The following is a 115,343-nucleotide window of genomic DNA, read 5'->3' as shown; positions in this document are numbered from 1 at the left end:
AGGCCAATCCAATGCCCTCCAGCGCCGCATCCAGGCTGAAGGTCGTGTCACTGATGATCAGGTTGCCACCAATCTCGTAATCCACCAAACGGCCATCCAACTCGAATTCCCACTTGTAGATCGCACCCGTGGCGGCAAACCGTAGTCGTATGCAGTTGTGGTGCACGAGGTCATCTGGATGGTGGGGCGCAGGCACACGCTGCAAATACTCCGGCGAGGCGACCACAGCCACAGTGACCGGCCCACCTATAGGGATAGCGACCATATCGCGGTCAATGCTTTCGCCGAAACGGATACCGGCGTCAAAGCCTTTCTCGACGATGTTGATAAACCCCTCGTCATTGGTCAGTTCGAGCTGCACATGCGGGTTCTCGCGCAGAAAACCATCCAACAGCGGACGCAGCACCAGCGCGATGGAAACGCGCGCGGCATTCAGGCGCAATGTTCCGGAGGGTCGACCCTGCAGCACATTCAACTCATCCCCCGCATCAATGACCTCCCCGAGCGCTGGCCCTATGCGCTCAAGATAGGCCAGCCCCGCTTCCGTCAGGCTCACGCTGCGAGTGGTCCGGTTCAGCAGGCGCACGCCCAAGCGCGCCTCCAATTGCCGGATGGCCTGGCTAAGCGCGGACGGGGAAACCGCCAGGTCCGCAGCTGCAGAGGTAAACCCGCCGTGCTCTGCGACCTTCCAAAAGGCGATCAGTCCGTCCAATTGGTTCAGCTTCATATCTTGAAGCTTAACTTAACAAGGCATGCAGCATTACCCCATTTTTCTTTTGGATGCTTGTTTTTAGACTTGCAGCAACACCTCACCAAGGACGAAAGAAATGAAAAAAATCCTACTGATCAACGCCCACCAGTTTTACGAGGGGATGTCTTCCGGGGGGCTGAACAAGACCATGGAAGGCATCATCAAGGAAGAGGCTGAAAAGCGCGGATACCCGAAGTCTCGCTGGCGCAGGCCAGGGCTAAGCATTGGGAGGCTCGCTTGCTACTATTGACTGGTGCTGACCCGGTGGAGCAGCGCAGGCAGCAGAAGAAAGAGCAGACGGCGTTTGTCACCTTCCACAGGGCAGCAGAGAAGTGGTATGAGCACTAGGCACCAACAAGGAAGGCGAAGGGCGCGGAAATCATGTGGGACCGCATCAAAAGCAACGTGTTACCCCACATTGGAAAGCGCCCCGTGTCTGACATACCGGCATCAGCTTTCCGTGACGTGGCGAAGAGGATCGAAGACCGCGCCCCGACCATTGCCCGCCAGATGCTGCAATGCTGTAGCCAGATCATGCGCTACGCCGTGGCCCATGACATGGCCGAGCGCAACCCTGTTAGCGACCTGCAAACCAGCGACGTACTGAAACCGCACAAGTCCAAGAACGTGGCCCGCGTGGACGCCAAGGAAGTGCCAGCGCTGATGCATGCAATCGTGTACTACGGCGGCACAGAGTCAACCCGGCTTGCTCTGCGCCTGCTGGCTATGACGTTTGTCCGCACCAGTGAGCTGATAGAGGCTACGTGGGATGAATTGGATTTGGTGAACGCTCGCTGGAACATCCCTGCCGAGCGCATGAAGATGAGTACCCCTCACATCGTGCCGCTGTCCCGCCAGGCCGTGGAGACCTTCAAAAGACTGAAGGTCATCACCTACGGTGGCAACTTTGTTTTCCCAGGCCGAGCAGGACAAACAAAGCCCATGAGCCGCGCAACGATGCTTGTGGCGCTGGGGAGCATGGGGTTCGGCGGAAAGATGACCGGCCACGGATTCCGTGGGCTGGCGTCCACGGCCATCAAGAACTCGTATGGCCAGTACCGTGAGCTGGGGGCGCGCACCCGGGCCATGCTGCTGGCCACGGCTGCCAGGCGCTGGGGGATGGATCCTCAGTCCTTACGCACCCAGGCCGGGCAGGTGATCGGCCCGCGAGGCAAGAAGCTTGGCTATGGCGAACTGGCCGATGAAGCCATGAAGATGCCTGTTCCGCAGCAGGTGGTGCTCAAGGATGCCAAAGACTTTCGCATCATCGGCCACGCCACGCCACGCCACGCCACGCCACGCCACGGGACGGCTCGATGCGCGTGCCAAGTCCAGCGGTAGACAGTCCTACGGCATTGACATGCATCTGCCGGTAATGTTGACCGCAGTGGTGGCGCATCCTCCGGTGTATGGCTGCAAGATTCAGTCGCTGGACGCTGCGGCAGCTAAGGCCGTCAAGGGCGTGCGTGCGGTACTCCGTGTACCCAGCGTCTGGGGAGGCGAGCTGGTTGCGGTACTGGCTGATGGCTATTGGCATGCCAAGCAGGGGCGTGATGCCTTGAAAATCGAATGGGACAGCAGCGCCGTTGGCAAAGTCGATTCTGCACAGCAACTGGCTCAGTATCGTGAACTTGCCAAGCGGCCAGGCGCGCCGAAAGTTGATGCCGATGTTTCGGCCCTAGACGCTGCTTCTCACAAGATTAGTGCCGAATATGTGTTTCCCTATCTTGCCCACACTCCTATGGAGCCGCTGAACTGCACGGTGCGTGTGACAGGTGTAGGAAAGGATGCCAAGGTTGAACTCTGGCTGGGTACACAGGCGCCGGGTTGGGAAGTTGCGACGGCTGCACGGGTGCTTGGCGTGGAAACTCAGAATGTGCAGATGGCGGGCGGTGGCTTCGGACGCCGTGCCAACCCGCGCAGCGGCTATGTGGCTGAGGCCTGCGAGATTGCCAAGGCCGCAAGAGCCTCTGGTATCGACGCTCCAGTGCGCATGATCTGGAGCCGCGAGGACGATGTAAAAGGGGGCTATTACAGGCCAATGCATGTGCATCGAGCCGAGATAGGTTTTGACGAGAAGGGTAGGGTGATCGCCTGGGATCATGTGATCGTGGGGCAGTCGCTTGCCAAAGGCACGGCGTTTGAAAGTTTCATGCTCAAGAACGGCGTGGATACCACCACGGTTGAAGGCATGAAGGAGCCCTATGACCTGCCGATGCGGCTGTCGGTACATCATCCCGAGCTCAATGCGCCGGTGCTCTGGTGGCGTAGCGTGGGATCTACCCACACTGCCTATGTGATGGAGACCTTGATTGACGAGATAGCCCGTGCAGTCAAACTGGATCCTGTCGCATATAGGCTAGAGCAGTTTGGCGATCGACATCTGCGCCACAAGGCTGCGTTGCTGCTGGCGATGGAAAAGTCGGGCTACGGAAAGCGGCAACTGGCCGCAGGCAGGGCCTGGGGCGTGGCCGTGCATCAGTCTTTCGATTCGGTGGTCGCCTATGTGGTGGAGGCATCGATGGCTGAGGGCGCTCCCAAGTTGCATGCGTTCACCGCCGGCGTGCACTGCAATTTGGTGGTCAACCCGCGCAGCGTGGAGGCTCAGGTGCAAGGCGGAGCCTTGATGGGCCTTGGCATGTGCTTGCCCGGCGCTGCGATCACATTCAAGGATGGCCTAGTAGAGCAGGGCAACTTCAATGATTACACCGTAGCCCGATTGACGGACATGCCTGCGATCACTGTGCATCTCGTGCCCAGTGCCGATGCTCCCACCGGCATGGGGGAACCAGGTGTGCCGCCGCTGGCACCGGCTTTTGCCAACGCCATCGCCAAGCTGAACGGCCATACACCACGCGAGCTTCCGTTTCCTAAAGCGTAGGTGAGTCACTCGGCAACTTGCTGGTCCGTGCCGTACGAACATCTTGGAGCCCATGTCAGGTCGTTCAGCCTAAAAGCTGCACACATGATTGCTGTTAGTCTTCCAGGGTCGGCATGGCCTCTGCCATGCCAGCCCCGGCCATCGTGCCAAATTAGAAAAGAGAATTCACTATGACCAGCCCGCTGTACAACGCCTCCGTTCCCGTCATGCAGCAGATGTTGCACGCCTTGTCTGATGTACTCAAGAAGGCTGAAGACCACGCGATGCAAAAAAATATCGAGCCCAATGCGCTGCTGCAGGCAAGACTATTTCCTGACATGTTTCCGCTAGCGCGACAGGTGCAGATCGCCTCAGATTTCTCCAAAGGCATTGCCTCACGCCTGGCCGGTGCTGAGGTGCCCTCCTGGCCAGACACCGAGGTCAGCTTCGCTGACCTACAAGCATTGTTAGCGAAGGCTCTAGCCCATCTCGAATCCTTCAAGGTCGAGCAATTTGATCTCAGCGAAAGTCGCGAGATCGTACTGCGACCCGGAACGCCTAAAGAAAAGAAGCTGACCGCGGGTGCATATCTTCTGCACTATGGTCTACCGCAGTTCTTCTTCCACGTGACCACTGCCTATGCCATCTTGCGCCATAACGGTATTGAGATTGGTAAGCGCGACTATATGGGCGCCTACTAACACGAGAGACGCCTCTCGGTCACTGCCGCTTGATAACAATCAGAGCCTCCATTGCAACGCATTCCAGCCAACTGTTAATGGAGTCTTTACCTCTTGATTTTCCTCAGAGGGACCTATTAGCCACCAGTGTTAGTTTTGCGTGGAAATCAACACAGGTCAAATCAAAGTGAGCGCCTCTATCTGCCCGGTCGTCGGCATGATGGCTTGCTGTCATCCGCGAGTTTCAGACGCACCACCCGGATTGCACGTTAGACCATGCAGTACCTAACGATAGTGGCTCATGATTTACCAATATGCCACTGGCCAAAATGCGTCAAGCGATGTAGTGGCACCGCTATCGCACACACGACCTGGGCAAAGCGTAGCTGCGCCGTGTGTTCCACAATGCCGTGCACGATATGGATGCTGTCGACTCCGTATTACTGCACTGCTGACGCAGCATCTTCAGGATCGCCTCTGGTTTTGAGAAGAGTCCAACTCAACTCCTGAGAATATGAAGCATTGATTGCGACGCAGCAACGATCACTCTTTCATGCTGTGATCTTGACGGTCAGTAACCGCTGCGAAGTAGTGGTTACCATGTGCGGACCGCATCAGGCTGGTTGCAACCGCTGAGCTTTGGCAAGCTTGTGACCGCTACCGCAAAGACCAGACGTTGACCTGTTATCTGGCCAGATGTCCACTGGTAATCACTCCGAATTCTATCGCTCCGCTTGCGAGGTTTGATACGCAGGTTCAGTTCTAGCTCCCGGTACACGCGGTAAATACGTTTGTGGTTCCATGGTAAGCCTCGAACATTGCGCAGATGCAGAAAGCAAAGCCCCAATTGCGGTTGTTGTCCGTCAAGCGCAGTAACCACTGGGTGATCTCATCGTCTTCAATGTTGCGACGAGCCACGTAGCGATAGCAGGCTTGGCTGATCTGAAACGCCTGGCAGGTAGCCTTGATCGACAAACCGTGCTGCGGCACTGCTTGAAAAGCCATCTCGCGTCGGCGAGATGGTTTCATCACTTTTTGCGAGAGCCTCCGAGACGATCTCAGCCTTGAGTTTTTCCTCGACATACATCTTGCGAAGCCGCTGGTTCTCTTGTTCCAGCTCTTTCATGCGAGCCATGAGGGAGGGATCCATGCCAATCAACTTGGCCTGCCACTTGTAGAACGTTGCTGAGCTAACACCGAGTTGCCGGCAGAGCTCTGGGACCGTCAGACCGGCTTCTGCTCGCTTGAGTGCATCAATGATCTGGCTGTCGGTGAAACGTGATTTCTTCATGGTAGAGATTCTCCTGTGAGAGTCTCTAACTCTCAGCGCGATGGATTTACGGGAGGATTACTATTAGTTTGATGAACAAATTAAGCCGCGTGTAATGGATACGGTCGAGCATTCTGTCTATGTTCACCCCGCGCATCGCGGCAAGGGGCTGGGCCTGCGGTTGATGGAGCTATTGATTGCCGAGGCAAAGCGCCGGGGCGATGTGCATGTGCTGGTCGGCGCGATTGACGCGGCCAATGCCGCAAGCATTGCACTGCACCAGCGACTAAGCTTTCAGCATGTGGGCAATATGCCTCAAGTCGGCTTCAAGTTTGGCCGCTGGTTGGACCTGGCGTTCTACCAGTTGCTGCTGGATGCGCCCCTGCAGCCCGTTGACGGCTGAGCCCGGATGTCAGGTCACTAGTGTTTGTTGCTTAAAAACAAGCACGCCTTTCCATGGTCAGAGGTGCTGAAGGCACTTCTGGCAACATGGCAAGCTCTCTGCGAAGAAGCTGCCATGCTGATTTGCCTTCGCAAGAACGCGATCACTACGCCTGTTACGCATCAGGCGCTGCAGCAATCCAGCGGAACCGACCGAGAGCTGGCTCAGCAGTACGGCGTCGGTGTGGACACCGTGGGCGCTGTTACATGACACCGGTGTGAGGCGAACCACTCCAAACCCAGCCTTGGCTACGCCACGGTCACCGTCTGAGGATGAGCCAGTTCAGTAAATTGATTCAAGATATCTGCACCGGAGGTGCAGCTCATTGACTTGGCGCCAAAAGGTTCGAGACATCACGCACTCACCCAGTCGCTTGATGCAGTTCATCTTGGGTTCCATGGAGTGTCTTAGGTGGTAGCCGCTTCAGGCACTTTATATTTTTTCGCCCAAACCGCCTGCATGCAGCGATTGCCGCGTTGCGATGCACAAAGGCAGAGCTTTGCGCATTCGAGCATTCGAGCATTCGAGCATTTTTGAGTATTTACCGGAAGTCCGCCAAGCGTTTGCTCGGCAAAATCACCACCGATTCGCATGCCAAACCCACTAGCTATTTGCATTCAATACAGCCACTTATTAGTGTCATGAAGCCACGCAGAACTTATCTAATCGGTCAAAGCTGATAGTGGTGTGATGATAGAAGATTGACTCGTTTTTGTCGTCCAAGCTCTATGGACCTATGTCTGTCGTGCAGCGGTTGCCGCAAGGCGAACTAGCGCTTACCTCGTCATAGCGGTCATCCAGAGCGACAAGAACGTCGCTTCTTCAATGACTGTTTTCAGGTGAGTAGCAGCTCCTCGCTAACAGGCTGTCCTCGGAGATACTGGAAGTCCGCTATACCGGCTCACGAATAGGTGCTGTCGACCCTTTGCCGTCTTTCGTGTAGCCCATGTCAATGTCAGCTTGGCAAAATGAGGTCGCTGTGACCTAGTGTAGGAAAGCACAAATCCCCCAAGCATCCGGCCATAAAGTATTGGACTGGATGCGTTGCTCGGTATAGTTTTCGGGGATATAGGAAAATTCCTCGCGCCCCTATTCAATCCAGACCAGCAGGGGCTGCAGCATCCGGTAACGCAAGAGTGTCGCTACTGCATGGTTGACGATGAGGGGTGAGGAAATGTTTTCTCGGAAGGTGGAGGAGGTTGGTAGTTTAAAGAATGCCGAAACCCGGGGTAGCCCGCGCATTGTTTTGGCCATGAAACGCGATGCACAACTCGCAGTCTGCCTGCTGTTGGTAGTTTTTATTTCGGTGCTGGCGGCCACTGCCTGGCAGATTTTTTCAGCACGCCAGCGCACCCTAGCCGAGATCGAAACTCACAACCGCAATCTGGCGCAGACATTAAACACCTACGCAGAGGGCGTGCTTACCCAAAGTTCGATGCTTCTGCTCGGCATGGCTGAGCGCCTTGAGGTTGAGGGGGTTACTCCTGACCTTTTGGTGCGCATGCAAAAACTGGGTAGTCGTCAGAAGTACCTGCTCAACCAGCTCAACGAGCTACGCGTTGTCGATGCACGCGGTCTGTGGCTGATGTCCTCCAAAGGCATCTTTCCCACAGGCTCAAGCAGCGCCGATCGCAGCTTTTTCCAGCTTCACCGCGACAGCCCTTCGCATGACGTCTCTATTGGCCCACCCATTCGCAGCCGCTCCACCGGCGAATGGGTGCTGACGGTCAGCCGACGTTTCGAGAACAAGCAAGGGCAGTTTGGAGGGGTTATCGTTGTAGCCTTAGATATAAAGAACTTTCTAGGACTGTTCGGCAAGATCGACATTGGCAAACAAGGCATTATTTCGCTTGCCACGGCAAGTGGGCAGTTGCTGGTCCGTCATCCATTTCGCGAACAAAACCTAGGTCAGGACTTTTCGCGTTCGCCCAATTTTCTTCGCTACTACTCGGGCCTGAAGTCTGGTACAGCCTCTTTCCGCTCCGAAATAGATGGCACTGAAAGGCTTTATGCCTTTAGGAGCAATGACCGATATCCCATCTTTACCACAGTGGCCCAAGGCAAGCATGAAGCATTAAGCGCATGGCGTCGCCAAGCGCTGGTGACGGCAGGGGTTGTACTCAGTTTATTGCTGGCGATCGCAGTGATCGGTATGCGACTGATTCAAGCCATCCGGCTTCGCGCCCATGCCGAAGCATCTCTGGTGGCTGCGCGCGAGAAGCTATTGGAGGCCAATCGTCAGTTGGGGCGACTGGCAACCCAGGACTCGCTTACGGGGCTGGCCAACCGGCGGCACTTTGACGAGACGTTAGAGCTGGAAGCCAGGCGCGCTGCCCGTGAGGGCACACCGCTGTCGCTTCTGCTTTTGGACCTAGACCACTTCAAAGGCTTCAACGACAGCTATGGGCATGTGGCAGGCGACGATTGCTTGAAGGCTGTGTCCCGGCAGTTGGAACTATTCGCAAAGCGTCCTGGGGATCTAGCTGCCCGCTACGGCGGGGAGGAAATGGGCATCATCTTGCCCAATACCCCTCTGGCAGGCGCTATGCATCTTGCCCAACTGCTGCAGCAGCGAATCCAGGGTCTGGGCATTGCTCATCGCGCCAGTCCCTATGCGTGCGTCACGGTAAGCATCGGAGTGGCAAGCCTGAAGAATAAGCCAATCACACGCAGCCCAGTGGCGCTGGTGGAGGCAGCGGATCGCGCGCTTTATCGAGCCAAGGCGGCTGGACGCAACCGTGCCGAGGACTGAGCCGGTGAGCGCATTTCCCCATTTTTGTCAACAGGAACAGGTCTTGAGAAATCATCTGGAAGCCTTGTCGGCTTTATCGCTCGCGTTGTGGGGCTGAGAAAGTCGATGACGGCGCGCTTGAACTGTTCGGGCTGATCCAGCAAAACCAAGCGGTAGCTGCCATCAATGCGCTGGAAGCCGAGGTGAGGCGTGGCTGCATAGGCGGACTGGAATGTGGCATCGACGCTGCCTGGGGGGATGCCTTAGCTGGTGTCTTAGGCATAAATTACATGCACGGGCACGGTGATGCGGCTGAGCTTGGGTCGCAGGTCGGAGGTCATCAACTACGTAGGTAGCATGCGCCACAGTCCGACGGTCTGATTGGCGGCTAGTAGGGAAGGACGGGCAGCTTCGGTCTTGGCTAGGCGGTCAAGGGAGGCGGTTTGCATGGCTTCCACCGGCTCGGGCATGTCGTACAGGTTAGTGCGACCAGCCTTCGACGACGATGTGCTTGTCCGTTGAAGCGGCACGGCTGTCGATTTCCCAGCCGTCGCGAAAGGCACCGAAACTGCCAGACTTGTCGCCGATCACGATCATCAGCGGCTGAGTCAACAGCACTTCTGAGTTGGTGAAGGCATCCCAGCCCATCGCCGCAACGCTGAACGATATTAGTTGGCTGCTGGCCTTGGGCGGTCTTGTAATACTCGGTTGCCTCCAACACATCGATGTCGGTGATGCCTGCGGCCTTAGTGGACACCACAGACTCGGGCAACAGGCTTGCCACGTAGCGCTCGGCACCTTGGGCCTGGATAATGCGCATTTGGGCAATGCCTTGGGCGAATTCGCGAGGCTTGAATTGAGCGAAACTTTCGCGGATCAGACGGCCGTAGTTCACCCCCCGTGATCGAAACCAGCGCCTTGATACGGCGTCGGTGATGCCGGCATGCACCGTGTAGGCACCGCCGCCGCACACCCCGATGGCACCGATACACTCAGCATCCACATAGGGCAGCGACTGCAGATAGTCCACGGCGAAGCGGATGTCAGATACACGGATGGATGGGTCTTCGATGAATCGCGGTGTACCGCCGCTGGCATACCTAGCCGGTTTATGAAGCAGCCATCCAAAGAGGTGCCGTTCCCATCACTCCTCCGAGGAAGAATGCACGAATACGCAAAGGCACCGCCTTTGTGTATCGGAATGCGACTATCGCCGCATGCAGACACCTGTGCCGAAGGATATGGAAAGTGTGGAGTGGTTACCACTGACGCAGCCTTGTAGAGACCGAGATGAACTGTATCAAACGACTGGGCGAGCGGGTGATGTCCAGAACCTTAGAGCGGCAAGTCAATGAGCGGCACATCCGCGCTCTCGTCCTCAATCGGTTCACCGAACTAGGGCGTCCGCAGACGGTGGTCGTGGCATAGCTGCGTCTGGGGTCAGGGGGTAACTCAACCTCAGACGGATTTGTGCAACAACGCCTTGTTGAACAGGCAAGAAATATCACCTCAAACTGAATTTAAGACAGACCGAGTATTCAAGCTTTCAAGCGCATTACTGATTGCCGTAATAATTGCTTGTATTTTGCTTCTGTCCGCTTGGCTGCAACATATCTTTGGTAGCACCGTGGTTCTTGTTGTGCCCTAGCCGAACTACATGCAGCTGCTGCAAGTTTAGGGCAGCTCTTTGCCTCAGGAAATCTTCCACTGAGAACCGCACAATGGGGAGTCGTTCTAATTCTTGCTGCCAGTGCAACGGCCAAGTCCGCTTTGGCGTTTGAGTATGGAACACGTATCAGCCTGGGCCTAGCCACAATGGTGGCAGGAACTAGCCTGTCTCTACTGTGGCTGGGCTGACATACATTGACCTCATCAGCATTGACATAGTCAAAGCTCAACGCATACGCAGCAGAAGGTCATCCTTAACTATGAACTGGTGCCATAGAGCGGCGGCTGCATGAAGACCCACGGCAGCGAATACCAAGTTCGCTCCTGCCTCGTGAATCTCCTTAATGCTGCGGCCCAGTGGCACATCGACAGTCAACGGCAATGTCCAAGAGGCCCCGAAAAAAGCAATGGGCTTACCAGACCAAGCCAAGGCCAATGCGCCCAGCACCGGCATACCCAGCATCAACAGGTACAGCAACCAGTGCATAGCGTGAGCAGAAATCTCCATCCAACGAGGACCTGGGGGCAGCGGCGGCACTTGGACGCTGGCGCGCACCACAAGGCGGATTGTCATGAGCAGCAATACGGCGAGGCCAAAGCTCTCATGCCATAGAGTCATTTGCGCACGATCAGCTGACCCCTTTGGGAAAAAGCCCTTGAGCTCGATGGCAGCGACTGCGAGCGCTGCTGCGACGAAAACCAGCCAGTGCAACAGCACCAGCGAGCGAGGATATGAGTCTGAACGGGTCATTGTTGATTCCTTATCTTTCGGCGAAGAACGTGTTGATATCCGTCATTCATCACGTTGCGTCGAATTAGTTTGATTCAGATTGCAGGGCAGAAAACGTCGAGGGTAGATCCAGGCTGCATTAATCATCAAAATCCCACATCTCATGCAAGTCCAGCCGCAGACGACTGTCGCTCTCCAGCGTGTCGATGTGTGACATGCGCTCAGCCAGCACTGCCTCAGCGAGCACCCGGCGTGCCGCCAGCAGATCGGCTAATCCAGATTCACCGGCACGATAGGCTCGCATTGCTCGGTCGGTCGCACTGCGCTGAAGCGTCACTGTTTGAGCCTGTGCCGTGGCTGCCGCACGCTTTCCTTTCAACTGACTCCAGAGCACATCGAACTCAGCGCCCAGTCGCCTTTCCACCGCCAAACGGCGTGACAGTGCCGCGTCGGCATCTGCCAGCGCAGCCGCTGCCTGCGATTGTCGATGTACCGAACCTATTGGCAAACTGATGCTGATGCCTGCAATACGTTCAGAGCCACCACGCTCGCTAGTCGCGAACACTCCGACTGTGGGATCGGGGCGGCGCTCGAGATCCGTGCGGCGAGCCTGGTGCAGTGCCAAGGCCTCCTCGGACTGTGCCAGTAGATACTCATGGCTGTGCTCTATGTAGCGCAAACGCAGCTGAGTCTCTGATCCGCTCGGGGGTGTGGGCAAGGTGGCCGCATCAGTGGAAGTGCTGGCCATGGGACACAGATCGGGAAACCGCGCACAGAGATCGGCCCTTGCCGAGGTCTGTGCGGCCTCCGCCCCTGCCAGTGCTGCTTGCATGCGGGCCTGCTCGGCGGCAGCCAACTCGGCTTCAAGTCTGGCCGCGTCGCCAGCACGCAGGCGACGCTCGGTGATGTGGGCCAATTCCGCAGCGGCATCGGCATTGCCCTGCGCCGCCTGGCGGGCCTGACCGGCGCGTAGAGCCGCAAACCACAAAGCCAGCAACTGACGTGCCGTTTCGTGCCGGGCGTCTTGCGCTGCCAAACGGCCTGTGGCTCTAGTTGCCTCGGCTAGCTCTGCATCAACTGCGGCCTTTCCCCAAAGTCGCAGTGGTCGCTCTATCGCGATCTGGCCTTCAGTAAAGCGCTGACCGGAGCCATCATGGGTCCAACGGCGCTGACCACTAGCTCTGACTACCGTTTCATGAGTGCCAACGCGCAGACCGTCGGCTCGAGCCTGAGCGCCCCTTCGTGCTGCGTCGGCCGCTTGCACGGTGGGCGACTGCTCTACTGCCACGCGCACTGCCGCTTCCGAAGGCAGGTAGCTCTGAGCCTGGGCTGCACTCGTAAAAAGTAGAACTGCGACGCAGGCATGAAGCAGACGATTTTTCATAGGCAAACTCAAAAAATACGATTTGGAGTTACCCAGGGCTCTATTGCAAAAAGCGTTTGCAGCTTTCATTTTTGTACTCCCTTAGCACTGCGTGCTACGCCAAAGCGCTCAAACAGCAGTGGTAACAACAGCAAGGTCAGAGCCGTGGAACTGATCAATCCCCCTGCCACGACGACGGCCAACGGACGCTGAATTTCCGAGCCAGGGCCAGTAGCCAGCAGCAGCGGCACCATGCCCAGGGCCGTGATGCAGGCCGTCATAAGCACAGGCCTGAGGCGGTCGCGCACGCCTTGGCGTACAGCCTGGGTCAGCTCCATCCCTGACGCCAGCAGTGCGTTGAAGTGCGAAACCAGCACCACGCCGTTGAGCACGGCAATGCCCAGTAGTGCAATAAAGCCCACAGAGGCGGGCACCGACAGGTATTCGCCACTGATGCGCAATGCCGCCATGCCTCCCACTAGTGCGAACGGAATGTTGGCAATGACCAGCAAGGCCTGTCGCATTGAGCGGAAGGTGAGAACCAGCAACACGAAGATCGCCGAGAGCGCCACAGGCACGACCAACGCAAGGCGGGCGGCCGCGCGCTGCTGGTTTTCAAACTGGCCGCCCCAGACAATGCGCAGATCCTTGAGGGCGGGGTCGGCAGTCACAGATGCCTGGGCCTCGTTGACGAAGCTTGCGAGATCGCGTCCTTCGACATTGACCTGAACCACGGCGAAGCGTGCTCCGTCCTCATGGTCGATACGTACCGGTCCGTCCTGAGGGGAAAGTGTCGCTAGCGAAGTGAGTGGCCAGGTGGTCCCGTCGGGGGCGGTCACAAGAAGGCTTGCCAGGCCTTCGGGTGAGTGCCGCAGCGCCGTTCCACCACGAAGCAGTAGCGGCGTACGTACCATGCCTTCGGGCACGATGCCTATACGATCGCCCTCAATCAATGCGCGTAACTGGGCCTGCAAGGCATCACCAGAAAAGCCGGATTGACCAAGTGCAGCACGATTGAGAACGACTTGCAGGTATTGCACGCCGCTGTTGCTGGGTGCAATGACTTCGGCGGCACCGGAGATGGTGCGCATGCGTGCAGCAATCGCTTGGGCTGCAGCATCGATCTTGGCTAAGTCAGCGCCGAAGATTTTGATGGCCACGTCGCCTCGCGAGCCGGTCAGCATCTCGGACACGCGCATCTCGATGGGTTGCGTAAAGCCGTAGATCAGGCCCGGAAAGCCTTCCATCACGCGGCGGATGGCATCTGCAATATCTTCCTTGCTGCCACGCCATTGAGCACGTGGCTTGAGCACAAGAAAGGTGTCGGTCTCGTTGAGGCCCATTGGATCCAGCCCTAGGTCGTCTGAGCCCGTGCGGGCTACGATGGAGCGAATTTCTGGAACTTCTTTAAGCAGCGCTTGCTGCACGCGCTGGTCCATATCCAAAGAAGCGGGTAACGATATCGACGGAGCCTTCTGCAACTGAACGATAAGATCGCCTTCGTCCATGGTCGGCATAAAGGTCTTGCCGACGGACAGATACAGGGCCGCCGCACCAGCGAGTGTTGCCACGGCGATGCCGAATACTGCGCGTCGGTGCGCGAGACTCCAGGCCTGCATCCAGGCAAAGCTGCCCGCCAGTTTTCGCATCAGCCAGGGCGCATCACTGGCATGCGAGCGCAACAGTAGTGAAGCCAGTGCTGGAACAACAGTAAATGCGATGAGTACAGAGGCGCCAAGGGCCAGAACGATGGTCAGGGCGACTGGCGCGAACAGCTTGCCTTCCAGGCCTTGCAGCGTCAGCAGCGGCAGGAACACAATGGCGATGATGGAAACGCCTGCCAGCATGGGGGCAGACACTGCCGATACGGCATCCCGGATCAGGCCGAAACGGTCCACGGACTTTGCCGAAGACGCATCTTCGTGACTGTGAGCCAGTGCTGTCTCGATGTTCTCCACCACCACCACCGAGGCATCCACCAACATGCCTAAAGCAATGGCCAGACCCCCAGGCTCATCAGATTGGCCGTCAGGCCCACGTAGCGCATGAGTAGGAATGTGGCCAGCATGGACAGAGGGAGTGTGGCCGCCACTACCAATGCAGCGCGCACGCCGCCAAGGAACAGATAAAGGATGACGACTACGAGCACGCTGGCTTCGACCAATGCGCGCACCACAGTGCCAGCGGCACGCGAAACCAGTTCGCCTCGGTTATAGAACACCTGGATGCTCATCCCTTTGGGCAGGCGCGGTACCAGTTCGTCCAGTCTGGCCTGCACTGCATCGACCAGGCTTCGAGCATCTACGCTGCGCAGTCCCAGAACCAGTCCTTGGACGGCTTCCCCATGTCCGTCGCGACTCACAGCGCCATTGCGAGTGGCCTCGCCCAGGCGTACCGTTGCCACATCACCTACCGTGGCTGCAACCTGTCCATTTCTGGCCGGAACGATTACGACGGCCCGCAAATCGTCGAGCCCGCGCACGCCACCTTCCACGCGCACCACCCAATGCTCCTCACCTCGGTCCAGTCGGCCTGCTCCATCGTTGCGATTGTTGGCTTCGAGTGCCTGACGCAACTGGTCCAAGGTCACGCCACGCGCACGCAGCCTCGCAGGGTCGGGAATCACCTCGTAGCCCCGTACCACACCACCCAAGGCATTCACGTCGGCAACGCCGGCGACAGTGCGCAAGGCCGGCCGTATCACCCAGTCCAGCACACGTCGGCGTTCGGCCAGAGAGTAGGTGTCGCCATCAACCGTAAACATGAACATCTCGCCCAACGGCGTGGTGATGGGGGCCAGCCCTCCTTCTGCGGTAGCAGGCAGGTCGCGCTGTATGCCGGCCAGCCTTTCGGAGACCTGCTGGCGAGCCCAGTAGACGTCCGTACCCTCGGCAAAATCCACAGTCACGTCGCTGATGCCGTACTTGGAAACCGAGCGCACGATGGTCTTGTGCGGCAGACCCAGTAGCTCCTGCTCTACGGGCGTGGAGACGCGCTGCTCCACCTCTTCAGGCGTCATGCCCGGCACCTTCAGAATCACTTTGACCTGGGTTGGTGAGATGTCGGGGAACGCATCTATGGGTAGATGCACATAGGCCCAGGCGCCTGCCAGTGCCAGTGCCAAGGCTGCGAGTAGCACTAAAGCCCGCTGACGCAGCGAAAAATCGATCAGCCTAGCCAGCATCACTGACCTCCGGACAGCAGGTTCTTGAGCGCAGCGATACCTGCAATCGCAACCTCCGCATTTGCTGGGAGCACTCCGCGCACCACGGCTGTAGCTTCGTCTCTGGTTTCCACCGACAAGGGGGCGAAGCGCACGCCCTTGCCCGTGCGAATGAACACACCGGTCTGGCCTTGCCTATACACCAGTGCTGAGGCGGAGATGCTCAGACGGTTTCCTGCTTTCGACTGCGCCTTTTCCGTGTCTGAATCTTTCAACGTCAATATGGCTGTAACACTTTCTCCCAAGCGCAGATCCCCGTTCTTGATTAGCGCAACACGCACACGCATCCCTACGCTACCGTCGCCAACTGGTGCAATACCCTCGACACGGCCTGCGGCGCCGCGAGTGATGACCTGCACACTGTCACCTACAGCGGGCAGTGGAACCTCTCGACCCAGTAGCAAATCAAGTTCCAACGCCTTGGGATCAGCCACTCTGACCAAGGGTGCCGATGCATCGACACGTGCGCCTGGTTGGACCATTACTTCAGTCACAATGCCTGCTCGTGTTGTCAGCAACTGCGCCTCATTCCCAGCCAGCTTGACACCACTGGAAGCCAGCTCGGCGCGTCGGGCTTGTGCCATGGCCGCAGCCTCTGTGGCGCGTGCCTGTGTTGACTGCCATCGACTGGCAGCGATGATGCCGTCTTCATGGAGCAATCGGTCTCGCGTCAGGGATTGCTGTGCCAGCCGCGACTGTGACTCGGCTTCCGCCACTGCGCGACGCGCTTCATAAAGCTGAGGGCTGGTGAAAGTCACCACGGGCTGACCCGCTCGCACGGACTGGCCTACAGCTACCAGCACACGTGGCAGCGCCCCCGCATAAGGCGCAGCCACAACAACCTGAGCATCGGGTCTCAGAACCACACGTGCATGAGCAGAAATATTGAGCTCGTCAGAACTCTGGATGGATTGGAAGCGCACGCCCAAGGTACGCGCCTGCTCAGGGGATAGAGACACGGCCTCGGCGGCCATGCCTGCGACTGGCAGCGCAAGTGCGCCGGCCAACAGCCATTCGTGGAAGAACATTCCTGACTCCGGAAAAAGAAAAGACATGCATCCATGCGCTTGCATGGATGCTGGCAAGCCTGCGAGGGGCCTGGGAGGTCAGGAAAATTGAGGCGGAGCTTGGGCCGGAGACGGTCGTATGACGCGGCCTTGCCAGCGTGAAAGTCTGTGCGCCGGTTCGGGGGGGGATGTGGGCCTTGTGGCAGTGCAACGCATGAGCGAGGCACGCAGACCCCAAGTCAGCAGAGTTAGGCCAATAACGGCCAACAGTGGGACAGGGAGCAGATCTAGTGGTTGCAGTGCATTTTGCACGTCAACCTCAAAAGGCTCGGATTGAGCTTGATGGACATCGTGGTCACTGAGAGCGTCGTGCCCAGTGAGCAGATGGAAATGAGAATCAGCAATTCTGGAAGGTGTCGTGTGAACATGCAGGCCAGATTGATTCGGAGTCCCGAAGTGGCCGTGCAGAAGCGGTATCAGCAGTTGCGCCGCCATGATCAGCAGCAGCAATGCGCTCCGCAGAGAAGGTCTCTGGATTGCACGCGACATGTCGTTAATTGTACAGCTGCGATTTGTTTTGCAGTGCGACAGAGTAATTCTATTGAAGAGGCTCCATATTCAACAAATCAAAGGAAAAGGCGTTCTGCGGTTTTGAAATGATTGCTTGCAGCAACAACCTATCCAAATGTTTGCCAAGTCACAAGCAGCTACTGGTGGTCACCAATTGTCTAAGTATGGTCATCTGTGAGCATCGGTAACTGAGCGTATTCTCGTCACAGGGAGCAGAGCTATACCATCTATCTCAATGCCAGATTCTGACCGAAAGATGAGCCAGACAGCAGATATTTCGATACACGAGCCTGGCATGAGAGGGCAGCTATCAGCAATGTCTAAATACAAGTGTGACCGCCCAGAAGCGGCCATTTGATGTGACGATATGACCTACCCGTACAGAAGTCATCCGCGCCAACGCCAACGCCAACGAAAATTATATAATTATTCAACAATAGTTGTATTATTATTTAATGCAAGAAACCCAAGTTATCCGCTCTCTCTCCGCTTTGGCCCATGAAGCACGCCTGCGCGTTTTTCGTGCGTTGGTAGTTGCAGGGCCAGAAGGTCTGACTCCCAGTGCATTGGCTGAGCAGTTGGGTATCGCCCCCAATGCACTGTCATTTCACCTCAAGGAACTCTCCCATGCTGAACTCGTGAGCCAGGAGCGACAGGGGCGCAATGTGCTTTATCGCGCGGCGTTCCCTGTCATGAATGGCCTGCTGGCCTATCTCTCCGAGAACTGCTGCCAGGGCGCAGCCTGCATCCCAGACGCTACGGCTTCGTGCCACTGCTGAAGCGGTTGTTGCGAGGAACAGTTCAATGTTGACGGCCATTCTGATTTTCATTTGCACCTTGACGCTGGTCATTTGGCAGCCGCGCGGCCTTGGGATTGGCTGGAGCGCCTCAATCGGGGCCACTGTCGCGTTGCTGCTGGGGGTCGTGCAATTAGCCGATATTCCGGTGGTCTGGCATATCGTCTGGAATGCCACGGCGACCTTTGTCGCCATCATCATCACCAGCCTTTTGCTGGATGAGGCTGGTTTCTTCGAATGGGCCGCATTGCACTTTGCTCGCTGGGGTGGAGGCAGCGGCATCAAGCTGTTTGCTTTCATTGTGCTGCTGGGTGCCGCCGTGTCGGCTCTGTTTGCCAATGACGGAGCGGCCCTGATTCTCACGCCCATCGTGATGGCCATGCTGGTGGCGATGGGCTTTTCTCCGGCAGCGACGCTGGCGTTTGTCATGGCTGCCGGGTTTATTGCCGACACAGCAAGCCTGCCGCTGATCGTCTCCAATCTGGTTAATATCGTCTCCGCTGACTTTTTCAAGGTCGGCTTCAACGACTATGCATCGGTGATGGTGCCGGTCAACATCGTCTCGGTCCTGGCCAGCCTCGGTGTGCTACTACTGTTTTTCCGACGCGATATTCCTGCCACCTACGACATGGCCCAACTCAAACAGCCGTCGGCTGCGATTAAAGACCGGGCCACGTTCCGGGCCGGCTGGGTCGTGCTGGTCTTGCTTCTGATTGGCTTTTTTGTTCTGGAGCCTCTGGGCGTTCCCGTCAGTGCCTTGGCGACCGTGGGGGCCGCGATCTTGCTGGCTGTCGCCGCTCGTGGTCATGTCATCAGCACCAGGAAGGTGCTCCATGGCGCGCCTTGGCAGATCGTGGTGTTCTCACTGGGTATGTATCTGGTGGTCTACGGGTTGCGCAACGCGGGCCTCACGGATTACATCGCCGTGTTGCTGAATCAGTTTGCAGCCGGTGGCGTGTGGACCGCATCGCTGGGCACGGGCGTGTTGTCTGCGGTGCTGTCCTCGATCATGAACAACATGCCTACGGTCTTGATTGGGGCCTTGTCCATCGATGCTTCCACAGCCAGCGGTGCCGTCAAGGAGGCCATGGTGTATGCCAATGTGATCGGCTGCGATCTGGGCCCCAAGATCACGCCGATTGGCAGCTTGGCTACCTTGCTGTGGCTGCATGTGCTGGGCAAGAAGGGCACAACGATTGGCTGGGGCTACTACCTCAAAGTCGGCGCGGTACTGACACTGCCCGTGCTGCTCATCACCCTTGCTGCCTTGGCCTTGCGGCTCAGCGTGGCGTCATGAATCTTTGCAACGGGAATCTAGCGCTATGAGCGACATCACGATTTATCACAACCCTGTTTGCGGCACCTCCCGCAATGTCCTGGCCCTGATCCTCAACAGCGGGGTGGAGCCCACGGTCATCGAATATCTCAAGACGCCGCCTGATCGCGCCACCCTGGTGGGCCTGATCCAGGCCATGGGCATGCCAGTGCGCGATGTGTTGCGCCAAAAAGGTACGCCGTATGACGAGCTTGGCTTGGGCGATTCCAAATGGACGGACGAGCAATTGATTGATTTCATGCTCCAACACCCCATCCTTATCAATCGCCCGATAGTGGTCACCCCTCTGGGAACCCTCTTGTGCCGTCCCTCGGAGGCCGTGCTGGACATCCTGCCGCAGCCTCAACAGGCCGCATTCTCCAAAGAGAATGGGGAAGCCGTCATTGACTCGAAAGGAAACCGAATTGGCAAGCGCTGATCTACCGAACCTCGACGAACAAGTCTTTGAAAAGCCCCGTCTGGAAGGCCTGCTGCCCGCACAGCGTGCGACGCATGCGCCGCGCATACTGCTGCTGTATGGCTCGGTTCGTGACCGCTCCTATAGCCGACTGCTGACCGAGGAGGCGGCGCGGCTGCTGCGCAAGATGGGTGTCGAGACGAGGATGTTCGATCCGCGTGGCCTGCCACTTCCCGACGGCGCCCCTGAGGATCACCCTAGGGTCCAGGAACTGCGCGAGCTGGCCCAATGGGCCGAGGGCATGGTCTGGACTTCTCCAGAGCGCCACGGTGCCATGAACAGCATTCTCAAAGCGCAGATTGACTGGATTCCTTTGTCTGTCGCAGCTGTGCGGCCAACACAAGGCAAGACACTGGCAGTGATGCAAGTCTCGGGAGGCTCACAGTCCTTCAATGCGGTCAACCAGATGCGCGTGCTGGGCCGCTGGATGCGCATGATCACCATCCTCAATCAGTCGTCCGTAGCTAAGGCGTTCGCGGAGTTTGATGAGGCTGGGCGGATGAAGCCGTCTTCGTATTACGAACGAGTTGTTGACGTGATGGAGGAACTAGTCAAGTTCACACTGCTGACGCGAGACTGTGCCGATTATCTGGTGAATCGCTATAGCGAGCGCCGTGAAAGCGCCGAAGAACTGTCCAAGCGGGTCAACCAGCGAAGTATCTAAGCGATGCGGCGAGCAGTTTGCGCATTTTCTGCCGCCAACCTAGCGGCTGTGAAGCGCTAGTAGCGCTACCTCCGAGGCGAAATTCAAAGGCTAGGGAGAATCAATCATGAAGAAATTTCATCGATTTCGAGTATCTCGCAGTCTGGTGCGGATTCTGCAACGCTCAAGCAAACGTCGTTCGCGTCGAGTCCCCATCGCTTCTGTTCACTCATGAGGCCAACTCGATGGTTCACCAACATTAAACGGAACAGTGTCAATCGGCTTAGGTTCTTTCTTGGCACCGCGCAAAGCGTAGTGTGGGTGTCGGGGTCTGGCAACACCAAGCAGCTATCGCCTGCTTCGACTACTTGCAATCGGCTGCCTTTAGCGAAAAATCTTCCCTCTACCTGTATGTCGCTCAGGACTTGCATCATGGAGTGCATTGTTTTTTGCATTCCTATTGCATACGCACTACGACTTTGCCTTTGGCGCGTCCTTGGGACAAGTACTCAAGGGCCTGCTTCGCTTGATCGAACGGAAACACTTTGTCTACAACCGGATGGATATGACCGGCGTCAAGAAGCGCGCCAATTTCGTCCAACTGCTCGCCGTCAGGTCGCACGAATAGAAACGAGTAGTCCACGTCCTTCTTTGCTGCCATTCGGATGATTTTTCTGCTTATGAGGCCAAAGATTAGTCTGAGAGCGAAGTTCAACTTGCGGGCTTGTGCAAATGCAGCGTCCAGCGGACCAATCAGCGAAATTATCTTGCCGCCGGGCTTGAGGATGCCAATCGACTTTTCCAATGCATCCCCGCGGATTGTCCCCAGTACCACGTTGTATCCTCGCAGTACCTCTTCAAACTCCTGCTTTTTGTAGTCAATCACATCGTCCGCGCCCAGGCTCTTGACCAACGCAACGTTGGCGGTACTTGTGGTCGTTGCCACATAGGCACCGAGGTGCTTGGCCAACTGAATTGCAAACGTGCCGATACCGCCCGAGCCTGCAGGGATAAATACTCTGTGGCCTGTCTGCACGTTGGCACGTTCTTTCAGAGCTTGCCTGGAAGTCAACCCAACCATAGGCACAGACGCTGCCTGCACGAAGTCGAGATTGGCAGGTTTGCGTGCAGCCAGATGCTGGGGAACTACCGCAAACTCGGCAAGTGATCCGGTGCCTTGATCAAAGATGCTGGCAAAGACCTCATCGCCTGGCTTGAAGCGGGTCACACTGCTCCCCACTTCAACCACCACTCCGGCCAGGTCGCTGCCCATGACGGCGGGAAGCTTGAACTTCAGCACGGGCTTGAACATTCCCGTCGTGATCATATTGTCGATAGGGTTTAAGCCTGCTGCATGCACCTCAATCAGCATTTCATTGGGTCGAAGTGTTGGGCGAAGCACCTCGGTGATGCCGATCTCTGGGGTCTTGCCGTAGCGTTTAAATGTGAGGGCTTTCATGATGCTCCTGTTTGTGTGTTACTAAGGCGGCCATGCGCAAGTGCCTTGTGTCGCCCCATCGTCAGCCCCTGCTTTGTTGTGTCGCTGCGGAGCTGTCGTTTAGCCATTACTGTGCGAGGAAGGTAAGAGCCTTGGGCACAAAGTCTTCGTGATACTGGAATACACCACCGTGACCCGCATCGGGATAGATGACCAGCTCGCTGTTGGGCAGGCGTTTGGCCAGATCGTAGGTGTTGCTGCTGGGTACCATCCGGTCGTGATCACCGTTTGCCACCAGCGCAGGCTGCTTGATCACCGACAGATCGACCGCTGGTTTTTCGCCCCAAGCCTTGAGCGCCTGCAACTGCGCCATGTACGCGCCAAAGCTGATGGCCTTGTCGCGATTCTCTGAGCGCTCCTGCAATCGTTGCAGGAAGGCCTTGCCAGCCGCAATGCCGTTCGGCGTGCGTGTGAAGAACAGGAACTGCTTGGGATCTTGGCCGCTGAAGATCGCACGCAAGAGGTCATAGTTCGCGACGCCTGCCACCGAACTGATGCCTGGGCCACCTGCAGGTCCCGTGCCCGCCAGAATCAGCTTGCGCACCAGTTGTGGCTGCTTGAGCACGATCTCCTGGGCGATCATCCCCCCATGGAGAAGCCCAAAAGATCGACCTTTTGGAACCCTTTGGCCTTGATGAAGCTAGTAGCATCATCGGCCATCTGTTCAATCGAGTGGGCAGCTGACCCCGTGGATGCGCCTACCCCCCGATTGTCGAACGCGATGACGTGATGCTTTGCAGCAAGGCCGTCTACGACACGGGGGTCCCAGTTATCCAGGACCGCAGCTAGGTGGGCCAGCAATACCACAGGTGCTCCGCCGTTTTCCTGACCCAGTTCGCGGTAGGCGTAGTCCACACCACCTGCGGAAACAACCTGGGTCAGCACGTTCTTCCATTGCGTTGAAGAATTGCCGTTGCTCTTGATCTCCACACTGCGTGATGTGGCCCAATCCGTGGCCGATGCGTTCGGCAGAAACAGCGTTGCAAGCGCTGCGAGACAATACGCTCGCACTTGGGACTCGTTGAACATATCGTCTCCGTTAGGTGGTCAAAACGCTCAGGCCTGCGGCTGGTAGCGCTCAGCGGCATGCGCTTGACGGATTTCGGACATCAGTCCTTGTCGCGCCTGGTCCAGCTCATTCCAACGCTCTGCGATATGCAGAGGCGGAATCGTCACCAGTTCCTTGCGATCGAAGCCAATGAGTGCGGCATCCACCAGTTCGTTGACATCCATCAACTCTGGCAGTGTGTTGATATCCATGCCGGCGCGGCTCCAGATCTCAGTACGGGTTGCCGCCGGCAGCACTGCTTGCACATAGATTCCCTTCGGCCCTAGTTCCAAATTCAGACCTTGTGAGAGAAACAGTACAAATGCCTTGGTCGCGCCATAAATCGTCATGCCTAGCTCGGGAGCAAAGCCAACAACCGAGCCGATGTTGACGATCGAGCCTTTGCCTTCCTGAGCAAAGCGCGCAGCGACTGCTGCAGCGAGGCGCGTGGGCGCCGTGGTGTTGAGCATTACCAGACGGTCAATGCTCTGCGCGTTCTGTTGGACGAAAGCCCCGGACTGGCCCATGCCAGCGTTGTTGATCAAAATCCCGATCGACGTGTCTTCGCGCAGACGCGTCTCGACCTCAGCCAGGTCTTCCTGTTGTGTAAGGTCGGCTTGAATCACGTCGATGGTGACCTTGGTCTCTTCGCGCAAGCGGGAGGCGAGGACGTCCATGCGAGCTTTATCGCGGGCAACCATGACGAGGTTGTGGCCACGGCGGGCGAAGCGTTCAGCGTAGGTCGCACCGATGCCGGAAGACGCACCGGTGATCAAGGCTGTAGGCAGATTAGTCATAGTTCTATATCCAGAAATGGTTTGGGAAGATCAGGGGGAAGGCGTGAGGTCAGGCAGCCTGTTGTCCATCCAGGAAAAGAGCGGTCTGGGTGACGAACAGTTCTGGGTATTGGAATTGCGAGCCATGACCAGAGTCCGGGTACAGGATGAGCTGCGCGTTGGGAATATGCTGCTGCAACGTGAAGGAGTTGATGCTCGGCACCATGATGTCGTTGTGGCCGTTGACGATCAGAGTGGGCTGGCCTATCTCCTTCAGGTAGGCATAGCCGTTGTTGGCGATGTAGGTTTGCTTGAAGCGAGCGCGCAGCGCGTCATAGTTAAAATGCGCGACATCGCGGGGGCCGCCTGTCGCGCCTTCCACGACATGCAGATAGACAATGCCGAGGGCACTGAGTTGCTCCGCGATGTAGTTGTACTGAGGCTGTGGCTCGCTGATAGAGATGCCATTGGCGGGGGAGACTGGAGAAATGCGTACACCGGTGCGCTCAGGCCCAATTTCCTGGGCAACGGCAGCGGTCACCTCTAGCAACAGTCGTGCACGGTTTTCCATTGAGCCGCCGTATGCGTCCGTGCGTTGGTTGGCTCCGTCCTTGATGAATTGCTACAGCAGGTAGCCGTTGGCACCATGCACCTCCACGCCATCGAAGCCTGCACCTATGGCATTGGCGGCAGCTTGGCGGAAGCTCTCCACGATGCCTGGGATCTCATCTAGGCCCAGTGCGCGGGGCTCAGATACTTCCGCAAAGCCATTGTTCACGAAGGTCTTGGTTTGTGCTCGGATGGCAGAGGGGGCTACAGGCGCTGCGCCATCCGGCTGCACGGACACATGGGACACGCGGCCCACATGCCACAGTTGCACAAAGATCTTTCCGCCCTTGGCGTGCACCGCGTCGGTGACTTTGCGCCATCCAGCGACCTGCTCGGCTGTGTAGATACCGGGGGTGTCTTGGTAGCCCTGCGCCTGTGCGGAGACCTGAGTTGCTTCCGAAATGATCAAGCCAGCCGAAGCGCGCTGTGCGTAGTAGGTGGCCGCAAGTTCATTAGGCACCAAGCCAGAAACGGCGCGGTTGCGGGTTAGCGGTCCCATCACAACGCGATTGGCCAGTACCAGATCACCTAAGACATAGGGTTGAAAAAGCGTCTTCTCAGTCATGTTGCATCCACAGCAATGTTCTAGAAGACTCAATGATGATGATCGTAATCTAAAAAGTCAACACTTTAATTACGATCGTAATTAATATATAGTAGAGGCTCCGCATGCACACAGACACTCCACGGTAGAAAAATGAAGCTCACCAAAGCACAGGCGCAGGCAAACCGAGCACATGTCGTGAAAACGGCGTCGGCGTTGTTTCGCGAGCGTGGATACGATGGCGTGGGCGTGGTCGACTTAATGGCGGCAGCGGGGTTCACTCAAGGCGGTTTCTACAAACAATTCCGCTCTAAGACGGACTTGATGGCGGAATCTGCTGCTTGCGGGATAGAGCAGACCGTAGAGTTGACGAAAGGTATTGACCTGTCGACTTTTGTGAACAGCTATCTGTCTCGTGAGCATCGTGACAATCGGGCGGCAGGCTGCACCATGGCCGCTCTGGGCTCCGATGCAGCGCGCCAGACGCAAGAGGTCAAGAGGACATTTGCTGCAGGCATCGAAAGCTTGCTGCAGGCCCTTGAGAAGGAATGTCCGGCCTCGGAGCGAGCAGGAAATAACGAGGCGCGGGCCAAGTCCATCGACACCTTTGCGCATATCGTCGGGGCACTGGTCATGTCTCGGGCCTGTCCCGATGATTCACCACTTGCCGATGAAATCTTGGCTGTGTGTCGGGACAAGATCCTTGGCTCATTGGCGGAGCAAGAAGGCGTACCGCCTCCCGCAGCGGCTCACGCTACTCAATCTGATGTGGCCTGAGCTTTAACGTTCAGCGCTTTACTGCGGCCCCAAACGTCACCAACGCCATCAGCAAGCTGGTGGCGATGACGGCGCTGAATGCCAAGTAGGGAGAAAGCGGCAGTGCGGAGGTAATTGCAATGGAGATAGCAGCACAGCCCATTTACAGGAAGCCCAGCAAGGCAGAGGCTGCCCCAGCGTTTTGCCCAAAGGGTTGCAGGGTCACGGCAGTTCCCAAGGGATTGATCAGGCCCATTCCAATCAAAAACACTGTCAAGGCCGCCGAAAAGTAGTACACCTGCTCCGAGGCAGCCAGCAAGGTCGCACCAGCGGCAAAGGCAATGAAAATGCCTGCACGGCAGCGCGCAGTGTGCCAAACCGGTGCGCAAGTCGAGGAGCGAGCAGACCAGCGCCAAAGACAACAAAGACGGTGGACGCGAAAAAAAGTGCGAGTTGCAAGGGCGAAAAACCAAACCCTTCCATCAAGATGGCCGGTGCCATTGCAAAAAACAGATTAGCAGCATCCGAGAACTTCGGGCTACGCCCGCGTTTGCCGCTAGCAGCGGCAAACCAGCACATGCGCTTGTCCAGCCATACTGTCAATGAACCTCGTGCTTTGAGTAAGGCGTTGTATTGCTTCCAGTTGGTAGTGCGGTAGCGGGGCTTGCTGGGCTGACTCATACCTTGAGCCTACCGCTTACGACACGGCGATTTCTGCAACAACGCCGCTGCCAGACGCCATTGGCATTCCAGTCACGCGAGCGCCGCCAGCAGGTCATACCACTGCCGTAACCCAAGGGCTGAGGCAAGTCTTCCCACGGGATGCCTGTTTACAGTATGAACAGAATGCCATTGAGGGCGGCTTTATCGCTCACGGTGAGCTTGCGTGCGCCACCTTTGACGGAAGGCGTAAAGGCGGGGGTTAGGGGCTGTAGCTGTCGCCACAGTTCTTTGCTAACGGATTGTCTTGCCATGAGGGCCAGAAGCATAAATGCTTCTGGCTGGTCTCAAAGGGAAGTGGTGTTAGCCGCTTTTAGTGTTTCACCACATAACCATAGGCGCGACGCGAGCCATCGGCTTCTGTTTGCAAGTAGACGCCCTGGATTTCAGGCTCAAAACCGGGGAGCTGGTTGATGCCGTCTTCCAGCGCAAGAAAATATTGCAGTGCAGCGCCGCCCCATACCTCGCCCGGCACCACGCACAGCACTCCTGGCGGGTAAGGCAGTGCGCCTTCTGCTGCAATCCGTCCTTCGATGGCCGACAGCGGCACCAGCTCAACATGGTTGCGCACAAGTTCCGCATTGGCGTCGTAAGGGGTCATGGCTTGGGCGGGAAATTCGGCTTTACGGAACATGGCTTTTTGCAAGGCTTGCATGTTGTAGCCTTTGTAGAAGTCATGCATGCGTTGGCATACCTGTCGGATGGTGTAGTCCTTGTAAAACTCTGGATGCTTGTGAAATACCGTGGGCAGCACTTCTTGCATGGGGCTGTCCAATTCAAGGTGTCGCTCGAATCGGCACAGATAAGACACCAAGTGCTGCATCTTCGAAAGACGTTCAGAGGGCGTCAGCAAGAACAAGATGGAGTTCAAATCGGCCTTTTCAGGCACTACACCGTTGTCGCGCAGGTAATGTGCCAGCACCGATGCAGGAACCCCGAAGCTGGCATATCCACCGCTTTGGCTGTCAATGCCCGGCGTTGTTAGCAGTAATTTGCAGGGGTCGACAAAGTATTGGTTGCGTGCATAACCTTCAAATGAATGCCAGCGTTCATCGGGTTGGAATTTGAAGAAGCGCAAATCGTCAATGATCATTTCCGTGTCGTATTCGCCCCAGGGGCGACCATCCACCATGGAGGGAATGAAAGGGCGTATGTGCTTGCAGTTGCGCAAAATGAGTTTGCGCGCCTCGACACCGACGCGTACACAATCACGCCACAACTGGCGCCCTGCAGCACCCGCATGCATTTGGGCGTTCACATCCAGTGCCGCGAAGATCGGGTAGAAGGGGCTCGTGGATGCATGCATCATGTAGGCGTTATTGAGGCGCTTGTGAGTGACATAGCGCTGTTGCCCCTTGATGTGCTTGTCTTTTTTGTGGATTTGCGACGATTGCGAGAACCCGGCTTGTTGCTTGTGAACGGACTGGGTTACGAAAATGCCAGGGTCGTTTTCTCCCAGCTCCAAAAGGAGTGGCGAGCTGGCCTGCATCATGGGAATGAATTGCTCATAACCGACCCATGCAGAGTCGAACAAAATGTAATCACAGAGATGGCCAATACGGTCTACAACCTGGCGCGCGTTGTAAATGGTGCCATCGTAGGTTCCTAGTTGAATGACCGCCAAACGAATAGGGCGTACTGCGTCGGCTTTCTCTGGCGAAACTGAACGGATAGCATCGCGGATATAGGCTTCATCGAAGCAATGTGCGTCAATTCCGCCTATGAATCCAAAAGGATTGCGTGCTGTTTCCAGATAAACCGGAAGTGCGCCCGACAATACCAAGGCACCGAGATGAATGGACTTGTGGTTGTTGCGGTCAAATAACACCAAATCATCTTTAGCCAACAGTGCACTGGTGACAACCTTGTTGGAAGTGGAGGTTCCATTGAGTACGAAATAGGTTTTGTCTGCGTTATAGATGCGTGCTGCATTCATTTGCGCATCCAGAGCCGCACCTTCATGAATCAGTAGATCGCCAAGCCTGACGTCTGCATTGCACAGGTCCGCACGAAACAAGGTTTCCCCAAAAAAATGGAAAAACTGTCGACCTAATGGATGTTTGGTAAAAAACTGCCCGCCCTGGTGCCCAGGGCAATCGAATGCCGAGTTGCCATGTTTGACATATTCGGTAAGAGCACGAAAAAAGGGTGGGTACAGTTCGCTCACATATTTGTCAGCTGCGGCTGTGATCTTGCGGCCATAGTGATGCCGATTTCCCCGGTCCATTTGAATGACGCCGCTCAGCCGGTTGAATAATCCTTCTGGAACTTCATCATCATCCTGGAGTGCCAGGAAAAATGGAATCTCAAACCCCGTGCCGTCAATACTTGCCAATAATTCCCGCGCTTGCTCTCTGGAGCCCACTACGGCAGCTACATTGGTGAAATCGGTCATGGCTGCATCAATTTTCTCGTAATCCGTAATGAAGCTTTCGGCAACAGATTGACTAACGGCAATTTTGAGCTTGTTCATGAAATCTCTCTGATATGAAATGAGTACCAGCCCTTTCGGGGGACGTGAGATAAAACGGCGTAATGAGATTGGCAGGCAAATATTGCAAACAAATTTCAATACAGGATTATCTCTTACAAATGGTACATTTTTTGTTTAAAGAATAAATACTAATAACCTGCGTTTCTTTGGGCTGTATCAAAAAATAGGCTGAGCCCAAAAAATAAAGACAGGGAATGGATGCCTCGGTCGCGATGTCGCGTCAGGTGGCGCTGTTACGCAATTCAGGCACTACCAGTGCGATAGGCTCGCCAAATGAGTAAATCTAGCTGGGGCAAGCGGAAGTACCGCTTCACAAACTAGAAGGCGTAAACGCAGTCTTAAACGTCCGAGGCGTTGTTGCAGAAATCGCCGTGTCGTAAGCGGTAGCCACTGAGCTTGTTCAACTCACTGAAAGTTCACTATGCCCCTCTGGAAAATTTACCATCCCGCAAAAGCGTTCTCAGAAGAAGACAAGCAATCTATTGCACAGCGCATCACTGGCATGTATGAAAGCTTTCTCCCACGCTTCTATGTCAATGTGCTCTTCCATGAGCTATCCAAGTCCAGCTTCTATATTGGAGGCGAGCCGACAGATGATTTCGTTCGAGTGACCATCGCGCACCTAGCTCGCTCAATTAAGGATGCAGAGGCTCAACAAAGATTTCTTCAAGGCTGCGCAAAAATATTGGAGCCGTTTGTCGCTGCACGTGGACTTCGCTGGGAGTTGCACGTCGATGAAACACCGTTTGAACTGTGGACTGTCAATGGCCTGAAACCTCCATTGCCTAACACCCCAGAAGAGCAGCGTTGGAGGAAGGAAAACCGTGCTGTCCCCCATGGCTCATAAGCTTCCTTAGAGGAAGCCAGATAAGGTATGTCGGCTAACAAAAGCAGTTTGCCAACCTTATTTCTGCAAAGTGGCGTCAGTACAGTACGCCACTGTCACTTCCATAGAATCAGCAAAAAAATGATGCAAATACAGATTGCAGATCCCGTAGACCGCGATTCTGGTTGGACTTCTTCAGGTCAAAGTGATGGTTAACTTGCCCGCCAGTTTTGGTCAGCTAAACTCGGCCAGAAACTGACATTGAAAAAGTCATACCGAGCGACAGCTTTCGCTCCGAAAAACTCCACTTTGAGCCCGGTGCGCTACTTCAATCCTAGGCCGTCTCATGAGGTTTGGGATCCATGGGAGTACTCCTCCAATCCAGCCAACCGCAGCTGTATCAATTCCAGCAGCGCCCGGACACGCGCAGTCACGGAGTGTCGATGGCTGTATGCGCCCAGCAATTGCAGGGGCGCAGGACGCAGGTCCAGTGACACCTCCTGCAATCGGCCCGCAGCAAGGTCTTCCTGGCAGGGGTAGGCCGCCACAATCGCAAAGCCGATGCCTTGCCGTGCGCCTGCCACGGCCAGCTCTCCGCTGTTGACGCGGTAACGGCTGCGAACCGGAACTTTGACGATTTCGCCCGCGTCGTCCTGAAACTGCCAGGGCTGCCCCTTTAGTGCACTGAGGGTGGTGATGCAGGGCAGAGATCTCAGCTCGCGCACATGGCTTGGCATGCCGGTCTTGGCCAGCAAGGAGGGCGCGGCAACCACGATGCTGGGCAGTGTGGCGAGTTGACGGGTGATGAAGGCACTGTCTTCCTGATGACCCCGGTGGAAGACGATGGAAAGGTCGATGTCCTCTCGAAGCACTTCCAGTCCGGTCATCCGGGTGTCGCATTCGAGCTCGATCCCCGGATGGAGGCTACAGAATTCGGCGAGGATGGGAGCCAGCAGTCTTGGTCCCTCGCTAGGCATGCACATCTTCAGAGGACCACGCAGTTCGCGCTGCACCGCACCAAGCTCTTCCTGCGCGGAGAGCAGGGCATCGAGCAAGGGCTTGGCGCGTTCGTAGAGCAGTCGGCCGGCTTCCGTCATGCGCAAATGGCGGGTGCTTCGCTCCAACAGGCGTGTGCCGAGTTTGCGCTCCAGCGCGGCGACATGGCGGCTGACATTGGACGAGGGCATGGCCAACAGGCGCGATGCGCCAGTGAAGCTCTGTTCATCGACGACTGCTGCGTAGACTCGGACCGCATTCAGATCGAGTGCATCGCGCATTGATTGTCCTATTTGAGATATGAAAGACTTCAATTTTTACATGCTAGTTATATGCAGTGGCGAAATCTAATATGTCCTTTTGTCCGATGCGACACAGCTGTGCCGTGCATCGGGCGCCGTAACAACAGGAGAGATTCAGCATGAAAATTGGAATACTTGGCGGCGGCATCGCGGGCGTAAGCGTGGCATTGGCTTTGCGCAAGCAGGGTTACACCCCTCGGGTCTATGAGCGCCGAGCGCAGCCGTCAACCATGGGGGCTGGTGTGACGCTTTGGCCCAATGCCAGCTTTGTGTTGAAAGAACTGGGGCTGCTGCAAGACATTGAGGCCATTGGCGGTCGGCCAATGACAATGCGCCGCCAGGACAATGCATTGGGAGGTCTCGATATCGCCTTGCTGGACCGGACGATGGGATACCCAACCTACACGGTGCTACGTAGGCACTTGCAGGAGGTGTTGCTGGACCATGCGGCACGGGCAGGGATTCCGGTGGAGTTCGGACACAGGGCGGTGGCTATTGAGCTGGATGCCTACGGCAAGGCCGTGGTCCATTTCGAGAACGGTGCGAGCACCCGCCCGGATCTACTCATCGGCGCCGACGGTCGCATGGATTCAGTGGCGCGCAAGTTTGTTGCGGGTTACAACACGCCAAGCTATCAAGGCTTTGTGAACTGGATCGGCGTGGCGCAGGGGCCGGATGCGCTGGCGGGCGATATGGCGATTCAGGATTTCTTGGGGGGGGAGCGCTTCGGATGCGTGTCGGTTCGCCCCGACCTGGTGTATTGGGCTGCAGCGCAGGCGCGGCCTCTGTCTGAAGCCATACCCGCCGCAGATATGCGCAATGAGGTCGAAGATTTGTTCGCCGAATGGCCTGAACCGGTCGCGCGCATCATCCTGGCGACGCCCGTGAATGCCATCCGGCTGATTACGGTGCATGGCCTGGAGCCGCTGAATGCATGGAGGCGGGCGAATGTGCTGCTGGTTGGAGATGCTGCACACGCGCCGTTGCCTACATCGGGGCAAGGTGCCTGCCAGGCACTGGAGGATGCGTGGCATTTGGCCCGATGCCTGGATAGCGCGAGCGGCGGCCTGGACGAGGTCTTCCAGGCGTTCGCAAAAATCCGCGCCACAAAAACCGCAAGGCTGGCGGAACAGGGCCGAGTCTTCGCACGCGGATTGTTTGCCACCGATCCTGAAACCTGTCGCATCCGCAATGAACGTGCCAAGGCGTCCGATCCTATGCATGACGTGCAGGTATTGGCCGCAGAATGGGGGCAGGGTCTACCGATGCCTAGCTGCATCGGCAGCACATCCGTGGAAGGAGGCGGCTTCGGCAGCCTATATCGCATCGAATGATGCACTCTGGATTCCGCACGGACAGAACGCCGAGCTTCCAGGATGGAACGTCGCCGATAGGTCGCAATGCGGCTACGAGCGGCGGAAATCGCGGCAAAGCCGAAGTTGGTGCTTAAGGGCTGTTTCAGGCTGGTTGCGGCATTGTCAGCCAGCCAACTAAGCGACAGCAAATGCAGTTAGCTGACACTGGTGCAACTAGATATGATGTCCTAATAGGCTGTTTGCCAGCTCCGACACTGGTGCACTATGGTTGGGACGCCATCGCGACTCTGGGCAGGAAGACGGCTGCAAATCCAGCTTGTAGTGCCTGAACGAGCTGTTGACATCGGTCGCCAATGCCTGAAGATTCTCTCTCAACGCAGACCTTGAAAGTCTCAAATGCCCAAGCAAATCTTCGTCAACCTGCCCGTCGCTGACCTACCCAAGGCTAAGTCCTTTTATGAAGCAATCGGCGCAGTCAACAACCCGCAGTTCAGCGACGACACCGCCGCCTGCATGGTTGTCTCCGACAGCATCTACGTGATGCTGCTCACTTACCCGAAGTGGGCTACTTTCACCCAAAAGCCTATTGTCGACGCCCACGCTGCCAGCGAAGTCATGTTGTGCCTGAGCGCCGACGACCACGCGGCAGTTGACAACATGGTTGCAGCCGCTTCCGCTCACGGCGGCAAGGCAGACGTGAACCCTTTGCAAGACCTCGGCTTCATGTATGGGCGTAGCTTTGAGGACGTAGACGGTCACGTCTGGGAAATCATGTTCATGGACATGAGCCAGATGCCTCAAGGCTAACGCAACCTCGACCATAGGCAACGCCTGCTCAGTCCAGTAGCATTCACTTGCGGGCCTCGTAGACTGCTCTGGTTGGGGCAGCATATCGGGGTGTCCACTTCCTAGCATATCCGTGTGTTCACAATATCGGTCATCTGCTGTCATATCCGGTCATTCTGGCAACAAGTCAGATAGACAGTTCAGAAGCTAGATAAGTGATGTACCGAGGGCTTTGCTAAAGGTATGATTTATGCTGTAAATCGCTTCAAAACTAACGACGCATTTACACCACCAAAACCAAATCCATTGAGCATGGCGTGCTCTATTGCATGCGTTCTTGCACTCCCTGCGATCAGGTCCAGGCCGTCAGCCAAAGGGTCTGGATGTACCAGATTGAGCACCGGTGGGGCAACCTGATCACGCAAGGCCAATACGGTGAAGATAGCGGCAGCCCCGCCTGCAGCACCCAGCATGTGACCCAATGCGGATTTGGTGGCCGTGATAGAGGGGCCAGACCTTGCGCCAAACACTTGACGAATGGCTGCAAGCTCCCCTCGGTCCCCCACGGGAGTGGAGGTTGCGTGCGCATTCAGGTGTTGAATATCAGAAGGTTGCAACTGTGCCTGGCGCAACGCAGCACGCATCGATCGTGCCGCGCCAGATCCATCCTCCGGCCCGGAGGTGACGTGGTATGCATCAGCAGAGGTGCCATAGCCGACAACCTCGGCCAACGGCATGGCACCGCGCGCCAATGCATGATCGAGTGCTTCCAACACCAGCAGACCCGAACCTTCGGCCATGACAAACCCGTCCCGAGCTAGGTCAAAGGGCCGAGAGGCCTTTGAAGGGTCTCCGTCGCAGTAGTTCGTCACCGCTTTTGCTGCAGCAAAGCTGCCTAGCGCCACCCGGTCAATAGTGGCTTCGCTACCGCCGCAGAGCGCCATATCCGCTTCGTCGTTGCGAATTAAACGTGCCGCATCGCCAATGGCTTGGATGCTGGCTGCACAGGCCGTCACCGGTGCCCCTAACGCTCCTTTGAGCTGGTGCCGGATCGACACCTGTCCCGCAGCCAGATTGGCCAGGAAGGCTGGTACGGTGAACGGAGACAAACGCTGGGGCCCTTTGCCATCCGTGGTACGCACTGCTTCAGCAATGGTGCCAAAGCCGCCCACACCGGAGCCGATGATGGTCGCCGCGCGCTCTTGCTGCTCGGCGGTTGGATGGACCCACTTTGCGTGTGCAAGAGCCTGGTCTGCAGCGCCCAATGCAAATGCAATGAAGCGGTCCATGCGGCGTAGCTCCTTTGTCGAGATGACCGCTTCGGCGCTCCACCCCGCTAGCGGGTCTTCCTCCTGGCTTGGCACCCGCCCAGCGATGGAGACACCTGTACCTTCACCCACATCAGCATTCAAGGCACGCACCCCCGACTCACCAGCAAGCAGGCGTTGCCAAGCCAACTCCACATTGCATCCTAGAGGAGATACCAAGCCCAAGCCGGTGATGACTACCCGACGTTCCATGCTGCACCTTTCGCTTGTCAAGCTCAGGCTCCGCTAGGGACTGAGCACAACTTTATTGATGATGATCGCAATCATAAATGAGTTTTGATGATGGGTATCATCTAACGTATGAAAGTGAGCAAAGCACAGGCCGCCGAAAATCGCGAGGGAATCGTGGATGCCGCTGCGCGCCTCTATCGAGAAAAGGGCCTGGATGGCGTGGGCGTGGCTGAAATCACCCGCGATGCAGGATTGACGCACGGTGGGCTGTATCGACATTTCGAGTCAAAGGATGCTCTTGCGCGCGAGGCATGTTTGCGCGCATTTGAGTGGACGATCACGCCCCTGGAAGGGTTGGCGTCGCCAGAGGCAGATGGCTCATCTGCACACTGCCTCCGTGCATTGGTACATGGCTATCTTTCTGTGACCCACCGCGACCACCCTGGAGAGGGTTGCCCTGCAGCGGCATTAGCAGCAGATGCCGCAAGGGCGGGGCCGGAAATGTCAGAGGTTTTTGCACAGGGGGTGGAGCGCAACATTCAACGTTTTATGAGCGTGCTTCAAGGTGATGAAGTGACCAAACGCACTGAGACTATCGTGACGCTCAGCAGCATGGTTGGTGCATTGGTCCTTGCTCGTGCCACAGCAGCGGGCAACCCGGTTCTTTCTGAAGAAATATTGGCTACCTTGCGGGAGAAGTTAGCCCCATAGCGCGTGATGAAGACATGCGTCTCGAGCTTGACGCTCGATTTCGCATGATTCGAACGGATGGAGTACACCGCAATGCAGTCATGCATTGGCAACCGTGCTCCTCTACCTATAGACAGACCGTATATAGAGTGACGAGCCCGGTTCTGAGACATTCTCGGTCTAGCAGCATTGGTTTAACCTTTTCGAGGCCCAGCTGTGCGTGAAGAAGTCCAATACAGTCATGCCACAGCTATTCTTGGCCCTGTATTGAGCGCGGCCAGGTTCGCCGATTTTTGTTTCGAACCTCACTATCCCTTCACAAGCTGCCGTTGTGCCTCAGGACTCAGGGTTCGCAGGTCAACTTCTCAGGCTACACAACACCATAGGTGGATCTTTGGCCGAGCCGCTGGAGGCGAAAACCCAACTCATCGACTTGTTCGACTCCCTGTTTGCGCGACTGCACCAACCTGCGCCCCAGGTGATCGCCGGGTGGCTGACACCATTACAACTTCAGCGCTTGCGGGACTTAATGGAAGCGCATCTTGCCGAAAAGATAGTGCTTGAAGAGCTGGCAGCACTGGTCAATCTGGACCGATTTCGCTTTCAAGCTGCCTGTGACCTTATGAGGCTGTGATTGCCGTGGGCTCGGGGCATATCGTTGTGCGAGAGGCTGGCGCTATCGAGGCAACTGGACACAAGCTCATTATCGTTCCTCCAGTCAACGGCAAGCTCAAGACTGAGGCCATTGAAGCTGCCCTGGCAAGCAATGTGCATTTTCCGCACATGGCAAAGCCACGGATGATCTATCTTTCCAACGCCAGCGAAACGGGAGCGACCTACACCTTGGCTCATCCCTCGCGCAGCACGCAAATGCCATGGCGGCGAAGCTCGCGGAAGGCATCCTGTCTGCTGGCTACAAACTGTCCGCAGAGACAGAAACAAACCAACTGTTCCCGTTGCTCCCGAATCCCGTCATCGCGGCCCTGCAACAGCACTTTGCTTTCTACGTGTGGGGCAAGGCTGACGACGATAGCTCGGTGATCCGATTGGTCACGTCCTGGGCTACCGACGAGGGGCAGGTGATCACCTCGAGTCGGCTGCATAAGCCTCAGGCAGGGGCGAGATCCCCCTGCCTGCGAGGGACCTCGGGGTGAAGTGTCTTGTTTCCTATGGCTACTACGCCGGTACCGCTCTCGCGCTGGGCTTGGCTTCCTTGATTGGCAAGTTGACGAATGCGGCAGCCAGGGCGAGGGCGGCGTCAGCCCACCACATCCATTCGTAGTTGCCGGTTTGTACGACCGCCACCCCACCCAGCCAGGCACCGAGGAATCCACCAAGCTGATGGCTCAACAGCGTCAGTCCGAAGAGGGTTCCGAGATACCGGGCGCCAAACAGCTTTCCGGTAAGCCCCGCAGTCGGCGGCACGGTGGCGAGCCAGGTGACTCCCAAGACGGCCGCGAAGATGTAGAACGTCCAGGGCTCTTTCGGTGCGGCCATGTACAGAACCACTGCCACAGCACGCGAGGCGTACATCCAGAAGAGAATCATCTTCATGCGTACTCGGGAGCCCAATGCTCCGGCCATGAGACTACCGAAGACGTTCGAGAGACCAATGATTGCCAGCGATGTGGACGCCACGCTCGGGCTCAAACCACACAGATCGACCACTCCGGGCATGTGGGTCACCAGGAATGCGATATGAAAACCGCAAGTGAAGAACCCGGCGTGCAGACACCAGTAGCTTTTGTCGCGAAACGCGATAGAGAGCTGTTGGCGAAGAGTAATCGTGTCAGGGACAGCAGAGCCTGCCGCTGCCTGCGTGGGTGTCTTGCGCAACCACCAAGCCATCGGCGCCGTGGTGAGCGCCACGACCGCCATCATCCACATGGCACTCATCCATCCAAAGGCCGACATGACGGCCTGATTCAAGGGCGCGAAAATGAACTGTCCCATGCTCCCTCCCGCATTGATGACGCCTCCAGCAAAGGAGCGTCGCTCTGCTGGAATGCGCTGCGCTGTGGCACCAATCAGAATAGAAAAACTTCCGGCTCCAGCACCTGCAGCACTCAGCAGTCCCACGGCGAAAATCAGGCCCCACTGGCTGGTGACCTGCGTCGTCAATGCAGAGCCTGCCGCCAACATCAATGCACCCAGGACTATCACCCGGCCGGGGCCCCAGCGATCCGCAACCGCGCCGAAAATGGGTTGCACTGCACCCCATACCAGCTGTGCAACAGCCATGGCGAAACTGATGTTGGCGATGCCAAGACCAGTATGGGTATTCAGAGGAGATAGAAAAAGCCCCATGGATTGTCTCGCCCCCATGGTGACCATCAGGATTGCTGAGGCCACCAATACGAGAGTCCAAAATTTCCGATTTGTCATGTATGGAATCGCTAGGAAGGAGAAGCTTGTTTCGAACGAAACGCCGCTATGGTCAATGTTCGATTCTCCTGAGTGCCACAGCCTTCCACAACTGATTTAAGCTTTCATACAAAGCAGAAAATCTATCTCATGAAGTCCGTTTTACCGATCAAAGCACTGATTGTTTTTGATGCTGTGATGAAGCATCACAGCCTCACCCTCGCTGCAAGTGAGCTGCATGTGACTCCCGGCGCTGTCGGGCAACAGATTCAGAAGCTTGAGGATTGGGTTGGGGTACCCCTTTTTATCCGAACGGTTCGACAGTTGCGCCCGACTGCCGAAGCTCTTAAGTATTGGGCCAGCATCAAACCCGCGCTAGCCCGTATCCAGCAGGCGAGCGATCAGCTTCGGCTAAGCCACGTCAATGAAGTCTGGTTGTCCATGCCGCCAACCTTGGCCGCCAAGTGGTTCGCGCCTCGTATGGAGGGGTTTCTAGCTCAGTGCCCCGGAACATCGCTGCACCTCAGCGCAGATACTGCTTTGATTGACTTTGATCGGGACCGGGTTGATCTTGCAATTCGCTACTTTGACGGACACGACCCCAGTTTGGATGTGGCGCTGCTGTACAGCGATGAGGCCCGTTTGTACTGCTCTCCCGAATACGCCCGCAAGCTGCGCCTTAAAACTCCAGAAGACTTGGTTCGGGCAACCCTGTTGCACACCACATTGCAGCCGCACTGGCAGGCATGGTTTCACCAGTTCAGTCAACTCACTGATAAACAGATCGCGGCCATACCTGGTCAGCAGCACTTCGATCAGTCTATATTGGCCATCGAGACTGCGCGACATGGTCAAGGGGTCGTGTTAAGCAGTGCCATATTGACTGAAACTGAGATTCGCGACGGAACGCTTTGTGAGCCGCTCAAGCTGCCACTGAGCGTCGGCAAAGGCTACTACGTGATTCACGCCAAAGGAGCAGATTTGCGCCCTGCGGCGGCCATGCTGAAGAGTTGGCTCTTGTCCCTTCGAATGAAAGAAAGCCGATAAGCGCCTTCGTTATTCCGCAATTCTTTGTTCCGCAATTCTTTTCAAGGGCGGCGCTTGGCTACTTCCAGGGAACGCTTCTGAACATTCGATTCAGACATGGATCATCCCTGCTTCGGCCCTCAGCCATGCCAAAAACGTCTTCACTTTGACCAGTTCACGGTGCGACCCCGCTGAACCCCATCGTCGGCCAAAACCTCAGATTTGCTACTGAATAAAGAGCTGTAGTCGATTGTCTATAAAGCGCTACAGCCCTATTTGGCTTAAAAGCACAGATACATTCTGCGACCGCAAAATAAAGGGGCGCTCTTGTCACCCCCAGCGCTGGCCGCACGTTAAGGCTTGGTGTTTTTCACTTTTGAAGGAGTGACTGCCATGTGGAGACTGGGTCGTCTGCTGACAATCTTTCGCAAAGAGCTACGGCTCGCCTGGGCCGTGCTGCGCGATCCGCGCTCGCCCAAGGCGGCCAAGCTCGTTACCTTGCTGGCGGCGCTGTACGTTATCAGCCCCATCGATTTTGTGCCTGACACCATTCCCATTCTGGGCTGGCTGGACGACGGCATGATCGGCTTCTTGCTGCTGCAACTGGCCTTCAAGTTTTTGCCGACCGAGCTAATGGCCTCGCTGCGCGAGCGAGTGGGAGCCAAGGCTGTTTAGCGCTACTCATTGAAAACCATAGCGGCCAGCGCTGATGTATCAAGCGCTGGCCGCTATTTTTATTGAAGATCGTTCAGATCTCAGATGCCAAGAAACTGAAAAGGCGCTGAGGGCTTGAACTGCTTCGTGGCATTGCCCGAATAGGTATGGCTCTGGTCCGTGCCTAGGTCCAGCTTCATGACCTTGCCGGTTTGCGGGCTGAAGTCCAGGGCCTTGAGGTCTACCCAGAAGGTATTGGGCGTCAGCGCCGATTCGAAAAAATACAGCTGGCGCTGGTGGTCAAACACGGTACGCCAGCGGGTTGACGAGATATTGGGCTGGCCCGGCGTGCTGATACCGTAGGGCACCGAGACATTGCGGATCACGCTGAACACGCTGGCCAGCGCCTTGTCGGGGTTCGGCTCTTTGGGAATGGCATTCACATAGAACGAGGCCCGCGCAAAGCGGTCGGCAGCACGGTTGGTGCCGGGCAGCATGGTCGTGCCGCCGATCTGCTGCCAGTAACTGTTGAGCGCCAGCTGCTGATCGAAAGTGGGCGAATTGGTCATCACCTGGTACTCGCGGCCATGGTGAATGACCTGTTTACCGGCTATGTACTCGACGATGGCACTGTCGCCGCTGGCATCCGATATGGACAGATGCAGCGTGGTCAGGCGATTTTCGCCGGGCACATTGTCAGAGACGATGGTGAAAGGCTCCTTCTCCAGTGCGGCCACGGCCTCCTTCACGCTGGCGAAGTTGTCCAGCACATATTGCGCCCAGGCCGCAATCGTCAGCCCAGGCTTGCTCTTGTCGTCAAATTTTGGGTATTGCGATTCCACCAGCCACAGCAGATTGGCGTTCAGACCGGCCTCATTGACACCGTCAGTGGTCGAGATGTCATAGCCCGAAGTGATGACGCTGCCGTACTTGGACTTCCAGCGCAGCGTGTTGGGCCCCGTCTGTCCGCTGCGCTCCATGCCGCGCGGCAGCACCCAGAGATTGCTGACGATGTCGCTTTTCCAGTCCATGGAGCGTGCCGTCATCACCTGGCCCTCTGCGCCGAGAAAGACCAGCCTTGTGCAGGCCCAGGCGCTGGTGGTGGCGGCAATGCCAGAGGCGGTTAGTAGTAGGGCGGCCAGCTGGGGGCGGATACGCGGCATGTGAACTTTCATCCAATCTTCCTTTTCGAGAACAACGGTGATAGGTATGCGGGCCTGGTGCAGGCCAGACGTGGCGATTCTTAATACGATGAATCGCAGCTTACATGCAGATACTACCTTTCGGAGAAGGTGTCCCCATGGTGCCAACCCATCACGCTCGCCCGTGCGCTACGGCCCATGCCAGAACGGCAGGGCATACTGCAGGGCATGCGCTTTCAACCTTCACTGACCTTTGTTTGCTTGCTTGCGTTGACGGGCATGTCGGGCTGCGACCTGCGTGGGGACAACGGCCAGCCTGCCCAGGCCCCTCTCAGCGAGCAGGCGAAGGTTACGCGTGATGCGCTGCCTGAGCATATTTTTCGCGGCGACCTGGCTGGGAAGCCCACCGTGCTGCTGGTGCACGACTGTGAGGTGTACCGGGTCGAGCCGCGTGAGCAGGGCGAGGTTCACTGGGAGAGCGTGCTGGCACCCGAGCCTTACCCCTTCTGGACATCTTGCGATCGCCAGTCCATTGACTTCAAGGCTGGCGAGTTGACCGTCGTGCTGGGCCGTATGGCATTTGGTGCAGGCGGTTGCTGTGCCACGGGCGGAACCTATCGCTCGCGCGATGGGCGCAAGTGGATCAAGCTGCGCTGACAGGGCCTGCGGTGCTCTGGCAAGCCGCAGCCAAGCTTTTGAGCGTGCCGGCGAACCCGTTGGTCTGGTAGGTTCAGGCGTAATAGGGGTGCTGGTGTAACCAAAGAAATGGCCTCGCCTATTCATGCTGCTGAAACACCCGCCATCGCAGCCTGAAATGAGCGGCTCTCTTGCTTTTTAGGTGAGGAAGCGCTCTGCATCGCGGCCTTAAAATCCCAGACTTTTACCCAAAAGCTAATGCCCGTGAATGTGATCAGCCAGACCCGTTTTACGCTGCAGCGCGACGATGTACAGCGCACCATGCTGGCGCAGCGCGATGCCTCGGACGCCGTTCTGAAAAGCAAAACAGGCGTGTGGCGGAAAATCCGGCTCGCCTCCATTGCGGCCGTGCCCCTGCTGGCGCTGGTCGCTGCCACCATTCAGAAAGGCCTAGGCACGCAAATCTGTTTTGGGCTCATGTTGCTGCTGGGTGTGCTTTTTTACGCCAGTCACTGGAATATCAAGCAGCGCATGTACGAAATGGGAGCCCGCCGCACGGTCTCGCGCCAGTCGGTGATCGAGATGGTGCAGCAGCAGATCTTCAAAGGCCAGCCGCAATTGGCTTGCGCGGCCACATTCGATGAAAACGGGCTACAGCTGCAGCAGGGCGATCTGCAGCTAGCCGCCGCCTATGACGACGCCAGCCGCATCGGCATCATCTTCGAGCGCCAGGGCATGCTGCAGATCACGCCCGCTGCGAACTCCAGCCCCGATGCCATCTTCTTCATCCCCCTGCGACAACTGCCCAATGCCCAGGCCGTGATGCAGCGCTTGCAGCGCAGTCCCGGCTTTGTGGCGGTGCAGGCTTAAACGGGCCGAGCCGCATCGCACGTTGCTATCAAAAAAGAACGCCAGTGCTTGATGGATGCGCGCTGGCGGGCTTATCAGGGCTGAGCTTTCAAGCCGGGCTGGCGACGCTCAGTGCCGCCTGCACTCGCAATTTTCTTAGTATTCGCCGTCGTTCTTCCACTCGCGCTCCACCTTGCAAGGACCTTCCCGGAACTTCTGCTTGCCCTCATGGGGGCCGTGGTCGTCATTGCCGGCCCGCTGGAGAGCGGGGCGGCAATCAGAATCAAAGGCAGAGTCAGCATCGCAAGCAGTTTTTGCATGTGGGTTTTAAGAAATTCAGGAAGCTGAAAACCCAGCATTGAAAGCCAGCCGCTAACGGTAAAAAAGGTGAGCACGGCTTACATCACAGCTAGGTTTTTGCGCCGTTTCAGGCAGGTAAAGGGGGGAGTTTTGATAGCTGCTGCCGTAAGCAGCATATGGGCTTAACGCAATTTGGCTGCTATTTCTGCACGTTCAGGTTGGCAAACTCGCTCAGTACCGCCAGCACGGGGGAAATGGCGGGGTTGAGTGCCAGGTCCTGACGGTGGGCCACGGCCAAGGGGCGCAGCAGCGTGGGCTGCAGCGGGCGAATCTGCACCTGCGGCAGCGGCTCTAAATCCTGCACTTCCTCGCGGGGCAGCAGCACCGCACTCTGGCCGGCCAGTGCCAGGCTTTTAAGCGCGCCAGTATTGGTAAACGCCATAAAAGGGCGGGGCGTATAGCCCGCCTGCCCAAACCAGTTGGCAATTTGCTGCTGCATATGCGTGGGCGCGGAAAACGCCGACCAGCGCCGCTGCGACAGCCACTCAGCACTTATGCGCTCGGGCGGATTCCAATCGGCGGGCAGCAGAGCGACGATGCTGTCCAGCCGCCAGGGCGTGATCACAATACCTGCCTGCGCTGGCTGCGGGCTGGCCACAATGCACACATCCAATGCGCCCGCCGCCAGCAGTTGCATGGACTCTGCCGAACCCACGGCCTCCAGCCTCACCTCCACGTCCGGGCTGCGCTGCTGCAGCGCATTCAGCATCAGCGGCAGCAGCCAGGTGCTCACTCCAGCAGATACGCCCACCCGCACCAGCCCCTCGCGCCCGCTGGCGCGGCGCTGGACACGCTCCACCAAATCGTCGCTGGCCTGCAGCAGCTTGCGGCCATGCTCCACAAGCACCTGGCCTGCTGCCGTCAGCTCGGTCTGCTTGCGCCCGCGCAGCAGCAACTGCGCATCCATGCGCGACTCCAGCTCCTTGATGTGCAGGCTCACAGTGGGCGGTGACAGGTGCAGCGTTTGCGCAGCCGCAGCAAACGTGCCCAGGTCGGCAATGGCAATCAGCGTCTGCAACTGGTCGAGGTTGAGGTTTCTCATGGAGGATCAATTCGCTTTGAGTCAGATTTTCTGAATTGACTATTCAGAACATTCAACTTTACGGATGTTATGCCAGTGGAGAGCATTGGCGCATCATGAAAAACCAAACAAACGATGGCAAAAGTGCCAAACTCCATTTGCCTCAGTTCTTGAGCCCTCATGACGAGCGCGATATTGCTGCGCAGCCAGAGGCAGAAAGCCTGTGGCAGCGCAGCAAACAAGCGGTGTGCCTGTGGCTGGGGTGGGCTGAGCGGCGGGTGACGGAGGGGTTTAGGGTTCCGCCGGGTGGAGGTTGATTTTTGATAGCTAGTTGCGCTTGAGGCTAATTTGCTTTTGAACGACATGCCTATTTATCTGGCAGAGGGCGGGTCTCGGCCCGCCTTGCCGACTCACTTTCTTGCTTGTGCAAGAAAGTAAGCAAAGAACACAGCTCCAGCTACCCACGACCCCTTCGCTACGGGGCAATCTGCGCCGTCAAGCTCTTGGGGCTGTGCGGCAAAATTCACTTCGTGTCTTTGGCGCTCCGTTCAAACAAGTTGCCGCAAGTCAGGGCACGAAGCAGTTGCACTCTGCGGTGCAACTGCCAGCCCCAAGAACTTGCCGTCGCAGGCGTGGGCACAAGGGGCAATACCGGGCGCGGGATAGATCAGAGTGAAATTGATAGCTGTTACCGCAACCCTAATAAGCGCTAGAAGCCAATTTCGTCACAACTCTCGCAGGCCGTCCGCCCCCGCATCCACCCGTGTGTCAGCGCCTGCGGCACGCGATTCAGGCTGCGGCCAACGCTGCCGCAGGACAGCGTTGCTTCGTGACCTGACTTGCGGCAACGTGTTTGAGCGGCGCGCGCAGCGCAAAGCGAGTTTTGCCGCACCGCAGTCAGAATTGCGTGACGCAGGTTTGCCCGGAGCGAAGCGCAGGGACGCAGACAGTCGGGTCGCAATCTTTGGGTTACGTTTCTTGTGCGAGCAAGAAAGGTAACTCGCTCGCCGGGGAGAGACCCGGCCTCTGTCGTGTACGACCAAAAAAGCGCTGTTTTGATAGCTGCTTGCGCTTAATGGGATTGGGCTGGAGGCTGATTTGGCTTGATGTCTACTTGGTGGCAATGGCAGATTGTTTGTGTTGTGTGAGCGATGCCAGCGGCATGCTTGATTGATGGACAGAGGGTGGGTCTAGGCCCGCCAGCCGAGCTACTTTCTGCTGCCAGAAAGTAGCCAAAGAGCTGGCCCCTGCTGCACCCGTCCCTGCGCTTCGCTGCGGGCGACCTGCGTCGTCAAGCTCTTGGTGCTTTGCGGCCCAACTCACTGCGTGCCTGTGGCACTCCGTTCAGACAAACGGCCGCAAATTTGATGGCGATGCAGTTGCACTCTGCGGTGCAACTGCCAGCCCCAAGAACTCGTCGTCGCAGGCGTGGGCACAAGGGGCAAGACCGGGTGCGGGATAGCTTAGTGCAGATTTCATAGCTGTTACCGCAAGCTAGATAAGTGCCAGAAGCCAATTCCTTCACAACTCATGCAGGCCGTCCGCTCCCGCTTCCACCCGTGTGTCCGCGCCAGCGGCACGCGGTTCAGGCTACGGGCAACGCTGCCGCAGGACAGCGTTGCATCGTGATCTGACTTGCGGCAACGTGTTTGAACGGAGCAGCTTGCTGCGCAGTGAGTTTTGCCGCCCCGCAGACTGAATCGCGTGACGCAGGTTTGCCCGAAGCGAAGCGCAGGGGCGCGGACAGTCGGGTCGCCTTTTCTTTGGGTACTTATCTTTTGGCGAAGCAAAAGAAAGTACCTCGGCTGACGGGCCGAGACCCGTCCTCTGGCGCAGGAGATAAAGCAAATCGTTTTTTGATAGCTGCAGCTACTTTTTCGGACAGTTTTGGAGGCTGTTTTGTCGCAACCCTTGTTTTGAAGTCTGCGGGGGCTGGATTCAGCTAGGAATTGTCGTCCAATGAAAGTTCGCGAACGGCAGGACTAGGCTGCTTACAGACGTTCAACTCAGAAATGTTAATGACTGCTGATGCACAGAGCGGTCATTGAGCCAAAGCTTTTTTGTTGCCTGAAGGGCGTCTAGAAAAATTGGATGATTCAGCTTGATAGGATTTAGCAATATCAGCGGGGCTGAGGCAAGTAGTACCTGATAGTCGTGTACGATTTTGCGTGTACATCTGATGGAACTAAATAATGAAAAATCGGGAGCCTAGACCGTTGAACCTTGAAAAACTTGCCGTAGTCGCGGTAATCTTTCTCATAATTGGCATCTGGCTTGGTGCATGGTGGTGGGTTGCTACTCCATCAGCCTTTATCAAGACTCTGACGAGTCAACCTTTAGCAGATACCTTCAGCAGCGTTAATGCTCTGTTCGCGGGACTAGCTTGTGCTGGTGTGCTCGTCACGATTTATCTTCAAATGCGCGAGTTGGCTGTGACTGCAGATGACCTTAAGAAGACTGCAGAAGCAAATACTGCCACGGCACGTGCAATTAGTGATACGGCCTCAGCTAACGGTGAAATGGCTAAGGCCAGTCTTAAAGTTGCAATTCTTGCGGACGAGCGATCAGTGCTGGATCTATTTCAGGTGTATTGCAGCCAATATTTTCAGGAGGTGAAAAACTCTTCAATGAGTGTTCTGATTCCATGTGCGGCCAGCAAAGAGTACTTTGATTTTGTGGTTAGCCGTTTTTTTGTCGCAGAGCAACTCTCTCTCCCGCCAAGTTGCTGGGAACGAGTGTCAAAGGTCACGTATTCCAAAAGCTATGAAGAATTTATTATTCAGGAGCAGAACCACCGCTATAAACTCGACGAATTGATTAATTTTTTCACCATCTTGACTGGCCGTGAGAACGCCCGAGAAATCATATTGCGCTGTGACTTTTCTTATTCTTGGTGGCGGCCATTGTTTTGGATGATCGCATCTCAACAAGAACGTCGTTTCATTGAGAACCCACGTGTCCGTGTCTATGCCACACCGTTGTATTTTATAGAAGTGGTGAAGAAGTTAGATGAGATCTATGGTTTTCAACCATTTTCATCAGATGTTGAGATGTGGGATTTCATTATTAATCATCCAAAAATAAAAAGTTACCATTTAGATCCATTGCATGGGTCTGATCTGTCCAGAAGCTTCGCATGAGGTGAATTTATTAGGCTCTAAATCTCACCTTATTAACAAGGCATATTTTGTAGATCACCTGTTGCCAATTTTTAGCTGACAGCCCCAACCTCTCAACAGTAGTCAACTGCCTTGCCACATGAAACGACCAGTAAGTGGTTAAAACCAGTATTTCGGCTTATATACATGGTCACAGTTAGCTGCAAAGCTGGCATCAGTCGACAAAGTTTGAAAGGCAGTAATGGGTTGTTCACGACCCTTCATCCAAAACAAAAGCCCACCGCTTCCGCAATGGGCTTTTCAATTTCCTTCACCCGTATTCACAGGTGAATCCTTCAACCAGACATCAAACCTTCTTCACACGAACAGGCAGCCCCTGTCGCACAACCGCCCCCGAAACCCAATCAATCCAAACATTGTCCTTCTCAGGCCGTGTAGGGTCCGCAAAGCCCAAAGCATTCAAATTGACGCCATTGCCATGCTGCGGGTTGGCATGCGTAGCCTTGCCATCAACGACATGCGCCACGGTGCCCAGCTGCTTATGACCGTAGCCATGCTCAATGGCGATAGCACCCGGCGCAATACCGGCGCGCACCAGGGCCACGCCTTGCAGCTTGCCGCCGGGGGTGCTCAGCTCAATCTTGTCGCCATTGGCGATGCCCAGCCTGGTGGCGTCGGCTTTGTTGATGCTGACGGGGTTGTGCGGGTGCACCTGGCGCAGGCGTGATGCGGCAATCGACATGCTGCTCATCAGGTTGGATTTGTAGCTGGTCATGGTCAGCGGCCAGTCTTGGTCGCTGAACACGGTGCGCATGTCCGCGCCGCTGGCCAGACGCGTGGGATACCAGGTGGGGCAGCCGCTGTAGCGTTCGCCGGTCATGGAGTGGCGCATTTTGGAGAGTCCCTCGTGCCAGAAGGTGGCGGGGAACTTGGCTTGCAGCTTGAGCTGGTCGCCCTTCCAGGCGTCTTCTTGCTTGTCAAAGCGGCCGCCCCGGCTCATGACCATGGCGACGCGGCGGACTTCTTCGGGTTTGACGCGCGTTGCGACAGAGGGCATCCACTGGCCGAGGCCGGTGATTTCAATATCGTCGTCGCTGGCTTCGGGCACGGGCTTGCCCGCCTGGTAGGCGATATTGCACATGCCGCGCAGGTAGAAGTCTTCGGCGTTTTCGAGGTGAAGCGGCTCGCCATCTTTGGTAGACATGGCGTTTTTGCCAAAGCCTGGCAGTTGCAGCTGCTTGGCCACGGCAAACACAAAGGTTTCAAAGCTGATGGGCTGGCCGTCGGCTGTCTTGGCGGTAGCGGGCTGTACGGTGGGCCAGCGCACGGTGCTGCTTTTGGCGACCACATCGGCCCAGGGCGCGCCAATGCCCCAGCTTTCGTAGGTGACGGTGTCGGGCACGATGTAGTCGGCCAGGGCCGAGGTCTCGTTGATGAAGGGGTCGACCGAGATAAACAGCGGCAGCTTTTTCACATCCTTGATCGAATCGGTCAGCGCGTTCTCGAAGCCGCACATGGCGTAGATGGGGTTGCTGATGTGGTTGATCCAGGCCTTGACCGGGTAGGGGTAGCCGAGCATGCCAGCGGCCAGCATTTCGCTGCTGAGCCCGCCGGGTGCGGGGTACCAGGGCGCTTTGGCGGGGTAGGGGTTCTGGCCTGCTTCTTTCTTGCGCTTGAATTCGCTGGTTTTTTCGTAGGGGAACTTGGTGCGCGACAGGGCCACGCCCTTGGGCTTGACGGCGCCTTCAAACTGCGCAAAGTTGTAGCGCGGGCCGGGGCCAAAGGGGCCAAACGGCCCTGCGTCTATGACCCAGCCGCCGCGCACATTGAGGTTGCCGATGAGGTTGTTGAGCATGGCAATGGCGTAGGCGGTGTAAAAGCCCGAGCCATTCATGGTGCCGCCGTGCGAGTTGGCCACGGCCTGTTTGCCATGGCTGGTGAATTCGCGCGCCAGCTCTTCAATCTCGATGGCGGGCACATCGCACAGGGCGGCGTATTCGGCTATGGTCTTTTTGTGCGCTTCGGCGCGCAGCTTGACGAAGGCGGTGCAAACGTCAATGGGCTTGGGCTCTTCTGTGGCGTCTGCGGCCTTGATTGGCGTGAATTCGCGCTCCACCATCAGCTCGGCAGGCTGGGCCACGGTGTGGGCGGCCAGGCTGCCATCTGCCAGTTGCACCACATACACGTCTTCGGCGGGTGTTTTTTCATCCACCGGCTCGGGCATGGGCAGGCCGATATCTGCACCGCGCAAGAACTGGCCAAAGCGCGGGTGCTTGGGCTCGTTGATGAGCAGATGGGTGGCGTTGCTCCACGATGCCTCGCCCACGGCGGCCATGGCGACGGGGCCGGGCTGGGTCAGGAACTGCTGGTCGTAACGCTCGTTGTCAATGATCCAGCGGATCAAACCCATGGCCATCGCCAGGTCGCTGCCGGGCTTGACGGGCAGCCAGCGGTTGTTGTCGCCCGCCGCAAAGCTGGACGAGGTGGGCAGCATGGGCGATACCACGACGTATTTGTAGGTGTTCTCGGCGCGCGATCTGGCCTCGGCCAGTTCGCGGCCCACGCGCTGAAAGGGGTTGCCCGACTGCGCGGGCGAGGTGCCGATGAACAGGCCAAAGCGCGAGTTCTTCCAGTCCGGCTTGCCGTGGGGCATGCCCGCCATATCACCCAGCGCCGCGCCTGTGCCCACGCGGTAGGTTTGGCCGCAGTAAGAGCCGTGGTTGCTGACGTTGATGGTGCCAAACGCCTGCTTGGCAAAGCGGTTGACCAGGGGCGTGCGGCCTTCATTGGCGGCCTCGGTCACCAGCAACTGATTAGCCTTGGGGCCGTATTCGGGGTTGGCTTCGTCAATCAGCGTGTTCACATCGCGGATGGCTGCCAGACCGTCCACATGGCCTTCGCCAAACAGGTCGCCGCCTTCGCAGATTTCTTGGACCAGCTCTTCGAGCGAAATCGTCTTCCACTGACCAGAGCCGCGCGCGCCTACGCGCTTGAGTGGCTTGAGTACGCGGTGCGGGGCCTTCTGGTGTTCCAGCATGGCCGAGCCGCGCGCGCAACTGGTGGCGCGGCCTTCCAGACCGTTGTCGCCGCCCAGCATGGCGTAAACCTCGCGCACCGGCGTTTCCATGGGCGCGGGGTTGGTGGTGGCCAGCGGGTGATAAGGATTACCGGCGATGCGGATGATCTGGTTCTGCTCAGAATCGACGCGCAGGCGCACGCCGCACTGGGTCCAGCAGCCAAGGCAACTGGATGGGCTGACCACTTGGCCGGGCTGAGTGGTCAGTGCGCCGGTGACCGGGTCAATGCGAAATTCAGGGGTAAGCGAGTTGCCTCGCGTAGCGCTGGCCGTGGCTTTGCCCGATGTGCCGGTGATCAAACCCTTGGCGCCTTTAACCACGGTTTCGCCATAGCCCGCCGCAAACGCGGCCAGGCCGCCGGCCACGGCGCCACCGCGCAGCAGCAAGCGGCGGCGGGCCACGTCGGCATCGTGAGATTGGTCGGGGGTGAGTTTCTTGTCAGTCATGGTGTGCCCCTTCTGGGCTGGTGCGCGGTAGCGATGCTTTTAATTTGATAGCTGCTATCGCTTTTCTGTTATGCGGTACAGGCCAATTTGGCTTGAATAAATGTTTTAGAGCAGCTCTTAGGCTGTGGCCTGGCGTTGGGGAAATAGCTCCAGCGCCCAGGTCGCTATGGCCACCAGTGCCACGCACAGACCGGCGACGCCTAGCATGCCCAGCAGGCCATCGCCGCCCAGCGGCATGCTGTAGAGGTACAGCCCCGCGCCAAACTTTGGCACGCCTTGCACGCCCATGAACAGCGCCCAACGGAAGACCCAGGCCGATGCGGCCAGACCCGCGCCCAGCACCAGCGTGTAGCCTTTGGCAGACAGGCGGCGCTGGCCGCGCACCAGCGCCACCAACACAGCGGCACCAAACACGGCCGAGCCAATCATCGAAATGCGCCAGACAGGAAATTCATTGAACAGGCGCACAGCCATGTCAAATGATGGGCTGCGGCCTGCCATGCCATACAGCGCCCAGGTCAGCGCCGAGATCACCAGTGCCGTGGCCAACCACAGGCCCAGATTGCGCAAGCCTTGCAGGGCTGCGGTATCTGGCTGCATGGCCTTGGGCAGAAAGCGGTAGAGCACAAATGCCATGCCCACGGTGGCCAGCCAGCCGTTGAGCGCCAGATTGATGGGCACCCACAGCGTGTTCCACAGCGGGCGCGAGCGCACCACCATCACCTCGGCACCGCTGTACAGCACGATGCTGAGTGTGGACAGTACCAGCAGCGGCACCAGCCAGCGCATCAGGTTTTGCTTGCCCAGCCACCACAGCGCGCACATCAGCACGCACAGCCCGACAAAAGTGGGCATCAAAATCGCGCCCAGACTCATCCACGACCAAGGCGTGAGGTGGGCGTAAAAATGCCAGAAACGGGCGGGCTGGTGCAAGTCGGCCAGCAGGGCGACGGGCGCAGCAATGGCGCTCATCGCCAGCACTAGCACGGCTGTGGGCAGCAAGCGCTGGCCCAATCCATTGGCGGGGCCAAATACACAGGCGGATGTGAGCAGCGCTGCACCCGTGGCCACGCCGACAAGGAAGAAATACTGCACGGCCCAGGGCAGCCAGGCGGCTTCATAGGCGGGGGTCAGGAGTTCAATGATTTGCATGGGGTGACTCCTTTACAGGTGATCTGCCACGAGGCGGACAGTGGCTTGCCCGTAGACGCCATTGACGAATTCATCAGGCAGGCCGATGTAGAAGACGTGGGGCTTGGTCTTCATGTCGGGCTTGAGGACCTTGATCTCGTCCATGTGGGCCTCTTTGTATGCGTTCATGCGCTGGTTGATCTCGCTGTGCGCATCGTTCAGGTCACCAATCACGCGCGCGCCGCCCACGCAGCTTTCAACACAGGCGGGCAGCAGACCGGCTTCGAGCCGGTGCTCGCAGAAGGTGCACTTATCGGCGGTCTGCGTCTCGTGGTTGATGAAGCGGGCGTCGTACGGGCAGGCCTGCACGCAGTAGCCGCAGCCCACGCAGCGCTCGTTATCGACGAGAACAATGCCGTCGGTGCGCTGAAACGTGGCTTGCACGGGGCAGACGGGCACGCAGGGCGGCTCATCGCAGTGGTTACACAGGCGTGGCAGGCTGACCATGGCGGGCATGGAGTGATCAGGCTGGTCCACCTCGTACTGCAGCACGCTGGTGCGGAACTGGCCGATGGGCGGCTGGTTCTCGACCGAGCAACTGACCGTACAGGCCTGGCAGCCAATGCATTTGCGCATATCGACCAGCATGCCAAAGCGCTTGCCCTCCATGCCGGGGCGGCGCGTGGGCTGGAATGTGGGATCACCCGGCAAGGCGGCGCGGGCGGTGCTGGCAATGCCAAAGCTGGCAGCGACTGCAATCAAATCCTGCAAAAAACCGCGCTTGCTGGGGGTTGTCACGGCACTGGCAGTAACACCGGGGCTGGTGGGGGTGGCGCTATTGCTGCAGGCGCAGCCTGTGCCGTTGCTGGAGCAGCCGGAAGATTCTTGGGGTTGAAGTGGCATGGCCCTTCCTTTCATCGTCGCACTGGCACCAGAACACTCTGATGCTTATGCATTAATAAGTATTAAATAAATACTTTTTATGCACTAATGACTATATGAATGAAGGGCGGCTGAGCGCTTGATTTGTATCAAACCCGCCGTGAAAGAAGACTTTTTCAGAGGGGAGCGCGTGCAATCGACCTATAACGGCTTCAAGCATGCAAGTAATTAATTAATGAAGAGTTAAGGAATGATGTGTTTTTAAGAGGGAATGAAGCCAGCGTTCTGTCTAGTAAAAGCACAACCTTGATTTCATCTCTGCAGTTGCATTGCGAGTCGCAGGAGGTCGCGACATTTGAATGGAGCCAATACTGAGCGGTTCGTTTCTGAGGTTGCACGCATGTGCTCAAACCCGTCTGCAGATGTGCAGTCTTTTTGAAGCCTGATCGCCTTGCAGGAAAGGGATTAAAAAAATACCCATCGGTGCCTGCATGTATGAGTCGTCCCTGTAGTGCAGCAGCTCCGCCCGTAACCGTCCGACACCAGACTTCGCGCGTGTGATGCTTTGAAGCTGTTGCTTTTATGTAAGATGGTCACATGCTGTGTTTGCAAGCGACGTTTTTTCTTCGCTCGTCAGCTATCTGTGTACTGATACGTGCACGTGATATCCCAATTCGTCATATAGAAAGGTTCGATATGTCACGCTCTGTTTCCGATGCCGTTTCCCATGCCCAAGACGATCTGGAAAAGCTTGTCAGCGATCTGCGTGGTCTGCTGTCTGCCCGTGAACTGGACAAAATGCCTGAGATCAGCGCACTGCGTCAACGTATCGATGACAGCATGAACACAGTGCGCGATTCCGCTGTTCGCGCTGCTCAGGACGCTGCTCGCCAGGCCCGCGAAGCCGCCGATACGGCTGATCGCTATGCGCATGATGAACCTTGGCGTGTTGCCGGTGCAGCTCTGGCTGTAGGTGCTCTGCTGGGCTTTATGCTGGGTCGACGTTAAAAGGCGCTGATTTCAAGTGCCTGTGAATTTGACGTCACTACTGGGTCTGGACTCTCTGGTTGCGCGCTGCCGATTGAATCTGACTGAGGCGGCCATGGCTGCTGAAGATCGCGTCGATCTTGCCCATCTGGAGTGGCGCCAGCACAAGCAGAGTCTCCAGACGCTGACCGTGCTTGCCATCGTTCTCGGTGCTTTGACGGTGGTTGTGCTCATGGTCCTGACGCTGGCCGTTCTGGTTCAGTTCTGGGATAGCGAACATCGCACTCTGGTGGCATGGCTGCTGGCTGGCGGTTGGGTCGTTATCTGGGCTTTGGGTTTATGGCGATTGATGGCTGCAGTCAAGCAACTGTCCAGCCCATTCAGGCTGACCAGGCATGAGTTCAAGTCTGACTGGAAAGCTCTGAAGGAGAAGATCTGACCATGACTCCTTCTCCTGAACTGAAGCCTGCAGAGAGCCCCGTCAAGCCTGTGGGACTGGATGCGGCACTGTGGGATGAAGCATCGCCAGAGCAAAAATTGGTGCTGACTCGCATCTCGCGCCAGCGAGCTCGAATCAAGGCCCGTGCTTCTGCCAAGGCTCAGGCTGCAGCCTTGCGCCATACGCAGCCTGCGCAGGTTGACGGTGAGGCTTCGCTGCCAGAACGTTTGGTGAGCTTTGTGCGCCTGCACCCCATCGCCACGGCTGCAGCCGGTGCGCTGTTGATGGTGGTGGGGCCGCGCAAATTGATTCGCTGGGGCAGTGTGGCCCTGCCTTGGGTGATGAAGTTGCAGCAGCGAAGCCGCGGCTGATTCACTTCTTCCTATCAAAATAGCCCGTCAGGCTCATGCTTGGCGGGCTATTTTTTGTTCTTTGGCAGCAGTCTAGGCTGCTGCTTCCGGCTCAAGGCATGTGCGCAATGGCTTCGGCAGCTTCTTTCACCAGGTCCGGGCCGCGATAGATCAGGCCGCTATAGATCTGCACCACGTCAGCACCTGCGCGGATTTTGCTCACGGCATCTGCGCCGCTCAAGATGCCGCCCACGCCGATGATGGGGTAGCGGCTGCCCAGGGCAGAGCGCAGCTGGCGAATGATCTGGTTGCTGGCTTCCAGTACGGGTGCGCCAGACAGGCCGCCAGCCTCTTCTGCATGCTGCAGACCTTTGACGGCTTCGCGGCTAATGGTGGTGTTGGTGGCGATGACGCCATCCATGTTGTGGCGCTGCAGCGTGGCGGCAATGACGCCGACCTGCTCTTCATCCAGATCGGGGGCGATTTTGACGAACACTGGCGTGCGCTTGCCGTGCTGGCTGGAGAGTTGCTCGCGGCGGTTGGCAATGGCTCCCAGCAAGGCATCCAGCGCTTCATCGCTTTGCAGCGCGCGCAGGTTCTTGGTGTTGGGCGAGCTGATGTTCACCGTCACGTAGTCGGCGTGGGGATAGACGCCATCCAGCGCCTTGATGTAGTCGCTGGTTGCTTCTTCAATCGGTGTGGTGGCGTTCTTGCCGATATTCAGGCCCAGCAGCATGGAGCCACCGTTGGCGCGCACTTGCGAGCGGCGCACGTTGGCCAAAAATGCGTCCAGGCCTTCGTTGTTGAAGCCCAGCCGGTTGATCAGCGCATTTTTCTCGGGGATGCGAAACATGCGCGGCTTGGGGTTGCCGGGCTGGGGGCGGGGCGTGACCGTACCCACTTCCACAAAGCCAAAGCCCATGGCGGCCAGCGCATCGATGCAGCGCGCGTTCTTGTCCAGACCGGCGGCCATGCCGACTCGGTTGGGGAACTCGAGGCCGGCCAGCTCAATCGGGTCATGGACCAGAGGGCGTTCCCAGGCTTTTTGCAGCAGCGTGTTCTGACCCTTGGCCATGAAATTCATGGTGAAGTCGTGAGCGGCTTCGGGGTCCATGCCGAAAAGAAGTGGACGGGTCAGTGAGTAAGGAATAAGAGACATGGAGATAATCGCAGGATTATCTGGATTTTCCCTCATGACGACACCTGCTGCACCCCTTTCTCAAGATGAACTGAAAACTTTGGTTGGACAAGCCGCCCTGAAATATGTGGTAACTGGTGAAATTGTGGGCGTGGGCACAGGCTCCACGGTCAACAAGTTCATCGATGCTCTGGCGACGATCAAAGACCAAATTCCTGGCGCGGTCTCCAGCTCGGTGGCGAGCACCGAGCGACTGAAGGCGCTGGGCATCACCGTGTTCGATGCCAATGAAGTGAAGCGTCTGGCCGTGTATATCGATGGCGCTGACGAGATCGACGGCAAGGGCTATATGGTCAAGGGCGGCGGCGCTGCGCTGACGCGCGAGAAGATTGTGGCCGCGTTGGCTGATCGCTTTGTCTGCATTGCCGATGAGTCCAAACGTGTCGATGTGCTGGGCGACTTTCCTCTGCCCGTAGAAGTGATTCCCATGGCCGCTGCGCAGATTGCACGCTGTTTTGAAGCCATGGGCGCAGGCGTGAGCGCGCAAATTCGCATGAAAGATGGCGCAGCGCTGGTGACTGATAACGGCCAACACATTCTGGATGTGCGCGGTTTGAAGGTAGCTGACCCGCTGGCGTTTGAGTCTCAAGTCAATCAGTGGCCTGGCGTGATCACTGTGGGTGTGTTTGCGCACCAGAAGGCGGCGGTCTGTCTGCTGGGCACGGCCCAAGGCGTGCAGACACTGAAGTACTAAGCTTTAGCGAAGTTTCTTCGCACATGAAAAAGAGCCACCTGCATCATGCTGGGGGCTCTTTTTTTATATGAAATGGATAGCTGCTTGCGCTTGCTAGACAAGCGCTGCAGGCTTATTTCATTGAAATAAAAGTGTTGGGCGTATCAGAAGCGCAGGCCTGCAGGGTTGTTCTGTGTGGAGACACCCGGTGCTGTAGCGGCAGGTTCGCGTAGAGCTGGGCGTTCGGCAGTTTTTTGCGGCTCGGCAGCAGCGGTAGGGGCTGTCAAGGGTTTGGCTGTGGCCGCTTTATAGGTTTTCGGCAGTTGTGACTGCGCAGGGTAACCTGCAGCATTCAGGTACTGGGTCCAGCTATCTGGGCCAAAGCCTTTGAGGTGCTGGTTGCCGATGGTGGCAAAAGGCAGACTGTCCTGGCCGCTGAGCTTTTTGAGCGCGGCAACATCGCTGCTGGTGTCAATCGTGCGTTCACCGTAAGGAACGCCGCGGCTTTGCAGAAAGTTGCGTGCTTCGTCGCAAGGCAAGCAGTCCTTGCCGGTATAGATCATGACTGGGTAGCGACTGGCGGTCTGGCGCAGTTCATAAGGCAATTGGGCGTTGGCCGGGGCGCTGCTTTCTGCGCTGCCTGTGGTTTCTGCGCTGGCTTTGGCGTTGCTATTGACGGCGCGATCAGAGTAGGTGACTCGGCCATCGGGGCCTACAGAGCGATACAGGTTTTGTGCATGGCTGACGCTACTGGCCATTGCGGCGCATGCAGTGAGAAACAAAACGGGCAGCAGTGCTGGACTTTGCGATGAAAATTTTTTGAGCAAGGGCAATGCAATCAAGGGACGTGACATTTCAGTCCTGAAAAATAGAGTGTGGGAGCGGCGCAAGCACCAGTAAACGGAGCATAGCGTGGACCGGCAGCGAAAGCAGAGCAAGAGGGCGTGCGTTGGGTGGCGAATCCCTTGCCTGAGTCAGTGTTTGTCAGCATTGCCCATGAGTCCGGCATAAAAAAGCGCCCCGGCGGGGCGCTCGTCTGGAATGCGCTGAGACTCAGGCGGTCTGGCTCATGCCTTGATGGCGCAGCAGCGCATCAATCTGTGGCTCGCGGCCGCGGAAGGCCTTGAAGGATTCCATGGCAGGGCGGCTGCCGCCGGCTTCCAGAATCGACTCGCGGTATTTGCGGCCGGTTTCGGGGTTGGGCGAGCCATCGGCCAGTGCGGTTTCTTCAAACGCCGCGTAGGCATCGGCGCTCAGCACTTCGGCCCATTTGTAGCTGTAGTAGCCCGCAGCGTAGCCGCCCGCAAAGATATGGCTGAAGGTATTGGCCATGCGGTTGTAGGCAGGGGACGGCAGCACCGCAATTTCAGCGCGAACCTTGTTCAGTAGCGCCATGAAGTCGTCCGCAGGGTTGTGCTCGGTGTGCAGCAGCATGTCGAACAGCGAGAACTCGATCTGGCGCAGGGTCTGCATGCCGGACTGGAAGTTCTTGGCCGCAATCATCTTGTCGTACAGCGTGCGGGGCAGGGCCTCACCGGTATCGACATGGGCCGTCATGTGCTTGAGCACATCCCATTCCCAGCAGAAGTTTTCCATGAACTGGCTGGGTAGCTCGACGGCGTCCCACTCCACACCGGCAATACCGGAGACATCGCGCTCGTTCACTTGCGTGAGCATGTGGTGCAAGCCGTGGCCGGTTTCATGGAAGAGGGTGATCACGTCGTCGTGCGTGAGCAGGGCGGGCTTGCCATCCACACCGGCCGCAAAATTGCAGACCAGATGGGCCACGGGCGTTTGTAGCTGGTGGTTGTCGGGGCGCAACCAGCGGGTGCGCACATCGTCCATCCACGCGCCGCCACGCTTTCCCTTGCGGGCCTGCGGATCCAGATAGAACTGGCCAACGAGTTGCGGGCCTTGGGGCGTGCTGCGTTCGATGCGGTAGAACTCTACGCAGGGGTGCCACACAGGGGCGGTGTCTGGTCGAATGGAGACTTCAAACAGCGTCTCCACAATCTTGAACAGGCCCGCCAGCACCTTGGGTGCGGGGAAGTATTGCTTGAGTTCCTGCTCGCTGAAGGAATAGCGTGCTTCCTTGAGCTTTTCACCAATAAAGGCCCAGTCCCAGGGCTGAGGATCCGCAATGCCCAGCTCGGCTTTGGCAAAGGCACGCAGGTCCGCCACGTCTTTTTCGGCGTAGGGGCGGGCGCGCTGGCCCAGGTCGCGCAGAAAGTCTATGACTTGCTTGGGCGAGTCGGCCATCTTGGTAACCACAGAGACTTCACCGAAATTCCGGTAGCCCAGCAGTTGAGATTCTTCGAGGCGCAGCGCCAGAATTTCTTGCATGACGGCTGTGTTGTCGAAGCGCTTGCCATCGCCTTCGGCCTGATCGGAGGCACGGGTCACATAGGCGTGATAGAGCCTTTCGCGCAATGCGCTGCTCTTGGCGAACTGCATCACGGGCAGGTAGCTTGGCATCTTCAACGTGAGCTTGTAGCCCTCTTTGCCATCCGCTTCAGCGGCGGCCTTGGCGGCTGCAATCACGTCGGCAGGCACGCCGTCCAGCTCGTCGGCTGCGGCGTAGTAGGCAAAGGCATCGGTCGCATCCAGCGCGTTTTCGCTGAATTTTTGCGCCAGTTCGGCAGAGCGTGCCTGAATGGCTGCAAAGCGCTCCTTGGCCGCGCCTTGCAACTCCGCGCCTGAAAGCACAAAGCCGCGCATGGCGTGATCCCAGGCCGCGCGCTGTTCTTTGTTCAGGCTGTTGGCGTCAATGGCTTTGTACTTGGCGTACAGGCGTTCGTCGGCACCCAGATTGGTCCAGAACTCTGTGACCTTGGGCAGGGCCTCGTTGTAGGCGGCGCGCAGCTCGGGAGTATCGGCCACGCTGTTGAGGTGGTTGACGGCAGACCAGGCCGTGCCCAGCTTCTCGGTCGCTACATCCAGCACGGCCGAGATGGCTTCCCACTGTGCCGGGAAATCCGGTGCGACAACGCTCTCCAGAGCCTCGCTGGCGCGTGCCAGCAAGGTGTCGATGGCGGGCGCCACATCCGCAGGCTGAATGCGGTCAAACAGGGGCAGGGAGGAGGATTCGAGAAGTGGATTGCTCATGCTGTATTAGGTGCCGGCAAGGTCGGGAAAATCAAGCGCTGCCATGGCAATATTTGCTATGGCAGTGATAGCGTCAGCCTGCGGTCAGTAGTGCGCTCCGCTGGCTTTAAGCCAGTGACAACGAGGAAGGGCTGCCCCGCACCGAGTTGTCCTCCCCATCCCGCGAAGCGAGAGAGGGGGAGCGGCAAAGCCGCTCAGGGGGTGTCAGCGCGCAGCGCGTTCCGCAGATTCCATGGTGTTGACCAGCAGCATGGTAATCGTCATGGGGCCAACACCACCGGGGACGGGGGTGATGTAGCCGGCAACTTCCTTGACACCATTGAAGTCCACGTCGCCGCAGAGCTTGCCTTCGGCATTGCGGTTCATGCCCACGTCGATCACCACGGCGCCGGGCTTGACCATGTCGGCGGTCAGCACATCCACCTTGCCGACGGCAGCCACGATGACGTCGGCCTGGCGGGTCATGGCGGCCAGATCAGCAGTGCCGCTGTGGGTGATGGTGACGGTGGCGTTGGCGGCCAGCAGCATCATGGCCATGGGCTTGCCCACGATGTTGGAGCGGCCAATGACCACGGCGTGCTTGCCGCGCAGGTCCTTCATGCCGATGGATTCCAGCATCTTCATGCAGCCGTAGGGGGTGCAGGCCTTGAAGCCGACTTCACCCACCATCAGCGCGCCGGCGCTGGCGACGTGAAAGCCGTCCACATCCTTGGCGGGGGAGATGGTTTCGATGACCTTGTGGTCGTCGATGTGCTTGGGCAGGGGCAGTTGCACCAGAATGCCGTGAATGCTGGGGTCGTTATTCAGCGCTTCCACGCGGGCCAGCAGCTCGGCTTCGGTCATGGATGCATCGTACTTTTCCAGCACGGAATGAAAGCCCACGTCTTCGCAGGCCTTGACCTTGTTGCGCACATAGACCTGAGAGGCCTGGTTGTCGCCCACCAGAATCACTGCCAGACCGGGCGTGATGCCCTTGGTCTTGAGTGCGGCCGCGCGGGTGGCGACTTCCTTGCGCAGTTGTTCGGAGAGAAGCTTGCCGTCGATGATTTGGGCTGTCATTGCTGGATTACCAATAAAAAATGCTGCTAGCCCTTGATTTACAAGCACTAGCAGCTATCAGAATAGGAGTTGGCTAAAGCGGTTGGGCTTGGCCAGTGCTCCTTGGATTATCTCGCGATTGGAGTGGCCTCCAGTTTCGCTGGAAGCAGTTAATGCACCGCGGCCGCTGCGGCTGCGGCCGCTTTTGCTGCTGCGCTGGTCTGGCCTTGACCCAGGGCGATCTTGAGCAGATCGGCCACGGTGTTGGCGTTGAGCTTTTCCATGATGTTGGCGCGGTGCGCTTCAACGGTCTTGATGGAGATGCCCAGATCATCGGCAATCTGCTTGTTCAGGCGACCAGCGACGATGCGCTCCAGCACCTGCGCTTCACGGCCGGTGAGCTTGGCCAGCAGCGCGTCGCGGCTGGCGGCTTGCTGATGGCCGGTAAAGGCTTCACGAGCGTGGTTGAGCATGCGCTCGACCAGACCCAGCAACTCTTCTTCGTTGAAAGGCTTCTGGATAAAGTCCAGTGCGCCCTTTTTCATGGTGTCCACGGCCATGGGCACATCGCCGTGACCCGTGATGAAGACGATAGGCAGGGGGGACTTGCGCTCGATCAGGCGATCTTGCAGCTCCAGACCGCTCATGCCACCCATGCGGATGTCCACGATCAAGCAGGCAACTTCGCGCGGGTCGTAGCGCGACAAAAAGGTCTCGGCGGAGTCAAAGCAACGCACGCGGTAATCCTTGCCTTCCAGCAGCCACTGCAGGGAATCACGAACCGCTTCGTCATCGTCAACTACGTAAACAGTGCCTTTTTTGGGTATCAAACTCATGCAATGGTCCTCTTTATGGGTTCGCTTGTCGTGGTGAGTGTTGTCGTCTCCACCCCCGTTGCCAGTGGTAACCAGAAAGAAAACCGGCAACCAGTGACCTCAGAACCATTGTAGAGGTTCTCTGCGTGCATTCGGCCGTGATGGGACTCGACAATCGAGCGGCACAGATTCAGGCCGATGCCCATGCCCTCACTCTTGGTCGAGAAGAAGGCTTCAAACAAGTGTTCAAGCACTTCGGGCGGCAAGCCCTTGCCTGTGTCTTCCACAGTGAATTCAACGCCTTGATGGTTCTCAAAAAGCTGGGGGCGAACACGCAGTTCCACATTGCGCTGACCCAGCGGGCGGTCAGACATATCAATAGACTCAGCACTGTTTTTCATCAAATTGATGAGAACCTGCTCGATCAGGATGGCATCCACCATCAAGGGCGGCATGCGCTCGGCGATATGGGAGGTGAGCTGCACATTGCGGCGGCGCAGTTCAATGCCAGCCAGCTCCAGCGCTTCGCTGATCATCTGCGAGACATCTGCCAGCATGCGGTTGGGTTCGCTCTTTTTCACAAAAGAGCGAATGCGCTGAATGATCTGCCCGGCGCGCTGCGCCTGGTGAGAGGTTTTCTCCAGCGCAAACCGCATTTGATCGGGCGTCAGCGTGCCGTTTTCAAGGCGGGTCAGCATGCCGGAGCTGTAGTTGCTGATGGCGGTCAGCGGCTGGTTCAGCTCGTGCGCCACGCTGGAGGCCATCTCGCCCATGGTGATGAGTCGGCTGGCGGTCTGGGCTTTTTCGGCCTGCTGGGCGGCTTGATCTTCGGCGTTGCGGCGCTGGGTGATGTCGGTGGCGATCACCATCTGGGCCAGGCGGCCATCCACCCAGCTCAGGTAGCGTGAGCGCACTTCCAGCCATTTGCCCAGGCTGGGCACAAAAATTTCGGCGTTTTCACTGCGCGTTTCGGTGAGAGCCCCTGTGGGCAGGCCCATCAGCCCATCTTCGTTTTCGGCTGCAGGTTGTTGGCGAAGCGGCAGTTTGCCGGCCTGCGCCACCAGTTGCAGATGACCTTCGGTGTGCGAGCCAAACCACTGGCGATAGAGCTTATTGGCAAAAAGTAGTTCTGCACTACCTAGTGGCGCTACAGAAACAGAAGCGTCCAACGCTTCCAGCACAATGGTAAAACGCTCATACGATGCGGAAAGCTGCTCGCGGATGCGGTTGGGCTCGGTAATGTCCGTCATGGACGACATCCAGCCCGTGTGCTGGCCGTGCGCATCAATCAGGGGGGAGACATACAGGCGCGCATCAAACAAGCTGCCGTTCTTGCGTTTGACACGCACCTGAAAGCCGCCCACGATGGTTTTGCCCGACAGTTCTTCGCGCAACTGCGAATGCAGATTGTCGTAGTCGTTATCAGGCCAGTAAGAGTAGGGCGGCACCTGGCCGACCAGGTCTTTCTCAGTCCAGCCCGTCATCTGGCAGAACGCGGCATTCACATAGGTGATGCGGCCTTGCAGGTCCAGTGCACGCATGCCGGTCAGTACCGAGTTTTCCATGGCACGGCGGAAGTTGGTCTCGGCCACCAAGGCCTCTTGTGCGCGCTGGCGGCGGCGGGTGTGGCGCCAGGTGGCCAGCAGCAGCCAGGCGGTCATGGTCGAAAGCGTGCCCACCAGCCAGAACAGGCCGCTGCCGACCACGCCCAGCGAGGTTTGATAAGCCTGCGCACGCATCATCAAGGAGTTGCCGACGGGGGAGACGGGAACTTCGTATTCATTGGCCAGGGCGCGCCAGTGCAGCAGCTCCGTAGGCGTCTTGCGCGGCGATAGTGGCGTGCCGGCCAGCACATGTCTGTCGCCATCCAGCATGGTGATGGCATAGCGGGCCAGCACTTCGGTGGGTGTGCCGTAGCGCAGCAGGCTATCCACCGAAAACTCGGCCAGCAGCTCCCCCTGATAGCGGCTGTTATTGCTAATGGGCACATGCAGCTGCAGCAGCGGCGGCAATTCATTGGGCTGCACCTTTTCCTGCACATAAATGGGCTGCAGCATCTCGCGCGCCTGTTCGTAGGCTTGCAGGGTCTGGCCAGGATGCAAGGTTTCGCCAACCACGCGCAGCTGGTCAGTGCTGACCGTGGGGGCGGACTGGCTGTGCAGTATCTGGCGCTTGTCGTTGATCCAGGTGATGGACTGCAGCTCGGGGAACTGGCTGATCAGCGCTTCGCTGCGGCCATCAAAATCTGCCTTGCGTACATCGCGGGTGCCGATGTCGCGGGCCATGCGCATCAGCTGCTCCTGGCGCTCAAGCAGGCGCAGGCGCACGCGTTGCTGGGCATATTCCACGTCGCGGCGCAGCGCTTCGTGTTCGCGGTCCACCTCTTCCGTGCGCAAGTACCAGAACGAGGCAATGATTGCAGCCATGAACATCAGCACCGATGCCAGCGGCGCCAGAGCCGCGTAGCGATCTTGTCGGGTGGGCGACAGGCTGCGCCACCAGCTGCGCCACCAGCGAACAGGGGCAGCAATGGATTGCGCGCTCTTTGCGTCCTTTTTTTCTAGCTCTTGATTGCTTGTTTGCATGCTGCCAGTGTAGGGGAGAGACCCAGTGGGTTTTGCGAGTATTCCTGTCGCTGAAAAGACAATTTCCGAGGCCTTCCCTGTATGTGCATTTGCAACATTTTTTTATATAGTGAAATCACAAAGCACGATTTGAAATTTAAAAAAAATGTGCGAAACTCTGCGGCGATCGACACAGTGAATCGGTTTAATCCGGGGAGCACCCGAAGGTGCTGTGCCACGCGTTATGCGGTGTGGTGCCAACTACACCCGCGTGATGCCGCACTCACTGATTCGGTGACAAAAGCTACCCCCTCTCGAAGGAGACACTCACAATGACAGCTCAGACTGATCCCAAAGGCGCTGGCTTGCCCGCCGGCCTGGACCAACAAGAATCGCGCGAGTGGATGGATGCCCTCTCTGCGGTGATCGACCGCGAAGGTGCAGACTACGCTCACAAGCTGATCGAAGATCTGCTTGAACACGCTCGTCAGAACAGCGTGGACATGCCTTTCTCGGCCAACACAGGCTACGTGAACACCATCGAAGTTGACCAGGAAGCCAAGTGCCCTGGCAACCTCGAGATCGAAGGCCGCCTGCGCGCCTACATGCGCTGGAACGCCATGGCCATGGTGGTCAAGGCCAACCGCTTGCACCCCTCTGACGGTGGTGACCTGGGTGGCCATATCGGCTCCTTTGCTTCGCTGGCCAATATGTTTGCGGCCGGCTTCAACCACTTCTGGCACGCCGAGAACGAAAACCACGGTGGTGACTGCCTGTACATCCAGGGTCACGTGTCGCCCGGCATCTATGCCCGCGCATACCTGGAAGGTCGTATCTCCGAAGAGCAGCTGCTGAACTTCCGCCAGGAAGTGGACGGCAAGGGTCTGTCGAGCTACCCCCACCCCAAGCTGATGCCCGACTTCTGGCAGTTCCCCACGGTGTCCATGGGCCTGGGTCCACTGATGGCCATCTACCAGGCTCGTTTCCTGAAGTACCTGCACGCACGCGGCATTGCCAACACCGAAAATCGCAAGGTCTGGGTATTCTGCGGCGACGGCGAAATGGACGAAGTGGAATCGCTGGGCGCGATCGGTCTGGCCGCTCGTGAAAAGCTGGACAACCTGGTCTTCGTGATCAACTGCAACCTGCAGCGCCTTGACGGCCCTGTGCGCGGCAACGGCAAGATCATCCAGGAACTGGAAGGCGAATTCCGCGGTTCCGGCTGGAACGTGATCAAGCTGATCTGGGGCAAGGGCTGGGACGAGTTGCTGGCCAAGGACAAGGACGGCGTGCTCAAGAAGATCATGATGGAGTGCAACGACGGCGACTATCAGGCCATGAAAGCCAACGATGGTGCTTACGTTCGCCAGCATTTCTTCGGCCGCGATCCTCGCGCTCTGAAGATGGTCGAGCACATGTCCGACGACGAAATCTGGAACCTGCGCCGCGGTGGCCACGATTCGCAGAAGGTCTACGCTGCGTTCAAGGAAGCCAACACTGCACAAGGTCAGCCTACCGTGCTGCTGGTCAAGACCGTCAAGGGCTTTGGCATGGGCAAGATTGGCGAAGGCAAGAACAACGTTCACCAGACCAAGAAGCTGAGCGACGAGGACATCAAGGCCTTCCGCGACCGTTTCAACATCCCAATCCCCGACAGCCAGATCGCGGACATCCCCTTCTACAAGCCGGCCGACGACACGCCGGAAATGAAGTACCTGCACGAGCGCCGCAAGGCTCTGGGTGGCTACCTGCCACACCGCCGTCAGGAAGCCGACGAGAAGTTCACCGCTCCTGCGCTGGACACCTTCAAGGCAATTCTGGAACCCACACCCGAAGGCCGTGAAATCTCCACGACCCAGGCTTATGTGCGTTTCCTTACGCAGCTGCTGCGTGACAAGAACATCGGCCCCCGCGTGGTGCCAATTCTGGTGGACGAAGCCCGTACCTTTGGTATGGAAGGCCTGTTCCGTCAGATCGGTATCTACAACCCCGCTGGTCAGCAGTACACCCCGGTCGACAAAGACCAGGTCATGTACTACCGCGAAGACAAGGCTGGTCAGATTCTGCAAGAAGGCATCAACGAAGCCGGCGGCATGTCCAGCTGGATCGCTGCAGCCACCAGCTACAGCCATAGCAACCGGGTCATGATCCCGTTCTATGTGTACTACTCGATGTTCGGCTTCCAGCGTATTGGCGATCTGGCCTGGGCTGCTGGCGACTTGCAAGCACGTGGTTTCCTGCTGGGCGGCACATCGGGCCGTACCACACTGAACGGCGAAGGCCTGCAGCATGAAGATGGTCACAGCCACATTCTGGCCAACACCATTCCTAACTGCGTGACTTACGACCCCACCTTCGCTCACGAAGTGGCCGTGATCATGCAAGACGGTCTGCGCCGCATGGTGCAGAACCAGGAAAACATCTTCTACTACATCACCCTGCTGAACGAAAACTACCCCATGCCTGGCCTCGAAGCTGGCACGGAAGAGCAGATCCTCAAGGGCATGTACATGGTCAAGCCTGGCCAGAAGGTGCCTGACAGCGGCCTGCGCGTTCAACTGCTGGGCTCCGGCACCATCCTGCGCGAATCGTTCTTCGCACAAGAGCTGCTGGAAAAGGACTGGGGCGTTGCTGCCGACGTCTGGAGCTGCCCATCGTTCAACGAACTGACCCGCGAAGGTCAGGACGTCGATCGCTTCAACATGCTGCACCCACTGGAAGCCGCCAAGGTTCCATTCGTGGCACAGCAGCTGGCGGCTCACCCCGGTCCAGTCGTTGCTTCGACCGACTACATGAAGGCTTACGCCGAGCAGATCCGTCCTTACATGCCCAAGGGCCGCACCTACAAGGTGCTGGGTACCGATGGTTTCGGTCGCTCCGACTTCCGTTCGAAGCTGCGCGAGCACTTCGAAATCAACCGTCACTACATCGTCATCGCTGCACTGCGCGGCCTGGCTGATGAAGGCAAGATCAACGCGACGACTGTGGCCGAAGCGATCAAGAAGTACGGTATCAACACCGACAAGATCAACCCGCTGCACGCCTAAGAACGGGAGATATCGAACATGGCATTGACAGACATCAAAGTCCCCGACATTGGCGACTTCTCCGAAGTTGGCGTGATCGAAGTGCTGGTCAAGGTGGGTGACACCATCAAGGTCGAGCAGTCCCTGCTGACCGTGGAATCCGACAAGGCTTCCATGGAGATCCCTTCGAGCCACGCTGGCGTGGTCAAGGAGATCAAGGTCGCTCTGGGCGACAAGGTCAAGGAAGGCTCCGTGATCGTGGTGCTGGAAACCGCGGAAGCGGCTCCTGCTCCGGCAACTGCTGCTGCGGCCCCCGTGGCTGCGGCACCTGCACCCGTGGCCGCCGCTCCTGTAGCTGCTGCTCCGGTCGCTGCTGCGCCTGCTGCATCGTCCACCGTGGACCTGAAGATCCCCGATATCGGTGACTTCAAGGACGTAGCTGTGATTGAAATGCTGGTCAAGGTGGGTGACACCGTGGCCGTTGAGCAATCGCTGTTCACCGTCGAGTCCGACAAGGCCTCGATGGAGATCCCTTCGCCTTCGGCTGGCACCATCACGGCGCTGAGCATCAAGCTGGGCGACACCGTCAACATCGGTGACGTCGTGGGCCAGATCACCGTGCAAGGCGCTGCTCCTGCAGCAGCACCTGTGCAGGCAGCGGCTCCCGCTGCTGCTGTGGTTGCCGCCCCTGTGGCTGCTCCCGTTGCTGCTGCCCCCGTGGCCGCCGCTCCTGTGGCTGCCGTAGCGCACAACCCCACGGTTGCGCCTTCGGGCAAGCTGCCCCACGCATCGCCTTCCGTGCGCAAGTTCGCTCGTGAGCTGGGCGTGCCTCTGGCGGAAGTCAAGGGTTCGGGCCAGAAGGGCCGTATCACGAATGACGACATTCAAGCCTTCACCAAGTCGGTGATGGCCGGTGCCGTGCAGACCCTGGCTCAGCAAGCTGCAGCTCCCAAGTCTTCCGGCGGCAACGTCGGTGGCCTGGAAGTGCTGGCATGGCCCAAGGTCGACTTCGCCAAGTTCGGCCCGGTGGAACGCAAGGATCTGTCGCGCATCAAGAAGATCTCGGGCGCCAACCTGCACCGCAACTGGGTGATGATCCCCCATGTCACGAACAATGACCTGGCCGACATCACCGAGCTGGAAGCCTTCCGCGTCTCGACCAATGCCGAAAGCGCAAAGGCCAAGAGCGATGTCAAGGTCACCATGCTGGCTTTCGTCATCAAGGCACTGGTTGCTGCACTCAAGAAGTTCCCTGAGTTCAACACCAGCCTGGACGGCGACACACTGGTCTACAAGCAGTACTTCAACATCGGTTTTGCCGCTGACACGCCCAACGGTCTCGTTGTGCCCGTGCTCAAGGATGCCGACAAGAAGGGCATCATGCAGATCAGCCAGGAAATGGGCGAGCTGGCCAAGAAGGCCCGCGACGGCAAGCTGGGTGCAGCCGATATGCAAGGCGGTTGCATGTCCATCTCGTCGCTGGGCGGCATTGGTGGTACCAACTTCACGCCTATCGTGAACGCACCTGAAGTGGCGATTCTGGGCCTGTCCAAGGGCCAGATGACTCCAGTGTGGGACGGCAAGCAATTTGTGCCCCGCCTGATGCTGCCTCTGAGCCTGTCGTACGACCACCGCGTCATCGACGGCGCGCTGGCTGCACGCTTCAACGCCTATCTGGGCGCCGTGCTGGCGGATTACCGCCGCATCCTGCTGTAAGTCAGAGCAAGAGCAGGCCGGTTTTGAAAGAAATCGGCCTGTAGCGCATATCCAACATGCGCAAGCTGCTATCAAAACTGATGAGCTTGCGCTTCACCTTACTGCCTTGTGAGTGAGATGAAGAACCTGAGACAGCACCCCATCGAGCATGTGCGCGGCGTCATCCCCGGCATCCGGCCTTTTCCGGATGTGGCGGAGGTATTTGCCGAGCCGGTCAACAAATACGCGCGGCATTTTCTGCCGCTGGTAACGATTGACCTCGCGCTGCTGGATGACGCCTGGAGCGGGCCGATTCATCTCATCGTCCCCTGTGAGCCCCATGACGGGCGCGTAGGGGAGTGGGGCGCTGAGGAATTTGGCAATGCGCTGCTCAAGCCTGACTGGCTTGCTTTCAAACTAAACAACGACGGCAAGTACGAGCTGCTGGGTGACTGGCGCTACTTCATGCTGGAGCAGGAACGTGCCGACTGGGCTGAAAAAAAGCACAGCTGGCGCGAAGTGCGGGACATGCACCGTGACTTGGTCAAACGCGGCGTAGAGCCACCGTTTGTACTCGATCACGAAGCGAAGTACTCGTGGAACGACATCATGGAGTTGCACTACGCGCTTCAGCACGCAGCCTATGACCAGTCCCGCCGGGACTTTCTGGCCAACGGCTGGAACGCTGCCAACTCCTGGGATGACCCGGCGCAAGTGGCCAAGCTGCCTTTGTATGAGGCAGGCACCGATTGCTACGAAACCACCTCTGGGCGCTACCTGCTGGGCGTGCTCGGCGGCCCCTCATGGGGTGGCAACTGGAGCAATCTGACCAATGAGCTGCTCAGCGGCATCGGCACGGACGATGGTATTCACCCCATTCACCCCGAAACCGGCGCGCACTTTGAGTTCATCTGCAGCGCCAATGCCGACGCCTTCACGGCCACTGGCACGGAAACCCTGCTGTTCTTCGAGCCCGAAAGCCGCACTGTACTGCTGACGTTTGACTGGAGCTGAGGCGCAAGCCCCGTCTTCAGACCGAGACAGACCCCGAGACAACCCGTTTGAGCTGCCTGTAGCGTCAGGCAGCACAGAGACAAAAACCAAGATAGGAGCGCATATGAGCCTCATCGATATCAAGGTACCTAACATTGGCGACTTCGCCGAAGTTGGCGTGATCGAACTGCTGGTTCAGCCCGGTGACACCGTGGCTGTGGACCAATCGCTGTTGACCGTGGAGTCCGACAAAGCCTCCATGGAGATTCCCTCCAGCCACGCTGGCGTGGTCAAGTCCATTCTGGTCAAGGTCGGTGACAAGGTTGCCGAAGGCTCCGTCATCATCTCGCTGGAAGCATCTGCCGGCGCTGCCGCTCCTGCACCCGCTGCAGCAGCTCCTGCTCCCGTGGCCGCACCGGCTGCCGCTCCCGTGGCTGCAGCTCCTGCTCCCGTGGCCGGCAACTTCAGCGGCACCGTAGACATGGACTGCGACGTGGTGGTCATCGGCGGTGGCCCTGGCGGCTATTCGGCAGCCTTCCGCGCAGCCGATCTGGGTCTGAAGGTCGTGCTGGTCGAGCGTTACAAGACGCTGGGCGGCGTGTGCCTGAACGTGGGTTGCATCCCATCCAAGGCGTTGCTGCACGTGGCAGCAGTGATGGACGAAGTCAAGCACCTGGAAGTGGCCGGCGTGAAGTTTGCCGCTCCCGAAGTGAACATCGACCAGCTGCGCGGCCACAAGGAAAAGGTCATCGGCAAGCTGACCGGCGGTCTGGGCCAGATGGCCAAGATGCGCAAGGTCACCATCGTGCGCGGCTACGGCAACTTTGTCTCGGCCAACCACATCGAGGTTGAAGAGACCACAGGTGACGGCCAGGAAAAGACCGGCAGCAAGAAGATCGTTCAGTTCAAGAACGCCATCATTGCTGCGGGCTCGCAAGCCGTGCATCTGCCCTTCATGCCCAAGGACCCCCGCGTGGTCGATTCCACCGGCGCCCTGGGCCTGAAGGAAGTGCCAAAGCGCATGCTGATCTTGGGTGGCGGCATTATCGGCCTGGAAATGGGCACCGTTTACAGCACGCTGGGCGCACGCCTGGATGTGGTGGAAATGATGGACGGCCTGATGCAAGGCGCTGACCGCGATCTGGTCAAGATCTGGCAAAAGATGAACGCGCCGCGTTTCGACAACATCATGGTCAACACCAAGACCGTGGGTGCCGAAGCCACGCCCGAAGGCATCAAGGTCTCGTTCGCTCCTGCCAAGGACGGCGTCACCGTGCCAGAACCCCAGACCTACGATCTGGTTCTGCAAGCTGTGGGCCGCACGCCCAACGGCAAGAAGATCAGCGCGGAAAAGGCTGGCGTGGCTGTGACCGACCGTGGCTTCATCGAAGTCGACATCCAGATGCGCACCAATGTGCCCAACATCTTCGCCATCGGCGACATCGTGGGTCAGCCCATGCTGGCGCACAAGGCCGTGCACGAAGCGCATGTGGCCGCTGAAGTCATCGCTGGTGAACTGCAAGGCAACAAGGAACTGGCCGCTGCCGCCTTCAACGCCCGCGTGATCCCATCCGTGGCTTACACCGACCCCGAAGTGGCATGGGTCGGTCTGACCGAAGACCAGGCCAAGGCGCAAGGCATCAAGGTCAAGAAGGGCCTGTTCCCCTGGGCCGCCTCCGGCCGCGCCATCGCCAATGGCCGCGACGAAGGCGTGACCAAGCTGCTGTTTGACGATTCCCCCGAAGCCCACGGCCACGGCCGTATCCTGGGTGGCGGCATGGTCGGCACACATGCCGGCGACATGATCGGCGAAGTGGCTCTGGCTATCGAAATGGGCGCTGACACCGTGGACATCGGCAAGACCATCCACCCCCACCCAACCCTTGGCGAGTCCATCGGCATGGCAGCGGAAGTGGCCCATGGTTCCTGCACGGACGTGCCACCTGTGCGCAAGTAAGCGCAGCGATCAAGCCTTTGAGTTTGTTCAATAAAAAAGGCAGCCTTATGGCTGCCTTTTTTATTTTGATAGCTGTTTGCGCTTTCTGCTTATGGGTTTGAAAGCATTTTGATGCATATGGGCGGCAGGGGGGCTGTGACTGGCGTTATGCGCCACCCTCTCAATGCATGGTTGCGCGATTATTTGAAATTGCTGCGCCACTATTGCACCGTCGTCCAGCAACTTGAGCGCGATGTCATTGCGTAGAAGTCAGGGTCCTGATTCTGGACGAGCTGCGCCTCTTGCACGAAGGTCTGCTGGCGCGTTTAGGACTTGTTATAAAAAAGGCAGCCTTCGAGCTGCCTTTTTTATTTCGATAGTTGCTTTCGCTTGATGTCTACGCACTAGATGACTAGCGGTTGTAAATTTTTAAGGAATTAGGACTTTCCGAGGCTGTGACATGTATACGGTTTGGCTGCATCAATGCGTCCTAAATGGGTGAAAACAAAGAAGACTATCAATATTGAAGTCTCGCTTTGTGTGGTAAGTGCTGTTGGTTATTGAAAGGCGTACTGGCTATGCGCAATGAAATATAAAAGCTGGCTTATGATAAAGAAATAATCTAGGATTTCTTGTTTTTTGTTTTTGGATATTTTTTAAGGTTTTAATAGATTTTTCTTTTTTTTAATTTTATTTCAAACCCATTGTCGCAAGATATTTCATAGTGCGAGTCGCTGCGGTTGATATCGTAGAAAGTAATGGTGGAATCTCTGTTTGAGAAATGTTCGATTTTATTAATTAGTTTGGAATTAAATTGATCTAATCCAACACTAAAGCAAACTTGTATTCTTCTGCCAAAATTAATAAATCTATCATGTATCGATGCAGCAGTGGCTGCATCTACTTTATAAAACTTTATATGGTCTGAATTATAAATATGATGTAGATCAATTGCGGAGTGGCAGTTGTTGTTTTCTTCAAAAAGAAAAACCTTAATGAAACAATTTTTAGGTGCGTTATTAACGATGTAGTCGATTAATTTTTTTGATTGTTTATTTATGTATTGATCATATATATAAATTTCTTTTTCTACTTTTATGTATTTTTCTAAAATTGAAAATTCAATTTTTCCATTACTCTCCATGACAATAGTTTTGTATGGATTTGACTGAATCATTGGTTTTTTGAGGAAATTTTCAACATAAATATTGTCAACATGATTGATAATATGTTTTCCACATTGATTTATCGATGAAATTTGCTGATCGCAAAAATAACTTGCTCTCCCATAATGATTCCAATTTGGAACGTATTGTGATAAATGTTCTGCGCCATTTTCTCCGTCGGCATTTAGGATGCAGTTGTTGAGATATATTGAGCTAAACCAATCTTGAAACATTGGATTTTCTCCTAGCTCTCGGTTGTAGTCCTCTAGGACCTCATCGTTGATAGCGATAGCTGTCGAGTGAAATAACGCATTCTTATAATCGCTTAGAGTAATTTCTCTGTTGAATATTTTTTTAATTGCATCAACGTGGTAAAGAATTCTCACGAGAACCTCCCAGCATTTTTAGCGTAAATTGATATGCTTGATCGAAAAATCCTGCGGGCCATTTGTCTGCAAGATCGCCATTTTCATTTAACTTGAGTAAGGAGTAGATTGAATTTTCTTCAGAGTTCTTTTTAATATAAATTATTGAAATATCATCATTTTTTATTTTTCCAGAATGAACAGCAAGCTGTAGTCCTCTGATAAGGTGTTCGCTGTGAGTTTCAATAATGAATTTTCTATTAATGCTTAAATCATTAATTAGTATCTCTGATAGTTTTGTCTGTGTTTCTGGGTGTAAGTGTAGCTCTGGCTGCTCAAGTATTAAAACCTGGTTTTGCTCAAGAAGGTTTGCTTGCGTTATTATTGGTAATATTTGTGAAATTCCAAATCCAACGTCATTGATTGAATCAGTATGTTCGCTGGATTCGGTTGCAATACGAATTCTCGTAATTTCATTGCTTGTATTAATTATTAGACTTTTCCCGAATAATTTTTTGAAATCTGAATTTATTTTTTGAAAAATTGATCTGAATCTATGCTGAGAATTTAAGTTTGTTAGAACGCTGGGTGTGTGTTCTCCAGCTGCTCCAACATAGTTGGAGTTAGCGCGTTTTATACTAAATCTTTCTGGTTTATTTCTTATTGGGCCTATGTAGCTGAAATTTTTATTTAATGCTGTTCCAATGGATGAAAATAACCCGTCAAGTAGAATGGAAAGTATTTTTGAATATATTAATGAATCTGGGCTTGTTTGATGGCTGGTAGATTCAAATTTAAAATTTTTCGTTATTTTGTAAGAGGTTTTTTTATTGCTAATATTTTTTGTTCTAAACGTCTCTAATGCCTTAATTACCAAAGAATTTTCTGATATTTCATCAATATTGTTTAAGTCGATAAAGTATGATACATTTAGTATGTCTTGCTTCTGTAAATTTTTTCTGTAAATGTTGACTGTTGATTTTTTCCCTTTAGAAAAAATCGCAAATGAAATATTATTTAGGATGGACTGATCGGTTTCTTCGTTGAAGCAGTATTCAATAGTAAAGCTCAATCGATCGATTACTACATCAACACCCTCAATAGAATCATTTTCGTCAAAATCTATTTCTCCAGAAAATTCAACATTATTATCTGTCTTGTGGTTGAAAGCAAAGTCATGATACGAACCTAATTCGACCAAACTACCCCTTGATAAGAAATGTTCTCCATCATTTTCAAGAGAGAAGGTTTGTTTTAAAGCTAAAATTGCTTTTATTATCGAAGTTTTTCCAACGCTGTTTGGACCAACTAAAATAATAATTTTTTTATTCAAATTGATATTTATGTCTTTAAATTTTTTGAAATTCTTTAATCTAAATGATTTGAGATGCATAGTTTTTAAATATGAGTGGAACTAAGATTTTTACTTATAAACTCGAAGTGAGCAAAGGCTTCTGTTCTGAGTTATCCCGGGCAAGCTATTACCTCGTTTGTCAATGCCTGCGAAGGCGGCCTCTTGTTGCGGGCGACTGCACCGCAGAGTGCAGACGCATAGACATCACTTTTGCGGCAACCTGTTTGAGCGGAGTGCCATAGGCACGCAGTGAGTTTTGCCGCACCGCAGCAAGAGGTTGGCGGCGCAGGTTTGCCCGCAGGCGAAGCCGGAGGGACGCGGGTAGCAGGGTTAGGCTCTTTGCCTACTTTCTGGTCACAGAAAGTAGGGCGCCAGCCGGGGCGAAACCCGGCTCCTGTCCGTTAATCAGGCATGAGGCTAAATCAGGCTCTAGAGCTTATGCATACTACGCTGGTAGCTACCAAAATTAACTTCATATCGTCGCCAGCGACAGAGGCTGGGTCTCGCCCCGGCAGGCGAGGTACTTTCTTTTGCTTTGCCAAAAGAGAAGTACCCAAAGAAAAGGCGACCCTGCTGTCTGCGTCCCTTCGCTGCGCTACGGGCAAACCTGCGTCACACGATTCAGTCTGCGGTGCCGCCCAACTCGTTGAGCGGCTTTGCCGCTACGCTCAAACAAACGGCGGCAAGTCAGTTCACGAAGCAACGCTGTCCTACGGCAGCGCTGCCCGCAGTCTGATCCACGTGCCGCAGGCGCAGACACAAGGGGTAGGAACCGGGAGCGGACGGCCTGCCTGATTTGTAACGAAATGACTTCTAGCGCTTATTCCAATTGCGGTGGCAGCTATCTATTTTGATAAAGAAGCTATTCCGGCTCCCTTGCCCTTTTGCCCGCGCCTGCGACGGCGGCCTCTTGTTGCGGGCGGCTGCACCGCAGAGTGCAGCCGCATCGTTATCACTTCTGCGGCAACCTGTTTGAACGGAGTGCCAAAGGCATGCAGTGAGTTTTGCCGCACAGCAACAAGAGGTTGGCGGCACAGGTTTGCCCCGGAGCGCAGCGGAGGGGACGCGGCAGTAGGGTCTGGCTCTTTGCCTACTTTCTGGCCAGAGAAAGTAGGTTGCCCGCCGGGGCGAAACCCGGCACCTGTCCGTCAATCAGGCATGAGGCTAAAACAAAATAACAAGCCAAAACTTCCTCAACCCCAATCACAATAATAACAAGCAGCTATCAAATCAGTATCGCTTTGTCGCGAGCGACAGAGGACGAACCGTTTGCTTAATTTACCGATCAGGAAATATGACTTATTTCTCAAGAGATTTGGCTTCATAATTTCCCGAACGGGAACTTTCTAAAGTAGCCACACCATGCCAACCATTCAAACCACCAACCAGCTGGGCACCGCCTTGCGCACCGCCCGCAAACAACTGGGGCTGACCCAGCCGCAGCTGGCTTTGGCCGCAGGGGTGGGAACACGTTTTATTGTGGATCTGGAGGCTGGCAAGCCCACGGTGCGGCTGGAGCATGTGCTGCGGGTGATTGATGCGCTGGGGGGCGAGTTGCAGTTGGGCGGCTTGCCGGATGCGGTACCTGAAGACGCTGCTAGCCGGGCGGCAGACTTGTGCAACTGATCGAACAGCGCTGCGCCTTGACGCTGCGGCGCATGGCCTGAGCGTGCCTGTGTGTGCTCGCACGGGTGATTTCGTCTTTGAAACGGGAGCGCAGCGATACCTATTAAATTTCCCGAACGGGAAATATGTGCTGGAATTAGCCGCTTCAAATCAAAAATTTCCTGATCGGGAAATTTCAGATTTCATAGCTGTTAGTGCTTTCTGCATAAGCGCTTGTGCCTGATTTTATTGATATTGGATACCGCTGATTTCAGCGCTAGCCTTAAAAACCATCCATAGATGGAGACAGCCATGCCCAGCCCAACCCCCGACTTTTCCAAACCGCTCAACGCCGCCTGCCATTGCGGCGCAGTGCGCTTTACCGTGCTGCTCAGCGATGGCCTCAACACCGCGCGGCGTTGCAATTGTTCGTTTTGCCGCATGCGCGGTGCCGTGGCCGTGTCGGCAGAGCTGAGCGGGATTGAGGTGCAGCAGGGGCAGGATGCGCTGACGCTCTATCAGTTCAACACCGGGCAGGCCAAGCATTTCTTTTGCAAGCACTGCGGCATCTATACCTTTCACCAGCGGCGCTCGTCGCCGCATCAGTACGGCGTGAATGTGGCGTGTATTGAAGGCATGAGCCCGTTTGACTTTGCTGAGGTAGCGGTGAGCGAGGGGCGCTCGCACCCCAGCGACCGCAAGAGCGGCGCTGCTGCGGGCAAGCCGGTGGTGGCAGGCTGGGTGCGTTATGAGGCGAATTCGCAGGCCGAGGCGCAGCTCAAAGAATCATTTTGATAGCTGCAAGCGCTTAGCAAATGACTCACACCACGCCGGAATGCGGCGGCTGTTGAGTGCTGCACCCGCCGTCAGCCATATGCATGGGAAGAGCTGTGAGCTTGATTAGCGTTGCTTGAGCAGCGCGCCAGCAGTTTGTCGCAGGGCGAGGCTGGCCATGCGCCCGGCAGCGCGCTCAGACTTCAGAACTCAGGCTTCGGATATACGCGCGTACAGGCGTTCCAATTCCTGCTCCAGCGTATTGCTTGGTAGTTTGCTGTTGCCGCGGCTATACCAGTAGCGGGCGTTGCTCAGATCGCCTTCGACCCGGTGCAGGTAGCCGTGGATCTGGCAAGACAGCTCGTCTCCGTGTTTTTGCACCATGGCATGGGATTCTTCCCAGTGGCCGGCTTTCGCCAGTTCCAGCACTTTGAGGTGATCGCAGGTCATTGTCTTTCCTTGTTAGATGCTTGCTCGCGTGGGGTGCGGCGGTTGACAGGTTTGCGTGGTGGCCCTGCAAGTGGGCTGCTGGAGCAGAACCACGCCTGTGGTCCAGGTCACATATCCCGACACATGGGCGCAAAGGGCGCGCGCGGCAAAGTTGCGCAATCCGTGTGACACGGAACCTTATGATTTTGATAGCTGAATGCGCTGATTGGACGAGTGCTTTAGCCCGTTTTAGGTCAAAGCATTGTTGCGCTAGCTGTGCCTGTTGCAGCGTCTTTCAGCGGTGAATTTCAGACAGAAAATCCACATAAAAAAGACCCACGCCAAGTGCATTGGCTGCACCTGTCGTGGGTCTTTTTGAGGGCTTTGACTTTGGGCTCAGGCGCTTTGAAGCGCGCTGAGTCTTTTCAGGCTTAGCGGCTCTTGGCTCTTATTGGGCTTTGGCTTTGCGCATGGTGGTCAGCATCAGCACCATGACGGAGAGGATCAGCATGACCAGCACCAGGTAGATGCTGTATTGCTTGTTGCCTGTGTACTGGGTCATCACACCGGCCAGCATGGGGCTGGCTGCGGAGCCAAGGTTGCCCAGGCTGCTGATGAGTGCGATGCCGCCTGCGGCCACGGCAGGCGAAAGGTAGTCGCTGACCAGGGCAAAGAAGAGCGGGGGCAGGGCGGCCAGGCCGATCAGCGTGAAGGCCAGGGAGATCAGCGAGCCTTCCAGGTGGCCGTGCATTTGCAGCGTGATGACGAGGCCGACAATGGCCAGGCCGGTGGCGATGAAGAAATGCCAGCGGCGTTCGCGGAATTTGTCCGAGCTGGCGCCGAAGGCAATCATGCCGAACAGGCCCGCGATGAACGGAATTGCCGAGTAGATGCCGACATGCAGCACGTCCTGCACACCCAGACCCTGAATGACGGTGGGCATCCAGAAGACAAACAGGTAAGTGGCGCCGTGCATCATGAAGTAGGCCAGAGACAGGGCGTAGACCTTGGGGTCGCGCAGCAGCTGGCTCAGGGGAGCGCCGTGGCCGCTTTGGTGTCCATGGTGACCGTGCGCGCTGGCCTTGCCGCCAGCTTTGCTGTCGTTGGCCAGATTGTGTTGCAGGCGGGCTTTTTCCTCAGCGGTCAGCCACTTAGCGTCTGCAGGTCGGTCTTGCAGGTAGAAATAGAGGATGACGCCCAGGATGCAGGCGGGTGGGCCCTGGATGAGGAACAGCCACTGCCAGCCGTGCAGGCCATCGATGCCATTCATGTACTTAAGGATGGCACCGCACAGGGGGCCGGCGACCACGGCCATGCCCATGACGGCGGATAGGAAGATGGAGATCACCCGGCCACGGCGGGCCGAGGGATACCAGTAGGTGAAGTACAGAATGACGCCGGGGAAGAAGCCGGCCTCGAACGCGCCCAGCAGAAAACGGGCCACGTAGAACTGCATGGGGGTGGAGACCCAGGCCATGGCCGTGGCGATAATGCCCCAGATGACCATGATGCGCATCAGAGTCTTGCGGGTGCCGATTTTCTCCAGCAGCAGGTTGCTGGGCACTTCAAACAGAAAGTAGCCAATGAAGAACAGGCCCGCGCCAAAGCCGTAGGCCGCGTCGCCAAAGTCCAGCGTCTGCTTCATCTGGATTTGCGCGTAGCCAATGTTGATGCGGTCGAGGTAGGCGACCATGTAGCACAGCAGCAGCAGGGGCAGCAGACGCCAGCTGACCTTGGAGTACAGCGCATTGTCTGCAGCGATGTCGGGGCTGGCCGCCTGGGTTCGGGGTGGGGTGCCCTGAACAGTGGTTGCGCTTGGATTCATCTTGGTCTTCTTGAAGTGGGTGTATGACGGCGAGATCGGGTGTGTGCGGAGCATCTCTTGGGGAGCTCCTGCACAGCTTGCGCACTGGGCCAGGGCTGGAAACCGGCTCTGACTGCGCAGGTCGAGCGGGTTTGTTCTAGGGTTGGCGGGATAAACAGGGCTTGAGCCTGTGTGCAGATCGCGCCGTGCTGGCGTCTTGATGCGCCGGTTCAGAGTCAATCGCCTTACCTGTATCGCGGCTGTCTGCGTGGACTTGCGCGCGTTTGTCTTCTCGTTTTTGATTCATTGCGTACCTTCGCCATTTGTCTCCGAACCCCAGCGGCCCGCAAGGCAGAGCGACAAGGTTCTGGCCCAATGTAGGTTCAGGCGTTGCAGCAGACTTAACGCTTTATGCAAGGCGATTGTCATATTGCGACAACAAGGGTAAACCTTGGGTGCGCTTGGCAGGGCTGAAAACGGGTGGTTTTTGGGGGCCGGAATCGACGTGCTGTCGAGGGGGAGCGCCGGTATTTCGTCACTGGAATACGGGCGTGAATCGGATGCTGGCGATCCGGGTTTCCACTGATCAGGCGCAGCGGCGAGTACAACGCTTGCCTGCCCCCATTGCAGGGGCTTAGTCCCAATTTTTTGGAATTGGCGAATTGTGCGCGAGCCTGCTCGGGCACTCACACCCGTTTTGAGTGATTCAGCAGGAACTGGCATCCGCTGAATCACTGTTTTGATAGCACCCAGCGCCTGATTCGTAAGGACTGGGTGCTATTTAACGATCAAGCCTTTTTCAGGAATTCGGACTTGAGAATGAACGGCCCCTGATCCGTCTTGCAGTCCACATCGTGGTCGCCGTTGTCATAGACGAGGCGAATGCCTTTGATCTTGGTGCCTTTCTTGATCACGGTGGACGAGCCCTTGACCTTCAGGTCCTTGACCAGCAGCACGCTGTCGCCATCCGCCAAAGGCGTGCCGTTGGCGTCTTTGATGATACGCGGGCCGCTGTCTTCGTCGTCAGCCGCAGCGCCTGCTGACCATTCATGGCTGCAGTCGGGGCAGATCAGCAGATCGCCGTCAGGGTAGGTGTTGTCCAGGCCGCATTGGGGGCAAGTGGGCAAAGAGGTAGTGCTCAAGGAATCGCTTTCAATCAAGAAGAAAAAAGGAAAAAGCAAGGAAGAAGGCAGAGCTTAGCTCTTGCGAAGTAGTGGCAGGCCGCGGTGCGGATTGTGGGTGCTGCGCCCTGGGTGCCTGTGCTCTGTTTTCTATGTTTTTGATAGCTTCTAGCGCAATATGGATAAGCGCTTCAGCGGGTTTTAATAGATTTTCTGACGCTTATTCGTAGTCAAACTCAGCCCGGTAATCATCGGGGTTGATGCCTTCGGCGCACAGCGGCTCGACGAGCCGAAAGCGCGTGATCTTGGCCGATGCGGTGATATAGCCCTTGATCACGCAGTCGCAGGTCACGGGGCTTTTGGCCTCTGCCGCCAATTGCTCAATCACCCGCGTGGTCTTGCGCCGCGCCAGCATGCGAAAAAGGGCCGGCACATGGGCCAGCAGGCGTTTGAGCAGGGCTTCGGCCTCGGGCAGCCATTCGCCTTGCTTGGGCAGCTCGGGCACAAAGCCCCATTCGTCTTCGCTCAGCGGCCGCCACAGCACAATGGAGTGTTGGTCGCCATCGCTGACGCAGGCCATTTCTTCCAGCTCAGGCGTTTTCATGGGCGCGTAGCGGGTGCTGCAGCCTGCGGCCAGCAAAGTGTCATAAGTGGTCTGCACCTGGCTGACCTGCAGGCGTAGCGACAGGCTGGATTCGACCCGGCTCACCTGCGCCAGCCGCAGCGTGGCGCTGCCAGTATCGATGTCCACATAGCCATCGCCCCGGTGTACTTCGGCAAAGTCGATCACATCGCGCCACAGCTGGGCGGCGCGCTCCAGATCGGCGGTGGGGACAACAAGATGACTGATTCCAAAAAACATAGCAGGCTTCGCAGAGCATTCAAGGGGTTGCCGATGATAGGGCTCTGAAGACTGGCCTGTGCTGATCTGCCTCAAACGCGGCGGTTGTGCTCAGGCACTGCGGTGGGTCTCCATTGAACGAGGGACTGTAAAAAAGGCCGTAGCGCTATGAGTCGGCATTGGCTACCCGATCGGCTGGTCGGTCTGAAACGCCTGAATGCCCTGCATGCAGTACAGCAAAAAGCGGTTGGCGGCGGGCGAGAGATGTCTGCCGGTGCGGGTGATGAGCTGCATCTCCGCATCCTGAAACGCGGGGTTGTGAATAGGTATGGCGCGCAGGCGGCCGCTGGCCAGAGCGGCCGTGACGGAGCAGGGCGGCAGCAGGGTCACGCCCTGGCCGCTGCTGACAAAGGCCAGCAGCACGCTGATCAAATTGCTGGTGAGCGCGGGGCTGAGGTGAATTTTGTCGGCGTGTTCGGCATACTCAATCAGCTGGCGAATGCCGTACACCCCTTGCAGCATGGCGATGGGCCACTGGTTCAGCTCTTGCAGCGAGGTGTGCGTCGCGCTGGCCAGAGGGTGCTGGGCGTGCACGATGGCGTGCATTGGCTGGCGAGCGGTGCCGCGGGCGGTGATGTGGCTGTCGGCGGGCGGGTAGTAGACCAAGCCGATTTCGGCCGCGTCTTCGCGGATACGGCGCATGATTTCGGTCGTGCCGTAAATCTCCAGCGAGATGCTGACGCCGGGGTACTGCTGGCGAAACTGGCGAATCGGCCCGTCAATCAGCTCTTGCGCAAAGCCTTCGCCGCTGACCACGCTGACGCTGCCGCTGTGCAGGCCGCGCATGGCATCGACCTTGGCCAGCATGTCATGCTGGTGAGCGGTGTGCTCGCGGTGGTAGTCCAGAATCAGCTGACCGGCTTCGGTTGGCACCACGCCGTGGCGGTGGCGCTCCAGCAGGGCCAGGCCCAGCTCTTCTTCCAGCAGGCTGATCTGGCGGCTGACGGCCGAGGGCACGATGCCCAGCTTTTCGGCCGCAGCGCGCACCGAGCCGCAGTAAACGGCTTCAAAAAGATAGCGGGCGCGGGAGTCTTGGAAAGCAGGCATGGCTGATTGTCGTCGCTAGATAAAGTCTGTAAACCTACGTATGTTCACTTTTTTAGAACAGAAATGTGAAGTCTATGCAATATATGCATTGTTATATTCGACGCCCGCATGGGTGAGTGCCAGCTTGGGCTGGCTGTGCCCATTTTTCAGGGTTCATAGCTATTTCAGTGCGTCGGCAGCCGCCGTCGTGCGCAAGGAAGTTTGATGCGTACAGAGGTGCAGCCAGCCAAGGCAGCGTTGAAGATGAGCAGTGTGGCGCAAGTGTTTGCGCTGGCGCTGGGGATTGCGGCATTGTCCGAATGGCTGGGGCCGCTGCCCATCGCTCTGGGCGTGGGCAAGGTGGTGTTGCTGCCCATGATCTGGGCGCTGCTGATCGGTCTGGTACTGGGCCTGCTGCGCAAACGTCTGCCCGGGCCGCTGCAGCTGGGGCTGTATAGCCAGAATCTGGCTGCCGCCGTGCTGTCTTGCGCGCTGTTTTTGTTTATTGCCAAGCTGGGCTTGCTGGTGGGCGGCTCGCTGCCGCAGCTGGCGCAAGTGGGCTGGGGTCTGGTGCTGCAAGAGCTGGGCAACCTGATTGGCTGCGTCGCACTGGGCATGCCCGTGGCACTGATGCTGGGCATCAAGCGGGAGGCGATTGGCGCCACTTTCTCCATCGGGCGTGAACCCGGCCTTGCCATCATCGGCGAGCGCTTTGGCATGGACTCGCCCGAAGGCCGCGGCGTACTGGCCGAATACATTACCGGCACGCTGATCGGCGCGATCTTTATCTCGCTGCTGGCGGGCTTTGTCTCCAGTCTGAACATCTTCCACCCCATCGCTCTGGGCATGGGGGCTGGCGTGGGTTCGGGCAGCATGACCGCCGCCGCTGTGGGCGCTATTGCCGCCCAGCACCCCGAAATGGGCGACCAGATCGCCACCTTTGCCGCTGCGGCCAACCTGATCGCCACAACCGTCGGTACCTATTTGACGCTGTTCATCTCGCTGCCGCTGGCCGTGCGTGCTTACCAATGGCTGGAGCCTATTCTGGGCCGCAAGCGCAAGGCTGCTGCGGTGGAAAAGACCCTGGCCGCTGGCGCTGCAGACGAAGAAAAAGTGGATGTACCGGCGCTGAGCCTGGGCATGCGCCTGCTGAGCTGGGTCTGGGTGGGTGTGATGGTGCTGATTGGCAACCGCATTGGCTATGGCATTCCGGTAATGGATGCACTGCCCGGCGTGCTGATCATCATTGCTGCCGTGCTGGTGGGCGATCTGATCTACGTGGGCACGCGCCGCAAGCTGCCTGCCGTGTGCTGGATTTCCTTCATCGCCATGGCCATGACCTTCCCGCACACCCCTTTTGCGGCTGAAATTGCGGCCATGACGGCCAAGGTCAGCTTCCTGGCCATGATTACGCCCATGCTGACCTTTGCGGGTCTGTCGCTGGCCAAAGACATTCCTGCCTTCCGCCGCCTGGGCTGGCGCATTGTCGTCGTCTCGCTGCTGGCCAATGCCGGCGTGTTCCTGGCGGCCACCATGATCGCTCAGACCTTTGTGCACACGCTGTAAACGAAGCAACGCCCTATGCTGAACACTATTCAATGGCCCGGCCAGCAAGCCATGCAAGCCTGGCGCCATGACTTTCATCGCCACCCCGAAACCGCGTTTCAGGAACACCGTACCAGCGCCCGTGTGATCGAGCTGCTGACCAGCTTTGGGCTGGAAGTGCACACCGGCCTGGCTGGTACCGGCGTGGTGGCCGTGCTCAAGGGGCTGCGTGGCGCTGGCCCATCCATCGGCCTGCGTGCCGATATGGATGCGCTCAACGTGACGGAGCTGAACCAGTGCCAACACGCCTCCACCCATACCGGGCGCATGCACGCCTGCGGTCATGACGGTCACACCAGCATGCTGCTGGGCGCCGCGCAAGCGCTGGCATCGCACCCCGACTTTGCGGGCACCGTGCACTTCATCTTTCAGCCTGCGGAAGAAAACGAAGGCGGCGCGCGCGCCATGATTGAAGATGGCCTGTTCAAGCGCTTCCCCATGGATGCGGTGTACAGCATGCACAACTGGCCCGGCTTGCCCGTGGGCACGGCAGCGGTCCACCCCGGTCCGGTGATGGCTGCGTTTGACATTTTTGACCTGACCTTGATCGGCAAAGGCTGTCACGCTGCCATGCCGCACCTGGGCAAAGACGCACTGCTGGCCGCCTGCCAGCTGGTCACGCACCTGCCTGCACTCATCGCCCGTGAGCAAGAAGTGCACAAGCCCGCCGTGCTGAGCGTCACCAGCTTTAACGCCGGCGACACCTACAACGTCATGCCCGAGGCCATCAAGCTGCGCGGCACGGTGCGCTGTTTTGACATGCCCCAGCGCGCGCGCATTGAGCAGCGCTTTCGCGACGCCATTGCCGCCACCTGCGCCCTGCACGGGCTGGAGGCCCAACTGGACTACCGCGTCAGCTACCCAGCCACCATCAACAATGCCACGCATGCCGAAGTTTGTGCCGATGTGCTGACGACGGTGCTGGGCGAAGGCCAAGTGCGCCGCGACATGGTGCCCAGCATGGCGTCGGAAGACTTCGCCTTCATGGCGCAAGAATGCCCCGGTGTCTATATCTGGCTGGGCAATGGTGAAGACAGCGCATCGCTGCACAACCCCAAGTACGACTTCAATGACGCCAACTTGCCGCTGGGCATGCGTTACTGGGTAGAACTGGTGGGCGCGCTGCTGCGCGATGGCAAGCTGCCTGCATAAGCTTTCATAAGCCAGCATTGGCATCCATGAAAAGCCGGGCTCTGACCCGGCTTTTTTGTGCCCGCAAAAAGTTTGCAAGGTTTGAAAATTGATAGCTGCTAGCGCTTTCAGAATAAGCGCTAGCGGCTTGTTTGATGCTGAATTTCGGGTGGAGTCTAAAACCCCTGGAATTGCAATCATTAGTCGTTTCGGTAGAGTGCTGTATAAATAAACAGTATTTCGATAATCGTCCAACGATTTCGATCTCCATCATGGAAACCATTGCCAAACTCAGCATCCTGGCTGATGCCGCCAAATACGACGCCAGCTGTGCCTCCAGCGGCGTCAAGGGACGCAATTCGCTGGGTGGCAAGGGCATGGGCTCGTCCGAAGGTATGGGCATTTGTCACAGCTACGCGCCAGATGGTCGCTGCATCTCGCTGCTCAAGATCTTGCTGACCAATTTCTGCATTTACGACTGCCGCTACTGCATCAACCGTAAAAGCTCCAACGTTCAGAGGGCGCGCTTTACGGCCGCTGAGGTGGTGGCGCTGACGCTGGACTTCTACCGCCGCAACTGCATTGAGGGGCTGTTTCTATCGAGCGGCATCATTCAATCCAGCGACTACACCATGGAGCAACTGGTGGAGGTGGCGCGCAGCCTGCGTGAAGACCACGACTTTCGTGGCTATATCCATCTCAAGACCATTCCCGATGCAGCGCCCGAGCTGCTGGCGCTGGCGGGCCGCTATGCCGACCGGCTCAGCATCAATATTGAACTGCCCACCCCAGAGGGTCTGCAGCAGCTGGCCCCTGAAAAAAACGCCAAGCAGATTCAGTCGGCCATGGGCGATGTGGCCCGGCATATCCAGCTTGCCAAGCAAGAAGGCCGTTCTCAGGCGGCGAGCAGCATCATCTCGCTGCCCGGTAGCCAGCGCGTGCGCCGCGCCAGGCCGCCGCGCTATGCCCCGGGCGGGCAGAGCACGCAGATGATTGTGGGGGCGGACGATGCCAGCGATGCCGCCATTTTGCTCACCAGCAGCGGCCTGTACGGCGGCCACGGGCTGCGGCGCGTGTATTACTCGGCCTTCAGTCCCATTCCCGATGCCTCGGCTGATTTGCCGTTGCAGGCACCACCACTGCTGCGTGAGCACCGGCTGTATCAGGCGGACTGGCTGATGCGCTTTTATGGCTTCGCCCATCAAGAAATCGTGCTGCCCGGCAGCGGCGGCATGCTGGACCTGGAGCTGGATCCCAAACTGGCCTGGGCGCTGGCGCATAGGCAGCACTTTCCCATGAACCTCAACCGTGCGCCCAAGGAGTGGCTGCTGCGCGTGCCCGGTCTGGGCGTGCGCAGCGTGCAGCGCTTGTTGATGGCGCGGCGGGGGCGCAGCTTGCGGCTGGCCGATCTGCAGCAGCTGCGCATTGCCACGGCCAAGGTGCTGGCCTTTGTGGAGCTGGCGGACTACCACCCGCGCCGCGCTGATCTGGAAAGCCCGCTGCTGCGCCAGCAATTGCTGCAGCGCATGAGTCATGGCGTGGTTCAACAAAAGCATAGCGGTATGCGCTTGCCAGATATGGGCTTGAGCGCAAAAACATCTCAGCTTTCTTTGTTTGACTGATTGTGTTGAGTGGCTGAGATGGACACAAACCCTGAATCATCCAGCGCTGTATCCCGTGATTTTCTGGTGATCGAGCTGGCCCAGCCGGATGACTTTGACGGCTTTCGTCAGGCTGCCCGAGTGCTGCTGGCCTTGAACGCCGAGCCGCATGCCGTGCGCTGGCGCTTTTGCCAGCCGCTGGCGCAACAGATGCCAACGCAGGATTTGTTTGCCGCCGATGAAGCGGGCAGTGTGGTGGGCAGGGCGCTGACACCCGATGCGCTGGACCAGTTGCCGCTGCCACCGACCCAGCCGTTGCGTCTGGGTAAGAGCCAGCTGTCCACCTTGAGGCTGGCCTGCTGCCACAATCTGGCCGGCCGCTTTGCGCTGTGCTATCGCTGGCTGCATCGTTTGCAGTCAGACCACAGGCTCCGCCTGGATGCTCTGGACAGTGACTGGCGTGAGATCGAACGTCTGGCCAAAGCGGCGGGCCGCGAGATTCACAAAATGCATGCGTTTGTGCGCTTCAGACCTGTTCCCGGGACGGAGGCCGACGGGCAGGCCATGCAAATCGCATGGTTCGAGCCCGAGCACCATGTGCTGCGCGCGGCTTCGGGCTTTTTTCGCCGGCGCTTTCCCAATATGCGCTGGGCAATTCTCACGCCGCAATGCAGTGTTTACTGGGACTTGGAACAGTTGCTGCTTGCCCCTGGCAGCACAGCGGACCAGGCTCCAGAGCCGGACGCGGGCGAGCAACTGTGGCTGACCTATTACCGCTCCACCTTCAACCCGGCACGCCTCAAGGAGCAGGCCATGCAGCGCGAGATGCCGCGAAAATACTGGAAAAACCTGCCTGAAGCAGTGCTGATCAGCGAGCTGGTGGCGGGGGCCCGTGGTCGTACCCAGCGCATGCTGCAAACCTGAGCCAATGCAAAGACAAAGACAAGGGATCGCGCCGCGCGTCCACTTGTGCAGGGGCTCTGGTTTTCGCCCGTCTGCTTTGCTGACAGCGTGTTTTGTTGCTTCGCAACATGCACGTATCATGACTTCAGTGCCTTGCCAGTGCGGCTGAGCAAGGCGTGCGCGGTGGCTGTGTCTGCGTCACGCAGGTTGGCAGCCATCTCCCGCAGTTGTTGCACCCGGCTTTTCAGCCATTTCTGACAGCGGTTTCGCTGTCCTTCACGCAACGCTGCCTGCAGCAAGTCGGATTCAAGGCTTGGCTTTGTGTCCGACATTGAGACAGGAGGGCGCCGATGTTGTCCGCATCGCAAACGATTCTGAACTGGTGTGTCTTGGTTATCGCCGCAGCTTTGCTCGGTCATCTGGTTCATCGCTTTACTGGTTACCCGCGCATGCTGGGTTACACGCTGGTCGGGCTGGTAGGCGGCTGGCTGGGGTTTGGTGATTTGCTATGGCCGCTGCAAGGCAGTACTTTGCTGCTGCTGGAGGTCGCGGTGGGCGTGAGCCTGCTGCTGGCTGCCTCACAGTTGTCCTTGCCCTGGCTGCTGCGCCAGCCGTGGCTGATCTTGCAAAGTCTGGGTGAGTCGCTGCTGACGCTGGCGCTGGTTGGCGGGGTGCTGCGGGTGCTGGGCTGGGATTGGTCTGTGGCTCTGGCGGTGGGCGTAGTGTCCATGGCTGCGTCACCTGCTGTGTTGCTGCGCATTGCCGATGATCTGCGTGCCAGTGGTGCGGTTACCGACAGAAGCCTGCTGCTGGCCACGATCAGCACCTTGCTGGCGCTGCTGGGCGCGCTGGTGTTGACCGTGGTGTTTCTGCCTGTGGCCGCCGCTGCCGGTGGCGGGCTGCAGTTTTCAAGCGCCGGTCTGGGGCGTTTGCTGCTCAGTGTTCTGTTCACCTTGCTCTGGGCTGCGTTGCTGACAGCCGCTTTCTGGCCCGTGCTGCGCTGGCAGTCTTCGCGCAGCGACACCACGGCCTTGTACCTGCTGGCTGCCATGGTCGCAGTGTGTCTGCTGGCCCAGCAATGGGGCGGTTCTGCCGCGCTGGCCTTTATGGTGGCAGGGCTGCTGCTGCGCAATCTCAGCCCCCGGCCGCTGGTCTGGCCTCAGGCCTTTCAGGCCGGCAACGCCATGCTCAATTTGCTGATGTTTGTGCTGGTGGCCAGCATGGCGGCGCAGGTCGGGCTGTCGCTTGCTCTGATTTCAGTCGTGGCAAGCGCCGTACTGGCAAGGCTTGTGGCCAAATTTTCTGCAATTTTGCTACTGGGCAACGGCACGGCCATTGGCTGGCGCAGGCAGTGGCCTGTGGCGTGTGGGCAGATCGCGCTGTCGGGCGTGGCCTTGCTCATGGTGTCTGCGCTGGTGCAGCAATGGTCGGTGTTCAATCTGGGCGTGGCCCAGCAACTGGCGGCGATTGCTCTGCCCATGATTGCCCTGTGCGAGGTGCTGGGCGTGCTGCTGGCTGCCAGCGCCCTGTGGCGCAGCGGCGATGCTCACCGGGGTGTAGGTCGCGCCGCATTGCAAAGAGGGGAGAAGCGCCATGACAGCTGAAACACAATCTCAGAGCCCTAAGGAGAAGCTGGGCGAGTTCGCCCTGTCGCAAGCCCTGTCGCTGGGCGTAGAGCTTGAGCTGCAACTGCTCAGCACCCATCACTACGACATGGCGCCTTATGCGCCCGACATGCTGGCGCTGCTGAAAAATGCCAAGGTTCCCGGCTCCATCGTGCCCGAGGTGACGGCCAGCATGATCGAAATATCCACCGGCATCTGCCAGGATGCGCAGGATGCCTATGAGCAGCTCAGCGTGACGCGCGATGCACTGGTCAAGGCCGCAGATCGCCTCAACATCACACTGGCCGGTGGCGGCACCCACCCGTTTCAGCAATGGCACCAGCAGCGTATTTATGACAAGCCGCGCTTCAAGGAGATGACGGCGCTGTATGGTTACCTGACCAAGCAATTCACCATCTTCGGTCAGCATGTGCATGTGGGCTGCCCCAGCGCGGACGATGCGCTGATGATGCTGCACCGCCTGTCGCGCTACATTCCGCATTTCATTGCGCTGTCTGCCTCCAGCCCGTTTGTCCAGGGGCAGGACACGGCGTTTGATTCAGCCCGGCTCAACTCCGTTTTCGCGTTCCCGCTTTCGGGCCGCGCACCGTTTGCGCTGCACTGGGAAGACTTTGAGCGCTACTTTGACAAAATGGCGGCCACGGGCGTCATTCACAGCATGAAGGACTTTTACTGGGATATCAGGCCCAAGCCCGAGTTTGGGACGGTGGAGGTGCGTGTGTTCGATACGCCGCTGTCGATTGACCGCGCGGCCCAGCTGGCGGCCTATGTCCAGGCGCTGGGGGCCTGGTTTCTGAGCGAGCAGCCGTTTGAGCCCAGCGAAGATGACTATCTGGTCTACACCTATAACCGTTTTCAGGCTTGCCGCTTTGGGCTGGACGGGACCTATGTGGACCCGGTGAGCAGCGAGCAGCATTCACTGCGTGAGCATATCGCGCTGACGCTGCAGAAAATCAGCAGCTACGCCCCGGCCAATGGTCGCAATGCGCTACAAGATTTGAAGCAGGTGCTGGGGCCGCAGGGCAACGATGCCTGCTGGCTGCGCGAGCGTTATGCCAAAGTGCAGCAACTGCCTGAGGTGGTGCGGCAAGCCTCGCTCAGGTTCAGCGGACGGGGGTGAGTCGGGGATGATGGATGGAGGTCAAGCGTGAATCGCGGATGAATCGATAAACCGGGCGAAATGTGCTTGACGTGCGAAGTTGCAAATCTTTACGATTGCGGGGTAAGAAGGCCTGAATTGCTTTTCTACTTCAGGTCTTGTTTGTCTCATCGCATCTCACAAGCAGTGCCTGCCATTATTCGAGATGAACGAATTCATGGTTGCTACCGTCATTCTTGGCATGCTCTGCGTGCATCTGCTGTGTTTTTGCGTCATGTTCATGCTGATCAGCCGTCGGCTGCATGGCAAAAAAATGGGCATGGAAGTCTTTGCGCTTGGCAATCTTCTGCTGGGCTGCGCCTACATCATGCAGTTGCTGGGCGGCCAGCCGGGGTGGAGCCTGATCAGTGCGCTTAATCACACGCTGACGCTGTGCGCGCCCGTCACCTACCTGCTGGGGGCACTGCATTTTTTCAATCGCCCGGTGCCGGTGCTGCGGTCACTGCTGGCGGTGGCGGTGATCTATACCAGTGCTCAGGCGCTGGTGCAATGGACGCTGGGCCAGGAAGCGCGCCAGGCCCTGCTGGCTGCATCTTGTGCCTTGCTGTTTCTGGGCATGGCCAGTGCGTTGATCAGCGGCATACGCAGCTTTGCCAAAGACACGCCGGTAGAGACGGTCGTGCTGGCCCTGTTGATTGCGGGTATTGGCGTGCTGAACGCCGTGAAGTTCGCATTCATCTTGCAGGGCGGCCTGGAGGCGTTGAACATGAACAGCCGCTTTCAGACGCTGTTTTACCTCTATATGTCTTTTCTGGGGACTGTCATTCCGCCAGCCGCCGTCTGGCTGGTTCTACGCCGTCTGACGGATGAACTCAGCGCCATGGCCGCGCATGATCCGCTGACACAGCTGCTCAATCGCCGTGGTCTGCTCAATGGGCTGGAGCAGCACTTTGCCTCCAGAAATGCTGCACCGGCCCATATCTTGATCGTGGACATTGACCATTTCAAGCGCATCAACGACAGCTATGGCCACAAGTTTGGCGACATGGTGCTGTGTCATGTGGCCGAGGCGATTCAGAAAAGCACCCGCAAGAGCGATCTGAAATGCAGGCTGGGCGGTGAGGAGTTCTTGATTGTCTGCCTGGGGCTGGAGACGGCAGAAGCCATGAGACTGGCCGAGCGCATACGTGCTGCGATTGCGCAGATCGAAATCCCGGGCGTCAGCATGCATGGCCCCATTCGCTGTACCGCCACCCTGGGCGTTTCAGCGCCGTTTATGGGCGTGCAGTCATTTGATCATCAGCTGGCGCTGGCCGATGCCGCTCTGTATCGGGGTAAGAAATCCGGGCGCAACTGCGTGCAATGGGCTGGCCCGGAAGAGGCTTCTGTCGAGAAGCCAGGCGATCAGGCGGCCACGACCTTGACGGTGTAACCCTTGCCGCTGGCAATCACGTCTAGCAGGCGGTCGATATTGGGGTGCGCACCGGGGCGGGCCTTGGCGTCTTCGGTATGCTCGGCAAACAGCTGCAGACCTTCTTCAGCCGCCGCGACATTGATGCTGCCGTGCTTGGCAAATAGCGCGTTATAGACGGTGACAGAACCGGTTTTGCCCGGCGCATTGGGAATGCTGGCGGACAGATTGCCAGCTGCATCGATCAGTTGCAGCTCGGCAATATGAGCGATAGAGGGGAGTTGCTTGAGGTTGTCGGCAAAGGCCATGGTGTGCTCGCGTGAGTTGTCGTCGAAACCATGGATTGTGGGCCATGCACAGGTCTTTTTGCTCTTCCTCAGTCCGGTTGGGTCATTGCGTGAGCGACAGGAACGCTGGCCTCTGTACTGGACTTTAATGCGCGCAGGGCTTGCTGCATTTGCTCAAGGTGCTGCTTGTACTCGGGCAGATCGTCCAGCTCATGCATCTCGCTCTGCATGACGCTTTGTACTTGCTGGGCAAAGGCAGACCACTGGGGCGTGTCCATCAGCGCATGGGCGGTTTGCAGCAGATCAGGCTGAGGCACATAGGCCAGAGACAGCTTGCGCACCACATTCAGCGCAAAAGGCGGGCACAGCAAAATTTGCACCGCGATGGAGCGTGCGGTGGGCCTGTCACTTTTGTGGTGATGCCAAGCCAGAACGCTGATGCAGGCCGTGCACAGATAGATCAACGCCAGTGTGATGAGCTGGGCCAGTTCTGAATGCAGCACCAGCAGCGAGGCAGGCAGAGCCATGAACAGCAAAGCGCCCAGCAGGTAGAGCGGCAGGGCGAAAGCTCTGAAACTGCGGGCGTGTGTGGCCAGCGCAGTTGCGGGCATTACATCGCCTGGCAGCGTGATCTGCGTGGCATTCCAGCGCAGGCGGTACACAGGCTGATGAATGGCAAAAATAGACGGCCACAGCAGCCAGTTTTGGCGCAACTCAAAGCCCTGGCTTGCCAGCTGTGCCAGCCAGCCACGGCGGCTTTTGCGCAGCAGGCCTTCTTCGGGCTTGAGCAGCAGGGCGGCGTCGTACAGATAAAACAGGCAGATGATCAGAACAATCTGCACCTGCGTGGTGATCGTGAAATACAAGGCGCAGTGGCTTTCTAAAAACAAACCCCGCGATCTTAGCGATACGCGGGGGTGTGAGCTAGGGCGCTGAATCAGCCGATCAATCAGCCATTTAAGCAGCCGGTTTTTTATTCAGCAGATTTTTTGCGGCCAAACAGCTTGCCAATACCGGCGAACAGGGCGACAGCACCGGCGATAAGGAACTTCCAGGTCGCTGCCAGAAAGCCGCCAATAATGCCCCACAGGCCCTTTTTGGTGGCAACGGCTGCTGCACCGCCCAGCACCAGCGCACCTAAGCCGATAGCGGCCACCTTGTCGCCATTTTTGAACTCGGTATAGGTTTGGCCGCTGTTGTAGTCGAAGCCGGTCAGCACTTTCTGAAACTCTGCGGTGTTCTGGCTCAGGGTCTCGGTGTCAGACACAAGAGTAGCCGTCATCACGCCACCACGACCAAGAATGCGCGAGGTGTAGTTCACATTCTTCTCGCCCGACTCATCGCGCAGACGCAGGCCCCATTCCAGGCGTTTGGTTGCCGTGTCGTAGTGGGGCGCCACCTGCCAGCCGTCGGTATAGAGGGCGGCCAGACCCAGTTTTTTGCGCTCTTCATTGCCGGCCTTGTCGCCAGACTTCATGGACTTGAGCAAATCGTCTGCATCGATTTTCTCGTCGTCCTTCACATAGCCGGTGTCGTCATAGGAGAAGACGGCAAACCAGTCCAGCGATTTGGGTGCTATCAAGAAATGATCGCTGGTGGGCGGGTTGCCAAAGGCTTGCAGCAGCTTGGAGGTATCGGCCTGACCCAGGAAGGCATAGCCCGATGGAATTTGAACGCTGGCCTTACCGGCGATTTCGCCTTTGCCGCTTTCCTGCCAGTGCAAGGCCTTGATTTCAGCAGGCAGCTCTGGCGCGGATTCGGTCTTGGCCCACGCCCCCAGAGACAGTGAAACGCCGAGCAGGGCGGCGGCAATGGTTTTGATCATGCAAAGAACTCCCGTGTTATGAATGTATTGAGGAAATTATTTCTATCAGATGTTGATAGCGTTATGCAAACAGCAGTGGCTGCAACTGATGTAAACGCGCCGCAGCGCCAGGCAGGCGGAAACTGAGCTGACCAAAGCAGCGAGATTGATAGCGCCGGGCGCTTGTAGCATCAGGGGAAACTGCTTTATCTCAAAGGAATATCTCATGGCTGTGACTGAGACATCTACCCAGACTCCCCACTCTTCATCCTTTTTGGCATCGCACGCGCATCTGGGTATGGGCAGCTGGCATCTGGGCCAGGGTCGCCGTAGCTGGGATGAAGAAAAGCGGGCCTTGCTGACCGGCCTGCAACTGGGGCTGACGCTGATCGACACGGCCGAGATGTATGGCGACGGCCTGTCTGAAGAGCTGATTGGCGATGCGCTGCGCGACTGGCCCGCCAGTCAGCCGCAGCCTTTTCTGGTCAGCAAGGTGCTGCCCATGAATGCCAGTCGCAATGGGGTTAAGCGTGCGTTTGAAGCCAGCGCCTATAAGTTGGGGGTGGACTGCATCGACCTGTACCTGCTGCACTGGCGCGGGAACACCCCTCTGGCGGAGACCGTGGGCGCACTGGAGGAGCTGAAGGCGCTGGGCAAAATTCGGCACTGGGGCGTCTCTAACTTCGATACCGACGATATGCAGGAGCTGTGGCAGGTGCCCGGCGGGCGCAATTGCGTGGTCAACCAGGTGCTCTACAACGTCTTTAGCCGAGGCATTGAATATGACTTGCTGCCCTGGTGCGTGCAGCACGGGGTGACCATCATGGCTTATTGCCCGCTGGGGCATGCCGAGCTGGTAGATGAAACGTTGCTGGCGGACATAGGCGAGCGGCATGGCGTCAGCGCCAGTGTGGTGGCCCTGGCCTGGGCCATGCGAAGCGGTAATGTGGTGGCTATCCCCGAAAGCGGCTCAAGCGAGCATGTGAGAGATAACGCCCGGGCGCTGCAGCTCAAACTCAATGCGCAAGATCTGGCGCTGATTGATAGAGCATCGCCTGCTCTGCTCCAAAAAGAGCCGCTGGATATTCTTTAAGAGCTTAAACAGGCTCTAACCAAGATGGATACTCCAAAGCCGTGCCTGCTATGCCCTATGCTAGATAGTTGACATATCAGCTACCTGAGAAAAAGAGACAACACGGTGGAGACTATCGAGACAATGGCGAAGCGGAGCCTGAACCCCTCATGGATCATTGTTGCAGCGGGCGTCAGTGCTTCGCTTCATGTGGGCAAGCTGCCGCCGGCCGTGCCCGTGCTGCAGCAAGAGCTGGGTATATCGCTGGTGCAGGCGGGCTTTTTGCTCTCTACCGTGCAGGTCGCAGGCATGGCGCTTGGGCTGGTGGTGGGGCTTGGGGCCGATAAATGGGGGCTAAGGCGCAGCATGCTGGTGGGGCTGGCACTGATTGCCTTTTCCAGCATGGTGGGCGCAGCGGCCACGGGCTTTGCCTGGCTGCTGGCGCTGCGCGTGCTTGAAGGCATGGGCTTCTTGCTGATCGCCATGCCCGCGCCGGGCCTGATTCGCCGCAGTGTCAAACCGTCTGAGCTGGGCGCGCGAATGGGCTGGTGGGGCTCTTACATGCCTATTGGCAGTGCCATTGGCCTGTTTCTCGGCCCCTGGGTGCTGCAGGCGACCAGTTGGCAGACCTGGTGGATTGCGCTGGGCTGCACCTCCATGCTGGCCTTTTTGGCGGTATGGCGCATGGTGCCTGCGGATACTGCTCATGCTTTGGTAGCGACAACAACAACGCCTGTCAATGATGGCTGGCGGCCGCGCCTGGCGCTCACGCTGCGCAGCCCCGGGCCCTGGCTGGTGTCGCTGGGCTTCATGCTGTATTCGGGTCAGTGGATGGGTGTCATCGGCTTTTTGCCCACGCTTTATGGGCAAGCTGGGCTCAGCGCCAAGCTGGCAGGCGTGCTCACTGCGGCGGTGGCGGCGGCCAATTTGCTGGGCAATGTGGCTTCTGGCAAGTTGCAAAAGCGTGGCTGGAGTCCTGCGCGCTGCCTGCAAACCGGTTTTGTACTGATGGGTCTGTGCGCGTTGCTGGCCTATGTGCAGGTTGGTGGCGAGCCGCTTGCGCCGCTGTGGCTGCGTTTTGTGGCGGTGTTTCTGTTCTCGGCTACGGGCGGCCTGATTCCGGCCACCTTGTTCACCACGGCCATGCACCTAGCTCCCAGCCCGTCAACGGTTTCGACCACCGTGGGCTTTATGCAGCAATGGTCTTGCGTAGGCCAGTTTGCCGGCCCGCCACTGGTGGCCGCCGTGGCCGTGTGGATGGGCGGCTGGCAGTTCACCTGGCTGGTGACGGGCAGTATGTGCGTGCTGGGCTGGTTGCTGGCGCTGGGCGTGAACCGCTGCTGGGTCCGCCTCAGAGCCTGAGGCTGAAGCGGGTTCTGGTGCTCTGTATTTAGTAGCTGCTAGCGCTTGATTAGAAAGAGATAGAGACTGATTTGATGGGGTTTTTTGCGTTGTCTCAAAGGATATTTCAAGACAGGTGCGCATGATTTCTGCTGCGGCAGAGGTTACGCTGCAGTCTTCTGGAGGTTCATCATGCAAAAGCGCCAGTTTCTCGCCACCGCAGCTTCGCTGACGGCATTGTCATCAACAACCTGGCTCACGGCCTGTGCTTCGCGCAAATCTGCTGCGGTAAAGCCTGCGGATGCCATTTACTTTGGCGGCCCGATTCTCACCATGAATGACGCCCAGCCTCAAGTGGAGGCAGTGGCCGTCACGGCTGGGCTGATCACAGCCGCCGGTCCTTTGCAAGAGTTGGAGGCGATGCGCGGCCCGGCCACGCGCATGGTGGATTTACAGGGGCGCACGCTGCTTCCCGGGTTCGTAGATCCGCACAGCCATATCGGCGGTGTGGGGCTGCAGGCGATTGCTGCCAATCTGCTGCCGCCCCCTGATGCCGGCAATGCGTCCATCGCCGACTTGCAGCAGACGCTGCGCGAATACATCAAGGTTTCGCCCGAGGTCAAACAACTGGGCATCGTGCTGGGCTTTGGTTATGACGACTCTCAGCTGAAGGAAAGACGCCATCCCACAAGAGACGATCTGGATGCGGTATCGCGCGATCTGCCGATTGCCCTGATTCACCAGTCGGGGCACTTTGGCGCGCTCAATTCGGCGGCTCTGGCCCGCGCTGGCATTGGGGCGGGCACGCCCAACCCTGAAGGCGGAGTGATTCGCCGCCGTGCGGGCAGCCAGCAGCCCAATGGCGTGTTGGAGGAAAACGCTTTCTTCCATACGCTGGGCAAGATCATGCCCAAGCTCACCCTGGAGCAGTCCATGGACTGGCTGGAAAAAGCCCAGAAACTCTACCTGGAGTTTGGCTACACCACGGCGCAGGATGGGCGCTCAGACGCGGGCTCCATCGCCACAGCCATGGCCGCTGCCGAGTCGCGCCGTCTGGTCATCGATGTGGTGTCTTACCCCGATATCCTGCAGCTGGGCGACAGCGCGCTCATGAACAAGCTGAACTTCAGCCGCAGCTATACCAATCGTTTTCGCATCGGCGGCGTCAAGCTCACGCTCGATGGCTCGCCCCAGGGCAAGACCGCCTGGCTGACTGAGCCTTATCTGGTGCCGCCAGACGGGCAGAAGCAAGGCTATCGAGGCTATGGCGCGATTAGCGACGCCAAGGCCAACGAGCAGGTAGCCAAGGCCATAAACAATGGCTGGCAGATTCTGGTGCATGGCAACGGCGATGCAGCCATCGACCAGTTCATTGCTGCAGTCCGGGCCAGCGGCCCGGTCGAAAAAGCACGAGCCGTGCGCCCGGTGCTGATTCATGGGCAGACGCTGCGCCGCGATCAGATTCCTCAGCTCAAGGAGCTGGGCATCTTCCCCTCGCTATTTCCCATGCACACCTTTTACTGGGGCGACTGGCACCGCGATTCGGTGCTGGGCAATCCGCGCGCTCAGAACATCTCGCCCACGGGCTGGGTGCTGGAGGAGGGCATGGTGTTCACCTCTCACCACGATGCGCCCGTGGCGTTACCCTCATCCATGCGCGTGCTCGATGCCACGGTCAACCGCACCACGCGCACGGGCAAGGTGCTGGGGCCAGAGCACCGAGTTTCCCCCTGGGTGGCACTCAAGGCTCAGACCATCTGGTCGGCCTATCAGCACTTTGAAGATGACCGCAAGGGCTCCATCGAGGTTGGCAAGCTGGCCGACCTGGTGATTCTTTCAGACAACCCGCTGACCGTTGCGCCGCACCAACTTGCGTCCTTGCAGGTGATGGAGACCATCAAGGAGGGGCGCAGTGTCTACAAGCGCGCTGCTGAAAACACCTGAAAATCCCGATTTTTGAGCGACTGGCGCATGTCCATCAAGCGCTTGAAGATGTTTTATATCTGATCAGGCATCGCGCGAGCCAATCAAGGCGCGCAGCGCACTTTCCAGCTGCTGCGCGTTTTCATGCACCAGCAGCCATTCGGGAGGCAAGGCTTCGGTGCTGGTCGGCGGCACTGGGCATGCGTCCATGGTGGCCAGCGGATCATCGGCCTTGAGCGCAACCACCGTGGGCTGGTTGGCCAGATCGAGACAGGCGTTGCTTAGCCAGCGGCAATATTGGGTCAGTACTGGGGGCGGTGGCACCTGCATATGGGAGGTGGCACGGTTCAGGCTTTCGGCCAGCAGCAATGCTGTGGCATAAACGCGCACCGCATGGCGGTCATAGCGACGCGTGACAAAGGCCAGCCGCTGGGCATTGAGCCGACCGCGCAGCGTCCAGCGGCGTGATGAATGGGCCTGACCCACGGCCGCACGCAAGGCGGCCAGCGATTCGTGAGCCAGGGACAGCTGACCGAGCGCGGTCTCCGCCGCATCGGCTTTTTGCTGCTGGCAGGCGTTGAGGATCAGCTCCAGTCCATTGGCTAGTTGCTTGAGAAAGATGGACGCGGCCAGCCCCATGTCCTTGATGGGATTGGAGCTCAACAGTACCTGACTGAAGATCAGGCCTACGGCTGCGCCGACTAGGACATCCAGCAAGCGCGAACTGCCCGCCATGCTGGGGCCGAGTACCAGCACCAGAATCACCGAAACCCCGGCCTGAATGGGCACCACGGGTGCGGGGCCGACGATGGCGCCCAGCAAAATGGAGAGAAAAGCACCCAGGCTCATGCGCAGCAGCAAATGTTGCTCGGGCAGTTGCCACAGCAGATCGCCGATCACAATGCCCAGTGTGCAGCCTATGAGCAGGCTGCGCGCCTGCTTGAGATGGCTGGGCAGGCCGGGCGCGAGGCAGATCACGGCGGTGACCACGGCAAACGCGGGCTTGGGGTGGCCCCAAAGCTGCTGAGCAATGACCCAGGCCAGCATGCAGGCCAGCGCAGCGGCAATGGCATCGCGCAGCGCCAGTCTGGCTCGTGACGGCAATGTGGCCCTGGCGCGTCGCCAAGCTAGCGTGAAAGGGGTGCTCCAGTTCAATCTCTGACTCCTCCATCCAGCGGCTGTCATGGCTGCTGCGGTGAAACGTTGATCAAAGAATAGTAAAGCGGCAGTCCTGTGCAGGCTTGTGGGAGAAAGGCCATGCTGCTCGGAAAGCACCAGCGCCGGGCACCTTAGTTCGTCTTGTCGTCGTACTGTGGCGCGGTCTGGCTAAAGCCGCTGGTGATGATGGCCAGATAGGCGATGCCTATGGCTGCCCAGATCAGGCCTGAGGTTAGCGACGTCATCTCTACCTTGAGCCACATGGCACCCACGCTCATAAAGCCCAGCACAGGCGTGACGATGTAGCGCAGCACATCTCCAAAAGTGTGCCAGCGCTGCTGGCGCCAGACATATTCGGCCAGCACGGACAGGTTCACAAAGCTGAAGGCTGTGAGCGCGCCAAAGCTGATGAGCGCGACCACATATTCCAGACTCAGAAAGCCTGCGGTCAGCGCTACCGCACCGACCAGCACAATGTTGTAGGAAGGCGTGAAGGATTTGGGGCTGATGTGGCCGAAAAAGCGCTTGTGAATCACGCCATCACGCCCCATCACATACATCAGGCGCGAGACACCAGCGTGGGCTGCAATGCCCGAAGCCATGACGGTGATGATGGCAAAGGCCAGCACCACCGACTTGAACAGCGCACCACCCACCAGAAAGAGGATTTCGGGCTGGGTCTCATCCACGGCTTCAAAGTATTGCTTGGGGTCGCCCGGAAAGTACAGTTGCAGAAAGTAGGTGGCGGCAATAAAGATCAGGCCCGAGATCAGAGCAGTCAAAAAGATGGCCTTGGGCAGCGTGTTTTCGGTGTCGTGCGTTTCCTCGGCCAGCGAACTCAGCGAGTCAAAGCCGGTGAAGGAAAAGCACAGAATCGTGGCACCGGTAATCAGTGCGCCCACCTCGGCCTGGGCTGACCAAAACGGCGACAGGTTCCACAAGCTGTTGCCGCCATGCTCGGCAATCGCCCCCAGTGCGTTATGACCGGCATACAGATCGCGCCAGACCATGAAGGTGAAGATGGCGATGATGAGCAGCTGAAAGAAGACGATCAGCCCGTTGAAATTGGCCACAAAGCGAATCCCGCGCAAGTTGACCAGCACCATCACGACTGTGAGGCCGACAATCCAGAACCAGTGGTTGACCTCCGGGAAGATGGCCGTCAGGTAGATCTTGGCCAGCAAGATATTGACCATGGGCGAGAGCAGATAGTCCAGCAGCGATGACCAGCCCACCATGAAGCCCACGTTGGGGTGAATGGCCTTTTGCGCATAGGTATAGGCCGAGCCCGAGGACGGGTAGCGCCGGATCATATGGCCGTAGCTCAGTGAGGTGAGCAGCACCGCCAGCAGGGCCACAAAGTAAGAGGCGGGCACATGCTGCAGAGAATCGCGCGAAACCATGCCGAAGGTGTCCAGCAGCGTCATGGGCTGGATATAGGCCAGACCGATGATGACCACATGCCAGAGCAGCAGGGTCTTTTGCAGACGGGGATGGGATGAGGCCGGGGCCGCAGCGGGCGGGCGATCAGTCAAGGCAGTCTTCCTTCTCAAGAACAAGAGTGCCGGGCTGATTCCACCCCGGCCTGCGCATGAGCGCTGCACAAAGGCGGCGATCACATTGTTGTCTATGGTTTGGCGCACCCCGAAGCGGGGCGCCGTTCTTGGCTTTCGCGCCGGGCCAGACTCTGCGAGTACCGCCCGCGCGAAAAACGCAAAATTATCGGCCTTTGATTTGTAGGACGTAAATATGCAGTGAAATTGCCTTTAAGTTAAGGCGGGATAAGCGCTATCTGCTATGAATTGAAGAGCTTAAATGAGGCTCGGTAAGCTGTTATGGGCTAGCGACCCTCAAGCAAGCTGAGAATGCACTGCCATTCGGCGTCGCTCACGGGTGTGATGGACAGGCGGTTGCCTTTTTGCAGCACGCGCATCTCGGCCAGTTCAGGGTGCTCGCGCAGCTCGGCAATCAGCAAAGGGCGGGTTTTGCGCAGGGCTTGCACATCCAGCATTAGCCAGCGCGGCTTGTCCTGCGAGGACTTGGGGTCGTAATACGGGTCTGTGGGGTCAAACTGCGAAGGATCCACGCGCAGATTTCCCGCAATGCGGGCGATGCCATAGATGCCAGGCTCGGCGCAGCTCGAATGCCAGTACAGCACGCCATCGCCCACCTGCATATCGTCGCGCATGAAATTGCGGGCCTGATAGTTACGCACGCCGTTCCAGGCAATGGTCTGTGCGGGCGCGGCCAGAGCGTGATCAATCGAGTATTCGTCAGGCTCGTTTTTCATGAGCCAGTAACGCGGGCTGCGAGGTGTGGGGCTGCTGTTGTTCATGGAGATATTGTCGGGTACAGACAGCAGGAAACGCTTAATCCCTGGACTGGCGTTTCCAGGGGCCTCTGTCATTTTGCTGCCAGCTGCGAACCAGGTCGCTATTGCGCTGCAGCAGGTTTTTGGTATCCAGCCAGCGCTCGGGTATATCCAGCTCAGCCTGCTCCACCACGCGTATGCAGTCCTGAATATGCCGCTCGCCCAGATAGCGCAGCGTGGCATATCCAATGGAAGCTGCAGCGAGCTGACCTATTAGTGGTACATATTTGGCGGCTTGCTTAGTGCTCAGTCTCATGCCAATTACCTTGGTCAGGCGCAGCACCATGTCGCGGGTAATGAGCTTTCCGATCAGTACGGAGCCAACCATGGCAATCGCTTTTTGCACCTGCTCGCGCTTGCCGGGTGTGAGCTGGTCCAGTTGTTCAGGTGTCAGGCCAAACTCTGCATTGATGCGAGGGTAGAGGCGCGAGAGCAGGGCTGCATCTGTGGCCCAGTCCAGTCCGGGCACAGGCAGGCTGCTGGCCGCAGCGCTGATGAGAGCGCGTTTTCTCAGCAATTTGCGCGCACGGTCTGCGGCCAGTGCTACATCCTTGCGTGCCGTTTTTGTTGCAGACAGATTTCTGAAGCTTGGGTCTTTTTTCCACATGATCGATAAAGAAATGATGGAAATGAAAAAAGGGGCTTGTCAGCCCCTTGGATTTTTCAACGCGATTATTGGGCCTTGCTGCGCACCATGCCATAAATAAACAAAAGAATCACTGCGCCAATGACCGAGGCAATCCAGCCAGCGGCTTCGCCAGCCTTGTACCAGCCCAGAGCCGAGCCCAGATAAGTGGCTACAAACGAGCCCACGATACCCAGCAAAATGGTCATGATCCAGCCCATGCTGTCATTGCCAGGCTTAATGGCCCGAGCAATCAGACCAACGATAAGACCTACGATGATGGTGCCGATAATCTCCATGCTTGATTCCTTTAGATTGAGTCAATAAGAAATCACTCTACGCAGTTGCGCACAGCGATTTTGTCGGATCACATTGAATGTCTACGCGGGATTGATTCTTTCACAAATTTTTGGCGCAAGGCCTGTGTGCATAAGAGGCGTTACAAAGTAAAAACGCCTGCATGAGCAGGCGTTTTGTAGATAGCGCTGAAGAATCAGAGCTAAGCAATCAGGGCTGAATGGGCGACATTGCGCTGTATGCCGCAGCCGTGGTGGCCGATGCGTCAGCACCTTCAACCCGGCGGGCACCATCAAAGCGGCGTGCCCAGTAAGAGGTCTGCATGCTTTCCACACGCACGCTGGCACCGGTTCGCGGCGCGTGGATGAATTTGCCATCACCGACATAAATGCCGACATGGCTGAAAGTGCGGCGCATGGTGTTGAAGAACACCAAGTCACCGGGCTTGAGGTCGCTGCGGTCAATCTGCTGAGTGGCGTTGGCCTGTTCAGCAGAAACGCGCGGTAGCATCTTGCCCATGGTCTGGGAGTAGATTGCGCGAACAAAGCCGCTGCAATCGAAGCCGGTTTCAGCGCTGGTGCCGCCAAGGCGGTAAGGCACGCCAAGGAAGCCCATGGCCGTCACCACCAAATCGGAGGTTTTTTCGGCCACGTTCTGGCGTGCTTCACGCACGAAGTCAGTCGTCTTCTCGGCCACGGTGTGGCGAGCTTCACGTAACTGGGTGATAAGACCCCGGTTGACTAGCAACTGGGTCATGTCGTCGTCACGCTGTTCACTGGGCGCAGCATGTGCGGAGGTAACGCCGACAAATAGAAGTGCAATAAGCCATCTGGACATGGGGGCTGAGGGTAACACGTTCATTTGCAGAATAGGCGCTTTAAATCCAAGTTTCTGGCCTGGTTTTTGAGATCCCTCAGTAAATGAACTTTATGCATAAGCTTATTGCGTAGTTCGCTCTTAAATTTGTAGCGAAAAGGGCTACGTATTTTCCCCTGTTCTGGTCAGTGCGGACTGGGCGTTGATGAATTCGCGGTGCGCCTTGAAATCTTCACTGCAATGCCTGTTTCAGCGCCTTGGCAGCGGCTTGCGGCGACAATAGCGGCATTCATTGCTGGCAGATGGCGGGTGTGCTGAAAGTGCCAGCCCTCTGCTCCACGCTGCCGCAGCCTGTGCCCATGCGCCTTGCCGTGCGGCAGTCAATTATTTTGAGAAAGATTTGCCATGTTGTTAGAAGCTTCCGAGTCGCAACTGGTTCTGGTGGACTACCAGGACAAGCTCATGCCCGTCATCCATGAAGGTCAGCAAGTGTTGTCCAACGCTGTCAAGCTGGCCAAGATGGCCGAGTTGCTGGATGTGCCGGTCTGGGGCACAGAGCAGAACCCTTCGCGTCTGGGTGCCAATGATGCGGAACTCAAGTCGCTGTGCAAGAAGACTCTTGAGAAGATGTACTTCAGCGCTGTGGCTGAAGGCCTGGGTGAATGGCTGCGTCCCCCGCAAAGCCACAGGGCGGCAATGCACGCAGCCTGCCCAAGCATTTGCAAAAGCCGCAGGAGCAAGCGCCTGAGCGCAATATGGTGGTGATTGCTGGCTGCGAAACCCATGTCTGCCTGCTGCAGACGGCGCTGGAGTTGCTGGAAGAAGAGTTCGACGTCTGGGTGGTGACCGATGCCAGCAGCTCGCGCACCGAGCGCAACCGCGATGCCGCGTTTGACCGCCTGGCCGGTGCCGGTGCTGAGCTGGTGACGACGGAGATGGTGCTGTTTGAGTGGCTGCGTACCTGTGAAGACCCGGCCTTCAAGGACATGCTGGCCCTTGTCAAATAAGCGGCTTCAGCTATCAAAATAACAAAGCGCCTTCAGGGCGCTTTGTCGTTTCTGGGTGGAAGGTACTGTGAAACAACGATGTAACAAGGGTTGTCTTAGCGTCGCCGAGAGTTGCCGGATGGGATGAGGCAGCAATAAAGGAAATACCGTCTGGCGGTTTCACGGCGATAGACGTTCAATGGAGATGGGTAGCGCTTGTCATGGGTTGTCAGTCTTAGGCAAGCGCGTTATGAATAATTATGAATTCAGAAGGCTTTCTGCAATTGATGGAAAGCCAAGGAGACCTATTCATGAGTAAGCGTTTCGAAGATTTCTACCGTCGCTCCATTGAGGACAGAGACCAGTTCTGGGCTGAGCAGGCTGAGCTGATCGAATGGCAGCAAAAGCCGCAGCAGATTTGCGACTACAGCAATCCGCCGTTTGCCAAATGGTTTGTGGGTGGCACGACAAACCTTTGCCACAATGCCATCGACCGCCATCTGGCCGCACGCGCCGACCAGAACGCGCTGATTGCAATTTCTACCGAGACAAATACCGAAAAAGTTTATAGCTACGGCGAGTTGCACGCCGAGGTCAACCGCATGGCCGCAGCCCTGCAAGCGCTGGGCGTGCAAAAAGGCGACCGCGTACAGATTTACATGCCCATGATTGCCGAGGCCTGCTTTGCGATGCTGGCCTGCGTACGTCTGGGGGCTATCCATTCTGTGGTGTTTGGCGGCTTTGCTTCGGGGGCGCTGGCTTCGCGTATTGATGATGCAGAGCCCAAGGTCATCATCAGTGCCGATGCCGGCTCGCGCGGTGGCCGTGTGGTGGCTTATAAGCCGCTGCTGGACGAAGCGCTCAAACAATCCACGCACCAGCCTGCGGGCGTGCTGATGGTCAACCGGGGCTTGGCTGATATGCCCATTCAGGCTGGGCGTGACCATGACTGGGCCAGCCTGCGTGCGCAGCACCTGAATGCCAAGGTCGATTGTGTCTGGGTCGAATCGACTCACCCCAGCTACACGCTCTACACCAGCGGCACCACCGGCAAGCCCAAGGGCGTGCAGCGCGATACAGGGGGCTACACCGTGGCGCTGGCGTCCAGCATGCCCAGTATTTTTGATGGGCAAGCGGGTCAGACCTTTTTCTGCACCAGCGATATTGGCTGGGTGGTGGGTCACAGCTACATCATTTATGCGCCACTGATTGCGGGCATGGCGACGGTTCTATATGAGGGGCTGCCGATTCGCCCGGACGCAGGCATCTGGTGGAGCATTGTTGAGAAGTACAGAGTCACCCACATGTTCTCGGCGCCCACGGCAATCCGGGTGCTGAAAAAGCATGACGCCGAATATCTGACGCGCTATGACATCTCTAGCTTGAAAGCTTTGTGGTTGGCGGGCGAGCCGCTGGATGAGCCCACAGCTGCGTGGATCAGCGACGCCATCAAAAAGCCCATCATCGACAACTACTGGCAGACCGAAACTGGCTGGCCCATCATGACGCTGTGCAACGGCGTGGAGAAGCAAGCTACGCGCTTTGGAAGCCCTGGCAAGGCGGTCTATGGCTACAACGTCAAGCTGATTGACGATGCAACGGGCGAGGAATTGACGGGCGCGAATCAGAAGGGCGTGCTCGCAATTGAAGGCCCGCTGCCGCCCGGCTGCATGCAAACCGTCTGGCGCGATGACAAACGTTTTGTCAGCACCTACTGGAGCAGCATTCCGGGCCGCCAGATCTACAACACCTTTGACTGGGGTATTCGCGATGAAGAGGGTTACTACTTCATCCTGGGTCGAACCGACGATGTGATCAATGTGGCCGGCCACCGACTGGGCACGCGTGAAATTGAGGAAAGCATTTCTGCCCACCCCCAGATTGCGGAGGTGGCGGTGGTGGGCGTGGCCGATACCCTCAAAGGGCAGGCTGCTCTGGCCTTTTGCGTATTGCGTGATGCCAGCGTGGTGGCTGATGAGGCAAGCAGCAAGGCGATGGAAGCCGATGTGATGAAGCTGGTCGATTCGCGACTGGGCGCGGTAGCCCGCCCATCGCGCGTGATTTTTGTGACGGCGCTGCCCAAGACCCGCAGCGGCAAACTGCTGCGCCGTGCCCTTCAGGCTGTGGCGGAGGGGCGTGATCCCGGCGATCTGAGCACGATGGAAGACCCAGCGGTTCTGGCACAGGTACAGCAACGTCTGTAACTTCTGCGGTCTGCTGAAGCGCTAAAGAAAGGGGCGGCCAGCAAGGGTCGCAGTCCTTTTACGGGGAAGACGCGAGGCGATTCAGAAGGGACCTTTTAACAACATGGCCCGATGCCGTCACGCTCGGGCCTTGTTGTTTGCGGCCTAAAATCGACGGGTTACGCCGCACAGACTTGTGCTGGGCGCTATGGAACTAGAAAACTTCAAGAAAGTCCTATCGTGCAAGTTGCATCTTCCATCTTCAAGGCTTATGACATTCGCGGCATCGTGCCGTCCACGTTGACTGAAGAAGTCGCGCGCGGCATTGGTCGTGCGTTCGGCATGGCAGCGCTGGTCGCGGGTGAAAAAACCGTGGCCGTGGGCCGCGATGGTCGTTTGTCTGGCCCATCGCTGTCGGGAGCCCTGATGCAAGGCCTGACCGATGTGGGCGTGAACGTGATCGATATTGGTCTGGCCACTACCCCCATGCTGTACTACGCAGCAGCTACCTTGTGCACCAGCGGCATTCAGGTGACGGGCAGCCACAACCCCAAGGATTACAACGGCTTCAAGATGGTTCTGGGTGGCCGCGCGATCTACGGCGACGAAATTCAGGCGCTGCGCGTGCGCATGGAGGCTGAGGACTGGACGATTACCGGCGCAGGCCAGATCACTCAGGCCAATGTGCTGGCTGACTACACAGCGCGCATTGTGGGCGATGTGAAGTTGGCCCGCCCCATGAAGATCGTGGTGGACTGTGGCAACGGCGTTGCTGGCGCTTCGGCCCCCGAAATCTTCCGTCAGCTGGGCTGCGAGGTGGTTGAGCTGTTCTCTGAGGTGGATGGCAACTTCCCCAATCATCACCCCGACCCCAGCAAGCCCGAGAACCTGCGCGATGTGATCAAGGCCTTGCAGACCACGGATGCTGAGCTGGGTCTGGCCTTTGACGGCGACGGTGACCGTCTGGGCATTGTGACCAAGGACGGCCAGAACATTTACCCTGACCGCCAGATGATGCTGTTTGCCAAAGACGTGCTCTCGCGCGTTCCCGGCGGCTCCATCGTGTTTGACGTCAAGTGCACCCAGCGTCTGGCCCCTGAGATTGAAGCCGCTGGCGGCAAACCCGTCATGTTCAAGACCGGCCACTCGTTGGTCAAGGCGCGCATGAAAGAGCTGGGCGCGCCACTGGGTGGCGAGATGAGCGGTCATATCTTCTTCAAAGAGCGCTGGTACGGTTTTGACGACGGCACCTACGCCGGCAGCCGCCTGCTGGAAATTGTCAGCCGCGAAACCGACCCCAGCGCCTTGCTGAACGCGCTGCCCACCAGCTTCTCAACCCCCGAGCTGAACGTCGCCTGTGCCGAAGGTGAACCACACCGTCTGGCGTCCGAGTTGCAGGCTCTGGCTGCTACGGAATTTGCAGCCCCCGCACAGGTCAGCACCATTGATGGCTTGCGTGTGGACTGGGCCGACGGCTTTGGCCTGATTCGCGCCAGCAACACCACGCCCGTGCTGGTGCTGCGTTTTGAAGGCCAGACGCAAGAAGCGCTGCACCGCATTGAAGCGAAGATGCTGGCCTTGCTCAAGCGCGTCAAGCCCGATGCGCAAGTGGGTAGCGCTGCTCACTGATTGAGTCAGCTGCACCCAAAAACATGTCTCAACCGGCTCCGATGACACTTGCCCGTGCGCTGTTCAGCGCACTGGCCTGGGCTGCCCAGCCTTTGCTGCGGCGCAAGCTGCACCGCCGTTCGCTGGCGGAGCCCGGCTATGCCGAAGCCATGCCTGAGCGCTTTGGCCACTATCAGCCCCCGACACTGGGGCAAGATGGCCGTGGTCTTTGGGTGTGGATTCATGCTGTTTCTCTGGGCGAAGCGCGGGCTGCAGGGATTTTGGTCAAAGCCTTGCGTGAGCAAATGCCGGATATGCGTCTGCTGCTGACCCAGAGCACGGCCACAGGGCGTGCCGAAGGCCAAAAGCTGCTGCGCGAGGGCGATGTGCAGGTGTGGCTGCCTTGGGATACCTTGGGCGCCACGAGCCGTTTTATTGAGCAGTTCAGGCCCGCTGTCGGCGTGCTGATGGAAACCGAAATCTGGCCCAACCTCATTGCGGGTTGCGCCAATGCAGGCATTCCCCTGGCTCTGGCCAATGCGCGGCTTAATGCAAAGTCTGAGGCTGGGGCCTTGAAGTTGAAGTCCCTCTCACGCGCTGCTTACGGCGCGCTAGCCGCAGTCTGGGCGCAGACCGAAGGCGACGCGCGGCGCTTGCGTAATGTCGGGGCGCATGTAAGCGCGGTGCTGGGTAATCTCAAATTTGATGTACAGCCCGATGCCTTGCAAATGGCCCATGCCGCGCAATGGCGTGCGGCGCTGCCAAAGCCCGTGTTGCTGTTTGCCAGCAGCCGTGAGGGTGAAGAAGCCCTGTTCTTGGATGCGCTCAAGTCGCTGGCCGATAAGGCGGGGGCTGTGCAATGGCTAATAGTGCCGCGCCATCCGCAACGCTTTGATGAGGTCGCGCAGTTGCTGAGCGATAAGGGCTTTGCCGTGTCACGCCGCAGTCAGTGGCAAGAACTTCCGCCTTTGCCCGATGGCGCTATCTGGCTTGGTGATTCGCTGGGCGAGATGGCGCTGTACTATGGTCTGTCATCGGCCGCGCTCATGGGCGGCAGCTTTGCGCCGCTGGGCGGACAAAACCTGATTGAGGCGCTGGCCTGCGGTTGCCCGGTGCTTCTGGGGCCGCATACCTTTAACTTCAGTCAGGCATCTGAAGAGGCGGTGAAGGCAGGCGCTGCATTGCGTGTGGCCAATATGAACAGCGCTTTGAGCGAGGCGATGGCCTTGGTCAGTAACCCTGAGCGCCTGAATGCCGCTAGGCAAAGCGGCAAGCAAATGATGCAAGGCAATCGCGGTGCTGCTGGGGCTACGGCACGGGCTGTTATCGAACTGATGAAAGCTCCTGAATAAGGAGCTGTTGGCGCATATTTGGCAAGGGCTTGAGGTTGATATGACTTCAAACCCTTGTTTGTATGGAACGCTCAAACGATTTAGCGCTTGGCAGTTTTAGCGATGACTTTTGCTTGGGGCTGAGGTGCCGCTGCAGCTACAGGTTTTGCAGCCACGGGTTTTGCGGCTGCGGGAGCAAGATCAGGCACTCGCGTCAACGCATCAATCATGCGCAGGTCATCGTCCGTCAGCACGCCTGCAGCCTGCCGCAGCTTCAACTGACCCAGCAGCACCTGATAGCGGGCCGTGGCTAGATCGCGCTCGGTCTGATAGACCTGACTCTGGGCGTTGAGCACGTCGATATTGATGCGCACGCCTACGTCATAGCCCATGCGGTTGGCTTCGAGCGCGCTCTGGCTGGAGGCCAGAGCTGCTTCCAGCGCCTTGACCTGTGCCTGACCTGATTGCACACCAAGGAAGGCCGTGCGCGTGCCTTGCTCCACATTGCGGCGCGCATCATCGAGCTGGGCGCGGGCCTTGTCTTCCAGCGCCAGGGTTTCCTTGATGCGGTTTTGTACGGCAAAGCCTGCAAACAGCGGCATGTTCATCACCACGCCAATCTGGGCGGAGTTGGTGCGCGTGCCAGCGGGCAGGCTGGGGGTCATATAGCCATTGGGGTAGCGATTGACGGCATAGCCGGCCTGCAGGTCGACGGTGGGCTTGTGGCCGGTTTCGGCTTTTTTCGTATCGAGCTGGGCAATGTCCAGTGCCAGCTGTGCCTGGCGCAGCTGAGGTTGGCTGGCCAATGCGGTATCGACCCAGCTTTGCATATTGTCTGGCGTGACTTTTGGCAAAGTCAGTGGCGCGGCAAGGCGGGTGGGGATGGTGCCAGCGCGGCCCACCAGTTGGTCAAGTGCGACGTGCTTGACCTGGAGATCATTCTGTGCGGCGATCTCCTGCGCCGTGACCAGATCAAAACGTGCCTGCGCTTCACGCGAATCGGTGATGGTGGCGGTACCGACCTCGAAATTGCGCTTGGCCATTTCCAGCTGGGTGTTGATGGCCTGCTTTTGCGACTGGGCCACTTGCACATTGTCTTGCGCGGCCAGTACGTCGAAGTAGGCCTGCGCCACGCGCACGATCAGGTTTTGCGAAGCGCTGTCGATCTGGGCCTGAGCTGCATCCACGCCGCGCTGGCCCTGCTCATAAGTGATCTTGTTGGCCGGGCGGTACAGCGGCTGTTGAGCGCTGAGCTGCAGGTTCTGCACCGAGTTGTTAACGCTGGTGTTGACCTGCGGCAGGTTGATCTCGGTATGCGTGCGGTTCACGCCCGTAGAAAGTCCCACGCTGGGCAAGAGGCCAGACAAGGCCTGATCGGCACGGCTTGCCGCTGCGCGGGCATCGGCTTGCTGGGCTTGCCATGATGCGTCATAGCCCCGGGCTTGCATCACCAGCTCTGACAGAGTCTGCGCCTGAGCCTGTGCGCTGATCCATGCCAGCAAAACTCCCAAAGAAATAGCACGCAGAGCGTGGGCGGAGGGGGCTTGCAGGGGCCGGAGCAGCTTGGTCATAGATGTCAGGGTTGGACGGTCTCTATCAAAAAACGGAACTCAACAGGGCTGGAGCTGAGGGCCGGGGGCGCTCAGCTCACGGCATCAATAGCGGGGAACGCTGGGGTCGGCGCTGCGCGACCAGGCATCAATGCCGCCGGTGATGTTGTAGACATCATCGAAGCCGTTGTTGACCAGAAAAGCGGCCACGCTCATGCTGCGTGCGCCGTGATGGCAAAGGCAGGCGATGGGGTGGTCGGGGTTCAGCTCCTGCAGGCGGCCGGGAATTTCGTGCATGGGAATGCACACCAGCTCAAAGCCCACGCCGGGCTGGATGCTGGACAGAGAAATTTCCCAGGGCTCGCGAACATCCAGCACCACGGGCTTGACGCCGTTTTCGGCATGAGTAGCCAGCCATTGCTGAAACTGTGCGGGCAAAACCTGAGTCAACATACAAAAACTCCTGCTGGCTGAGCGCTTTCTGTGGCGCTCAGCCTTGATCTGAATACAGGCCCTGCCCGAAAGAGATCGGGAAGGGCGAACGCCATGCGCGTTTTAGAACGAAAAGCGCGAAGGCTCTTCAAAGCTGACCAGGCGCGATGCAGCGGTATCCCAGGGCTGTTTGACTTCGTAGTTGTCGCCGTTCTTGGTCACCAGCGTGAAGCGCATCACGGGCATGTGACCCACGATGGCGGCAATGCGGCCACCGGCGTTGAGCTGGGCGAAGAGGGCTTCGGGCACCTGAGCGACCGAGCCGCTGAGCATGATGACGTCAAACGTGCCTTGTGCCAGAGAGTTGGTGGCACCGTCAGCCAGCTTGACTTCCACGTTCTTGACGCCAGCACTCAGCAGGTTTTCGCGGGCCATTTCAGCCAGCTCGGGGTCGATTTCGAGCGTTACGACTTCCTTGGCCTGAGCGGCCATCAAGGCGGCCATGTAGCCAGAGCCGGTGCCGATTTCAAGCACGCGATCCGTAGGCTGGATCTTGACGTCCTGCAGCATGCGGGCCTCGATCTTGGGCGCCAGCATGTGCCAGCCCTTGGCGGCGCACTCTTCGGCAATGCTCTTGAGAGGCACTTCGATGTCCATATAGGCCAGATTGGCGTACTCGGGCGGCACAAAGTCTTCGCGGTGGATCTTGCCCATCAACTCCAGCACAGCCTCGTCCAGGACGTTCCAGGGGCGTACTTGCTGTTCGATCATGTTGAAACGAGCCTGCGCGTGCACGTCGCTCGGGTTCACTTGGGCATTCATTGGCAGGGCCATGGTATCTCCGGGGAAAGACTTATCAAGACAAACCATCGATTCTACGAGCCTCAGAGGCTTCGTGCGGCGGCTCATCGGTTTTTGAGGGGGTGCCAGACCATTTACGGCGCAGCCACTGCGAAAAATCGTCCAGATAGCAGTACACAACCGGCACCACCACCAGCGTCAGCAGCGATGAGGTAATGACCCCGCCAATCACGGCCTGCCCCATGGGCGCGCGCTGCTCAGAGCCTTCGGTCACGGCAAAGGCCAGCGGCACCATGCCAAAGATCATGGCCAGCGTGGTCATCAGAATAGGGCGCAGGCGCACCTGTGCGGCCAGCAGAAGGGCTTCGCTGCGAGGCAGGCCGGGCATGGTCTGGCCTGTGGCCTGGTCAAGGTGTGGCTCGCGGGCGCGAATGGCAAAGTCCACCAGCAAAATGGCGTTTTTGGTGACTAGGCCCATGAGCATGACAACGCCAATGATGGAGAACATGGACAGGGCCGAGCCAAACATCATCAAAGCCAGCACCACGCCAATCAGCGTCAGCGGCAGCGAGGTCATCAGCGCCAGAGGCTGGAGAAAGCTCTTGAACTGGCTGGCCAGAATCATGTAGATGAAGATGATGGCCAGGACCAGCGCCGAGATGGCGTAGCCGAAGGATTCCTCCATGTTCTTGGCCGCGCCGCTGAACTGGTAGCTGTAGCCGGGCGGCATGGGCACGGTGGCCAGCGCCTTTTTGATATCGGCACTGACCTCGCCCGTGCTGCGCTGGTAGACGTTGGCGTTGATGGCGACTTCGCGGTTCAGATTACGGCGGTTGATCTGGCTGGGGCCGGTGCTGTCCACCACGCTGGCGACCTGATTGAGGCGCACGATGCGTGTGCTGCCATCGCTGGCGGACAGGGCAAAGGGCAGGCGCTCCAGGTCTTGCGGCGTGGTGCGGGCCTCGGGCGTCAGACGCACGTTGACGTCATAGGTCTGGTCATCGCTGGCGCGCCAGTTGCCCACGGTCTGGCCTGCCACCCAGGTTCGCAGGGCACCGGCCATGCTGCCGATCGATAGGCCCAGATCCGCCGCCTGATCGCGGTGAACCTCGATGTTGACCATGGGCTTGTTGGGCTTGAGGCTGGAGTCCAGATCGACCAGACCCGGAATGCTCTGAATACGCTCTTGCACGATGCGGTTCAGGCGGGCCAGCTCATCCAGATCAGGCCCCATGAGCGAGAACTCCACCTGCTTTTGCCCACCCACGGATTCGCGCAGACCCACATGGGTGACCTTGATGCCCGCAATCGCCTGCAGTTGCGTGCGCAACTGGGCCGAGAGTTCATCCACGCTGCGACTGCGCTGGTTGCGGTCTACGAGGCGCACATAAATGCTGGCGTAGTTCTTGCCGTTGGCATTGCCCGTGTTGATGCTGGTCAGCGTGTAGCGCACCTCGGGCAGGGCGCGCAGCACGTCGTTGACTTGCTTGGCCTTTGCTTCGGTAGCTTCAATCGACGAGCCTTCGGGCGTATTGAAGCTGACCTGTGTTTCAGAGAAGTCGGCCTTGGGCACAAATTCGGTGCCCAGCAAGGGTACAAGCGCGATGCTTGCTATGAAAATAAGTAGTGCCAGAAACAACGTGAGAAGCTTGCGGCGCAGCGCCCAGCGCAGTATGGACTGGTAAAAGTCCGAGAGTTTGTCGCTGCTGCGCTCCACCCATGCGGTCACCCGGCCCAGTGTTTTGTCGTACAGGCCTTTTTTGCCATGCTCACCATGGGCGTGAATGGCTGGGTCATGCCAGACGCTGGAGAGCATGGGGTCCAGCGTAAAACTCACAAACATGGAGATCAGCACGGCTGCCACGATGGTGATGCCGAACTCGTGGAAGAACTGGCCAATGATGCCGCCCATGAAGCCGATGGGTAAAAACACGGCCACGATGGACAGCGTGGTTGCCAGCACGGCCAGGCCAATCTCCTGCGTGCCCTCAAGCGCGGCCTGATAGGCGCTTTTGCCCATCTGCACATGGCGCACGATGTTCTCTCTCACCACGATGGCGTCGTCAATCAGCAGGCCCACGCACAGCGACAGCGCCATCAGCGTGACCATGTTGATGGAAAAGCCAAACCAGTACATGAACAAGAATGTGCCGATCAGCGCAATTGGCAGCGTCAGCCCCGTAATCACGGTCGAGCGCCACGAATTCAGGAACAGAAACACGATCAGCACCGTGAGCCCTGCGCCCTCAATCAGCGTCTGGCGCACGTTGTCCACCCCCACGCGAATGGCGCGGGAGTTATCGGCAATGGCCTGCAGGCGCACACCGGGCGGCAGCTCGGGGCCCATGGCCTTGATGGCAGCGTTCAGGCCATCCACCACTTCAATGGTGTTTTCGTCTTGCGCTTTTTGCACAGACATCAGCAAGGTACGGCTGCCGTTGTAAAGCGCCAGCGTCTGCAGCTCTTGCGCATCGTCTTGCACGCGTGCCAGCTGCCCTACGCGAATCGGCGCGCCGTTACGCTGGGCGACGATGATGCGGGCAAAATCCTCAGGCCGCTGTATGCGGGCGTCGATCTGCACCACGCGCTCCTGCGTTTTGGAGCGGATAGCGCCCACGGGCAGGTCTTGATTTTCGGCCCGCACGGCCTGCGCGACCTGATCGGGCGTGATGGAGTAGGCCTCCAGCGCCTGCGGGTCCAGATAGATGTTGATCTCGCGCTGGGTGGCACCCACCATGTTCACCGCGCCCACGCCGCGCACGTTTTCAAGGCGCTTTTTCAGCACCTGATCGGCCCAGCTGGTCAGGGCAATGGCATCGGGCGGCGTCACGCTCTGGCCGCCCGGCGCAGTTGCGCCATTCAGCGCATGGGGGGCTGGCAGCACGGCCAGTGACCATACGGCGGTGCTGGCCGGGTCAAAGCGAATGACGCGGGGCTCTTTCACCTCATCGCGCAGCGTGGGGCGCACGGCCGCCACTTTCTCGCGCACATCATCGGCCGCGCGGCGGCCATCGATATGCAGCTGAAATTCGATGATGACGACGCTGGTGCCCTCGTAACTGCGCGAGGTGAGGGTGTTGATACCGGCAACCGAGTTGACGCTTTCCTCAATTTTTTTGGTGACTTCGCTCTCCACAATCTCGGGCGAGGCACCGGGGTAGGCCACTGTCACCACGACCACCGGAAACTCAATATTGGGGAACTGGTCAACCTTGAGCCGCTGGTAAGAGAACACGCCCAGCACCACAAAGGCCAGCATGAGCATGGTGGCCAGCACCGGGTTCTTCAGGCTGATACGCGTGAACCACATTTACATACCTTCGGCTTTTGGAGCGGTGGTTTCGGCAGCGGGGGCGGCATCGGACTTAGCCGTCTGCACCTCCACCAGCGTGCCTTCACGCAGGCCGCCTGCTGTGCCGGCCAGAATCTGCTCGTCCGCATTCAAGCCTTGGAGCACTTGTACCCAGGTCGCGCCTTCAAAGGAGGTACGGCGGCCCAGCTCTACGGTTTTGTGAACCACGCGCAGCTCGGTATGAGTTGCCTGCGATGCCACCGTCACTGCTGATTTGCCGCTTTGCAGCACCTGCACATAGGGCAAGGGTTGGTCGGTGCGCACAGCGTTCAAAGGCACGGCCAGCTGGCTGGCATTGCCGGTGATGATGTGGCCTTGCAAAAACAGGCCCGGGCGTAATTGGGGCGGGGGCAATGGGGAAGGGCGCAAGCTGCTATCGTTTTTATTAGCCGTGCTTGACACTTTTAGGTACACCGCCACGGTGCGCGAGCCGGTCTGGGCACTGGGGCTGATGCGCACAATCTGTGCGCTGATGGGTGCCATGTCCTGCGCAGCGCCGGGCACTTGCAGCTCGGCGCTCTGGCCGACCTGTACCTGTATGGAATCGGCCGGGGCCAGTTGGGCCATGATTT

At 57.9% G+C, this 115,343-nt stretch carries 88 protein-coding genes and 11 pseudogenes (2 of these 99 running past the window's edge); 49 read left to right on the top strand and 50 right to left on the bottom strand.

All coding sequences use genetic code 11. The annotated features are described in order from the left end of the window. Positions 1–727, bottom strand: the 5' portion of a protein-coding gene (locus tag CLU84_RS10025) for a LysR family transcriptional regulator (RefSeq protein WP_099737036.1). It extends 170 nt beyond the left edge of the window; 727 of the gene's 897 nt are visible here — the first part of the coding sequence; its start codon is at positions 725–727; its stop codon lies beyond the left edge, outside the window. 100 nt (positions 728–827) lie between these two features. Between CLU84_RS10025 and CLU84_RS22200 the strand changes: the two genes are divergently transcribed. The 4 genes and pseudogenes from CLU84_RS22200 (at position 828) to CLU84_RS10010 (ending at position 4,312) form a co-directional block, all read left to right on the top strand. Continuing rightward, complete coding sequence (locus CLU84_RS22200; protein ID WP_199173717.1) at positions 828–1,001, top strand: hypothetical protein; 174 nt, start codon at positions 828–830, stop codon at positions 999–1,001. Continuing rightward, positions 938–1,099 carry an integrase arm-type DNA-binding domain-containing protein gene (locus CLU84_RS22665; protein WP_144445469.1) on the top strand — a complete coding sequence of 54 codons (162 nt, stop codon included), beginning with the start codon at positions 938–940 and terminating at the stop codon, positions 1,097–1,099. Before CLU84_RS22200 ends, CLU84_RS22665 begins: the two co-directional genes overlap by 64 nt. A gap of 33 nt (positions 1,100–1,132) precedes the next feature. Next, positions 1,133–3,632, top strand: a pseudogene (locus tag CLU84_RS10015) (molybdopterin cofactor-binding domain-containing protein). Positions 3,633–3,802: 170 nt separating this feature from the next. Continuing rightward, on the top strand, positions 3,803–4,312 hold the full coding sequence (locus tag CLU84_RS10010) for a DUF1993 family protein (protein ID WP_099737035.1): 510 nt from the start codon (positions 3,803–3,805) through the stop codon (positions 4,310–4,312). A gap of 688 nt (positions 4,313–5,000) precedes the next feature. On the opposite strand, the pseudogene CLU84_RS10005 reads toward CLU84_RS10010, so the two are convergent. Continuing rightward, positions 5,001–5,582 (bottom strand): annotated as a pseudogene (locus tag CLU84_RS10005) (transposase); the annotation flags it as partial. An 85-nt stretch (positions 5,583–5,667) separates the two neighbouring features. Here CLU84_RS10005 and CLU84_RS10000 point away from each other — a divergent pair. Further along, positions 5,668–5,964 (top strand): annotated as a pseudogene (locus CLU84_RS10000) (N-acetyltransferase family protein); the annotation flags it as partial. A gap of 114 nt (positions 5,965–6,078) precedes the next feature. After that, on the top strand, positions 6,079–6,213 hold the full coding sequence (locus tag CLU84_RS22555) for a hypothetical protein (protein ID WP_255409112.1): 135 nt from the start codon (positions 6,079–6,081) through the stop codon (positions 6,211–6,213). Between the two features lie 38 nt (positions 6,214–6,251). On the opposite strand, the pseudogene CLU84_RS09990 reads toward CLU84_RS22555, so the two are convergent. Continuing rightward, a pseudogene (locus CLU84_RS09990) lies at positions 6,252–6,538 on the bottom strand (IS5/IS1182 family transposase); the annotation flags it as partial. Between the two features lie 717 nt (positions 6,539–7,255). On the opposite strand from CLU84_RS09990, the gene CLU84_RS09985 reads away from it, so the two are divergent. Next, a complete protein-coding gene (locus tag CLU84_RS09985) occupies positions 7,256–8,755 on the top strand; it encodes a sensor domain-containing diguanylate cyclase (protein ID WP_369826828.1) in 1,500 nt (499 codons plus the stop codon). 459 nt (positions 8,756–9,214) lie between these two features. Here CLU84_RS09985 and CLU84_RS22190 read toward each other — a convergent pair whose 3' ends face one another. Next, on the bottom strand, positions 9,215–9,352 hold the full coding sequence (locus tag CLU84_RS22190; RefSeq protein WP_199173716.1) for a hypothetical protein: 138 nt from the start codon (positions 9,350–9,352) through the stop codon (positions 9,215–9,217). A 492-nt stretch (positions 9,353–9,844) separates the two neighbouring features. On the opposite strand from CLU84_RS22190, the pseudogene CLU84_RS09975 reads away from it, so the two are divergent. Further along, positions 9,845–10,162, top strand: a pseudogene (locus CLU84_RS09975) (IS5/IS1182 family transposase); the annotation flags it as partial. 40 nt (positions 10,163–10,202) lie between these two features. Then, positions 10,203–10,382: a DUF4010 domain-containing protein gene (locus CLU84_RS22380; protein WP_369826827.1), complete on the top strand. Its 180-nt coding sequence runs from the start codon at positions 10,203–10,205 to the stop codon at positions 10,380–10,382. Between the two features lie 246 nt (positions 10,383–10,628). On the opposite strand, the gene CLU84_RS09965 is transcribed toward CLU84_RS22380, so the two are convergent. The 4 genes and pseudogenes from CLU84_RS09965 to CLU84_RS09950 form a co-directional block, all read right to left on the bottom strand. Continuing rightward, entirely contained in the window at positions 10,629–11,153 is a 525-nt protein-coding gene (locus CLU84_RS09965) for a cytochrome b (protein WP_099737031.1), read from the bottom strand. A gap of 118 nt (positions 11,154–11,271) precedes the next feature. Next, positions 11,272–12,516, bottom strand: a complete 1,245-nt coding sequence (locus tag CLU84_RS09960; RefSeq protein ID WP_099737030.1) for a TolC family protein — start codon at positions 12,514–12,516, stop codon at positions 11,272–11,274. A 65-nt stretch (positions 12,517–12,581) separates the two neighbouring features. Continuing rightward, positions 12,582–15,679: pseudogene (locus tag CLU84_RS09955) on the bottom strand (efflux RND transporter permease subunit). Next, on the bottom strand, positions 15,679–16,746 hold the full coding sequence (locus CLU84_RS09950) for an efflux RND transporter periplasmic adaptor subunit (protein WP_099737029.1): 1,068 nt from the start codon (positions 16,744–16,746) through the stop codon (positions 15,679–15,681). Before CLU84_RS09950 ends, CLU84_RS09955 begins: the two are co-directional and overlap by 1 nt. 1,004 nt (positions 16,747–17,750) lie before the next feature. Between CLU84_RS09950 and CLU84_RS09940 the strand changes: the two genes are divergently transcribed. From CLU84_RS09940 to arsH, 4 genes are read left to right on the top strand one after another with little or no spacing between them, the layout of a single operon-like run. After that, the gene (locus CLU84_RS09940; protein WP_099737027.1) at positions 17,751–18,074 is read left to right on the top strand and encodes a helix-turn-helix transcriptional regulator; all 324 of its coding nucleotides are present in this window, start codon (positions 17,751–17,753) and stop codon (positions 18,072–18,074) included. Positions 18,075–18,099: 25 nt separating this feature from the next. Continuing rightward, a complete protein-coding gene (locus CLU84_RS09935; protein ID WP_099737026.1) occupies positions 18,100–19,389 on the top strand; it encodes an arsenic transporter in 1,290 nt (429 codons plus the stop codon). A gap of 25 nt (positions 19,390–19,414) precedes the next feature. Further along, a complete protein-coding gene (gene arsC / locus CLU84_RS09930; RefSeq protein WP_099737025.1) occupies positions 19,415–19,846 on the top strand; it encodes an arsenate reductase (glutaredoxin) in 432 nt (143 codons plus the stop codon). Continuing rightward, complete coding sequence (gene arsH, locus CLU84_RS09925; RefSeq protein ID WP_099737024.1) at positions 19,833–20,549, top strand: arsenical resistance protein ArsH; 717 nt, start codon at positions 19,833–19,835, stop codon at positions 20,547–20,549. The genes arsC and arsH overlap by 14 nt, the downstream gene beginning before the upstream one ends. Positions 20,550–20,985: 436 nt before the next feature. On the opposite strand, the gene CLU84_RS09915 is transcribed toward arsH, so the two are convergent. From CLU84_RS09915 to CLU84_RS09900, 4 genes and pseudogenes are all read right to left on the bottom strand, one after another. Beyond that, positions 20,986–21,987, bottom strand: coding sequence for an NADP-dependent oxidoreductase (locus tag CLU84_RS09915; protein WP_099737023.1), 1,002 nt, complete (start codon positions 21,985–21,987; stop codon positions 20,986–20,988). Between the two features lie 106 nt (positions 21,988–22,093). After that, positions 22,094–23,055, bottom strand: a pseudogene (locus CLU84_RS09910) (alpha/beta fold hydrolase). A 27-nt stretch (positions 23,056–23,082) separates the two neighbouring features. Continuing rightward, a complete protein-coding gene (locus tag CLU84_RS09905; RefSeq protein WP_099737022.1) occupies positions 23,083–23,871 on the bottom strand; it encodes an SDR family oxidoreductase in 789 nt (262 codons plus the stop codon). 49 nt (positions 23,872–23,920) lie between these two features. Beyond that, a pseudogene (locus CLU84_RS09900) lies at positions 23,921–25,024 on the bottom strand (alpha/beta fold hydrolase). Positions 25,025–25,156: 132 nt separating this feature from the next. Here CLU84_RS09900 and CLU84_RS09895 point away from each other — a divergent pair. Further along, positions 25,157–25,780 carry a TetR/AcrR family transcriptional regulator gene (locus CLU84_RS09895; protein ID WP_099737021.1) on the top strand — a complete coding sequence of 208 codons (624 nt, stop codon included), beginning with the start codon at positions 25,157–25,159 and terminating at the stop codon, positions 25,778–25,780. A 486-nt stretch (positions 25,781–26,266) separates the two neighbouring features. On the opposite strand, the pseudogene CLU84_RS09885 reads toward CLU84_RS09895, so the two are convergent. The 3 genes and pseudogenes from CLU84_RS09885 to CLU84_RS09875 form a co-directional block, all read right to left on the bottom strand. Beyond that, positions 26,267–26,440: pseudogene (locus tag CLU84_RS09885) on the bottom strand (transposase); the annotation flags it as partial. Positions 26,441–26,484: 44 nt separating this feature from the next. Continuing rightward, positions 26,485–26,733 (bottom strand): annotated as a pseudogene (locus CLU84_RS09880) (transposase); the annotation flags it as partial. A 59-nt stretch (positions 26,734–26,792) separates the two neighbouring features. Next, the gene (locus CLU84_RS09875; RefSeq protein ID WP_099737020.1) at positions 26,793–28,952 is read right to left on the bottom strand and encodes an ornithine decarboxylase; all 2,160 of its coding nucleotides are present in this window, start codon (positions 28,950–28,952) and stop codon (positions 26,793–26,795) included. Between the two features lie 442 nt (positions 28,953–29,394). Here CLU84_RS09875 and CLU84_RS09870 point away from each other — a divergent pair, with 442 nt between their 5' ends. Beyond that, positions 29,395–29,820, top strand: a complete 426-nt coding sequence (locus CLU84_RS09870; protein WP_099737019.1) for a tautomerase family protein — start codon at positions 29,395–29,397, stop codon at positions 29,818–29,820. Between the two features lie 323 nt (positions 29,821–30,143). Here the strand turns inward: CLU84_RS09870 and CLU84_RS09865 are convergent, their stop codons facing one another. Further along, positions 30,144–31,076: a LysR family transcriptional regulator gene (locus CLU84_RS09865; protein WP_099737018.1), complete on the bottom strand. Its 933-nt coding sequence runs from the start codon at positions 31,074–31,076 to the stop codon at positions 30,144–30,146. A 140-nt stretch (positions 31,077–31,216) separates the two neighbouring features. Between CLU84_RS09865 and CLU84_RS09860 the strand changes: the two genes are divergently transcribed. Further along, positions 31,217–32,431, top strand: a complete 1,215-nt coding sequence (locus tag CLU84_RS09860) for an NAD(P)/FAD-dependent oxidoreductase (protein WP_099737017.1) — start codon at positions 31,217–31,219, stop codon at positions 32,429–32,431. Positions 32,432–32,809: 378 nt separating this feature from the next. Then, complete coding sequence (locus CLU84_RS09855; protein ID WP_099737016.1) at positions 32,810–33,220, top strand: VOC family protein; 411 nt, start codon at positions 32,810–32,812, stop codon at positions 33,218–33,220. 227 nt (positions 33,221–33,447) lie between these two features. On the opposite strand, the gene fabF is transcribed toward CLU84_RS09855, so the two are convergent. Then, entirely contained in the window at positions 33,448–34,719 is a 1,272-nt protein-coding gene (gene fabF, locus CLU84_RS09850) for a beta-ketoacyl-ACP synthase II (RefSeq protein WP_099737015.1), read from the bottom strand. Between the two features lie 108 nt (positions 34,720–34,827). Here fabF and CLU84_RS09845 point away from each other — a divergent pair, with 108 nt between their 5' ends. From CLU84_RS09845 to CLU84_RS09835, 3 genes are all read left to right on the top strand, one after another. After that, entirely contained in the window at positions 34,828–35,409 is a 582-nt protein-coding gene (locus CLU84_RS09845; RefSeq protein ID WP_099737014.1) for a TetR/AcrR family transcriptional regulator, read from the top strand. Between the two features lie 373 nt (positions 35,410–35,782). After that, the gene (locus CLU84_RS22185) at positions 35,783–36,022 is read left to right on the top strand and encodes a helix-turn-helix transcriptional regulator (protein ID WP_199173784.1); all 240 of its coding nucleotides are present in this window, start codon (positions 35,783–35,785) and stop codon (positions 36,020–36,022) included. Next, positions 36,019–36,429: a hypothetical protein gene (locus CLU84_RS09835; protein ID WP_369826826.1), complete on the top strand. Its 411-nt coding sequence runs from the start codon at positions 36,019–36,021 to the stop codon at positions 36,427–36,429. The genes CLU84_RS22185 and CLU84_RS09835 overlap by 4 nt, the downstream gene beginning before the upstream one ends. Before the next feature lie 135 nt (positions 36,430–36,564). Here the strand turns inward: CLU84_RS09835 and CLU84_RS09830 are convergent, their stop codons facing one another. Beyond that, the gene (locus CLU84_RS09830; RefSeq protein WP_099737013.1) at positions 36,565–37,773 is read right to left on the bottom strand and encodes an MFS transporter; all 1,209 of its coding nucleotides are present in this window, start codon (positions 37,771–37,773) and stop codon (positions 36,565–36,567) included. 129 nt (positions 37,774–37,902) lie between these two features. Between CLU84_RS09830 and CLU84_RS09825 the strand changes: the two genes are divergently transcribed. Next, a complete protein-coding gene (locus CLU84_RS09825; RefSeq protein WP_099737012.1) occupies positions 37,903–38,799 on the top strand; it encodes a LysR substrate-binding domain-containing protein in 897 nt (298 codons plus the stop codon). A gap of 372 nt (positions 38,800–39,171) precedes the next feature. Then, entirely contained in the window at positions 39,172–39,453 is a 282-nt protein-coding gene (locus CLU84_RS09820) for a YkvA family protein (RefSeq protein WP_099737011.1), read from the top strand. 80 nt (positions 39,454–39,533) lie between these two features. Here CLU84_RS09820 and CLU84_RS09815 read toward each other — a convergent pair whose 3' ends face one another. Continuing rightward, entirely contained in the window at positions 39,534–40,607 is a 1,074-nt protein-coding gene (locus CLU84_RS09815; RefSeq protein WP_099737010.1) for a linear amide C-N hydrolase, read from the bottom strand. 195 nt (positions 40,608–40,802) lie between these two features. Here CLU84_RS09815 and CLU84_RS09810 point away from each other — a divergent pair, with 195 nt between their 5' ends. Continuing rightward, on the top strand, positions 40,803–41,231 hold the full coding sequence (locus CLU84_RS09810; protein WP_099737967.1) for a hypothetical protein: 429 nt from the start codon (positions 40,803–40,805) through the stop codon (positions 41,229–41,231). Positions 41,232–41,468: 237 nt separating this feature from the next. Further along, complete coding sequence (locus tag CLU84_RS09805) at positions 41,469–42,080, top strand: hypothetical protein (RefSeq protein WP_099737009.1); 612 nt, start codon at positions 41,469–41,471, stop codon at positions 42,078–42,080. A gap of 478 nt (positions 42,081–42,558) precedes the next feature. On the opposite strand, the gene CLU84_RS09795 is transcribed toward CLU84_RS09805, so the two are convergent. Beyond that, positions 42,559–43,461, bottom strand: a complete 903-nt coding sequence (locus CLU84_RS09795) for a LysR family transcriptional regulator (protein WP_099737007.1) — start codon at positions 43,459–43,461, stop codon at positions 42,559–42,561. A gap of 2,195 nt (positions 43,462–45,656) precedes the next feature. Here CLU84_RS09795 and CLU84_RS09785 point away from each other — a divergent pair. Beyond that, positions 45,657–46,580: a hypothetical protein gene (locus CLU84_RS09785; protein WP_144445437.1), complete on the top strand. Its 924-nt coding sequence runs from the start codon at positions 45,657–45,659 to the stop codon at positions 46,578–46,580. Positions 46,581–46,905: 325 nt separating this feature from the next. Here the strand turns inward: CLU84_RS09785 and CLU84_RS09780 are convergent, their stop codons facing one another. The 3 genes from CLU84_RS09780 to dsrO form a co-directional block, all read right to left on the bottom strand. Further along, positions 46,906–50,082, bottom strand: a complete 3,177-nt coding sequence (locus CLU84_RS09780) for a tetrathionate reductase subunit A (RefSeq protein WP_099737004.1) — start codon at positions 50,080–50,082, stop codon at positions 46,906–46,908. Between the two features lie 117 nt (positions 50,083–50,199). After that, on the bottom strand, positions 50,200–51,234 hold the full coding sequence (gene nrfD / locus CLU84_RS09775; protein WP_099737003.1) for an NrfD/PsrC family molybdoenzyme membrane anchor subunit: 1,035 nt from the start codon (positions 51,232–51,234) through the stop codon (positions 50,200–50,202). Between the two features lie 12 nt (positions 51,235–51,246). Next, positions 51,247–52,116 carry a sulfate reduction electron transfer complex DsrMKJOP subunit DsrO gene (gene dsrO, locus CLU84_RS09770; protein ID WP_199173714.1) on the bottom strand — a complete coding sequence of 290 codons (870 nt, stop codon included), beginning with the start codon at positions 52,114–52,116 and terminating at the stop codon, positions 51,247–51,249. Positions 52,117–52,791: 675 nt separating this feature from the next. Between dsrO and CLU84_RS09765 the strand changes: the two genes are divergently transcribed. The 3 genes from CLU84_RS09765 to CLU84_RS09755 are packed head-to-tail and all read left to right on the top strand — an operon-like array spanning position 52,792 to position 53,892. After that, positions 52,792–53,103, top strand: a complete 312-nt coding sequence (locus CLU84_RS09765) for a DUF883 family protein (protein WP_099737002.1) — start codon at positions 52,792–52,794, stop codon at positions 53,101–53,103. Positions 53,104–53,119: 16 nt separating this feature from the next. Further along, positions 53,120–53,521 carry a phage holin family protein gene (locus tag CLU84_RS09760; protein ID WP_099737001.1) on the top strand — a complete coding sequence of 134 codons (402 nt, stop codon included), beginning with the start codon at positions 53,120–53,122 and terminating at the stop codon, positions 53,519–53,521. 2 nt (positions 53,522–53,523) lie between these two features. Further along, positions 53,524–53,892 carry a hypothetical protein gene (locus CLU84_RS09755; protein WP_099737000.1) on the top strand — a complete coding sequence of 123 codons (369 nt, stop codon included), beginning with the start codon at positions 53,524–53,526 and terminating at the stop codon, positions 53,890–53,892. Positions 53,893–53,983: 91 nt separating this feature from the next. Here the strand turns inward: CLU84_RS09755 and CLU84_RS09750 are convergent, their stop codons facing one another. Further along, positions 53,984–55,030, bottom strand: a complete 1,047-nt coding sequence (locus tag CLU84_RS09750) for a quinone-dependent dihydroorotate dehydrogenase (RefSeq protein ID WP_099736999.1) — start codon at positions 55,028–55,030, stop codon at positions 53,984–53,986. A 34-nt stretch (positions 55,031–55,064) separates the two neighbouring features. Here CLU84_RS09750 and rpiA point away from each other — a divergent pair, with 34 nt between their 5' ends. Then, positions 55,065–55,763, top strand: coding sequence for a ribose-5-phosphate isomerase RpiA (gene rpiA / locus CLU84_RS09745; RefSeq protein WP_099736998.1), 699 nt, complete (start codon positions 55,065–55,067; stop codon positions 55,761–55,763). Between the two features lie 143 nt (positions 55,764–55,906). Here the strand turns inward: rpiA and CLU84_RS09740 are convergent, their stop codons facing one another. From CLU84_RS09740 to CLU84_RS09720, 5 genes are all read right to left on the bottom strand, one after another. After that, complete coding sequence (locus CLU84_RS09740; protein ID WP_099736997.1) at positions 55,907–56,596, bottom strand: glutaredoxin domain-containing protein; 690 nt, start codon at positions 56,594–56,596, stop codon at positions 55,907–55,909. 199 nt (positions 56,597–56,795) lie between these two features. After that, positions 56,796–58,847: a M3 family metallopeptidase gene (locus tag CLU84_RS09735; RefSeq protein ID WP_099736996.1), complete on the bottom strand. Its 2,052-nt coding sequence runs from the start codon at positions 58,845–58,847 to the stop codon at positions 56,796–56,798. A gap of 204 nt (positions 58,848–59,051) precedes the next feature. Further along, the gene (gene folD / locus CLU84_RS09730; protein ID WP_099736995.1) at positions 59,052–59,906 is read right to left on the bottom strand and encodes a bifunctional methylenetetrahydrofolate dehydrogenase/methenyltetrahydrofolate cyclohydrolase FolD; all 855 of its coding nucleotides are present in this window, start codon (positions 59,904–59,906) and stop codon (positions 59,052–59,054) included. Between the two features lie 149 nt (positions 59,907–60,055). After that, positions 60,056–60,721, bottom strand: a complete 666-nt coding sequence (locus CLU84_RS09725) for a response regulator transcription factor (protein WP_099736994.1) — start codon at positions 60,719–60,721, stop codon at positions 60,056–60,058. Further along, positions 60,718–63,285, bottom strand: coding sequence for a PAS domain-containing sensor histidine kinase (locus CLU84_RS09720; RefSeq protein ID WP_099736993.1), 2,568 nt, complete (start codon positions 63,283–63,285; stop codon positions 60,718–60,720). The genes CLU84_RS09725 and CLU84_RS09720 overlap by 4 nt, the downstream gene beginning before the upstream one ends. A 311-nt stretch (positions 63,286–63,596) precedes the next feature. On the opposite strand from CLU84_RS09720, the gene aceE reads away from it, so the two are divergent. The 4 genes from aceE to lpdA all read left to right on the top strand — a co-directional run bounded on the left by aceE (position 63,597) and on the right by lpdA (position 70,935). Further along, positions 63,597–66,311, top strand: a complete 2,715-nt coding sequence (gene aceE / locus CLU84_RS09715) for a pyruvate dehydrogenase (acetyl-transferring), homodimeric type (RefSeq protein ID WP_099736992.1) — start codon at positions 63,597–63,599, stop codon at positions 66,309–66,311. Between the two features lie 18 nt (positions 66,312–66,329). After that, the gene (gene aceF, locus CLU84_RS09710; RefSeq protein WP_099736991.1) at positions 66,330–68,006 is read left to right on the top strand and encodes a dihydrolipoyllysine-residue acetyltransferase; all 1,677 of its coding nucleotides are present in this window, start codon (positions 66,330–66,332) and stop codon (positions 68,004–68,006) included. A gap of 117 nt (positions 68,007–68,123) precedes the next feature. Beyond that, a complete protein-coding gene (locus CLU84_RS09705) occupies positions 68,124–68,999 on the top strand; it encodes a hypothetical protein (RefSeq protein WP_099736990.1) in 876 nt (291 codons plus the stop codon). 103 nt (positions 69,000–69,102) lie between these two features. Beyond that, positions 69,103–70,935 (top strand): dihydrolipoyl dehydrogenase, encoded by a 1,833-nt coding sequence (lpdA, locus tag CLU84_RS09700; RefSeq protein WP_099736989.1) that lies wholly within the window; start codon positions 69,103–69,105, stop codon positions 70,933–70,935. 643 nt (positions 70,936–71,578) lie between these two features. Here the strand turns inward: lpdA and CLU84_RS21875 are convergent. Further along, positions 71,579–72,466: a hypothetical protein gene (locus CLU84_RS21875; RefSeq protein ID WP_144445436.1), complete on the bottom strand. Its 888-nt coding sequence runs from the start codon at positions 72,464–72,466 to the stop codon at positions 71,579–71,581. Continuing rightward, positions 72,444–73,838, bottom strand: coding sequence for a DUF3696 domain-containing protein (locus tag CLU84_RS09690; RefSeq protein ID WP_099736987.1), 1,395 nt, complete (start codon positions 73,836–73,838; stop codon positions 72,444–72,446). The genes CLU84_RS21875 and CLU84_RS09690 overlap by 23 nt, the downstream gene beginning before the upstream one ends. 1,323 nt (positions 73,839–75,161) lie before the next feature. Between CLU84_RS09690 and CLU84_RS09685 the strand changes: the two genes are divergently transcribed. Then, positions 75,162–75,425, top strand: a complete 264-nt coding sequence (locus tag CLU84_RS09685; RefSeq protein ID WP_099736986.1) for a helix-turn-helix transcriptional regulator — start codon at positions 75,162–75,164, stop codon at positions 75,423–75,425. Between the two features lie 291 nt (positions 75,426–75,716). Beyond that, on the top strand, positions 75,717–76,199 hold the full coding sequence (locus CLU84_RS09680; RefSeq protein ID WP_099737965.1) for a GFA family protein: 483 nt from the start codon (positions 75,717–75,719) through the stop codon (positions 76,197–76,199). A gap of 189 nt (positions 76,200–76,388) precedes the next feature. On the opposite strand, the gene CLU84_RS09675 is transcribed toward CLU84_RS09680, so the two are convergent. The 5 genes from CLU84_RS09675 to CLU84_RS09655 all read right to left on the bottom strand — a co-directional run bounded on the left by CLU84_RS09675 (position 76,389) and on the right by CLU84_RS09655 (position 81,480). Next, the gene (locus CLU84_RS09675; RefSeq protein ID WP_099736985.1) at positions 76,389–76,628 is read right to left on the bottom strand and encodes a hypothetical protein; all 240 of its coding nucleotides are present in this window, start codon (positions 76,626–76,628) and stop codon (positions 76,389–76,391) included. Positions 76,629–77,055: 427 nt separating this feature from the next. After that, entirely contained in the window at positions 77,056–78,432 is a 1,377-nt protein-coding gene (locus CLU84_RS09670) for an MFS transporter (protein WP_099736984.1), read from the bottom strand. A 767-nt stretch (positions 78,433–79,199) separates the two neighbouring features. Continuing rightward, complete coding sequence (locus tag CLU84_RS09665) at positions 79,200–79,553, bottom strand: zinc ribbon domain-containing protein YjdM (RefSeq protein ID WP_099737964.1); 354 nt, start codon at positions 79,551–79,553, stop codon at positions 79,200–79,202. Positions 79,554–79,752: 199 nt separating this feature from the next. Continuing rightward, on the bottom strand, positions 79,753–80,394 hold the full coding sequence (locus tag CLU84_RS09660; protein ID WP_099736983.1) for a VOC family protein: 642 nt from the start codon (positions 80,392–80,394) through the stop codon (positions 79,753–79,755). Between the two features lie 162 nt (positions 80,395–80,556). Continuing rightward, positions 80,557–81,480 (bottom strand): LysR family transcriptional regulator, encoded by a 924-nt coding sequence (locus CLU84_RS09655; RefSeq protein ID WP_099736982.1) that lies wholly within the window; start codon positions 81,478–81,480, stop codon positions 80,557–80,559. 204 nt (positions 81,481–81,684) lie between these two features. Here CLU84_RS09655 and CLU84_RS09650 point away from each other — a divergent pair, with 204 nt between their 5' ends. From CLU84_RS09650 to CLU84_RS09615, 7 genes are all read left to right on the top strand, one after another. Further along, positions 81,685–83,025, top strand: coding sequence for a DUF3100 domain-containing protein (locus tag CLU84_RS09650; protein WP_099736981.1), 1,341 nt, complete (start codon positions 81,685–81,687; stop codon positions 83,023–83,025). Between the two features lie 15 nt (positions 83,026–83,040). Then, positions 83,041–84,216, top strand: a complete 1,176-nt coding sequence (locus tag CLU84_RS09645) for a M20 aminoacylase family protein (protein WP_099736980.1) — start codon at positions 83,041–83,043, stop codon at positions 84,214–84,216. 251 nt (positions 84,217–84,467) lie between these two features. Continuing rightward, entirely contained in the window at positions 84,468–85,817 is a 1,350-nt protein-coding gene (locus tag CLU84_RS09640) for a putative DNA modification/repair radical SAM protein (protein WP_099736979.1), read from the top strand. An 18-nt stretch (positions 85,818–85,835) separates the two neighbouring features. Beyond that, positions 85,836–86,720, top strand: a complete 885-nt coding sequence (locus CLU84_RS09635) for a TIGR03915 family putative DNA repair protein (protein ID WP_099736978.1) — start codon at positions 85,836–85,838, stop codon at positions 86,718–86,720. Positions 86,721–87,049: 329 nt separating this feature from the next. Beyond that, positions 87,050–88,303 carry a cation:proton antiporter gene (locus tag CLU84_RS09625; protein WP_099736976.1) on the top strand — a complete coding sequence of 418 codons (1,254 nt, stop codon included), beginning with the start codon at positions 87,050–87,052 and terminating at the stop codon, positions 88,301–88,303. Next, a complete protein-coding gene (locus tag CLU84_RS09620) occupies positions 88,293–89,444 on the top strand; it encodes a YbdK family carboxylate-amine ligase (protein ID WP_099736975.1) in 1,152 nt (383 codons plus the stop codon). The genes CLU84_RS09625 and CLU84_RS09620 overlap by 11 nt, the downstream gene beginning before the upstream one ends. 196 nt (positions 89,445–89,640) lie before the next feature. Then, positions 89,641–90,855, top strand: coding sequence for a GGDEF domain-containing protein (locus CLU84_RS09615; RefSeq protein ID WP_099737963.1), 1,215 nt, complete (start codon positions 89,641–89,643; stop codon positions 90,853–90,855). Here the strand turns inward: CLU84_RS09615 and CLU84_RS09610 are convergent. The 3 genes from CLU84_RS09610 to CLU84_RS09600 form a co-directional block, all read right to left on the bottom strand. Then, the gene (locus CLU84_RS09610; protein ID WP_099736974.1) at positions 90,828–91,142 is read right to left on the bottom strand and encodes a DUF2322 family protein; all 315 of its coding nucleotides are present in this window, start codon (positions 91,140–91,142) and stop codon (positions 90,828–90,830) included. The two genes, CLU84_RS09615 and CLU84_RS09610, sit on opposite strands and share 28 nt — an antisense overlap. A 68-nt stretch (positions 91,143–91,210) precedes the next feature. Further along, positions 91,211–91,987 carry a hypothetical protein gene (locus CLU84_RS09605; RefSeq protein WP_099736973.1) on the bottom strand — a complete coding sequence of 259 codons (777 nt, stop codon included), beginning with the start codon at positions 91,985–91,987 and terminating at the stop codon, positions 91,211–91,213. Between the two features lie 107 nt (positions 91,988–92,094). Beyond that, the gene (locus tag CLU84_RS09600) at positions 92,095–92,946 is read right to left on the bottom strand and encodes a DUF2167 domain-containing protein (RefSeq protein WP_099736972.1); all 852 of its coding nucleotides are present in this window, start codon (positions 92,944–92,946) and stop codon (positions 92,095–92,097) included. Between the two features lie 277 nt (positions 92,947–93,223). Here CLU84_RS09600 and CLU84_RS09595 point away from each other — a divergent pair, with 277 nt between their 5' ends. The 3 genes from CLU84_RS09595 to CLU84_RS09585 all read left to right on the top strand — a co-directional run bounded on the left by CLU84_RS09595 (position 93,224) and on the right by CLU84_RS09585 (position 97,282). Beyond that, positions 93,224–94,018, top strand: a complete 795-nt coding sequence (locus CLU84_RS09595) for an aldo/keto reductase (RefSeq protein WP_369826855.1) — start codon at positions 93,224–93,226, stop codon at positions 94,016–94,018. 123 nt (positions 94,019–94,141) lie between these two features. Next, positions 94,142–95,359 carry a CynX/NimT family MFS transporter gene (locus CLU84_RS09590; RefSeq protein ID WP_369826825.1) on the top strand — a complete coding sequence of 406 codons (1,218 nt, stop codon included), beginning with the start codon at positions 94,142–94,144 and terminating at the stop codon, positions 95,357–95,359. Between the two features lie 171 nt (positions 95,360–95,530). Further along, positions 95,531–97,282, top strand: a complete 1,752-nt coding sequence (locus tag CLU84_RS09585; RefSeq protein WP_099736970.1) for an amidohydrolase — start codon at positions 95,531–95,533, stop codon at positions 97,280–97,282. A 63-nt stretch (positions 97,283–97,345) separates the two neighbouring features. Here CLU84_RS09585 and CLU84_RS09580 read toward each other — a convergent pair whose 3' ends face one another. The 6 genes from CLU84_RS09580 to CLU84_RS09555 all read right to left on the bottom strand — a co-directional run bounded on the left by CLU84_RS09580 (position 97,346) and on the right by CLU84_RS09555 (position 102,549). Further along, positions 97,346–98,416, bottom strand: a complete 1,071-nt coding sequence (locus CLU84_RS09580; RefSeq protein ID WP_233209991.1) for an aromatic acid exporter family protein — start codon at positions 98,414–98,416, stop codon at positions 97,346–97,348. 134 nt (positions 98,417–98,550) lie between these two features. Then, positions 98,551–99,954: an APC family permease gene (locus tag CLU84_RS09575; RefSeq protein ID WP_233209990.1), complete on the bottom strand. Its 1,404-nt coding sequence runs from the start codon at positions 99,952–99,954 to the stop codon at positions 98,551–98,553. 305 nt (positions 99,955–100,259) lie between these two features. Beyond that, positions 100,260–100,754 carry an EVE domain-containing protein gene (locus tag CLU84_RS09570; protein WP_099736968.1) on the bottom strand — a complete coding sequence of 165 codons (495 nt, stop codon included), beginning with the start codon at positions 100,752–100,754 and terminating at the stop codon, positions 100,260–100,262. A 34-nt stretch (positions 100,755–100,788) separates the two neighbouring features. After that, positions 100,789–101,397, bottom strand: a complete 609-nt coding sequence (locus CLU84_RS09565) for a hypothetical protein (protein WP_099736967.1) — start codon at positions 101,395–101,397, stop codon at positions 100,789–100,791. A gap of 65 nt (positions 101,398–101,462) precedes the next feature. Continuing rightward, positions 101,463–101,714, bottom strand: coding sequence for a GlsB/YeaQ/YmgE family stress response membrane protein (locus CLU84_RS09560; protein ID WP_099736966.1), 252 nt, complete (start codon positions 101,712–101,714; stop codon positions 101,463–101,465). 208 nt (positions 101,715–101,922) lie between these two features. Next, entirely contained in the window at positions 101,923–102,549 is a 627-nt protein-coding gene (locus CLU84_RS09555) for a C40 family peptidase (protein ID WP_099736965.1), read from the bottom strand. Positions 102,550–102,933: 384 nt separating this feature from the next. On the opposite strand from CLU84_RS09555, the pseudogene CLU84_RS09550 reads away from it, so the two are divergent. From CLU84_RS09550 to CLU84_RS09535, 4 genes and pseudogenes are all read left to right on the top strand, one after another. Then, positions 102,934–103,535: pseudogene (locus tag CLU84_RS09550) on the top strand (isochorismatase family protein). A gap of 290 nt (positions 103,536–103,825) precedes the next feature. Further along, on the top strand, positions 103,826–105,718 hold the full coding sequence (locus tag CLU84_RS09545) for a propionate--CoA ligase (RefSeq protein WP_099737960.1): 1,893 nt from the start codon (positions 103,826–103,828) through the stop codon (positions 105,716–105,718). A gap of 219 nt (positions 105,719–105,937) precedes the next feature. After that, positions 105,938–107,326 carry a phosphomannomutase/phosphoglucomutase gene (locus CLU84_RS09540; protein WP_099736964.1) on the top strand — a complete coding sequence of 463 codons (1,389 nt, stop codon included), beginning with the start codon at positions 105,938–105,940 and terminating at the stop codon, positions 107,324–107,326. Between the two features lie 23 nt (positions 107,327–107,349). Beyond that, positions 107,350–108,657 carry a 3-deoxy-D-manno-octulosonic acid transferase gene (locus CLU84_RS09535; protein ID WP_099736963.1) on the top strand — a complete coding sequence of 436 codons (1,308 nt, stop codon included), beginning with the start codon at positions 107,350–107,352 and terminating at the stop codon, positions 108,655–108,657. Positions 108,658–108,737: 80 nt separating this feature from the next. Here the strand turns inward: CLU84_RS09535 and CLU84_RS09530 are convergent, their stop codons facing one another. From CLU84_RS09530 to CLU84_RS09510, 5 genes are all read right to left on the bottom strand, one after another. Next, on the bottom strand, positions 108,738–110,207 hold the full coding sequence (locus CLU84_RS09530; protein WP_099736962.1) for a TolC family outer membrane protein: 1,470 nt from the start codon (positions 110,205–110,207) through the stop codon (positions 108,738–108,740). A gap of 84 nt (positions 110,208–110,291) precedes the next feature. Further along, a complete protein-coding gene (locus CLU84_RS09525) occupies positions 110,292–110,639 on the bottom strand; it encodes a rhodanese-like domain-containing protein (protein ID WP_099736961.1) in 348 nt (115 codons plus the stop codon). A gap of 102 nt (positions 110,640–110,741) precedes the next feature. Then, positions 110,742–111,452, bottom strand: a complete 711-nt coding sequence (locus tag CLU84_RS09520; protein WP_099736960.1) for a protein-L-isoaspartate O-methyltransferase — start codon at positions 111,450–111,452, stop codon at positions 110,742–110,744. Between the two features lie 22 nt (positions 111,453–111,474). Then, the gene (locus tag CLU84_RS09515; RefSeq protein WP_099736959.1) at positions 111,475–114,729 is read right to left on the bottom strand and encodes an efflux RND transporter permease subunit; all 3,255 of its coding nucleotides are present in this window, start codon (positions 114,727–114,729) and stop codon (positions 111,475–111,477) included. Next, a protein-coding gene (locus CLU84_RS09510) for an efflux RND transporter periplasmic adaptor subunit (protein WP_099736958.1) crosses the window boundary here: on the bottom strand, positions 114,730–115,343 show its 3' end. Its footprint extends 664 nt past the window's final position; only the last 614 of its 1,278 coding nucleotides appear in the window; its start codon lies beyond the right edge, outside the window — the gene reads right to left on this strand; the stop codon is at positions 114,730–114,732.

The sequence above is a fragment of the Comamonas sp. 26 genome (assembly GCF_002754475.1).
Classification (GTDB): Bacteria; Pseudomonadota; Gammaproteobacteria; order Burkholderiales; family Burkholderiaceae_C; genus Comamonas.
The sequence above is the reverse complement of the archived record's forward strand: the minus strand, read 5'-3'. Positions and strand labels throughout refer to the sequence as shown.

Excerpts from the sequence above, each read along its gene's own strand:
- CLU84_RS09825 (WP_099737012.1), top strand. The coding sequence starts at position 37,903 with ATGAAGTCCGTTTTACCGATCAAAGCACTGATTGTTTTTGATGCTGTG.
- rpiA (WP_099736998.1), top strand. The coding sequence starts at position 55,065 with ATGACGACACCTGCTGCACCCCTTTCTCAAGATGAACTGAAAACTTTG.
- CLU84_RS09815 (WP_099737010.1), bottom strand. The coding sequence starts at position 40,607 with ATGAAAGTTCACATGCCGCGTATCCGCCCCCAGCTGGCCGCCCTACTA.
- CLU84_RS09640 (WP_099736979.1), top strand. The coding sequence starts at position 84,468 with ATGGAAACCATTGCCAAACTCAGCATCCTGGCTGATGCCGCCAAATAC.
- CLU84_RS09895 (WP_099737021.1), top strand. The coding sequence starts at position 25,157 with ATGAAGCTCACCAAAGCACAGGCGCAGGCAAACCGAGCACATGTCGTG.
- CLU84_RS09865 (WP_099737018.1), bottom strand. The coding sequence starts at position 31,076 with ATGCGCGATGCACTCGATCTGAATGCGGTCCGAGTCTACGCAGCAGTC.
- CLU84_RS09780 (WP_099737004.1), bottom strand. The coding sequence starts at position 50,082 with ATGACTGACAAGAAACTCACCCCCGACCAATCTCACGATGCCGACGTG.
- CLU84_RS09570 (WP_099736968.1), bottom strand. The coding sequence starts at position 100,754 with ATGAACAACAGCAGCCCCACACCTCGCAGCCCGCGTTACTGGCTCATG.
- fabF (WP_099737015.1), bottom strand. The coding sequence starts at position 34,719 with ATGGAACGTCGGGTAGTCATCACCGGCTTGGGCTTGGTATCTCCTCTA.
- CLU84_RS09595 (WP_369826855.1), top strand. The coding sequence starts at position 93,224 with ATGGGCAGCTGGCATCTGGGCCAGGGTCGCCGTAGCTGGGATGAAGAA.
- CLU84_RS09795 (WP_099737007.1), bottom strand. The coding sequence starts at position 43,461 with ATGAGAAACCTCAACCTCGACCAGTTGCAGACGCTGATTGCCATTGCC.
- CLU84_RS22200 (WP_199173717.1), top strand. The coding sequence starts at position 828 with ATGAAAAAAATCCTACTGATCAACGCCCACCAGTTTTACGAGGGGATG.
- CLU84_RS22555 (WP_255409112.1), top strand. The coding sequence starts at position 6,079 with ATGCTGATTTGCCTTCGCAAGAACGCGATCACTACGCCTGTTACGCAT.
- CLU84_RS09765 (WP_099737002.1), top strand. The coding sequence starts at position 52,792 with ATGTCACGCTCTGTTTCCGATGCCGTTTCCCATGCCCAAGACGATCTG.
- CLU84_RS09735 (WP_099736996.1), bottom strand. The coding sequence starts at position 58,847 with ATGAGCAATCCACTTCTCGAATCCTCCTCCCTGCCCCTGTTTGACCGC.
- CLU84_RS09590 (WP_369826825.1), top strand. The coding sequence starts at position 94,142 with ATGGCGAAGCGGAGCCTGAACCCCTCATGGATCATTGTTGCAGCGGGC.
- CLU84_RS09680 (WP_099737965.1), top strand. The coding sequence starts at position 75,717 with ATGCCCAGCCCAACCCCCGACTTTTCCAAACCGCTCAACGCCGCCTGC.
- CLU84_RS09515 (WP_099736959.1), bottom strand. The coding sequence starts at position 114,729 with ATGTGGTTCACGCGTATCAGCCTGAAGAACCCGGTGCTGGCCACCATG.
- CLU84_RS09810 (WP_099737967.1), top strand. The coding sequence starts at position 40,803 with ATGCGCTTTCAACCTTCACTGACCTTTGTTTGCTTGCTTGCGTTGACG.
- CLU84_RS09855 (WP_099737016.1), top strand. The coding sequence starts at position 32,810 with ATGCCCAAGCAAATCTTCGTCAACCTGCCCGTCGCTGACCTACCCAAG.
- CLU84_RS09600 (WP_099736972.1), bottom strand. The coding sequence starts at position 92,946 with ATGATCAAAACCATTGCCGCCGCCCTGCTCGGCGTTTCACTGTCTCTG.
- CLU84_RS09860 (WP_099737017.1), top strand. The coding sequence starts at position 31,217 with ATGAAAATTGGAATACTTGGCGGCGGCATCGCGGGCGTAAGCGTGGCA.
- CLU84_RS09620 (WP_099736975.1), top strand. The coding sequence starts at position 88,293 with ATGACAGCTGAAACACAATCTCAGAGCCCTAAGGAGAAGCTGGGCGAG.
- CLU84_RS09740 (WP_099736997.1), bottom strand. The coding sequence starts at position 56,596 with ATGTCACGTCCCTTGATTGCATTGCCCTTGCTCAAAAAATTTTCATCG.
- folD (WP_099736995.1), bottom strand. The coding sequence starts at position 59,906 with ATGACAGCCCAAATCATCGACGGCAAGCTTCTCTCCGAACAACTGCGC.
- CLU84_RS09820 (WP_099737011.1), top strand. The coding sequence starts at position 39,172 with ATGTGGAGACTGGGTCGTCTGCTGACAATCTTTCGCAAAGAGCTACGG.
- CLU84_RS09660 (WP_099736983.1), bottom strand. The coding sequence starts at position 80,394 with ATGTTTTTTGGAATCAGTCATCTTGTTGTCCCCACCGCCGATCTGGAG.
- CLU84_RS09545 (WP_099737960.1), top strand. The coding sequence starts at position 103,826 with ATGAGTAAGCGTTTCGAAGATTTCTACCGTCGCTCCATTGAGGACAGA.
- CLU84_RS09625 (WP_099736976.1), top strand. The coding sequence starts at position 87,050 with ATGTTGTCCGCATCGCAAACGATTCTGAACTGGTGTGTCTTGGTTATC.
- aceF (WP_099736991.1), top strand. The coding sequence starts at position 66,330 with ATGGCATTGACAGACATCAAAGTCCCCGACATTGGCGACTTCTCCGAA.
- CLU84_RS09535 (WP_099736963.1), top strand. The coding sequence starts at position 107,350 with ATGTCTCAACCGGCTCCGATGACACTTGCCCGTGCGCTGTTCAGCGCA.
- CLU84_RS09670 (WP_099736984.1), bottom strand. The coding sequence starts at position 78,432 with ATGAATCCAAGCGCAACCACTGTTCAGGGCACCCCACCCCGAACCCAG.
- CLU84_RS09750 (WP_099736999.1), bottom strand. The coding sequence starts at position 55,030 with ATGTCTCTTATTCCTTACTCACTGACCCGTCCACTTCTTTTCGGCATG.
- CLU84_RS10010 (WP_099737035.1), top strand. The coding sequence starts at position 3,803 with ATGACCAGCCCGCTGTACAACGCCTCCGTTCCCGTCATGCAGCAGATG.
- dsrO (WP_199173714.1), bottom strand. The coding sequence starts at position 52,116 with ATGCCACTTCAACCCCAAGAATCTTCCGGCTGCTCCAGCAACGGCACA.
- CLU84_RS09530 (WP_099736962.1), bottom strand. The coding sequence starts at position 110,207 with ATGACCAAGCTGCTCCGGCCCCTGCAAGCCCCCTCCGCCCACGCTCTG.
- nrfD (WP_099737003.1), bottom strand. The coding sequence starts at position 51,234 with ATGCAAATCATTGAACTCCTGACCCCCGCCTATGAAGCCGCCTGGCTG.
- CLU84_RS09755 (WP_099737000.1), top strand. The coding sequence starts at position 53,524 with ATGACTCCTTCTCCTGAACTGAAGCCTGCAGAGAGCCCCGTCAAGCCT.
- CLU84_RS09690 (WP_099736987.1), bottom strand. The coding sequence starts at position 73,838 with ATGCATCTCAAATCATTTAGATTAAAGAATTTCAAAAAATTTAAAGAC.
- CLU84_RS09685 (WP_099736986.1), top strand. The coding sequence starts at position 75,162 with ATGCCAACCATTCAAACCACCAACCAGCTGGGCACCGCCTTGCGCACC.
- CLU84_RS09935 (WP_099737026.1), top strand. The coding sequence starts at position 18,100 with ATGTTGACGGCCATTCTGATTTTCATTTGCACCTTGACGCTGGTCATT.
- CLU84_RS09520 (WP_099736960.1), bottom strand. The coding sequence starts at position 111,452 with ATGGCCCTGCCAATGAATGCCCAAGTGAACCCGAGCGACGTGCACGCG.
- CLU84_RS09915 (WP_099737023.1), bottom strand. The coding sequence starts at position 21,987 with ATGAAAGCCCTCACATTTAAACGCTACGGCAAGACCCCAGAGATCGGC.
- CLU84_RS09585 (WP_099736970.1), top strand. The coding sequence starts at position 95,531 with ATGCAAAAGCGCCAGTTTCTCGCCACCGCAGCTTCGCTGACGGCATTG.
- aceE (WP_099736992.1), top strand. The coding sequence starts at position 63,597 with ATGACAGCTCAGACTGATCCCAAAGGCGCTGGCTTGCCCGCCGGCCTG.
- CLU84_RS09950 (WP_099737029.1), bottom strand. The coding sequence starts at position 16,746 with ATGTTCTTCCACGAATGGCTGTTGGCCGGCGCACTTGCGCTGCCAGTC.
- CLU84_RS09725 (WP_099736994.1), bottom strand. The coding sequence starts at position 60,721 with ATGAGTTTGATACCCAAAAAAGGCACTGTTTACGTAGTTGACGATGAC.
- CLU84_RS09565 (WP_099736967.1), bottom strand. The coding sequence starts at position 101,397 with ATGTGGAAAAAAGACCCAAGCTTCAGAAATCTGTCTGCAACAAAAACG.
- CLU84_RS09705 (WP_099736990.1), top strand. The coding sequence starts at position 68,124 with ATGAAGAACCTGAGACAGCACCCCATCGAGCATGTGCGCGGCGTCATC.
- CLU84_RS09720 (WP_099736993.1), bottom strand. The coding sequence starts at position 63,285 with ATGCAAACAAGCAATCAAGAGCTAGAAAAAAAGGACGCAAAGAGCGCG.
- CLU84_RS09560 (WP_099736966.1), bottom strand. The coding sequence starts at position 101,714 with ATGGAGATTATCGGCACCATCATCGTAGGTCTTATCGTTGGTCTGATT.
- CLU84_RS09635 (WP_099736978.1), top strand. The coding sequence starts at position 85,836 with ATGGACACAAACCCTGAATCATCCAGCGCTGTATCCCGTGATTTTCTG.
- CLU84_RS09610 (WP_099736974.1), bottom strand. The coding sequence starts at position 91,142 with ATGGCCTTTGCCGACAACCTCAAGCAACTCCCCTCTATCGCTCATATT.
- CLU84_RS09555 (WP_099736965.1), bottom strand. The coding sequence starts at position 102,549 with ATGTCCAGATGGCTTATTGCACTTCTATTTGTCGGCGTTACCTCCGCA.
- CLU84_RS09940 (WP_099737027.1), top strand. The coding sequence starts at position 17,751 with ATGCAAGAAACCCAAGTTATCCGCTCTCTCTCCGCTTTGGCCCATGAA.
- CLU84_RS09985 (WP_369826828.1), top strand. The coding sequence starts at position 7,256 with ATGAAACGCGATGCACAACTCGCAGTCTGCCTGCTGTTGGTAGTTTTT.
- CLU84_RS09615 (WP_099737963.1), top strand. The coding sequence starts at position 89,641 with ATGGTTGCTACCGTCATTCTTGGCATGCTCTGCGTGCATCTGCTGTGT.
- CLU84_RS09965 (WP_099737031.1), bottom strand. The coding sequence starts at position 11,153 with ATGACCCGTTCAGACTCATATCCTCGCTCGCTGGTGCTGTTGCACTGG.
- arsC (WP_099737025.1), top strand. The coding sequence starts at position 19,415 with ATGAGCGACATCACGATTTATCACAACCCTGTTTGCGGCACCTCCCGC.
- CLU84_RS09830 (WP_099737013.1), bottom strand. The coding sequence starts at position 37,773 with ATGACAAATCGGAAATTTTGGACTCTCGTATTGGTGGCCTCAGCAATC.
- CLU84_RS09525 (WP_099736961.1), bottom strand. The coding sequence starts at position 110,639 with ATGTTGACTCAGGTTTTGCCCGCACAGTTTCAGCAATGGCTGGCTACT.
- lpdA (WP_099736989.1), top strand. The coding sequence starts at position 69,103 with ATGAGCCTCATCGATATCAAGGTACCTAACATTGGCGACTTCGCCGAA.
- CLU84_RS09645 (WP_099736980.1), top strand. The coding sequence starts at position 83,041 with ATGCTGAACACTATTCAATGGCCCGGCCAGCAAGCCATGCAAGCCTGG.
- CLU84_RS09875 (WP_099737020.1), bottom strand. The coding sequence starts at position 28,952 with ATGAACAAGCTCAAAATTGCCGTTAGTCAATCTGTTGCCGAAAGCTTC.
- CLU84_RS09650 (WP_099736981.1), top strand. The coding sequence starts at position 81,685 with ATGCGTACAGAGGTGCAGCCAGCCAAGGCAGCGTTGAAGATGAGCAGT.
- CLU84_RS09655 (WP_099736982.1), bottom strand. The coding sequence starts at position 81,480 with ATGCCTGCTTTCCAAGACTCCCGCGCCCGCTATCTTTTTGAAGCCGTT.
- CLU84_RS09845 (WP_099737014.1), top strand. The coding sequence starts at position 34,828 with ATGAAAGTGAGCAAAGCACAGGCCGCCGAAAATCGCGAGGGAATCGTG.
- CLU84_RS09675 (WP_099736985.1), bottom strand. The coding sequence starts at position 76,628 with ATGACCTGCGATCACCTCAAAGTGCTGGAACTGGCGAAAGCCGGCCAC.
- CLU84_RS09960 (WP_099737030.1), bottom strand. The coding sequence starts at position 12,516 with ATGAAAAATCGTCTGCTTCATGCCTGCGTCGCAGTTCTACTTTTTACG.
- CLU84_RS09870 (WP_099737019.1), top strand. The coding sequence starts at position 29,395 with ATGCCCCTCTGGAAAATTTACCATCCCGCAAAAGCGTTCTCAGAAGAA.
- CLU84_RS09805 (WP_099737009.1), top strand. The coding sequence starts at position 41,469 with ATGCCCGTGAATGTGATCAGCCAGACCCGTTTTACGCTGCAGCGCGAC.
- CLU84_RS09905 (WP_099737022.1), bottom strand. The coding sequence starts at position 23,871 with ATGACTAATCTGCCTACAGCCTTGATCACCGGTGCGTCTTCCGGCATC.